Annotated in this window: 107 protein-coding genes and 1 pseudogene (1 of these 108 running past the window's edge); 57 read left to right on the forward strand and 51 right to left on the reverse strand. The window is 41.0% G+C overall.

Annotation, left to right across the window (positions count from 1 at the left end):
• The 5 genes from WA1_RS60350 to WA1_RS27850 all read right to left on the reverse strand — a co-directional run.
• Positions 1–1,685, reverse strand: a 1,685-nt coding sequence (locus tag WA1_RS60350; RefSeq protein WP_272819248.1) for a peptidase U32 family protein, incomplete at its 3' end; no start/stop codon positions are given.
• Positions 1,686–1,870: 185 nt separating this feature from the next.
• Positions 1,871–2,164: an alpha/beta fold hydrolase gene (locus WA1_RS27840; RefSeq protein ID WP_148662781.1), complete on the reverse strand. Its 294-nt coding sequence runs from the start codon at positions 2,162–2,164 to the stop codon at positions 1,871–1,873.
• 152 nt (positions 2,165–2,316) lie between these two features.
• Positions 2,317–3,426 (reverse strand): RNA-guided endonuclease InsQ/TnpB family protein, encoded by a 1,110-nt coding sequence (locus tag WA1_RS27845; RefSeq protein WP_026135403.1) that lies wholly within the window; start codon positions 3,424–3,426, stop codon positions 2,317–2,319.
• A complete protein-coding gene (locus WA1_RS55480; RefSeq protein ID WP_148662619.1) occupies positions 3,399–3,554 on the reverse strand; it encodes a DNA-binding protein in 156 nt (51 codons plus the stop codon). Before WA1_RS55480 ends, WA1_RS27845 begins: the two co-directional genes overlap by 28 nt.
• Before the next feature lie 151 nt (positions 3,555–3,705).
• Positions 3,706–4,218 carry an alpha/beta fold hydrolase gene (locus WA1_RS27850; protein ID WP_017745689.1) on the reverse strand — a complete coding sequence of 171 codons (513 nt, stop codon included), beginning with the start codon at positions 4,216–4,218 and terminating at the stop codon, positions 3,706–3,708.
• 486 nt (positions 4,219–4,704) lie between these two features.
• On the opposite strand from WA1_RS27850, the gene WA1_RS27855 reads away from it, so the two are divergent.
• The gene (locus tag WA1_RS27855; RefSeq protein ID WP_017745690.1) at positions 4,705–5,817 is read left to right on the forward strand and encodes a DUF262 domain-containing protein; all 1,113 of its coding nucleotides are present in this window, start codon (positions 4,705–4,707) and stop codon (positions 5,815–5,817) included.
• Positions 5,810–6,448 carry an MAE_28990/MAE_18760 family HEPN-like nuclease gene (locus WA1_RS27860; protein ID WP_017745691.1) on the forward strand — a complete coding sequence of 213 codons (639 nt, stop codon included), beginning with the start codon at positions 5,810–5,812 and terminating at the stop codon, positions 6,446–6,448. Before WA1_RS27855 ends, WA1_RS27860 begins: the two co-directional genes overlap by 8 nt.
• Before the next feature lie 139 nt (positions 6,449–6,587).
• Here the strand turns inward: WA1_RS27860 and argC are convergent, their stop codons facing one another.
• Genes argC through WA1_RS27875 form a run of 3 tightly spaced genes read right to left on the reverse strand, consistent with a single transcriptional unit; the run spans position 6,588 to position 9,311 of the window.
• Positions 6,588–7,559: an N-acetyl-gamma-glutamyl-phosphate reductase gene (gene argC / locus WA1_RS27865; protein WP_017745692.1), complete on the reverse strand. Its 972-nt coding sequence runs from the start codon at positions 7,557–7,559 to the stop codon at positions 6,588–6,590.
• Positions 7,549–8,199, reverse strand: a complete 651-nt coding sequence (locus tag WA1_RS27870; RefSeq protein ID WP_017745693.1) for a DUF3226 domain-containing protein — start codon at positions 8,197–8,199, stop codon at positions 7,549–7,551. Before WA1_RS27870 ends, argC begins: the two co-directional genes overlap by 11 nt.
• Before the next feature lie 2 nt (positions 8,200–8,201).
• On the reverse strand, positions 8,202–9,311 hold the full coding sequence (locus WA1_RS27875; protein ID WP_017745694.1) for an AAA family ATPase: 1,110 nt from the start codon (positions 9,309–9,311) through the stop codon (positions 8,202–8,204).
• A gap of 345 nt (positions 9,312–9,656) precedes the next feature.
• Here WA1_RS27875 and WA1_RS27880 point away from each other — a divergent pair, with 345 nt between their 5' ends.
• Positions 9,657–10,718: a J domain-containing protein gene (locus WA1_RS27880; RefSeq protein WP_017745695.1), complete on the forward strand. Its 1,062-nt coding sequence runs from the start codon at positions 9,657–9,659 to the stop codon at positions 10,716–10,718.
• Positions 10,719–10,784: 66 nt separating this feature from the next.
• On the opposite strand, the gene dgt is transcribed toward WA1_RS27880, so the two are convergent.
• From dgt to WA1_RS27940, 11 genes are all read right to left on the reverse strand, one after another.
• Positions 10,785–12,119, reverse strand: a complete 1,335-nt coding sequence (dgt, locus tag WA1_RS27885) for a dGTP triphosphohydrolase (RefSeq protein WP_017745696.1) — start codon at positions 12,117–12,119, stop codon at positions 10,785–10,787.
• Positions 12,120–12,508: 389 nt separating this feature from the next.
• A complete protein-coding gene (locus tag WA1_RS27890; protein WP_017745697.1) occupies positions 12,509–12,775 on the reverse strand; it encodes a Txe/YoeB family addiction module toxin in 267 nt (88 codons plus the stop codon).
• Positions 12,769–13,017 (reverse strand): type II toxin-antitoxin system Phd/YefM family antitoxin, encoded by a 249-nt coding sequence (locus tag WA1_RS27895; protein WP_017745698.1) that lies wholly within the window; start codon positions 13,015–13,017, stop codon positions 12,769–12,771. The genes WA1_RS27890 and WA1_RS27895 overlap by 7 nt, the downstream gene beginning before the upstream one ends.
• A 518-nt stretch (positions 13,018–13,535) precedes the next feature.
• The gene (locus WA1_RS27900; protein WP_017745699.1) at positions 13,536–14,714 is read right to left on the reverse strand and encodes a zinc-dependent alcohol dehydrogenase; all 1,179 of its coding nucleotides are present in this window, start codon (positions 14,712–14,714) and stop codon (positions 13,536–13,538) included.
• A gap of 465 nt (positions 14,715–15,179) precedes the next feature.
• Positions 15,180–15,539, reverse strand: coding sequence for a helix-turn-helix domain-containing transcriptional regulator (locus WA1_RS27905; protein WP_017745701.1), 360 nt, complete (start codon positions 15,537–15,539; stop codon positions 15,180–15,182).
• A 4-nt stretch (positions 15,540–15,543) separates the two neighbouring features.
• Positions 15,544–15,870 carry a type II toxin-antitoxin system RelE/ParE family toxin gene (locus tag WA1_RS27910; RefSeq protein WP_017745702.1) on the reverse strand — a complete coding sequence of 109 codons (327 nt, stop codon included), beginning with the start codon at positions 15,868–15,870 and terminating at the stop codon, positions 15,544–15,546.
• Positions 15,871–16,141: 271 nt separating this feature from the next.
• A complete protein-coding gene (locus WA1_RS27920; RefSeq protein WP_017745703.1) occupies positions 16,142–16,501 on the reverse strand; it encodes a helix-turn-helix domain-containing transcriptional regulator in 360 nt (119 codons plus the stop codon).
• On the reverse strand, positions 16,491–16,715 hold the full coding sequence (locus WA1_RS27925) for a type II toxin-antitoxin system RelE/ParE family toxin (RefSeq protein ID WP_081402953.1): 225 nt from the start codon (positions 16,713–16,715) through the stop codon (positions 16,491–16,493). Before WA1_RS27925 ends, WA1_RS27920 begins: the two co-directional genes overlap by 11 nt.
• Before the next feature lie 40 nt (positions 16,716–16,755).
• On the reverse strand, positions 16,756–17,106 hold the full coding sequence (locus WA1_RS27930) for a helix-turn-helix domain-containing transcriptional regulator (RefSeq protein WP_017745705.1): 351 nt from the start codon (positions 17,104–17,106) through the stop codon (positions 16,756–16,758).
• 4 nt (positions 17,107–17,110) lie between these two features.
• Complete coding sequence (locus WA1_RS27935) at positions 17,111–17,437, reverse strand: type II toxin-antitoxin system RelE/ParE family toxin (protein ID WP_017745706.1); 327 nt, start codon at positions 17,435–17,437, stop codon at positions 17,111–17,113.
• 194 nt (positions 17,438–17,631) lie between these two features.
• The gene (locus tag WA1_RS27940) at positions 17,632–17,844 is read right to left on the reverse strand and encodes a type II toxin-antitoxin system HicB family antitoxin (RefSeq protein WP_017745707.1); all 213 of its coding nucleotides are present in this window, start codon (positions 17,842–17,844) and stop codon (positions 17,632–17,634) included.
• A 211-nt stretch (positions 17,845–18,055) separates the two neighbouring features.
• Between WA1_RS27940 and WA1_RS27945 the strand changes: the two genes are divergently transcribed.
• Positions 18,056–18,601: a hypothetical protein gene (locus WA1_RS27945; protein WP_017745708.1), complete on the forward strand. Its 546-nt coding sequence runs from the start codon at positions 18,056–18,058 to the stop codon at positions 18,599–18,601.
• Positions 18,601–19,542 carry a hypothetical protein gene (locus WA1_RS27950; RefSeq protein WP_017745709.1) on the forward strand — a complete coding sequence of 314 codons (942 nt, stop codon included), beginning with the start codon at positions 18,601–18,603 and terminating at the stop codon, positions 19,540–19,542. The genes WA1_RS27945 and WA1_RS27950 overlap by 1 nt, the downstream gene beginning before the upstream one ends.
• A 96-nt stretch (positions 19,543–19,638) precedes the next feature.
• On the opposite strand, the gene WA1_RS27955 is transcribed toward WA1_RS27950, so the two are convergent.
• A complete protein-coding gene (locus WA1_RS27955) occupies positions 19,639–20,778 on the reverse strand; it encodes a serine/threonine-protein kinase (RefSeq protein ID WP_017745710.1) in 1,140 nt (379 codons plus the stop codon).
• 299 nt (positions 20,779–21,077) lie between these two features.
• On the opposite strand from WA1_RS27955, the gene typA reads away from it, so the two are divergent.
• The gene (gene typA / locus WA1_RS27960; RefSeq protein WP_017745711.1) at positions 21,078–22,868 is read left to right on the forward strand and encodes a translational GTPase TypA; all 1,791 of its coding nucleotides are present in this window, start codon (positions 21,078–21,080) and stop codon (positions 22,866–22,868) included.
• A gap of 94 nt (positions 22,869–22,962) precedes the next feature.
• On the opposite strand, the gene WA1_RS27965 is transcribed toward typA, so the two are convergent.
• On the reverse strand, positions 22,963–24,186 hold the full coding sequence (locus WA1_RS27965) for a type IV pilus twitching motility protein PilT (protein ID WP_017745712.1): 1,224 nt from the start codon (positions 24,184–24,186) through the stop codon (positions 22,963–22,965).
• Positions 24,187–24,770: 584 nt separating this feature from the next.
• On the opposite strand from WA1_RS27965, the gene WA1_RS27970 reads away from it, so the two are divergent.
• From WA1_RS27970 to WA1_RS28010, 9 genes are all read left to right on the forward strand, one after another.
• The gene (locus WA1_RS27970) at positions 24,771–24,998 is read left to right on the forward strand and encodes a hypothetical protein (protein WP_017745713.1); all 228 of its coding nucleotides are present in this window, start codon (positions 24,771–24,773) and stop codon (positions 24,996–24,998) included.
• A gap of 149 nt (positions 24,999–25,147) precedes the next feature.
• Positions 25,148–26,302: a DUF58 domain-containing protein gene (locus tag WA1_RS27975; RefSeq protein WP_017745715.1), complete on the forward strand. Its 1,155-nt coding sequence runs from the start codon at positions 25,148–25,150 to the stop codon at positions 26,300–26,302.
• A 115-nt stretch (positions 26,303–26,417) separates the two neighbouring features.
• Positions 26,418–26,783: a ferredoxin thioredoxin reductase catalytic beta subunit gene (locus tag WA1_RS27980; RefSeq protein ID WP_026134917.1), complete on the forward strand. Its 366-nt coding sequence runs from the start codon at positions 26,418–26,420 to the stop codon at positions 26,781–26,783.
• A gap of 247 nt (positions 26,784–27,030) precedes the next feature.
• Positions 27,031–28,350: an RNA-guided endonuclease IscB gene (gene iscB / locus WA1_RS27985; RefSeq protein WP_017745717.1), complete on the forward strand. Its 1,320-nt coding sequence runs from the start codon at positions 27,031–27,033 to the stop codon at positions 28,348–28,350.
• Positions 28,351–28,464: 114 nt separating this feature from the next.
• On the forward strand, positions 28,465–28,863 hold the full coding sequence (locus WA1_RS27990; RefSeq protein WP_026134918.1) for a DUF309 domain-containing protein: 399 nt from the start codon (positions 28,465–28,467) through the stop codon (positions 28,861–28,863).
• 188 nt (positions 28,864–29,051) lie between these two features.
• Positions 29,052–29,549, forward strand: a complete 498-nt coding sequence (locus WA1_RS27995; protein WP_017745719.1) for an LptA/OstA family protein — start codon at positions 29,052–29,054, stop codon at positions 29,547–29,549.
• Positions 29,550–29,639: 90 nt separating this feature from the next.
• A complete protein-coding gene (gene lptB / locus WA1_RS28000) occupies positions 29,640–30,368 on the forward strand; it encodes an LPS export ABC transporter ATP-binding protein (protein ID WP_026134919.1) in 729 nt (242 codons plus the stop codon).
• A 159-nt stretch (positions 30,369–30,527) separates the two neighbouring features.
• A complete protein-coding gene (locus WA1_RS28005) occupies positions 30,528–31,700 on the forward strand; it encodes an LptF/LptG family permease (protein WP_017745721.1) in 1,173 nt (390 codons plus the stop codon).
• A 286-nt stretch (positions 31,701–31,986) separates the two neighbouring features.
• A complete protein-coding gene (locus WA1_RS28010) occupies positions 31,987–33,432 on the forward strand; it encodes a hypothetical protein (RefSeq protein ID WP_017745722.1) in 1,446 nt (481 codons plus the stop codon).
• A gap of 1 nt (position 33,433) precedes the next feature.
• Here WA1_RS28010 and WA1_RS28015 read toward each other — a convergent pair whose 3' ends face one another.
• Positions 33,434–33,838 carry a hypothetical protein gene (locus tag WA1_RS28015; protein WP_017745723.1) on the reverse strand — a complete coding sequence of 135 codons (405 nt, stop codon included), beginning with the start codon at positions 33,836–33,838 and terminating at the stop codon, positions 33,434–33,436.
• 533 nt (positions 33,839–34,371) lie between these two features.
• On the opposite strand from WA1_RS28015, the gene WA1_RS28020 reads away from it, so the two are divergent.
• Positions 34,372–35,772: an LCP family protein gene (locus tag WA1_RS28020; RefSeq protein ID WP_017745724.1), complete on the forward strand. Its 1,401-nt coding sequence runs from the start codon at positions 34,372–34,374 to the stop codon at positions 35,770–35,772.
• Positions 35,773–35,830: 58 nt separating this feature from the next.
• Here the strand turns inward: WA1_RS28020 and WA1_RS28025 are convergent, their stop codons facing one another.
• The 3 genes from WA1_RS28025 to alaS all read right to left on the reverse strand — a co-directional run bounded on the left by WA1_RS28025 (position 35,831) and on the right by alaS (position 39,557).
• Entirely contained in the window at positions 35,831–36,232 is a 402-nt protein-coding gene (locus tag WA1_RS28025) for a hypothetical protein (RefSeq protein ID WP_017745725.1), read from the reverse strand.
• Between the two features lie 307 nt (positions 36,233–36,539).
• Positions 36,540–36,800, reverse strand: coding sequence for a hypothetical protein (locus tag WA1_RS28030; RefSeq protein ID WP_017745726.1), 261 nt, complete (start codon positions 36,798–36,800; stop codon positions 36,540–36,542).
• Between the two features lie 105 nt (positions 36,801–36,905).
• Positions 36,906–39,557, reverse strand: a complete 2,652-nt coding sequence (gene alaS / locus WA1_RS28035; protein ID WP_017745727.1) for an alanine--tRNA ligase — start codon at positions 39,555–39,557, stop codon at positions 36,906–36,908.
• A gap of 247 nt (positions 39,558–39,804) precedes the next feature.
• Here alaS and WA1_RS28040 point away from each other — a divergent pair, with 247 nt between their 5' ends.
• From WA1_RS28040 to WA1_RS28060, 5 genes are all read left to right on the forward strand, one after another.
• Entirely contained in the window at positions 39,805–40,008 is a 204-nt protein-coding gene (locus tag WA1_RS28040; RefSeq protein ID WP_017745728.1) for a heavy-metal-associated domain-containing protein, read from the forward strand.
• Positions 40,009–40,786: 778 nt separating this feature from the next.
• Positions 40,787–41,821 (forward strand): diguanylate cyclase, encoded by a 1,035-nt coding sequence (locus tag WA1_RS28045; RefSeq protein ID WP_017745729.1) that lies wholly within the window; start codon positions 40,787–40,789, stop codon positions 41,819–41,821.
• A gap of 257 nt (positions 41,822–42,078) precedes the next feature.
• Positions 42,079–42,384: a hypothetical protein gene (locus tag WA1_RS28050; RefSeq protein WP_017745730.1), complete on the forward strand. Its 306-nt coding sequence runs from the start codon at positions 42,079–42,081 to the stop codon at positions 42,382–42,384.
• 3 nt (positions 42,385–42,387) lie between these two features.
• Positions 42,388–42,741 carry a hypothetical protein gene (locus tag WA1_RS28055; protein ID WP_017745731.1) on the forward strand — a complete coding sequence of 118 codons (354 nt, stop codon included), beginning with the start codon at positions 42,388–42,390 and terminating at the stop codon, positions 42,739–42,741.
• A 280-nt stretch (positions 42,742–43,021) separates the two neighbouring features.
• Complete coding sequence (locus WA1_RS28060) at positions 43,022–43,231, forward strand: type II toxin-antitoxin system HicB family antitoxin (protein WP_017745732.1); 210 nt, start codon at positions 43,022–43,024, stop codon at positions 43,229–43,231.
• A 33-nt stretch (positions 43,232–43,264) separates the two neighbouring features.
• Here WA1_RS28060 and WA1_RS28065 read toward each other — a convergent pair whose 3' ends face one another.
• Positions 43,265–43,777 carry a hypothetical protein gene (locus WA1_RS28065; protein ID WP_017745733.1) on the reverse strand — a complete coding sequence of 171 codons (513 nt, stop codon included), beginning with the start codon at positions 43,775–43,777 and terminating at the stop codon, positions 43,265–43,267.
• Between the two features lie 341 nt (positions 43,778–44,118).
• On the opposite strand from WA1_RS28065, the gene WA1_RS28075 reads away from it, so the two are divergent.
• The 3 genes from WA1_RS28075 to WA1_RS28085 all read left to right on the forward strand — a co-directional run bounded on the left by WA1_RS28075 (position 44,119) and on the right by WA1_RS28085 (position 46,003).
• Positions 44,119–44,565, forward strand: coding sequence for a hypothetical protein (locus WA1_RS28075; protein ID WP_017745735.1), 447 nt, complete (start codon positions 44,119–44,121; stop codon positions 44,563–44,565).
• Positions 44,562–44,783, forward strand: coding sequence for a hypothetical protein (locus tag WA1_RS28080; RefSeq protein ID WP_017745736.1), 222 nt, complete (start codon positions 44,562–44,564; stop codon positions 44,781–44,783). Before WA1_RS28075 ends, WA1_RS28080 begins: the two co-directional genes overlap by 4 nt.
• A gap of 443 nt (positions 44,784–45,226) precedes the next feature.
• Positions 45,227–46,003 carry a DUF4058 family protein gene (locus WA1_RS28085; RefSeq protein ID WP_017745738.1) on the forward strand — a complete coding sequence of 259 codons (777 nt, stop codon included), beginning with the start codon at positions 45,227–45,229 and terminating at the stop codon, positions 46,001–46,003.
• 43 nt (positions 46,004–46,046) lie between these two features.
• On the opposite strand, the gene WA1_RS28090 is transcribed toward WA1_RS28085, so the two are convergent.
• On the reverse strand, positions 46,047–46,604 hold the full coding sequence (locus tag WA1_RS28090) for an NHLP bacteriocin system secretion protein (protein ID WP_017745739.1): 558 nt from the start codon (positions 46,602–46,604) through the stop codon (positions 46,047–46,049).
• 333 nt (positions 46,605–46,937) lie between these two features.
• Positions 46,938–47,879, reverse strand: coding sequence for a hypothetical protein (locus WA1_RS28095; RefSeq protein ID WP_017745740.1), 942 nt, complete (start codon positions 47,877–47,879; stop codon positions 46,938–46,940).
• 485 nt (positions 47,880–48,364) lie between these two features.
• Here WA1_RS28095 and WA1_RS28100 point away from each other — a divergent pair, with 485 nt between their 5' ends.
• Positions 48,365–48,559, forward strand: a complete 195-nt coding sequence (locus WA1_RS28100) for a hypothetical protein (protein WP_017745741.1) — start codon at positions 48,365–48,367, stop codon at positions 48,557–48,559.
• A gap of 582 nt (positions 48,560–49,141) precedes the next feature.
• On the opposite strand, the gene WA1_RS28105 is transcribed toward WA1_RS28100, so the two are convergent.
• Both WA1_RS28105 and WA1_RS28110 read right to left on the reverse strand, forming a co-directional pair.
• Positions 49,142–50,005, reverse strand: coding sequence for a calcium-binding protein (locus WA1_RS28105; RefSeq protein WP_017745742.1), 864 nt, complete (start codon positions 50,003–50,005; stop codon positions 49,142–49,144).
• A gap of 209 nt (positions 50,006–50,214) precedes the next feature.
• Positions 50,215–51,528: a YncE family protein gene (locus WA1_RS28110; RefSeq protein ID WP_017745743.1), complete on the reverse strand. Its 1,314-nt coding sequence runs from the start codon at positions 51,526–51,528 to the stop codon at positions 50,215–50,217.
• Between the two features lie 1,175 nt (positions 51,529–52,703).
• On the opposite strand from WA1_RS28110, the gene WA1_RS28115 reads away from it, so the two are divergent.
• The 6 genes from WA1_RS28115 (at position 52,704) to WA1_RS28140 (ending at position 61,653) form a co-directional block, all read left to right on the forward strand.
• A complete protein-coding gene (locus tag WA1_RS28115; protein WP_017745744.1) occupies positions 52,704–53,084 on the forward strand; it encodes a hypothetical protein in 381 nt (126 codons plus the stop codon).
• Between the two features lie 132 nt (positions 53,085–53,216).
• Positions 53,217–54,932, forward strand: a complete 1,716-nt coding sequence (locus WA1_RS28120; protein ID WP_148662782.1) for a GAF domain-containing protein — start codon at positions 53,217–53,219, stop codon at positions 54,930–54,932.
• Positions 54,933–55,165: 233 nt separating this feature from the next.
• Positions 55,166–55,606, forward strand: coding sequence for a hypothetical protein (locus WA1_RS28125; protein ID WP_017745746.1), 441 nt, complete (start codon positions 55,166–55,168; stop codon positions 55,604–55,606).
• A complete protein-coding gene (locus WA1_RS28130) occupies positions 55,603–58,362 on the forward strand; it encodes a KGGVGR-motif variant AAA ATPase (RefSeq protein ID WP_017745747.1) in 2,760 nt (919 codons plus the stop codon). The genes WA1_RS28125 and WA1_RS28130 overlap by 4 nt, the downstream gene beginning before the upstream one ends.
• An 89-nt stretch (positions 58,363–58,451) precedes the next feature.
• A complete protein-coding gene (locus tag WA1_RS28135; protein WP_017745748.1) occupies positions 58,452–60,563 on the forward strand; it encodes an AAA-like domain-containing protein in 2,112 nt (703 codons plus the stop codon).
• Positions 60,556–61,653, forward strand: a complete 1,098-nt coding sequence (locus WA1_RS28140) for an AAA-like domain-containing protein (RefSeq protein ID WP_020480622.1) — start codon at positions 60,556–60,558, stop codon at positions 61,651–61,653. Before WA1_RS28135 ends, WA1_RS28140 begins: the two co-directional genes overlap by 8 nt.
• Positions 61,654–61,708: 55 nt before the next feature.
• On the opposite strand, the gene WA1_RS28145 is transcribed toward WA1_RS28140, so the two are convergent.
• Entirely contained in the window at positions 61,709–62,152 is a 444-nt protein-coding gene (locus tag WA1_RS28145) for an aspartyl protease family protein (RefSeq protein WP_017745749.1), read from the reverse strand.
• Here WA1_RS28145 and WA1_RS61840 point away from each other — a divergent pair.
• A complete protein-coding gene (locus WA1_RS61840; protein ID WP_419183598.1) occupies positions 62,090–62,380 on the forward strand; it encodes a hypothetical protein in 291 nt (96 codons plus the stop codon). The genes WA1_RS28145 and WA1_RS61840 overlap by 63 nt on opposite strands.
• 7 nt (positions 62,381–62,387) lie before the next feature.
• Positions 62,388–62,816 (forward strand): hypothetical protein, encoded by a 429-nt coding sequence (locus WA1_RS28150; RefSeq protein ID WP_017745750.1) that lies wholly within the window; start codon positions 62,388–62,390, stop codon positions 62,814–62,816.
• A 366-nt stretch (positions 62,817–63,182) separates the two neighbouring features.
• On the opposite strand, the gene WA1_RS28155 is transcribed toward WA1_RS28150, so the two are convergent.
• On the reverse strand, positions 63,183–63,854 hold the full coding sequence (locus tag WA1_RS28155) for a hypothetical protein (RefSeq protein WP_017745751.1): 672 nt from the start codon (positions 63,852–63,854) through the stop codon (positions 63,183–63,185).
• A 234-nt stretch (positions 63,855–64,088) separates the two neighbouring features.
• On the opposite strand from WA1_RS28155, the gene WA1_RS57330 reads away from it, so the two are divergent.
• Complete coding sequence (locus tag WA1_RS57330; protein ID WP_158516710.1) at positions 64,089–64,250, forward strand: hypothetical protein; 162 nt, start codon at positions 64,089–64,091, stop codon at positions 64,248–64,250.
• 235 nt (positions 64,251–64,485) lie between these two features.
• Here the strand turns inward: WA1_RS57330 and WA1_RS28160 are convergent, their stop codons facing one another.
• Both WA1_RS28160 and WA1_RS28165 read right to left on the reverse strand, forming a co-directional pair.
• Complete coding sequence (locus WA1_RS28160) at positions 64,486–65,157, reverse strand: hypothetical protein (RefSeq protein ID WP_017745752.1); 672 nt, start codon at positions 65,155–65,157, stop codon at positions 64,486–64,488.
• A 400-nt stretch (positions 65,158–65,557) separates the two neighbouring features.
• Positions 65,558–66,622, reverse strand: coding sequence for a tellurite resistance TerB family protein (locus WA1_RS28165; protein WP_017745753.1), 1,065 nt, complete (start codon positions 66,620–66,622; stop codon positions 65,558–65,560).
• Positions 66,623–67,055: 433 nt separating this feature from the next.
• On the opposite strand from WA1_RS28165, the gene ppsA reads away from it, so the two are divergent.
• From ppsA to WA1_RS28190, 5 genes are all read left to right on the forward strand, one after another.
• A complete protein-coding gene (ppsA, locus tag WA1_RS28170) occupies positions 67,056–69,557 on the forward strand; it encodes a phosphoenolpyruvate synthase (protein ID WP_017745754.1) in 2,502 nt (833 codons plus the stop codon).
• A gap of 44 nt (positions 69,558–69,601) precedes the next feature.
• The gene (locus tag WA1_RS28175) at positions 69,602–71,167 is read left to right on the forward strand and encodes a dolichyl-phosphate-mannose--protein mannosyltransferase (RefSeq protein ID WP_017745755.1); all 1,566 of its coding nucleotides are present in this window, start codon (positions 69,602–69,604) and stop codon (positions 71,165–71,167) included.
• A gap of 623 nt (positions 71,168–71,790) precedes the next feature.
• On the forward strand, positions 71,791–74,100 hold the full coding sequence (locus tag WA1_RS28180) for a sensor histidine kinase (RefSeq protein WP_017745756.1): 2,310 nt from the start codon (positions 71,791–71,793) through the stop codon (positions 74,098–74,100).
• Positions 74,039–74,485, forward strand: coding sequence for a response regulator (locus WA1_RS28185; RefSeq protein ID WP_017745757.1), 447 nt, complete (start codon positions 74,039–74,041; stop codon positions 74,483–74,485). Before WA1_RS28180 ends, WA1_RS28185 begins: the two co-directional genes overlap by 62 nt.
• A 90-nt stretch (positions 74,486–74,575) precedes the next feature.
• A complete protein-coding gene (locus tag WA1_RS28190; RefSeq protein WP_017745758.1) occupies positions 74,576–75,745 on the forward strand; it encodes a hybrid sensor histidine kinase/response regulator in 1,170 nt (389 codons plus the stop codon).
• 118 nt (positions 75,746–75,863) lie between these two features.
• On the opposite strand, the gene WA1_RS28195 is transcribed toward WA1_RS28190, so the two are convergent.
• Positions 75,864–77,339, reverse strand: a complete 1,476-nt coding sequence (locus WA1_RS28195) for an IS5 family transposase (protein WP_026135401.1) — start codon at positions 77,337–77,339, stop codon at positions 75,864–75,866.
• Between the two features lie 309 nt (positions 77,340–77,648).
• Positions 77,649–77,827: pseudogene (locus tag WA1_RS58250) on the reverse strand (ABC transporter transmembrane domain-containing protein); the annotation flags it as partial.
• A gap of 242 nt (positions 77,828–78,069) precedes the next feature.
• Between WA1_RS58250 and WA1_RS28200 the strand changes: the two are divergent.
• A complete protein-coding gene (locus tag WA1_RS28200; RefSeq protein ID WP_017749897.1) occupies positions 78,070–78,699 on the forward strand; it encodes a hypothetical protein in 630 nt (209 codons plus the stop codon).
• Positions 78,700–78,744: 45 nt separating this feature from the next.
• Here WA1_RS28200 and WA1_RS28205 read toward each other — a convergent pair whose 3' ends face one another.
• The 3 genes from WA1_RS28205 to trmB form a co-directional block, all read right to left on the reverse strand.
• Positions 78,745–79,254, reverse strand: a complete 510-nt coding sequence (locus WA1_RS28205) for a hypothetical protein (RefSeq protein WP_017749896.1) — start codon at positions 79,252–79,254, stop codon at positions 78,745–78,747.
• 12 nt (positions 79,255–79,266) lie between these two features.
• The gene (locus WA1_RS28210) at positions 79,267–79,674 is read right to left on the reverse strand and encodes a Tse2 family ADP-ribosyltransferase toxin (protein ID WP_017749895.1); all 408 of its coding nucleotides are present in this window, start codon (positions 79,672–79,674) and stop codon (positions 79,267–79,269) included.
• A gap of 462 nt (positions 79,675–80,136) precedes the next feature.
• Entirely contained in the window at positions 80,137–80,775 is a 639-nt protein-coding gene (gene trmB / locus WA1_RS28215; RefSeq protein ID WP_017749893.1) for a tRNA (guanosine(46)-N7)-methyltransferase TrmB, read from the reverse strand.
• Positions 80,776–80,912: 137 nt separating this feature from the next.
• Here trmB and WA1_RS28220 point away from each other — a divergent pair, with 137 nt between their 5' ends.
• Positions 80,913–82,019, forward strand: a complete 1,107-nt coding sequence (locus tag WA1_RS28220) for a metallophosphoesterase family protein (protein ID WP_017749892.1) — start codon at positions 80,913–80,915, stop codon at positions 82,017–82,019.
• 41 nt (positions 82,020–82,060) lie between these two features.
• Here the strand turns inward: WA1_RS28220 and WA1_RS28225 are convergent, their stop codons facing one another.
• Positions 82,061–83,275 (reverse strand): FIST signal transduction protein, encoded by a 1,215-nt coding sequence (locus WA1_RS28225; protein ID WP_017749891.1) that lies wholly within the window; start codon positions 83,273–83,275, stop codon positions 82,061–82,063.
• Positions 83,276–83,661: 386 nt separating this feature from the next.
• On the opposite strand from WA1_RS28225, the gene WA1_RS28230 reads away from it, so the two are divergent.
• Together WA1_RS28230 and WA1_RS28235 are read left to right on the forward strand one after the other, a co-directional pair.
• Positions 83,662–83,883: a Calvin cycle protein CP12 gene (locus WA1_RS28230; protein WP_017749890.1), complete on the forward strand. Its 222-nt coding sequence runs from the start codon at positions 83,662–83,664 to the stop codon at positions 83,881–83,883.
• A 178-nt stretch (positions 83,884–84,061) separates the two neighbouring features.
• The gene (locus WA1_RS28235) at positions 84,062–84,655 is read left to right on the forward strand and encodes a DUF3177 family protein (protein WP_017749889.1); all 594 of its coding nucleotides are present in this window, start codon (positions 84,062–84,064) and stop codon (positions 84,653–84,655) included.
• 91 nt (positions 84,656–84,746) lie between these two features.
• Here the strand turns inward: WA1_RS28235 and WA1_RS28240 are convergent, their stop codons facing one another.
• Both WA1_RS28240 and WA1_RS28245 read right to left on the reverse strand, forming a co-directional pair.
• Positions 84,747–84,959: a DUF6887 family protein gene (locus tag WA1_RS28240; RefSeq protein WP_017749888.1), complete on the reverse strand. Its 213-nt coding sequence runs from the start codon at positions 84,957–84,959 to the stop codon at positions 84,747–84,749.
• On the reverse strand, positions 84,956–85,153 hold the full coding sequence (locus tag WA1_RS28245; RefSeq protein ID WP_017749887.1) for a DUF6888 family protein: 198 nt from the start codon (positions 85,151–85,153) through the stop codon (positions 84,956–84,958). Before WA1_RS28245 ends, WA1_RS28240 begins: the two co-directional genes overlap by 4 nt.
• 83 nt (positions 85,154–85,236) lie before the next feature.
• On the opposite strand from WA1_RS28245, the gene WA1_RS28250 reads away from it, so the two are divergent.
• From WA1_RS28250 to guaA, 3 genes are all read left to right on the forward strand, one after another.
• Complete coding sequence (locus tag WA1_RS28250) at positions 85,237–85,530, forward strand: DUF7734 family protein (RefSeq protein ID WP_017749886.1); 294 nt, start codon at positions 85,237–85,239, stop codon at positions 85,528–85,530.
• Positions 85,531–85,572: 42 nt separating this feature from the next.
• Complete coding sequence (cbiD, locus tag WA1_RS28255; protein ID WP_017749885.1) at positions 85,573–86,694, forward strand: cobalt-precorrin-5B (C(1))-methyltransferase CbiD; 1,122 nt, start codon at positions 85,573–85,575, stop codon at positions 86,692–86,694.
• Between the two features lie 226 nt (positions 86,695–86,920).
• Entirely contained in the window at positions 86,921–88,543 is a 1,623-nt protein-coding gene (gene guaA / locus WA1_RS28260; RefSeq protein WP_017749884.1) for a glutamine-hydrolyzing GMP synthase, read from the forward strand.
• Between the two features lie 71 nt (positions 88,544–88,614).
• Here guaA and cdf31 read toward each other — a convergent pair whose 3' ends face one another.
• Entirely contained in the window at positions 88,615–89,502 is an 888-nt protein-coding gene (cdf31, locus tag WA1_RS28265; RefSeq protein ID WP_017749883.1) for a CDF family zinc efflux transporter Cdf31, read from the reverse strand.
• Between the two features lie 136 nt (positions 89,503–89,638).
• Here cdf31 and WA1_RS28270 point away from each other — a divergent pair, with 136 nt between their 5' ends.
• Positions 89,639–89,983, forward strand: a complete 345-nt coding sequence (locus tag WA1_RS28270) for a hypothetical protein (RefSeq protein WP_017749882.1) — start codon at positions 89,639–89,641, stop codon at positions 89,981–89,983.
• Between the two features lie 349 nt (positions 89,984–90,332).
• On the opposite strand, the gene WA1_RS28275 is transcribed toward WA1_RS28270, so the two are convergent.
• The 5 genes from WA1_RS28275 to WA1_RS28300 form a co-directional block, all read right to left on the reverse strand.
• Positions 90,333–90,569, reverse strand: a complete 237-nt coding sequence (locus tag WA1_RS28275) for a DUF4327 family protein (protein ID WP_017749881.1) — start codon at positions 90,567–90,569, stop codon at positions 90,333–90,335.
• A gap of 1,070 nt (positions 90,570–91,639) precedes the next feature.
• Complete coding sequence (rbfA, locus tag WA1_RS28285) at positions 91,640–92,038, reverse strand: 30S ribosome-binding factor RbfA (protein ID WP_017749879.1); 399 nt, start codon at positions 92,036–92,038, stop codon at positions 91,640–91,642.
• A gap of 56 nt (positions 92,039–92,094) precedes the next feature.
• Positions 92,095–92,301: a DUF751 family protein gene (locus tag WA1_RS28290; RefSeq protein ID WP_017749878.1), complete on the reverse strand. Its 207-nt coding sequence runs from the start codon at positions 92,299–92,301 to the stop codon at positions 92,095–92,097.
• 585 nt (positions 92,302–92,886) lie between these two features.
• On the reverse strand, positions 92,887–94,107 hold the full coding sequence (locus WA1_RS28295; protein WP_017749877.1) for a HetZ-related protein: 1,221 nt from the start codon (positions 94,105–94,107) through the stop codon (positions 92,887–92,889).
• A 376-nt stretch (positions 94,108–94,483) separates the two neighbouring features.
• The gene (locus WA1_RS28300; RefSeq protein ID WP_017749876.1) at positions 94,484–95,146 is read right to left on the reverse strand and encodes an L-threonylcarbamoyladenylate synthase; all 663 of its coding nucleotides are present in this window, start codon (positions 95,144–95,146) and stop codon (positions 94,484–94,486) included.
• An 85-nt stretch (positions 95,147–95,231) separates the two neighbouring features.
• Here WA1_RS28300 and larC point away from each other — a divergent pair, with 85 nt between their 5' ends.
• The gene (larC, locus tag WA1_RS28305) at positions 95,232–96,488 is read left to right on the forward strand and encodes a nickel pincer cofactor biosynthesis protein LarC (RefSeq protein ID WP_017749875.1); all 1,257 of its coding nucleotides are present in this window, start codon (positions 95,232–95,234) and stop codon (positions 96,486–96,488) included.
• Between the two features lie 62 nt (positions 96,489–96,550).
• On the opposite strand, the gene WA1_RS28310 is transcribed toward larC, so the two are convergent.
• Positions 96,551–97,123, reverse strand: coding sequence for a hypothetical protein (locus tag WA1_RS28310; RefSeq protein WP_017749874.1), 573 nt, complete (start codon positions 97,121–97,123; stop codon positions 96,551–96,553).
• A 46-nt stretch (positions 97,124–97,169) separates the two neighbouring features.
• Positions 97,170–97,709, reverse strand: a complete 540-nt coding sequence (locus tag WA1_RS28315) for a DUF6658 family protein (protein ID WP_017749873.1) — start codon at positions 97,707–97,709, stop codon at positions 97,170–97,172.
• 420 nt (positions 97,710–98,129) lie between these two features.
• Here WA1_RS28315 and WA1_RS28320 point away from each other — a divergent pair, with 420 nt between their 5' ends.
• Complete coding sequence (locus WA1_RS28320) at positions 98,130–99,050, forward strand: putative bifunctional lysylphosphatidylglycerol flippase/synthetase (protein WP_017749872.1); 921 nt, start codon at positions 98,130–98,132, stop codon at positions 99,048–99,050.
• A gap of 7 nt (positions 99,051–99,057) precedes the next feature.
• Here the strand turns inward: WA1_RS28320 and WA1_RS28325 are convergent, their stop codons facing one another.
• Complete coding sequence (locus WA1_RS28325; protein WP_017749871.1) at positions 99,058–100,377, reverse strand: hypothetical protein; 1,320 nt, start codon at positions 100,375–100,377, stop codon at positions 99,058–99,060.
• A 929-nt stretch (positions 100,378–101,306) separates the two neighbouring features.
• On the opposite strand from WA1_RS28325, the gene ndhL reads away from it, so the two are divergent.
• The 8 genes from ndhL to WA1_RS28375 form a co-directional block, all read left to right on the forward strand.
• Positions 101,307–101,519 carry an NAD(P)H-quinone oxidoreductase subunit L gene (gene ndhL / locus WA1_RS28330; protein ID WP_017749870.1) on the forward strand — a complete coding sequence of 71 codons (213 nt, stop codon included), beginning with the start codon at positions 101,307–101,309 and terminating at the stop codon, positions 101,517–101,519.
• Positions 101,520–101,802: 283 nt separating this feature from the next.
• A complete protein-coding gene (locus WA1_RS28335) occupies positions 101,803–102,114 on the forward strand; it encodes a DUF3007 family protein (protein ID WP_017749869.1) in 312 nt (103 codons plus the stop codon).
• A 77-nt stretch (positions 102,115–102,191) separates the two neighbouring features.
• On the forward strand, positions 102,192–102,992 hold the full coding sequence (gene trpA / locus WA1_RS28340; RefSeq protein WP_017749868.1) for a tryptophan synthase subunit alpha: 801 nt from the start codon (positions 102,192–102,194) through the stop codon (positions 102,990–102,992).
• Positions 102,993–103,235: 243 nt separating this feature from the next.
• Entirely contained in the window at positions 103,236–103,883 is a 648-nt protein-coding gene (locus WA1_RS28345; protein ID WP_017749867.1) for a coiled-coil domain-containing protein, read from the forward strand.
• A 1,249-nt stretch (positions 103,884–105,132) separates the two neighbouring features.
• Positions 105,133–106,062, forward strand: coding sequence for a DUF11 domain-containing protein (locus WA1_RS28355; RefSeq protein WP_017749865.1), 930 nt, complete (start codon positions 105,133–105,135; stop codon positions 106,060–106,062).
• Entirely contained in the window at positions 106,059–110,126 is a 4,068-nt protein-coding gene (locus tag WA1_RS28365; RefSeq protein WP_158516711.1) for an Ig-like domain-containing protein, read from the forward strand. Before WA1_RS28355 ends, WA1_RS28365 begins: the two co-directional genes overlap by 4 nt.
• A gap of 198 nt (positions 110,127–110,324) precedes the next feature.
• Positions 110,325–112,496: an OmpA family protein gene (locus tag WA1_RS28370; RefSeq protein WP_051077155.1), complete on the forward strand. Its 2,172-nt coding sequence runs from the start codon at positions 110,325–110,327 to the stop codon at positions 112,494–112,496.
• A 92-nt stretch (positions 112,497–112,588) separates the two neighbouring features.
• Positions 112,589–115,343, forward strand: the 5' portion of a protein-coding gene (locus WA1_RS28375; protein WP_017749861.1) for an SdrD B-like domain-containing protein. It continues 464 nt past the right edge of the window; the window shows 2,755 of its 3,219 coding nt (coding positions 1–2,755); it begins with the start codon at positions 112,589–112,591; its stop codon lies beyond the right edge, outside the window.

A 115,343-nucleotide genomic window follows, 5' to 3' on the forward strand; every position in this document is an offset into this window, starting at 1 on the left:
GAGGGGGGGAGGGGGAGAGGGGGGGAGGGGAGTAAGTCTGTTAGGTTGGCGTGTGAATGTAATTGCCATTGTTTGGGTTGGGAACGTAACTCCTCTAACTGTGTTACGATCTCCCGGCGGAGTCGGTTCAATTCACTGACGGGAACCGTCACTGCACCATTCAAATGATTTGTCAAAGTTCCCAAACAAAAGGGAGTATTGCCAAGACGACCAAATTGTTCTTGTAACTTTTCTGTTGTTAAAGGTTTGGTGTGTGCTTCTTCTAGAACCATTGCAGATTCTACTTGCACGATATGACCTTTTTGGTCGCGTGCGAGCGCAATCAGTGGCTGACCAACTTCTCCATAAACTTCTAGGTTGATTGGGCGTTGAAATTGTGGGTTATCACCTGCAAAACTTTGCCGCAGTTGTTTATCAAGTTCGGGATCGCTGGTTTTCCAGACCTTATCTCCTACGTGTATCCGTCGCCAATTCAAATCTCTCCGTCCAAATGTCAGTAAGGCGTCTTGTCCTTTATGTTCTACTGCATATATCCGACCGCCTTCTTCTTGTGCTTCGGGATGACCGCAATCAAAAACAACTCCATCCCCTGGTTTGACTGGGGCTTGCAATCGTATTATTACCTTCTCGTTACTAATACGGGTGACTTCACCTAAGTAAACTCCACGCTTTTTGCCGAAGTTCGCATGAACCAGTTCCTGATTGTTAATTCCGCGAAACCAACCCGTGTAAAGCCCGCGAGAAAATGCCATTTCTAGGTTGTAGTGTTCTCGATTTGTCGCATCTGGAGACGAAGAGTGGCTCGTCTCGACTTTTGCCATGACTTTATCCAGTGCTTGGCGGTAAACGTTGGTAACATTGGCAACATACTCTGGTGTTTTCAAGCGACCTTCTATTTTTAAACAAGATACCCCTGCTTTGACTAAATCTGGTAACACCTCCAAGCCAGCCAAATCTTGGGGGCTGAGTAAATATTTGCGATTTCCTAAATTGACAACTTTACCATCAGAAATTAAATCGTAAGGCATTCGGCAAGCTTGAGCACATTCACCACGGTTAGCAGAACGCCCTCCCAATGATTCGCTTGTCAAACACTGACCTGAATATGCTACGCACAGCGCACCATGAACAAAGACTTCTAAGGGTAGGTGTGTTTGTGACGGTTCTGCATAGAGTTGGCGCTGAATTTTTTCAATTTCTTTGAGAGAGCATTCACGAGCAAGAACCACTAACTGACAACCAAGGGATTTCGCAAATTCTACCCCAGCCGCACTTGTAATAGTCATTTGTGTGGATGCATGGATGGGAAAATCAGGAGAAAGATGACGGATGAGACGGCAAATACCTACATCTTGAACAATAACTGCATCTACACCTGCGCTGATAATTGAACGGAGGTATTGTTCTGCTTCTTTAAGTTCTTGAGGAAATATGAGTGTATTCAGGGTGACATAGCCCTTGACACCTCGAAGGTGGAGAAATTCCATCAATTTGGGCAAGTCGGCTTCTGTGAAGTTTTGCGCCCTCATTCGCGCATTAAACCGATCCAACCCAAAATATATAGCATCTGCCCCATTTTCAACAGCAGCTTTGGCACACTCCCAGTTACCTGCAGGTGCAAGTAGTTCGGGACGTTGAAATTTGGGTGAGGTGTGTTCGGGGGTTGGTTTGCGATCGGCTTTCATCGAAGTTGAGATGGATAAGAGAGCATCATTGCGATTCTATCGTTTGTACTTCGAGATGGTGTGCCACAACAATTTTTGCTGCTAATAAAAATGGTACAAATCGTTTGTAGTTGCGCTTTAGCCTTCAGCGCAACTAAGAACCAAAACGCTACAAATTTTAAAAAACTGTACTTAGCGCCTTGGCGTCACTCCTTGAGGAACGACAGGAGGTCTGCGTTGAGCCTGTCGGCATGGGTATTGGTGAGACCGTGCGGCGCGCCCTCGTAGACTTCTAGACGGGCGTTTTTAACGATCTTAGCAGAGGCCATTCCCGCAGCCCCAATAGGCACAATCTGGTCGTCATCGCCGTGGACAATCAGGGTTGGTACGTCGAACTTCTTGAGATCCTCGGTGAAGTCCGTCTCAGAGAACGCCTTGATGCAATCAAGGGCACCCTTGAAAGACGCCTGCATCCCCTGGAACCAAAACGCGTCTCGCATACCTTGCTTATCCCTAGAACCGTTACATAAGACCTACTCAAAACTACTCATTGCTAGTCATTCTTCGTCATTGGACTAACAGAGCTTTGATGCTTAATTCCTGCTTCACTCTGGCGGTGTCGGCACTCAACCAGTCCACAGGCTCACACTGCCTAACTAGCAGCGATGGACGAATAGTTTTTTAGATTGATTGCAGCGTTCAAGTCTCTATTAAGACTAAGACCACAATCACAATTGAAGACTCTCTCTTTTAAGGAGAGTTCTTTTTTAATAGTTCCGCAATTGGAACAAGTTTTAGAACTAGGGAACCACCTATCAGCAATGACAAGTTTTGTACCAAAAAGCTCACACTTGTAAGTCAACTGTCTACGGAACTCAAAAAATCCCATATCTTGAATGCTTGCTGCCAGTTTCTGGTTTGCCATCATGCCTGAAACATTTAAATCTTCAATAACTACAAGGCCGTGGTTTTTGGCTAATAGTGTAGTCAACTTATGTAATGTATCTTTACGGATGTTGGCAATTTTTCTGTGCAATCTAGCGATTTGGATATTGGCTTTTTTCCAGTTAGCTGAACCTTTAACTTTATGGCGATTCAACCATTGCATTCTGGCTAACTTGTCTTGGAACTTTTTGTATGATTTGGCTCCTGCTATAACTTCTCCAGTAGACAAGGTTGCTAAGTTTAAAACTCCCAGGTCAACACCTACAGTAGGAAAAAACCAAAGAGCTTCCAACTGAACATTAGGAGCTTCAACATCAAATCTAAAAGAGATAAACCATCTATCAGCTTCACGACTAATAGTTACTGATTTTGGTTCAACTTGAGGTAAGCGCTCGTAGGTTTTGAGGACACCAATTACAGGGACTTGAATCTTGTTATTGCCTGTGATTTTAACTGTGCCTTCTAAAGTGAATGAATCATGTTTACCTTTTTTCTTGAACTTAGGCACTCCTGCTTTTTTCTCAAAACACTTTTTCCACGCTAACCTTAAAGCCATCAATGCTTGTTGTGGTGTAGATTTAGAGCATTCGTAATACCAAGGACACTCAGGTTTTATCAATGCTACTAACCATTTATGCAAGTCAATAGCTGTGGGAAACTTGATTCTTTCTGTAGGATTAGCCTGATTCCAATCAAGGATTTGCTTGGTTAATCCCAGTCCCCAATTCCAAGCATGACGTGCAACACCACAATGTTTTAAAAATTCTGTGCTCTGTTGATTATTAATTTTTAATTCTGTTTTGTATCCGAGTAACATGGCAATCCTTTAATCCATTCTCTAAATGCTTGAGACATATTCCAACCTTGCAATTCAGCATGAGCTTGTAATTTATCTAACTCTTGTTGAGTTAGTAAAACTTTAAACCATCTATCTCGTTGTGGCATAGCCTTTATTTCATTCTATGGTCTAAATATAACTAAAATTAGACCATGTAGTAAGTAGAGAAAACCGTATATTAGCCGAACGACAAAGATCAAAAGCTCATCATTTTTGAAGAGCAATGTATAGACTTGTATAGAGATTAAGTAACAGCTTCTAACCCTCGCGATTGGCACCAAAAAACGGTCCGCTAATCTCCTTGTACAACTGCGAACGGTCAGCGATAAAGCCAGCGCGAATACCGTCGAAGACCTCAATGGGCAATCCGCCGGGATTCGCCGACGTCTTCAGCATGAGCGGAGGCACAGCGGAGACTAGCGACGCCTTGACCAGACGCTGGGTGCCGTGACGACCAATGTAACGAGCTACCTCGCCGCCGCCTGTGGAAAAGCCGATTAGGGTGATGCCTTTCAGGTCAAGCGTTTCGATGAGCGTGGCAAGGTCGTCGGCATAGGTATCCATCTCGTTGCCGTGCCACGAGTCGCTCGATCTGCCATGACCACGTCTGTCGTGGGCGATGACGCGATAGCCGTGCGAGGCAAGGAACAGCGCCTGGATTTCCCAACTGTCGGCGTTGAGCGGCCAGCCGTGGGAGAGCACCACTGTGGGTCCTGTTCCCCAGTCTTTGTAGTAAATCTGTGTGCCGTCTTTGGTAGTAATTGTGCTCATGTGACTCCTATCCTAACTGTAATAGGGCTGAAAGTTACCCATGGAACAGCGAGCGTGCTGTCTCCATCGATACTTGAAACTGACGGTAAGGTCTCTCTACTTTCTACGATTAAAATTAATATGAACAGATTTTAGCCCTAGCTTACCACAACGGGAAATTTCTTTAGATGAGATTGTCAAGCAACTTGTAAACAAGGAAATAGCGCGATCGCTCAACAGAGAATTTACTCAAAATGAAGTTGCAATCATCTCTATTGAGGCTAATCTTTTGACAGATTCTATTTTCCAATTAAGCTAGAATACAAATGATGCTACTCCCGCACCGCCTGAAGATTACCTATTTAAGTAACCTTACTAGGCGCAGAGGACACAGAGAAATGAATGAGAAAGATATAGGTAATTTAAGATCAGCAGGGAGTAAGATGTCACCACAAAATTGTGTAAATTGGTCTTTCCATTAGTTATTATGTAATTTAGCAAACAATAATGAATTTTTTAGAGAGAAAAGATATGACTTTTTTAGAGGATGTGATAGAACGAAAGAATGATGAAGTTCGGACTGACACTCTTGATTTAACTTTTGGTGAAATTGCGAATTTATACTATCAGCAAGAACTGGTAATTCAACCAGAGTACAAACGTCTTTTTAGATGGTCAGAAGAACAAAAATCACGTTTGATAGAATCTATAATTTTAGACCTTCCTATACCTCAAATTTTTATGATAGAAAATAATAATGGTACACTTGAATTAATAGATGGTTTGCAACGAATTTGTTCCTTTATTCAATTCATTAATTCTGCAAGTTTAGATTTAAAACCTCTGGTTCTCCAAGGATGTGATATAATACCAGAGATCAATGGTATGATGTTTGAAGATTTGCCTTTAAGATTAAAATTAAGAATTAAACGCTCAGTCATTAGAACAGTTATTATTAAAAAGCAAAATCATCCCTTTTTACGATATGTCATGTTTAAACGATTGCATTGGGGTGGCTCGATACTATCTTCCCAAGAACTTCGGAACTGTCTTGCTCTTTTAATAGGAGATGAAGGTGTTCGTTTTCAGAATTTTTTGCAGAGACAAAGTTATCATTCTGCATTTATAAACTGTACGGAAACTCTCTCAGATGTAGACAAGGATCGCAGAGGAGGTGAAGAGCTTGTCTTAAGATTTTTGGCAAGCAAAAATGCTTTGGAATTATTTAGGGGTAGCGTTCAAGAATGGTTAGATGAATACATGGAAAATATTCTAAGTAAAAAGAAAAAATTTGAATATGAAATTGAGGAAAAAATTTTTCAAGAATTGTTTACGTTTCTTAGCAAAATAATGGGAAGTGGTGCATTTGTAAAATATAGGGATAACAGCCCAATTGGAGGTCTTATTCCTACTTATTATGAGGCGATTTCAGTAGGTACTTTGCATTCATTAAAGCAAATTATTGATTTACCCACTGACTTGGTTAAGCAAAGAATCATCGATACAGTTCAAACAGAAGAGTTCAGACAATATACTAATTCAGGAGCAAATAGACGAGAAAACTTACACGGCAGAATTAATACTATTAAAAATGCTCTTTTGGAACTGGTCAATGAGTAATTGGTCTAAACAACTGGAAGAAGATTTAAATTGGCGAGAAAAAGAACTTGCAGCATTGAAAAAACAAGTGATTACAGCGTCTAAAGGTTCTGTTACACATCAAGTACTTTTACGTGCAATGTGGTCGCTTCTTTATGCACACTATGAAGGATTTTGCAAGTTCGCATGGGATTTATATCTTGATGAACTACAAAAAGCGGGTGTGAAAAGAAAAGCTTGCAAAAATGAAATAGCTATATTTTCGCTGAAAAATAAATTTCAAGAATTGAAGGAAGACTTGTCCTCAGAAAATATTTGGCAATTTGCAAAAACGAATTTTCAAAATTTGCTTGAAGAAAAAATAGAATTTTCCTCAAAACTAGAAACAAATTCCAATCTGTATCCTAATATCTTTAGAAATAACATCCTTCAAGTAGGTCTTATTTGCTCATTGGTGGATAGATATCAAATAGAGATTAAATCTTTAGTTGCTAGAAGAAATGAAATTGCTCACGGGCAAAAAATGATAATCAAAGATTTGCAGGAATATAAAAAATATGAAGATGCAGCTTTGGAAGTAATGCACGAGTTAGCAATATCAATCGTTGACAGCTTAGATAAAAAACTTTACCTACAAAGTCCACCACAATGATTGAAAATTTTTTGCTAATATACAAAAGTTTAAGATTTGCATTCCCAGGCACAGTCTGGGAACGAGTGGGTACACGATTTTTGTCTTAACAAGTGTGCTATTCGTCTTTAACTCTAGAGTTCTGGCTCTCCTGCTTCCTTTACAATCCTAAATCTTCTGGAAAGCCCAGCATAATATTCAGATTTTGTATCGCAGCTCCCGATGCACCTTTCCCCAGGTTATCAAGACGAGCAACTAATAGTGCTTCTTTCGTAGAATCGTTGGCAAAGACAAACACTTGAACAATATTGGTGCCATTCATTGCCATTGCATCTAAGAACTTTCCGTCTCGCAGAAGCGTGGGTTCTTGGTATGGAGCAACTTGCACAAACTTTTCACCTTGATAGTACTCAGCGATCGCCTCATATATAACTTTACCTGATGGTGGATTATCTAAAATCCACAGTGGCAAAGGTATCTGTACTAGCATTCCTTGCTCAAAATCCCCTACGGCTGGTACAAACAATGGTGGCGCTGACAAGCCTGAATGCTGACACATTTCCTTAACGTGTTTGTGTCCAAACTCCAAACCATAAATGCCATAAGGATAAAGTGATTTTCCTTCAGCTTGCTTCTCATGGAAAGTTTCGTACTGTTGAATAAGATTCTTTCCCCCACCAGAATACCCCGATACGGCATTAACAGTGGCGGGAAAGTTGCTCCTCAGGAGTCCTTTGGCTACTAACGGACGGATACAAGCTAAAAATCCCGTGGGATAACAGCCCGGATTGCTGACGAACTGGGCGTTAGCAATTTTCTCTCGCTGTCCTGGATTGAGTTCGGGAAAGCCATATACCCAACCGTCAGCCGTTCGATAAGCAGTACTGGCATCAAGGATTTTCACTTTATCATTATTGACATAGCCAACAGCTTCACGGGCTGCGTCATCAGGTAAGCAGAGAATAGCAACGTCTACAGCATTTATCAACTTTGCTCGCTCAGTTGAATCCTTACGCTTGGATGCCTCAATACTAACTAACTCAAGGTCATCCCGTTGATTGAGACGCGAGTAAATCTGTAAGCCTGTGGTTCCCGATTCCCCATCAATAAAAATCTTAGGTTTAGAGGTCATATAAATTCTTAAACCAGTTAACAAAGGTTTGCGCGTTTGGGTGCTGTGGATTTAGAATATGTTCCATGATAGCGTTATGCAACTGCCTTCCAGGAGGATTTTGCCATGCCAACCAAGTATGGATATTTGCCTTGTCAACGTGAGGATATATAAAGCCTGCTCCTCTGTTTCTTGCCTCTGTTACTACTTCTTGCGCGTATTGCCAAAGTGGTTCGCTCTGATGTGGAATCATATATGCCAAGAAGGTTTCCAACATACCTCGCATTTGATTATCTGGCATCAGCCAAACACCAAGCTTAATTCCATTTGTCATGCTATGGACTAATCCTGAATTTGGCAGTTCCTCAGGAATGTCAGGGATAGTTTTTAAACAAGCATTCCTGATACTCTCCCACGTTCCTGATGGATTATCATCCGCATCTACCAGCAATCCAAGTGCATTCAACCCTGATGCTTTTAATTCTGTAGAAATGACATCTGCATCAATAAACTGGTTGCTACCGTAGGCTTCAATATAAACGACTGCTTTTTCCTTCGTATTTCCCCAAGGGATTCCGTTAGCTTCAATTAAATACGGTATAACTCGTTTATCTTGTTCACCTTCTACTATCAGCTTTTTAGCTATATACTTGCTGGTCATTGCTAGCGTACCTCAATTCCCCGTTGAGCAGCAATGACAATTTCACGTTCAGTAAAAGCTATACCCGTTTGCTTCTCACGTTCGATGCGTTGAATTGTGATTCCATCTTCTGTTGCTTTTTCCTGACTAGCTATATCAGCTAAACTTGTCCAACAATCATTACTATGTGTCGTAGCAAAAACCTGTACATTCAGTCTCGTTGCTGTTTTCCAAACAAGCTTCCACATATCAGACATAGCAGTGAAGTGCAATCCTGTATCAATTTCATCAACAAATAGATAACCGTTTTTAGCGCAGACCGTAGAAAGTGCAAGCCCTAAGATACGCCATATACCATCCCCCATACTACCTATAGGTACTCGTTGGTCGCGATCGCAAAGGCGAATGACAAATCCACCACGAGAATCAAATGTTGATCTTCGCTGAGGACTGATTGAAGCAATGCGCTCAATTTTTGGTTCAATCGTCTGAAGAGCTTCTTGCACAAGATTTTCCTCTGGTGTTAATACCACTTGGTTAAACAGTTCAATCATCTTCTCAGTTGTTAAGGAAGACGATGTAACAAATTGCGTTTTTGCTAAAGAAGTATCCTTATTTTTATGATATGTTGGTCGCAAAAAATCAGTAGAAACACCACCATCGGGTGTTATGGACAGTGACAGATTTTCTGTTTCATGCCCATGAGTCCATTTGACAATCAATCCGAGTTTTCTGATTTCATTGAAATCTTCACCTAAATCGGGATGATCGTCAAACTTTTGACGCCTTGAGTCCCGCATTGCGATTGACGCGACAACGTGTTCGTTAATATTGTCATTCATCCCCCCTATTGAAAATGTGCTCCCAACTTGAATTTGGTGTCCATAAAAAAGGTGACGTATGTCAAGCTGACGGCTTACCCTATCATCATTTCCAAAGAAATATTCACCTCGGTTTATCATAACCTCGGTTAACAGCGTAAGATTATTTCGGGAGCACAGAAGCTGAATAGCTTCGAGTATAGATGTTTTGCCACTGTTATTCTTACCAACCAGTAGGTTTACCCGACCCAGTTGCTGAAGCTCAAATGACTGAAAACCACGGAAATTTTCTATTTTTACTGTTTTCAACATAATTTACCAGGTAGGAAGCAAAACGCAAGCAATATCTGATAGTCTAGATATTTATTCTGATATCTCTCAATCTAGCAAAAGAGCAGTCTCCATGATTCCATATGAGCGATCGCTATAGACCTTGCACCCAGACTAATTTAGTTTGTCAAGTAAAAACCATCAATCCTTAACCATTACTTAGAGCTTAAAGTGTGAAAAAGTAGTAATGTAGTAGGGTTAACTTGTATAACATGATATGTAATTTCCAAACGCTACCAGGATAAAGCTTTTCCTGTGGGTGTTCTCTCCAAAGATACAGTAGTTCAACCTGGTACCTGTTAACCTCAAGCGAACTTAGATTTTTCCATGCCTAAAAAAGCACGATCTACATTTCCAGCCACTACAACAACAACACTGGCTCTTTCTTCTATTCATATCCGTTTAGAAGCCATAGAGAAAGAGCATCAATGGCTGCTGAAACAAATCAAAAGAAAACAAACAGAACTGAACAACTTTGTTGAGCAAATGCGTTCCTTAGCTACGGATATATTTCATAGAGGTAGTCCTAGCTTTAAGAAACTAGCAGAACTTGATCGACAAATCCACACTCTGTTTGAGGAAATTTTTACCACTAGGAAATTTGGCAAGAAGACAAAGAAAGATGTTGAAGGAATTTACCGTAACCTTCAAATGGCAGGAATCATTAGTCCCAAACTCAGTAACAACGAGGACGATGCAGAACTAGACCAACTGTTTGAAGTAGATGAAAATGGTAATTTTGATTCTCAATCACCTCAAGAAGAAGACTACCAACATCAAGAAACACAACAAGAAATCGGATTTTCCTCTGGAGCAAAAGCTGATGGCTCAAGAAATGTCCGTCAAGCATTTTTACGGTTAGCCGAAATCTTTCACCCCGATAAGGTGACAGATGGCGAGACACAAATGCGCCATACAGAAATTATGAAGGAAATCAACAAAGCTTACCAAGAGGGTGACTTAGCGCGACTGTTGGAGATAGAACGGAAACATCAAGCAGGCGAATCTGTTGAAAGCAACAGTGAAGATGATTTGACCAGAAAATGTACTCGTTTAGAGCAGGAAAATGAATTCCTCAAAACTCAATATGAAAACCTGAAACGAGAACTGCGCCTAGTAAAACATAGCCCTGAAGGAGCGATGGTTTCCGATTGTCGAAAAGCTAATCGAGAAGGAATCGATCCTGTTGGTCAAATGTTAGAACAAGTAGAATCTGAAATTGAGGTTATTGGTGACATTCGCGATTTTGTCAAAGATTTTCGAGAACAAAAAATAAGCATTAAAGAATTTCTCTACGGTCCACCTGTTCTACGTCAGAGAAACCAAGAAATGATGGAAGACCTCCTAGAAGAAATGTTGGGAGACTTAGACAGAATCGTCGTATTTTAACTGGTCACTGGTCACCGGTCACTAGTCACTGGTCACTGGTCACTGGTTGGTCACTGGTCACTGTTATTAGCGTAAAGTAATGCCACTCAATTGTTGAAATAAACTAGTGGCATATGAGTCTGTCATACCAGAAATATAATCTGTAACTCGCAGAATTTTGTGATAAGTATCTTCTTCAGGAGTAGGGCGATCTTCTTTGGGAAGCATATGATAGACAAATTTTCCCTTTTTAGTTCTTCCCAAAACTGCATCAACAAATTCAGCAAATAATTTCCCCAAAACTTCATATCCAGCGACTCTAATACCAATAACACTAGGGTGGTTGAAAACATTATTGCTAGTCGTCTCTCCAATAACTTCAAGATGTTTGGCATAAGTACTTAAAGACAACAGATGCTGGTCAAACTTACCAGCGAGTATATCTTGTTCGTTTGAAAGAAAAATAATAGCTGCCTCTTGAACTAATTTATTAATAGCAGTAGCACGCATATACTTCACTTTTTCTGCATCGCTTTCTGTATTGTCTTTAAAGTCAATTTCTGCAATTTCATTCAGTAAATCCTTGGCTAGAGCAAAAGGAATATAGCCCATACGATGACTATCTTCTACATCAACAATTGAGTAGCAAATGTCATCCGCTGCTTCCATTAAAAAAGTTAGAGGATGTCGAGACCACCAAGCTGCATTATCGTCACGGCGGATGAGTCCAACTGTTTCTGCCACTTCAGCAAATAAATCTTTTTCTGCTTGGAAAAAACCATACTTTTTAATACTGCTACCGGAGTAATCGTTAAGAATATGCGGTGGGATATAAGATTCTCTAGGGTATTTTGTGAAAGTTGCTAAAGTTGGGCAAGTCAGTTGCATTCCTCCTACTCTATGTGACATTTCTAGTTTTGTCAAAATACGAAAGCCTTGGGCATTTCCTTCAAATAAATCAAAGTCCGTTTTTTGATGTATGCTAAGAAGTTCATTTCTCAAAAGCGTCGCAGTTGTGCTATACCAAGAATCAAACCCCACGCGGATAGCGTCTTCCCCAGCATGACCAAAAGGGGGATTGCCAATATCGTGTGCTAAACAAGCCGCAGCAATAATATCACCAAAATCTGAAGCACTCAGCCCTGATTCATCTAGGTTGTGTCTTTTGATAATTGTAGAGCCAGCAATTCTACCAAGAGAACGACCAACACAGGAAACTTCCAGACTGTGAATGAGGCGAGTCCGAATGTAATCATTTCTGGGTAAAGTGAAAACTTGGGTTTTGTCTTTGAGGCGACGAAAAGGAGAGGAAAATACCAAGCGATCGTAATCTCTCTGAAAATAAGTACGATCTAACTGAAGATTTTCTGGTTCTGTTTTGCCGAGTCGCTTTGGTGTTAGGAGTTTTTTCCAGTTCATCATGAGAATGTTTTGTAATGCCTATATGTATATAAAATAATCAGAACTCTCCCAATCCGCCCATTTCTGCGATGACTCAGCTTCACCAATTAAAGTAAAAGCAGCCCAGTGTTAGAGGATGTTTGTAAAGTTATAATTTATACTATTTTTAGCGATTAGAAATCGCGACTATACAAGCGAAACCCACCTACGTGGGTTTCAAAACCTTAATTTCTCGTTAGTCCGCGCAGGCGGACTTTGTTTGTATAGTCGCAAATTATATTTGCCCAAAACTTTTAAAACATCCTCTAAGGGATTTTCATATTTTTTCTGTTGCCTTTGAGAGGGTATGCAAAAATGTCACCCGCAATTCATAATTCCACGATGGATGAGCGCGTAACCATAGCACATTATTACTCGTAGTGTGACCACATACTCAAGACAGTCACTATTCGTTCTTTTTCAAGAACTTCATATACAAGCCGATGCTTGATGTTAATGCGCCTTGAATATGCTCCTTGCAAATCTCCTTTCAACTTTTCGTAAGAAGGAGGATTTTTATAGGGATTTTGCTCCAAAATTGCCAGAAGCTCTTCCGTTTTGGGCTTTAGTCCTGCTGTGGCTATCTTCTTCGCGTCTTTCTGTGCTCGTTTGGTGAAGCGTAATTCCCAGACTACCAATCAAGCTTCTCCTTAGTGACACATTCCTCAACAGGAGTATTCATCCCTTCAAGGAGATCCTCTCGCATACCAGGCACTTGAAGTAAATATAATGTTTCCTGAATTGCATTCCAGTCTTCAAGAGAAATGAGTACCGCTTGATGTTGATTACCAGTGATAATGACTGGTGTGTGAGATTGTACACTATCGTTAATGACAGCATCAAGGTGCTGTTGCGCGTCATTGACATGAATTACGTCCATGTTTTAAACCTCTTTTTAAAGTATTGTATTCGCGTAAAACATCGTTTTCTATATCTGTTGCAGTCTTTCACACTTGTCTTGACCGATCGTGCTTCGTCTTTACAGAGGTTATCATTCATGCTATTTAGTCAATAGAGTTCCGCCGGAAGCAAAAAAACTTGCCCAATTGGGGATGCGAATATTTCGGTGTCGCAAGCATTTCAAGTTGTGCTTCTTGCAATGCTTCGTGTCTACCTTACGAATATCATAAACCGTGAATTCACGTTTAAGTGGCTTTGATACACATTCATCAAGTTGATTGACAGGCGTCTAACAAATGCAATGCATCAATTGTACTCACAGAATATAACTTAAATCCAAAACAAAACCAGGGAGCACATCTTCCCCTGATAAAGTATGCAGGTTAATATCGACAATAATTGATTCTGTTTGACTCCAATATTGAGTTATTTGGTTACACGACGGCAAGTAAGTATTACCGTCGCTCGGGGTATTGTATTATTTATAGAGCGTTGGTTTCAAGCAGCCTGACCGGGCTTGAGCACGATCTTGATGCAGTTGTCTTTCTTGTGCTTGAAGATTTCGTAGCCGTGCGGGGCTTGCTCTAGCGGCAGACGGTGGGTGATTACGAACGAGGGGTCAATGTCGCCGTTTTGAACGCGATCGAGTAGCGTGTGCAAATACTTATGAACGTGCGTTTGTCCTGTTTTCATGGTTAAGCCTTTGTTCATGAAAGCACCCATCGGCATCTTGTCTACAAAGCCAGTGTAAACACCGGGAACCGATACCGTACCCCCTTTACGACAGGCAACTATCGCTTGACGCAATACATTGGGTCGATCGGTTTCCATTCGCACTGCCTGCATCGCCTTATCATAAAAGCCTTCTAAACCCATGCCGTGAGCTTCCATTCCCACTGCATCCATGACGGAATCGGGACCGAGACCCCCAGTCATTTCTTTGAGGGCTTCACCCACATCGACAGACTCATAGTTCAAGACTTCTGCTCCACCGTCTTTTGCCATCTGGAGCCTTTCGGGAACGCGATCGATTGCAATGACGCGCCCAGCACCCAGCATGAAGGCACTTCTGATAGCAAACTGCCCAACTGGACCGCAACCCCAAATCGCCACCGTATCTCCTGGTTGGATGTTACAATTCTCTGCTGCCATATAACCAGTAGGGAAAATATCCGTAAAAAACAGGACTTGTTCGTCTGTTAGTCCATCGGGAATCTTAAATAACCCGACATCGGCAAAAGGAACGCGGGCATATTCCGCTTGACCGCCCGCATAGCCCCCCGTCAAATGAGAGTAGCCGAAAAGACCAGATGGGGAATGACCCATAAGTTTTTCCGCCATCCAAGCATTGGGGTTGGAGTTATCGCACAGCGACCATAAATCCTTTTGGCAGAAGAAACACGAGCCGCAGGAAATTGTAAAAGGGACAACGACGCGATCGCCAACTTGTTTATTTTTAACAGCGCTACCTAGTTCAACGATCTCTCCCATGAATTCATGACCCAATATGTCTCCTGGTTTCATTGTGGGGTTGAAGCCGTCATACAGATGCAAATCAGAACCGCAGATCGCCGTTGACGTGATTTTCACGATCGCATCACGCGGATTAATGATTTTGGGATCGGGTACGGTTTCAACTTCTACCTTGTTCGTGCCTTGCCAGCAAACTGCTTTCATTGCTTGAGTCTCCTAAAGTTAAGTTATTTGTGACGAGTACAGCAGCTTCGCGCAGCTTACTTTTTACCGAAATACCGATTATCTACCAAATCAAGAGTCAGTCCGGGTGCTTCACTCACTGCCTGCTTTGACTGGTTTTGCCATCGATTCCACCCGATTGCCAGCCTCCTGTGCGCGAAGCAGCGCATCATTAACCCGTCCGATACCCATAGCTGCGATCGCGGTCAGTCTGCTGTGTTGATGGCAAATGAGCTACGATGAGGTGCTTGAAGGAACTAATCCATGCCTTTCAATGTAGCTCACTCCAGATAATCTTAAAAAGCCGAAAGTGAACTCTCCTCATGCTAACGAGAGGTTTTAGCGATCGTTATGTCTTACTGAAGGGTGAATTAACCATTAAGGTTGAGGAATAGGTGGTAGGCATTGAGCCTATAGCCTTGTATATTTTTCCAGTACTTATATCTACTAAACACTTATTTCAGAACTACTAGCAACATTTGTCAAACTATTATCTACTTTAGGAGCAACACTAACATTAAGTTTTAAACCTAGTGCATTTAACCAATTACCCAAGTTATAAATTGCCTCAACCCCAGGTTGTGAAAGCAATTCATCTAATTTTTCTAAATGGAGTTTTGCTTGTTCTAGTGTCATGTGTTGTTCACCAAGAGCTTCAGCTACATTGCTAAGTGCTAATCGCAGTAATCTGGGGTCTAATTCTTCTCCTTCTTCTAATTCCATATGCGTTTCAATATATAGCGCAGCATAATTTGGGTCTTTGAGATTTGAAATCAGAAAATCGTGGTATGGCAAGCTTTTAGACATAAATTTAACTCCTATAGTCTTTCCAGTATTCTATAGCTTTGACAATATCTCGATCTTGAGTGCTTTTATCTCCACCACATAGAAGTAGTATAATTGTTGTTCCAATTTGTCCAAAGTAAATGCGATAACCAAGACCAGAATCGATTTTTAGTTCACAAACTCCTCCGCCCACTGAACGATAGTTCCCTAAATTACCAAAACTGAGTCTATCCAGGCTTTTACCGATTATACTTTTGGCTTTTATATCTCCAAGCTGGTAAAACCATTCATCAAAAGGAACTTTGCCATCAGGCGTAATATAACGTTGGACATCTCTTGGTTGTGCTTCCATAATTTATAGCGGTTCTCATTTAAATCACATACATTACCACGAATCATGTGGAGACGCTTCAAACAGCGCGTCTCTACATCTGTGTATTTTAGGCAACTGAGAATTGCTATATACGTAGGTAGGGCTATACCGCACAAAAACCTTATTTGGTGGGCTTTAGCCCTACCTACCTGCTACTACCTGCTACTTAAAATTTTTCATCAATCTTTTAGGATTCCTATAGCAGCATTTGTCAAACTATTATCTATCGTAGAGGCAGCAGTAGCTTGAGTTAAACACTTATTTCAGAACTACTTACAATATTTGTTAAACTACGATCTACTTTAGGAGCAGCACTAACAGTGAGTTTTAATCCCAGTGCATTTAACCAATTACCCAAGTTATAAATCGCTTCAGAGCCAGGTTCTAAAAGTAATTTATCTAATTTTTCTATGTGTTTTTTTGCTTGTTCTGGTGTCATATGTTCTTCTCCTAGTGCGTTTGCTACATGAGTTAACGCTAGTTGAATTAATCTAGTATCGAATGCTTCTCCTTCTTCCGATTCCATATGAGTATCGAGATAAAGTGCAGCATAATTAGGATCTTTAAGACGTAAAATTAAATCAGCAAAATAACTATCACTAGTTGGCATTTTCTCTTCTCCTAAATTCTTTCCAAAATTCTATTGCTTTAAGAATATCTTGGTCTTGAGTACTTTTATCGCCTCCACACAGAAGCAGTACAATTGTTGTTCCAATTTGTCCAAAATAGATGCGGTATCCAGAACTATAATTGATTTTTAATTCACACACTCCTTCTCCAACCGAATGATAATTACCAAAATTGCCAAGACTAAGTCGGTTGATGTCAAACTATTATCTATCGTGGAGGCAGCAGTAGCTTGAGTTAAACACTTATTTCAGAACTACTTGCAATATTTGTCAAACTACGATCTACTTTAGGAGCAGCACTAACAGTAAGTTGTAATCCCAGTGCATTTAACCAATTACCTAAGTTATGAATTGCTTCAGCCCCAGGTTGTGAAAGCAATTCATCTAATTTTTCTAGGTGTAGTTTTGCTTGTTCTGGTGTCATGTGTTGTTCGTTCAGAGCCTCAGCTACGTTGCTAAGTGCCATTTTTAGCAGTTCAGGTTCAGGATTTTTTTCTTCTAAAATAGCCTCAATATAAAGAGCCGAGTAACTTGGATCTTTAAGGTGTGAAATGAGAAAGTCATGGTAAGGTAAACTTTTAGGCATGGTTTTAACTCCTATACTCTTTCCAATATTTTATTGCTTGCGGAATGTCTTGATCCTGACTACTTTTATCACCACCGCACAGAAGAAGCACAATTGTTGTTCCAACTTGTCCAAAATAGATGCGGTAACCAGAAGCGTAATCTATTTTAAGTTCACAAACTCCTTCTCCCACAGAACGATAATCTCCTAAATTGCCAAGCCTAACTCGTTCAAACCTCGCCTCAATCTTAACTTGAGCTTTAACATCCCGCAGGGAATCAAACCATTCGTCGAAAGGAATTCTGCCCTCAGGTGTGGTATAACGTTGAATTTCTCTTGGCTGTGCTTCCATAATTTATCGCGCTTCTCAGTTGAATCACATAGATTACCACGAATTATGTAGAGAGGTTTCAAACAGCACATCTCTATACTCTGTACTTTATGCAACCGAGAATCACTATATACTTAGAGTGGACAATGCTTACCAAAAGCCTTATTTGGTAAGCATTAAAACCGCATCGCTTGTTAAAGCAGATAGTTTTGGCATCAGACGACTACCTTTTGAATACCTACAAATTCTGGTATATTTTCATCATTTTTTTCTAAGCAAAGTTCAATAACTTCTTTTATATTTGCCATTAACTCATCAATAGTTTCACCTTGGCTATAACAGGCTTTTAACTGAGGTACTTCACCAACATAATGTCCATCTTCATCTCGTTCAATAATAACGTAAAATTCTCTTTTATTAATACCCATCGCTTGACATCCGTTTAAAAAAATTAAATTACGAATTATAATCTCTTCGTTTAAGTAACATTTTTTTAATTTTCTCTAATTTGTTTTATGTAAAATTTTGCTTGTTATGGTGTCATGTGTTGTTCATTCAGAGCCTCTGGTACGTTCTTAAGTGCCATTTGTAGAAGTTCAGTTTCAGGAGTTTTTTCTTCTAAGAAAGCCTTAATAAGGTATGTTGGAGTATCTGGGAGCGCACTACCTAGAGATTAATGAGCAATGTACAAATTATCAGTCACTTTCTGAGCAATTTGGTCGAGCTTTTGGTTACTTGCAACCATTTCCATTTTCGCTTGCACAACAGACTCGCTACTCAATAGCCTTCAAAATGAATTGGTTTCAGCAATTAGCAAAAGCACCGGAACATTCATTATTTTTCTGGGCTTGGCAGTTTTTTGTGAATAACTATGAAAATGTTGTCGCGATCGCCTTACCACCAACTGGTAGCAGGCAAACCCAAGGAATCATTATTGATTATTTTCATCAAGAGTTTTTAGAAGCATTGAGGCTTTACTACAGCGAGCGCTCAGTTCTCAAATACGGATGGTTAGTAAAGCTAGAACGTCTTCTCAGCAGCATAAGCAACCGCAACTATAAAGACAAGCTAGCTTTACTCAAGGCTCGACTCTTTCGAGAGTGGGAAGAAGTGAACCAAGCAAGACAGGCTTACCGTAGTATCAGAAATCATCCCATTTTTGGAGCGGAGGCAAAAGGTTTCTAATGTCGAAGAATATTTTTAAGGATTCTCAATCGCAAAATACTACAAAGCTAGTGCCACAACCTCGTTCAGCGGAGGAGTTATACGAGCTACTGAACAAACTAGTTCAACAACCAGAATGGAAGATTGAAACAGCAGAACGATTTATTAATTTAATCATCAATTCTGAAAAGCAATTTCAGTTGGATGTACAACAGCAAGATAGAGTAGTTAGAGCTATTATTAACTGTCCAATGAAATATCGTGCCATTATACACTTGGCAATAGTTGCTGCCAACTTTAGCTCTGAGGATGGTTTAAGAACACTAGACGGGATCATTCCCGAAATCAGGCATTTTATTAGTGAATCACTAGACTTAAAAAATGGTATCCAAGACAACATACTGAAGAATTTAGGAGATAAACAAGTCTTTCAGTTTATTAAAGAAAAGGTAAAGGTTAAAGATGATAAGCAAAAATCTTCAAAAGAAAAAGAGGATGATACAAAGTTCGATTTCCTTAGAAATTTAACCTCACTATTGATTTGTCAGGGGGAAGCATCAGCAATTGCAAGCCGATTGAATATCATTTTGGAGGTGTTAGCAGACTCTAGTCACTATCAACAACTTACTAAAGCCCAACCCAAACCAGAAAGTGATATTAAAAATCGAGTTAAGGTTGTTGCTGAGCTATTTAAGTTAGCAAAACCCAATGCCACTGAGGCTAAACGATTATTATTATACGGAACACACGCCCAGATTATAGCTACCCAGCAAAGTCAAGAAATTATTGATTTACAAGATAGTTTGCAGACTGAAAGAAACTTACGAAAGCATAAAGAAGATTATATATCTCAATTAGAACAACAGTGCCAAGATTTAAAGCAACAGCTTATAGATGCTGAGAAAAAGTTAGAACAAAGGCAGACAGATATAGAATTGCTGCAGTTGTTGGCTATTTATTAGCTGACTCAGGTCAATGGAAAGCTTTGAAGGAAAGGCGAGAAAATATTTTAGTATTTGACTGGGGTGGTGGAACTTTAGATATTACTTTAGTCAAACTTAATATTTACGCCACGAGTTATCTACACGCCATCCAACACAATTGCCAAACTTATCTACATCTCCTTCTGCTTTTTCCCAAATACGTTTTTGGACACTGAATCCGAATCGACCCAGGCTATAATGTAACCAAAGATGGTTAATTATCTGAAGGTCTTCACAGGAAATTTTCTTGATCGATTCAGAGTCAAGTAGACAGCCTTTATTTGGACGGGCTGCATACAGTATGAGATTGCTTGTTTCTCGATCTGCTTCTTTCCATTTATCAGCTGCTAGTAAATCCCGTAGTTTTGTGTAATCAACCCTTTGTGAAGAAAAGAGTTTCACTGCTCCAATACTTAATAATTCCAACCACTGCTGTACTGACTGAAGGCGATTTTCTGGCTTTACCTCCATCCCTTTGAGAATTGCCTGATTCACACTATTACTAATACTAGAATTCAATGTCTTTGGCTCTTCCAACAGAGTACCAATAGCCCTAAGTGGAGATATTGTTGGTACTTCTCCTGTTAACAAAAAATATAAAGTTGCTGCTAAAGCATAAACATCTGTATACGCGCCCCGCTTTGCTCGCTTGTCATATTGTTCAACTGGTGCAAAACCATCAGCTAGCATTTGGGTATGAGTTTGAGTGAGATTTTGAGTAAACTCACGGGCAATGCCAAAATCAATTAACACAGCTTCCGATTTGTTAGCACGTAAAACTATATTCTCTGGCTTTACATCTCGATGCAGCAAGCCGTTATTGTGAACTACTGTGAGTGCTTCTCCAATTTGTTGAATGTAGTGTAATGCTTCTTTTTCAGACAAAGTGCCTTGCCTTTCAACCTGAGTGGCTAAATTTTCGCCATCGATATATTCCATCACAATGCACCATAAGGTATCCTCTTGAATGACTTCATGGATGCTTACTATATTAGCATGGCGGCATTTAGCGAGTTTTATGGCTTCGTTCAAGAAATCTTGTTGAAATTTGGCAAAATGGGAATGGCTTTGGACGGTATCATTTAGAGTCTTAATGACAACGTATTGCCCATTGTTGTTTACTGCGCGATAAGTGATACCAAAGCCACCTTCGCCTAGTTGTCGATCAATTGTGTATTTGCCACCTTGTAATTTCTGTCCAATTACCCAAGCCATTGCTATTCTTACCAAAACATTGGTGCCATTTTGGCATAGCTAGGACAGAAGTTAGTATGTTGCCATGCTTGACACATGGCGAAATTTAGTCTTGTATAATCGAAAACATGATTAGACAGCGATCGCAGAGCCTTCGATAAATTTTCTGGTTGTTATCGAAAAACAAACGAAGTATAACAGTTAAGATAGAATTATTAAGGCTTGTTTACAGAATTTCTATATTTACCCAAATTCTGTTACAGCAAAAGACCACCTAGATATAAATTCTAAAATCCTCTCGCTAAGTTGACCAAACACTTATGACGCTCCCAATCCGTAACGTCGCAATCATTGCCCACGTAGACCACGGCAAAACAACCCTTGTTGATGCTCTCCTCAAACAATCCGGTATCTTTCGTGAAGGAGAAGACGTTCCGGATTGCGTCATGGACTCCAATGACCTAGAACGGGAGCGAGGAATTACGATTCTTGCCAAAAACACCGCTGTTGATTACAAAGAAACTCATATTAATATTGTTGATACCCCCGGACACGCTGACTTTGGTGGTGAAGTAGAACGCGTTCTCGGCATGGTGGACGGTTGTATCCTGATTGTGGATGCAAACGAAGGTCCAATGCCTCAAACTCGGTTTGTGCTGAAAAAAGCATTGGAAAAAGGGCTGCGCCCCATCGTCGTAGTTAATAAAATTGACCGTCCTCAAGCAGATCCCCATGGTGCGATCGATAAAGTCTTGGATCTGTTCTTGGAATTAGGAGCAGATGACGATCAGTGCGATTTCCCCTACCTGTTCGCCTCCGGTTTGAGTGGCTACGCTAAAGACAAACTTGAAGACGAAGCCAAGGATATGCAACCCCTGTTTGAAGCTATCCTGCGCCACGTTCCACCACCAGTTGGGGATGTGAACAAACCCATACAACTTCAAGTCACAACTCTAGATTACTCCGAATATCTGGGGCGGATTGTCATTGGCAGAATTCACAATGGCGTTATCCGTATGGGACAGCAAGCGGCATTAATTAAAGAAAATGGTGAAATTGTTAAAGGAAAAATCACCAAATTGTTAGGCTTTGAAGGGCTGAAGCGCATTGAAATTCCAGAAGCATCCGCCGGTTATATCGTCGCAGTCGCAGGTTTTGCTGATGCCAACATTGGAGAAACAATCACCGATCCCAACGAACCTCTAGCACTACCATTGATTAAAGTAGATGAACCGACTTTGCAAATGACCTTCTGGGTGAACGATTCTCCCTTTGCCGGTACCGAAGGCAAGTTAGTAACATCACGACAAGTGCGCGATCGCCTAATCCGCGAACTCGAAACTAACGTTGCATTGCGCGTAGAAGACACCGATTCTCCCGATAAATTCCTTGTTTCCGGTCGAGGAGAACTGCACTTGGGTATCTTAATCGAAACCATGCGTCGCGAAGGTTTCGAGTTTCAGGTTTCCCAGCCACAGGTTATTTACCGTGAAGTCAACGGACAACCTTGCGAACCATTTGAACTTTTAGTGTTGGACATTCCTGAAGATGCAGTTGGTAGCTGTATCGAACGTCTAGGACAACGCAAAGGCGAAATGCAAGATATGCAAGTGGGTGGTAACGGACGTACCCAACTAGAATTTGTAATTCCCGCTCGTGGATTAATTGGTTTCCGTGGTGAATTCATGCGGATGACTCGTGGTGAGGGTATCATGAACCACAGTTTCCTCGACTACCGTCCTATCAGTGGCGATATTGAAGCCCGTAACAAAGGTGTACTAATCTCCTTTGAAGAAGGTGTTTCCACCTTCTACGCTATGAAGAACGCTGAAGATAGAGGTTCGTTCTTTATCACCCCAGGGACTAAAGTCTACAAAGGCATGATTGTAGGAGAACACAATCGTCCCCAAGATTTAGAACTGAATGTCTGTAAGACCAAGCAACTCACCAACCACCGTGCTGCTGGTGGTGATGAATTGGTTCAGTTACAAACACCTATAGACATGAGCCTAGAGCGTGCTTTGGAATACATTGGATCAGATGAATTGGTGGAAGTTACTCCCCAATCCATTCGCCTGCGGAAGATGGCGAAGAAGTTGGCGAAGAGATAGGGAGTAGGGAGTAGGGAGTAGGGAGTAGGGAGTAGGGAGTAGGAACAATCTAATCTCAAACCCCTAACCCCTAACCCCTAACCCCTAACCCCTACTAACCCCTATAACTCAAGTTAAAATCCCGCTTTGCAGATTGCGCCGGGTCTAAACCCCCATTGCGGGCGCGACGGCGCAAGTCACCAAAATCGGGCGAAGCACTGACAGCATCCTCAATACTAATTTGACCGGTAAGCATTAACTCGCACAGGGCGTGATTCATCACTTGCATTCCTTCGCTGGTGCTGCTTTCTATAAGTTGGAATGCCTCTACCTCTTCACCCTTGAGCAAGTAATCCTGCATGGCTGGTGTATTTATTAAAATTTCTAGCGCTGCTACGCGACGATTATCAGTTGTAGGAAGTAACTGTTGGGCTACGATCGCAACTAATGAGTCAACAATTTGCACGCGCATGGCTGCTTGCTCTTCTGGGTTGTAAATGTTAAGCAAGCGATTAATTGAGCCAATAGCGTTTTTGGTATGAAGAGTTCCTAAAACCAAGTGACCGGTTTGTGCGGCTTTTAATGCAGTGTCAACAGTGATGCGATCGCGCATTTCTCCAACCAAAATCACATCGGGATCTTCCCGCAACACCGACCTTAAAGCTTGGTGAAATTCATTAGTATGTAAGCCCACTTCTCGCTGGCTGATGAGAGATTTTTGAGAAGCGTGAACGTACTCAATGGGATCTTCTATAGTAATGATGTGTTTTTGCGCTGTCTCATTGAGATGGCGAATCATTGCTGCTAAAGTCGTAGACTTTCCAGAACCAGTTGGTCCCGTCACCAAGATTAATCCTTGCTTTTGACTAATCATGTATTTCAGGACTGGTGGTAAACCCAAACTCTCAATGGAAGGGACTTGCAGTGTAATTAACCGCAGTACCATCGCACCGCCACTTAAAGTTTCAAAACAATTGACACGACAGCGCAGGAATCCAGGATAAAAAACGGCTGTGTCTAATTCTTTGGTTTCTGCAAACCTTTGTCTTGCAGAAGGTGAGAGAATTTCTTCCAAATACTCTTCAAACATTTTTGGTGAAACTTTCTCTGCTTTTTCATAAGAAATCATCTCACCCCGAATCCGAAAGCGGGGAACTTCTCCCACTCGAATATGAATATCAGAAGCGTGCTGATTGTAAGCATCGCGTACTAATTGCTGAATTGAAATGGCATTTCTTTGCACTTGATTGACTTTTTGTAAAAGCGGGTGATTTGGCGGAGGTGGCGGTAGATGCGGTTGTTTTGGGTTTTTAAACCGCGACATTAAATCGTCATCCATGGGAGTTTCTTAAGGTAGATGTGGAATAAACAGAAACGTTAAACTAAATTGCTTAGAACAAGACAACGGTAGAAACAAGTTTCTACTTAAGTAAACCGTGAATATACTTAAATTCTAATTCCTGTAATTAACGCTGTAAATTGTAAATTGTAAAACTTTCAATAAGGAAAATCAAAATTTATACGAATAAAGATTAAAGCATCTCGTTGCCTAAGGGATTTCCAAGAAATAAATTACCCATTTTGTGGGACGGGCGGGGACGCCCGTCCTATATTAGTGGCAGGCGTCAATCCCGCACCAAAAGAAATTTTGGGAGATTTTTTATTTGGAAGTCCCTAAAGTCTAGAAACCTTGGTGCTCAACTTACGAAGCCTGTCTACGCAGCTTATCAACACAACTTGTAGAGACTTTACGTGTAACGTCTTTACACCAAAAGTCTGAAAACGCTACGGAAAACAGTTGGTTTTTATCCCTCTTACTCCAAAAAATTAGTGACAACCTAAAACCGAAGCAACAACTTATAATTGCCATTGATGCTTTAACAGCTATAATTCAAGAAAAAACAATATGACAAGTTTTTGACTATGAAAACTCTTCATACTACAGCAAAAGTCAATGATAGCGGTCAGCTAACGGTAGATATCCCAGTTAATATGTCTCAGGGAGAATACCAACTTGTTCTAGTTATAGAAGAACGTCCTGTTGAGAAACAAAAAACTACATTACAGGATTTCCCTGTGATTAGCATTGGCTCCTGGCCTGAAAATCTTTCTCTAAGGCGTGAGGATATGTATGGTGATGACGGGCGCTGATGCTGTTCAAAGAAATCAGGGATATAACTTTTCACGAATGATGCGCGGATTGCTATAATACAAAAATGAAACCTGTTCGTTGAGCAATGCTGTTTGGGAATAATAAATGGAAGTCCTTAATGTAAATAACAGCAGCTAGCCCAGCAACAATGAAAATTATTAAAAACATTACTAACTGGTTAGAAACCCGCGCTTGTGCTCCTGCATTCAGTGGTTGGGTTTTAATAGGAATTGCTATTTGTTTTTTTGGGGCTGGCATTAATACAATGGCAGGGTGGCTTTACGTCATTAGCGGTGTCAGTTCTGCTTTGTTAGGCTTAGCCGCGATTTTACCACCGCGATCGCTTTTGGGTTTAGTTGTCAAGCGTCTTCCTATCGAACCAGTGACAGCAGGCGACGATCTCACAGTTGAATTGGAAATCTTCAATCAAGCACGGCAACCTGTCACCTTGTTGCAAATCCAGGATATGCTGCCCTTCGTTTTAGGAAAACCCATACAGAAATCCATTGAAAGAATTCCTGATGGCGATCGCTATCGCTGGGTATACCACCAACCCACACAACGCCGGGGAATTTTTCGCTGGCAAACAGTCGAACTGGGAACTGGTGCTCCCTTGGGACTGTTTTGGTGTCGGCGTTTGCGAGAGGCTGCTGTCATGGCAATTGTTTATCCCAAAGTCCTACCCCTCACCACTTGTCCCCTCATAGATGAAATGGGAGATGAAGACAGTAAAAGAGGCGATCCCCGTGGTAGACCTTTACAAACAGCAACCCAAGGATTAACTCGCTGCCTTCGTCCTTACCGTATAGGCGACCCCATTCGTCTGATCCATTGGCGCACCAGTGCCCGTTACGGAGAGTTACGGGTGCGCGAGTTAGAAGTCATCACAGGTGGGCAAGAAATTATTATCGCTATTGATAGTGCAGGCAACTGGAACGAAGAGAATTTTGAACAAGCCGTCATTGCAGCAGCATCACTGTACTTTTACGCACATCGGCAGCAAGTGCCGCTAGCATTGTGGACAGCATCGACAGGCATAATTAGAGGTCAAAGAGTCGTTCAGGAAGCCCTAGCTGCGATCGCATCTCATGAAGATGCTTGTTTACAACCTCCCCACTCCCCCCTCATTTGGCTCACACAAAACTCGTTAACACTTTCTTCATTACCCAACGGCAGTCGTTGGATATTGTGGCAAGATGTTTCTACGGTACAAGAACAAGTTATTGTAAATAAAGATTACCCTGGCATACAGATAGACGCTCAACAACCACTCCAAACCCAGTTGCAAAAATCCATTAGATAGCTAAATCTTTCAAAACTTCAACATTCGATTCAAGACGGGGGATAACCCCCAGTAATACCCTACATTGGCTGCGGTACAATGCAAAGAAATGTTTAAATTATGAGTAGCCGAGCCGATGATGTCACCAGAGGTTAACACAAAATCCACCGAGCACAGCTTGGAGGCAATGAGGCATTTTTCAGAACAATACGCAAAGCGCACAGACACTTACTTTTGTTCTGAACCTTCTGTAACTGCAGTTGTGATTGAAGGACTTGCCAAGCACAAAGACGAACTGGGAGCACCCTTGTGTCCCTGTCGCCACTATGAAGACAAAGAAGCCGAAGTCAAAGCCACTTTTTGGAATTGTCCGTGCGTACCAATGCGAGAGCGCAAAGAGTGCCATTGTATGCTATTTCTCACTCCAGACAATGAATTTGCTGGGGAACAACAAGAAATCTCTTTAGACACCATTAAAGAAATCAGAGAGACCATGGCGTAAGCAACCCACGGCTTTAAGCCGTGGGCTTCGACCAGACTCGTTCTAGTCGAAGCCTAGCTTACCAGACTATCAGCCTTAAATAAGCTGGGTTTACATTAAGCGTTAAAGTTCTCACCTTGGAATACGAAGCTAGTTCCAAGCTCTGAAACCGAACAATTAAACAGACGTAAAGGTTTAAAGTCAGTGTTGTTTGGAGAGTACCGGATGTAAACAAAGTCAAAGCTAACATTACCCGTAAGGAGGGACTATGTCCAAAGTATTTGTTTTAGATACAGAAAAAAGACCCCTTGACCCGATTCATCCAGCACAAGCAAGACAACTTTTAAGAAATGGTAAAGCAGCAGTCTTTCGGAAATTTCCATTTACCCTCATTTTGAAAGTCACTTTCAAAACTGAAAACCCAGTTCAACCTCTAAGATTAAAGATTGACCCTGGTGCTAAAACTACTGGATTAGCAATAGTTAACGATGCAACAGGAGAAGTTGTATTTGCTGCTGAACTACAGCACAGAGGTTTTCAAATTCGAGAATCCCTTACTTCAAGAAGGCAATTACGTAGGAGTAGAAGAAATCGCAAAACCCGTTATCGCCAACCTCAAAAACACGAATGGTTTAGAAAGGGCAAGAAAAAACCAGTTCCCAAACAACGGAGAACATGGTTAGCGCCAAGTTTAATGAGCAGAGTTCATAACATTAACACATGGGTTGAGAAGTTAAGAAAACTTGCACTAATATCTGAGATTTCTCAAGAATTAGTTAAGTTTGACACTCAATTAATGCGAAATCCAGAAGTCTGTGGTCAAGAGTACCAACAAGGAACTTTAGCAGGTTACGAAACTAGAGAATACCTTTTAGAAAAATGGAAAAGATGTTGTGCCTATTGTGGCAAGAAAGATGTACCTTTACAGATTGAGCATATTCATTGTCGAGCTAAAGGAGGAGGTAACTCAATAACGAATCTCACCTTAAGTTGTGAGAAATGTAATACTAAAAAAGGGACTAAAGACATCAAAGACTTTCTTAAAAAAGACCCAGAGAGGCTAGAGGAAATTCTAGCACAAGCTAAAAGACCGTTAGCTGATACGGCTGCTGTTAATTCAACAAGATTTAGATTGTTAGAAGTTTTAAAAGCTACTGGTAACCCGGTAGAAACAGGAAGTGGTGGATTAACGAAGTTCAACCGAACTAATCAAGAACTAGAAAAAACGCATTGGATTGATGCAGCGTGTGTGGGTAAGTCCACTCCAGAAAAACTAACAATTAAAGGAGTTAAACCGTTGTTAATTAAAGCTTGTGGACATGGCACAAGACAATCTTGTAGAACCAACAAATACGGATTTCCAATACGTCATTGTGAAAGAAAAAAAATACACTTTGGATTTCAAACTGGCGACATAGTAAAAGCCATTGTCACCAAAGGTAAAAAAGTTGGTGAGTATGTTGGTAGAATCGCAACTCGTGCAACAGGAAGTTTTAATATTTCAACTAAAGATTCTCTTGTGGAAGGAATTAGCTACAAATATTGCACAACAATTCACAAAAAGGACGGTTACAATTATGTACATTAAGAAAATTGGACAGCACCTAAAGGTGCTACGGCTTCCTGCCACGCCTGAAGGACAATTGAGTTTTTACGCCGAGCTTCAAAACTCAATTTCGTGGGTTTCCGCCTTGGGGGTGTTATGAACGAAAGAATGCCCGAAGAGTTTTGGCAAGGTGTAGAGCAGTTTAATACGGGGCAGTATTATGACTGCCATGACACTTTAGAGGCTTTGTGGATTGAAGCAACAGAGCCAGAAAAAACTTTTTATCAAGGCATTCTGCAAATTGCGGTAGCACTCTATCATTTGGGTAACAATAACTTACGGGGAGCAGCGATTTTGCTTGGAGAAGGCAGCAATCGCCTGCGACGTTACCCATCGGATTATGGCGACATTGATGTGGACGAATTATTAGATCGGAGTGCGGCACTACTGACGAAATTACAACAAGCACAGCTAGAAAAGATTGCCGCTTTTAACTTGAGTCAAGAGGAAACCTCGCTTCTACCCCGGATTATAAGAATAAGGAGTGGGGAGTAGGGAGTAGGGAGTGGGGGACATGGGACACTCTCGGTCTGTAAAATTTTGTCAAGAAACTTAAAGAGTCAAGAAAGCGTCTAAAACTTTAGCCAGTAGCGATCCAAGGAGTAGTTCAAATTGTGTATTATATCTCTCTTGAGAAGTACTTGCGAGAATTAAAATAACAGGCGAGCTAATTGCCAACTTATATGAAGCCCCACTACCAGCCTCAAATGAAAATGCGCTATTCTGGATTAGCCTTGCTGCTGAGCGCTGCACTCACAAGTGCGATCGCATTACCCAGTCAAGTACAAACAGCTACCGCACAAACGCCTCAAACTTCTGCACAGCAAAACCGTCCTCTCTACATCCGTGGCAAAGTCCAAGAATATAACTCGAAAACACAAGTAGCAACTGTTCGCGGTGATGTAGAACTCGTCTACCCAGCCCGAGGGATTCAAGCAACCGCAGCGCAAGCACAATACTTTACTCGCGAACGTCAGATTATTCTCAGTGGTAATGTCTATGTATTGCAAGAGGGACGCAATAGTATTAAAGCTGAGACGGTAACTTATTTGATTGACGAAGGACGATTTGTTGCTACACCCAAGCAGGGTCGTCAGGTAGAATCCATTTATATCGTTAACGATAACAACCAAACTACTGCACCTGCTCCTGCAACACCACCTTTGAAGAAACCTAACTAATAATGGGAATTGGGCATTGGGCATTGGGCATTTGTCATTCACCCCTATCCCCTACCCCCTACCCCCTATCCCCTACCCCCTAACCTTAGAGTGAAAATTGTCTTAGAAAATGTTCATAAATCTTATGGCAAGCGAGTCATTGTCAATCGCGTCAACATTTCGGTTGCCCAAGGAGAAATCGTTGGTTTACTCGGTCCTAATGGCGCAGGTAAAACGACGACTTTTTACATAGCGACAGGTTTGGAAAAGCCAGATCGGGGAACGGTCTGGTTAGATAAAATAGATGTGACTCCACTACCAATGCACAAAAGGGCGCGGTTGGGCATTGGATATCTTGCACAGGAAGCCAGTATTTTTCGTCAACTCACTGTACGGGAAAATATTTTGTTGGTACTGGAACAAACTAATGTGCCTCGTTGGGAGTGGACGCGGAGACTAGATACGTTACTTCAAGAGTTTCGTTTGGAAAAAGTCGCTAAAAGCAAAGGAATTCAACTTTCTGGCGGTGAAAGACGCCGAACGGAATTGGCACGGGCTTTGGCTGCAGGAAAAGAAGGACCCTCATTTTTACTTTTAGATGAACCGTTTGCTGGAGTCGATCCCATTGCCGTCTCAGAAATTCAGGAAATTGTGGCTCGACTGAGCGATCGCAATATGGGTATCCTAATTACAGACCATAATGTCCGCGAAACTCTTGCCATTACAGATCGCGGTTATATTATGCGTGAAGGACAGATTCTTGCTTCTGGCACATCTGATGAACTTTACAAAAATCCTTTAGTGCGTCAGTACTATTTAGGAGATAATTTCCAGGTATAGTTAAGTGTAGAAAGATTTAAATTTCTCATATTTTTCTTTTTTATTTTAATAGTTACTCTTTTAGATTCTTGTAACTCGATGAAAACTAGATTCCTCAATCCCAAATTGTCATTGTTAGCTTTAAATAACAAATAACAACTAACAAATAACAACTAACAAATGGCACAAATCAAGTCTTTCTATACATTCAATTCGCTGTTACCCTTTTCGCTCATGGATCGTTACCTGGTCAGCGAATTAATACCACCATTTTTGTTTGGCGTAGGAGCATTTACATCAATTGGTGTTTCAATTGATGTTGTCTTTGAATTAATCAGAAAGATAGTTGAATCCGGGCTACCATTGACTATTGCCATTCAAATTTTCTTCCTGAAGATGTCAGGTTTCATCGTCTATGCTTTCCCCATGTCCACTTTGTTGGCTACTTTGATGACTTACAGTCGTCTTTCCAGTGAAAGCGAACTGATAGCCTTACGTGGATGCGGGGTGAGTGTTTACCGCATGGTACTGACTGCAGTGATGTTGAGTTTTGTAGTCACGGGATTATCATTTTTGTTTAACGAGCAAATTGTACCCGCAGCAAATTACCAAGCATCTCAAATTTTAGATAAGGCATTAAAGTCAGACCAACCTGCGATCGTGAAGCGACAAAATCTTTTCTACCCAGAGTACCAAAAGATCAAGCAGGAGGATGGGAGTAAGAAAAAAGTCCTGACACGCTTGTTCTACGCGGACGAATTTGATGGAAAACAAATGAAAGGTTTGACCATTCTAGACCGTTCCCAAGACGGGGTGAATCAAATCGTTGTTTCAGAATCAGGGGAATGGAATCCGGCTCAGAATGTATGGGATTTTTACAACGGGACTATTTATCTAGTTGCTTCAGATAGCTCATACCGCAATATTCTACGGTTTGAACGCCAACAACTGAAATTACCGCGTACAGCGTTGGATTTGGCACAGAAAAGCCGAGATTATGGTGAGATGAACATAGCCCAAGCCTTGGAACAACTGGAAATTGAACGTTTGGGCGGTGATGAGCAAAAAATTCGCAAACTCCAAGTTCGGATTCAACAGAAAATCTCCTTACCCTTTGTCTGTGTTGTTTTTGGATTGGTAGGTGCAGCGATGGGAACAATACCACAACGAACTGGTAGAGGAACAAGTTTTGGTATTAGCATTATAGTTATTTTCACTTACTATTTATTGTGGTTTATCAGTGGTGCAATGGGGGAAGCTGCTGTTCTTTCTCCGTTTATGGCTGCTTGGTTGTCAAATTTCGTAGGATTGGGAATTGGTTTATATCTCTTATCACGGGTAGCACAAAGATAAAATAAAATCAAAAGTCATCCGTGTTGGAATGACTTCTCATCGTAAAACGAGTAGCATAGAAGTAGAAAGTCCTACTTCTGTAAGATATTTTTTTGTAATTTTTTATACTGCCGAACGTAAGACATACCATTAACAACAAACAATGACAGGCGTCTCGCCTGTCCTACACCACTAACAACTAACAACAAACGATGACAGGCGAGACACCTGTCCTACACCACTAACAACTAACAACAAACGATGACAGGCGAGACGCCTGTCCTACACCACTAACAACTAACCAATCATGCCACAACGTCACTACCCTCCCGCCTACTTACGCTATTTCAAAGCCCGGTTATGGAACTTAGCGAGACCTGGTTTTTGGGGAACAGCCATTTTTTTATCCGTAGTAGGGCTGGTTATAAAAGAGTATTGGGTACAACCAGATTTGACTAACAGACAAGAAAATAAGGTTGATACCAACAAAGCTACTAACTCATCTCTGACACCAGAAGACAAAGCTATTGCTGCTGATATTGATAATTTGCCCCTTTTGGTTGATGATTCTGTTCCAGCAAACTTACCAATAGTAAAAAATCCCAAACAAAATCCAGCAAATAAGAACAAGACTTTATTAGAGAGATTAAACACTCAAACTCAGACTTCCGCAAGTAATAATAAATCAAAATCGGAGGACACATCGGGTAACTCCGCATCAACTAATAAAATAGAAAATCCTTTTTTGGAACAAGCAGAAACTTTATTGAAGTTTAGTAACTTCCGAGATGCAAGTCAGCCAACATCTTCTCAATCTAGTGTAGGACAAACTTCTTTGGGTTTAGGTACTGGATTCAATAATGGAATTGACGTTAGGCAAAATACACCCCAAGAAAGCTCGCTACAAACAGCACTTAACAAATCAACAAACCAAAATCAGATTAGTCAGGTTAATACCACCTCAACTCAAGTTAACCCCTTCAATTCCTTAACATCACCAATTAGCAGTACATCTGTTCAGAATCTCAATCCTAGCAACGGGTGGATTGGGGGTGGAAGCAATTCCCCACCTGGATTGGGATACACTCAACCACCATTAACAAATCAGCAGCAAAATTCCATATATGGAAAAACTGGCTCTACTCAATCAACGATCAACCAACCGTCAAACCTTAACTTTGGCAGTGGATACAACATACAACCAGGAATAGTTACTCAACCACAAAATGTTAACCTTGGCACGGGTTATGCACAGCAAGCACAAACAGGGCTTTTGCCGCAAAATTCTCTACCAGGGACAAATTATACGCAGCCATTACCTGTAAATCAACTACAAAATACCATTCCATCTACAGGTTATGTGCAGCCCGGTATGACAAATCAGCCACAAATAAATCAGATGCCAAACTCTACTTCATCTAGTGTAAATTACACTCAGCCAACACAACTGTATCAACCCCAAAGTTTTTATACAAATCGTGACGATCGCCGGTTGGCTGACTTTGTCGATCTAACAAGACGTAGGAATGGCTATGGCAGTGTTAACAGTAGTCCGGCATTACCTAATGTGTCACAGCAAACACCATCTATACCATCGGCTCCTGCTCCTGTGCCTTACTATAACTCCGTTCCGAATCAAGGTAATGCAAACACTTATGCCAATCCCACTGTTCCTAACTATGGCAGTTCGGGCTGGCAACAATCCATTCCTCAGTATAACTATTCATCCCCCGGTCAAATTCCTGGGCAATGACCTATGAGAAGCTGACTGACTCAAGAGGATAAATTTCTTGATCCTCTATCACAGCTTTGACTGCATCCAGTGTAGCCAGCTCGTAAACCCCATTAACAGTTGTTTCAATTGGGATGGAACCTAGTAAGTTAAAATGCTCAGCTAACAGTTTTCCATCATTATCTTGAAGAATTTTATGAATACCATTTATAGCCTGCTTTTCCATGTTACTGATATTTTTGACAGCAGATATATGGTTGTCAGAAAATTTTTGAGAGTTGGAGAGTAGGTTAATATTATTTTTCAAGTTGAGTAACACAAGTACGCGAACGACTTGATGCGGATTTAGTTTGCTTAGGCGATGAGCAAATTCCGAACTAATTTTGCCTTGATTAGATAATTCTTTCGTTACTTGAGTCTTTACCATAACCAATCACCCTATGTACAATATCGGACTAGGTAATTAGATGAGCAGCATTTGAATTGATAACGCTGCTTGCAATGCCTCACTCCCCTGATAGTTTTTTTATATGACAATAATTTGAGGAACTTGTGAGGAATAAAATTATGAAGAGATGCTTTAAACAGCGCTTTTTTACATTTGTGTATTGCACGTCACCGAGAAACAATATATTAGACATCTCCAGAAATTAATTATGCATGACCCGAAAGTCTTGGTAGGGGCGCAAGGCATTGCGCCCTTACATCTTTTCCACTCCTATGTCTATTTAACACTTGTAATTAAAAGTGACTGGAGATTGAGGGTTAGGGGCTGAAAAAGCAGAATTTACATAGTTATTTGTCAGCCATCTTGCCCAGAAAGAATTATTTTGAAAAAGTAGTAGGAAAAGCTACTAATCGCAGAAATATAAATAAAGCTAAAATAGTTATATCAAACTTAATAAGTTTATATTTAGTCTGCAAATTCCCCAACCTTCATAAGTAAGTGCGAGGCTGCGAGTGATCGATAAAAAACCTTTAGTGGCAGAAAATGGTTATAGTGACAAATCCAACAATGCACGTTGGATGTGGCTGTGGTTGGGGTTGGGTGCGATCGCACTGGTTTCCGCAACATTAGGGGGGCTGCTTGCAGTTTCTATGACTAGCACACCTTTGATGCAGACAAAGCTGACTCCAAAGGAAGCAGAAGTCTTTGAGAGCGATCGCCTCACCGGAGAAGGGCTAAAATTTTCAGAGTTAACTCGTCCTGTCAATATTTTAGTTATGGGGATGAGCGTACTCCCAACAGATATTCAAAACCCACCTGCAGGAGCAAAAAAGCGTGGTTATTTACCTCAAGTTAACTCCTTTAGCGGTCTTTCAGATGTCATGCTTTTGGTCAGACTCAACCCAGAGGAAAAAAAAATAGTTATTCTTTCTGTTCCTAGAGATACCCGTGTCTCTGTAGAAGGGCATGGTGTTGTTAAAATTAATGCAGCTAATGTGGTAGGTGGACCCGCTTTAAGTGCCAAAACTGTCAGCGAACTATTAGGCGGAGTAGAAATTGACCGCTATATCAGAATTAACGTTTTAGGAGTTAACAAGTTAATTGATGCTTTGGGAGGCGTCACAGTTGACGTTCCCTATGATATGAAGTATAAAGATGATTCTCAACACTTATATATAAATTTAAAGAAAGGAAAACAACATCTTAACGGTGACAAAACGCTACAAATGTTGCGTTTCCGTAATGATGGACGTGGAGATCTTGGTCGAGTTGAGCGACAGCAAATAGTTATGCGAGCACTAGCAGAGCAAACCCTCAATCCTGCTTTACTAGCACGATTTCCCCAAATTCTCAATGTTGTTCGGTCTCATCTTGACACCAATTTAACAGTGGAAGAGATATTTACCCTTGTTGGTTTTGGAGTGCAAACAGGTAACTCTAATATGGAAACACTAACGCTTCCGGGTCGAGGTAGCGCATATCACGAGTATAAAACGAGTTATTGGATACCAAATACCGAGCAGATTGAAAAAATGATGACCGACTATTTTAATTTGCAGGTGATAAACGCACCGCAAACCTCTGACTCAACTCAACGACAAGTCGTCATTAAAGACTGCACGGCTAGCGACAGCGAAAGTCTGCAAAATTTGATGCACTCCCTAGAAATCGTGGGTTACTCCAGCGTTTACATACCTGAACCTTGGCGGGAACCCTTAGATAAAACTTACATTATTGTCCGAAATGGAAATCGGGACAGGGCTGAAGCAATTCGCACTGCTTTAGGATTTGGAGAAGTACGCGTGCAAGATGAAGACAGCTTTGACTCAAATATTACCATTGACTCGCCTCTGACTATCGTTTTGGGTAAAGATTGGTTGGAAAAACAAAATAACACCAATCTTTCCTACTAAAGGAACTCCTTAAAAGGTTATTACGGAGTTATGTTATGTGCGAGTTTGTAATTTATCATTACTGGTTTTGTTTTTCCCCTTTTGAAGATTTTTTCACACCAGTCATTTCTGCCAACCAGGTAAAAAAGACAATACCGCATAAGTCGGCTAGAATATCAATCTCATCGATACCTTGACGCCATATAAATTTCTCTATGATTTCATCGATACCACAGAAAAAGAGAATTATAATTGGTGCAATTGGTAAGGGAATTTGAAAAAATATAATTTTAGATTTTTTTGTAGATAAGTGAGCTATATAAGAAATAAGTCCTATTAAAATGAAGTGTCCGAACAAATCTATAGACGTATTTTTTATAACTCCAGATGGAATAATTTTTGTATACACAGCAAGAGATAATAGACCCAAGAGTATTAGATATAAACAAAGTACAACAATCCAAGAGCGATTAAATTTCATTTCTCATTTCTCATTTTTTATATCAAATCAGTTTATATCCAAATTATTTCTCTTTCCTCTCTCTGCGCCTCTGCGGTTTTTTAATCATTTAGATATTACAGGATGCGAGATTATATCATACTCGGTTAAGGACTATAAAATAATGTGTTCGTAGTGTAAATATTCACCCGAACATAATATTATTAGTCATCGGCTAATCAGGAATTCAAGATAAATAAAGAGCATTCCGCAAGGGAACACTCTTTATCAATAAAATTCATACTAACTTCATAAAATGGCTAAAAAAATCATAATTTTCATGAAATTTCTAGGCATGAAGATTTGCTTGTTCTTGTAACCAAGGATCTACAGGTGTACCGTCTTTACGACGCAACTCAATTTCAACAACCATGACCTCTTTTGAACCAGGAGGTGCAGGTTTTTGATGGAAAATAATATCAAAATCAGCCGGATTTTGATTGCGTTCTTTCAACCATTCCTGCACTTTTGTTATGGCAAACAATGATTGTCCCTGTTCAAACATTCGGGTAATTTGCATTTGTAGTGAGAAGGGATTTAAGCGACCCATTTTTTTACCCCCTTTATACCATTTTGGATTTGGGATTTGGGATTTTAGATTGGCAAAGTAGGGTGGTTAATGCCAACCCTACCATTAGCAATTAGCTACTAACAACTAACAACTAACCACGAGCAATTTCAACAATTCAGCTTTTGCTGTCTCCAAAGCTTCTGGCAATTTACTAGCATCACGTCCACCAGCTTGTGCAAGGTTCGGACGCCCGCCACCACCTCCACCACAAATTTTAGCGATCGCACCAACAAATTTTCCAGCTTGCAAACCTTTCTTATTCACCTCCGAACTAAAAGCTGCAACTAAGCTAACTTTATCTGCTTCTGGAACAGAACCCAAGACAACAGCACCGTTACCAAGTTTTTGTAGCAACCGTTCCGCTACTGTTTTCAAAGATTCGGGATCGACATCTTCCATCTTGGCAACAAGAACTTTAAACTCGCCAACAACTTCAACTTTTTCCAGCAAGCTATCAGATTTGGCGATCGCTAACTGTGACTTGAGTGTTTCTAATTCCTTCTGAGCAGTTTTCAGTTCGTTTTGCAGAGTGGTAATTCTATCTGGTAGTTCTTCAGGTTTTACCTTGAAGCGATCGCTCAAATCCTTAACAACTTTATCCCGAACGTTCAGGTACTCTAAAATTGCAGCACCAGACACAGCTTCAATCCGCCGCACTCCGGAAGCCACACCAGATTCAGAGATAATTTTGAAAACACCGATTTCTGAAGTATTGCTAACATGAGTTCCGCCGCACAGTTCCATGGAAACACCAGGGAAATCAATCACCCGCACTTGTTCGCCGTACTTTTCGCCGAACATCGCAACAGCACCCCTTGCTTTTGCTTCAGCTAAGGACAGAGTTTCCACTTTAGCAGAGTGAGCTTCACCAATCCAAATATTAATGACTTCCTCAACTTGCTGCAACTCCTCTAGTGTGACAGGACGCGAACAGTTAAAATCAAACCGCAATCTATCAAAGGATACCAGCGAACCTGCTTGAGAGATTCCCTCATCAACAACTTTCTTCAACGCTGCTTGTAACAGGTGAGTTGCAGTATGGTTAGCTTGGACGCGACGGCGACAAGCAGGATCGATTTGAGCCATGACTGTATCCCCAACTCGGAGAGTTCCCCGTTCAATCTGTCCGAAGTGAACAAAGAAATCCGATTCTTTCTTCACATCGTGAATCGTCACGAGAATCCCATCACCAGATATATAACCGCGATCGCCAATTTGTCCCCCCGACTCAGCATAAAATGGAGTTTGGTCGAGAACAATTTGTACCTCTATTCCTGCTTCTGCTTCCTCTTCCGAGACGCCACCTATTAACAACACTTCAACTTTTGATGTTGCAGCGCTTTGGGTGTAGCCCAAAAATTCTGTTACGTGGATGTGTTCGGCGAGTTGATCGAGAGAACCCTGTACGGTGAGATCGATGGTTTCGTGGGCGTCTCTTCCACGTTGTTTTTGCTTTTCCATTTCTACCTCAAAACCCGCCTCATCAATTGTGAGGTTGTTCTCAGCAGCAATTTCAGATGTCAGTTCTACAGGGAAACCATAGGTATCGTACAAAGTGAAAGCACTTTCGCCGCTAATTTGAGTTTTGCCTTGGCTTTTGACTTCAGCAATAATTTCCCCAAGCAGTTCTTCGCCACGTTCCAAATTTTTCAAGAAGCGAGACTCTTCTCTTTGCAATTCTGCTTTAATCGCTGCTTCTCTCTGGCGCAAATTGGGGTAAGCGTCTTCAGAAAGAGCGATCGCAACCTCAGCCACCTGGGTGGTAAATTCACCTTGAATTCCCACCAATCGCCCATGACGCACAGCCCGACGAATAAGGCGGCGCAACACATAACCCCGTCCCACGTTAGAAGCGCGGATTTCATCAGCTATCATGTGAACGATCGCCCTTATGTGATCCCCTATCACTTTCAGGGAAACTTGAGTTTCTTCATCAACTTTTGTGTAATCAATCCCAGCAATTTCTGCTGCTTTTTTAATGATGGGGAAAACCAAATCGGTTTCGTAGTTGTTGGGAACTCCTTGGAGAATTTGAGCCATCCTCTCCAAACCCATCCCCGTATCAATGTTCTTGTTAGCCAGGGGAGTTAAATGACCGTTCGCATCCCGGTTGTATTGCATGAACACGAGATTGTAAAACTCGATAAACCGGGTATCGTCTTCTAAATCGATATTATCATCGCCCCGTTCTGGGTGGAAGTCGTAGTAAATTTCCGAACAGGGACCGCACGGACCTGTAGGACCGGAATTCCAGAAGTTATCAGCTTCTCCCAAGCGCTTAATGCGTGCTTCAGGAACTCCAATTTTATCGCGCCAGATAGCAAAAGCTTCGTCATCTTCCCGAAAAACACTCACCACCAAATGTTCGGGAGGCAAATTAAACACCTTTGTTGACAACTCCCAACCCCAAGCAATGGCTTGTTCTTTAAAATAATCACCAAAGCTGAAGTTCCCCAACATTTCAAAAAACGTATGGTGTCGTTTGGTGCGTCCGACATTTTCGATATCATTGGTGCGAATGCATTTTTGAGAAGTTGTAGCACGCTTGAACTCAGGTATACGCTGACCTAAAAATATAGGTTTAAATGGTAACATCCCCGCGATCGTCAGCAGAACAGTTGGATCTTCTGGCACTAGAGACGCACTTGGAAGAACTTGGTGTCCCCGTTGAGCGTAGAAGTCGAGGAATGTTTTGCGAATTTCGTTACCGCTGAGGTACTGGGGAATTACTGACATAGGCTCTTACAAATATGAAGTATGAAGTGTGAAGTCAAAATAAAAGTATAACTTATATACTACATTGTAGTATAAATTTCATACTTTATCCTTTACCCTGTCTCAGGTATATTTTTGCATTTTGTTTCAGTTTGCGACCACCGTTCACTGGTCACTGTTCACTACTTTGGTAGGATGAGTAAGCGTGGTTGTAATTTTTAGAATTAAAGCCGAAGAAAAAAACAAAATTTTCCAATAGAGGTAAATTATGGCATTAAAATTAATGGTCCCCACGATTGCTTGTCAGGGTTGTGCAGAAACCATTACCGAATCAATCCAAGTTATGGAACCAGATGCCAAAGTAGATGTTGATGTCCAGGGCAAAACTGTAACTGTGGAAGCAAAAGCTTCGGAAGAGACAATCAAACAGGCAATAGTTGCGGCTGGTCACACTATTGAGGGTTATCAATAAATGTTGTAAGTCGGCAAAAAAAAGCAACGTGTGTAACAAAATGTAAAATATCTGGTTTTCGTTTGTAGTTGTACTTAGCGAAGACAGCACAACTACAAACAGTAAGGATTGTTGGCGCTGACTTACTTAACGGGTAGGTTATATTTGAGACAAATTTAAGATCTATTATCAATGTTTTTACGGAAATATACAGAAAATCATAAAGTCTCAGAATGGAAGTATAATGAAGAATAGAAATCTTACTGAGGTAATAATACCTTTGTCAAGGTAAAAAATAGGTTAACTGTTTCATTTTATGAAAAATTAGTTAACTCAATTCCATAAAATACAGTTTAATACTTATAGATCGGCTTTAGCCTTACCTAAGTGTATTCCAAACATAAAATAAAGTTTATATATATTATTATGAACTTAACAGTAATTCTACTATTTGGCATCAAGAATAGAACAGGAGATATTAGGTTAGGACTTACGCACGCTCTACGAATTCTTGGCGCTCTTGGCGTCTTGGCGGTTCGATAAATCAAGGTTTCCAGCAATTTTTGCGTAAGTCCTGTAGGTATCAAAAATTGAAACCACAGTAATTGTAGTTTTTAAAGTAGAGTATGATGAGGGGCGAAAAATTAAAAATTCATATTGTGGCTAAGTGTGAGACATTCATCTATGTATTAACACTTCCTCATCAGATATACAGCTATGTATCACAGACCGCAGGGAGCATCAATTAAGTTCACCAAGTCCAAACCCTTTAAGTAGAAATAGGGCAAAAAGTAAAGCAATGAACATTCCCATTCCGATCTTTGGAGGTGATAGTTTTCTCGCTAAACTTCCAAAGGATATTCAAGATGCATCTTCTTTTAGCGTAGAACTCATCAGCAATTTCAATCAGGCGATTTCGCGCATTCAGTTGACCCCACCTGATGTCATACTGGTGCAGGCTAGTTGGGATGACAGTATGAAATTATGTCATTGGTTAAAAGAACAAACAAAGCTATCCTGGATTTACTGCATTCTGATTGAAGATCGTCCCCAATTGCTTGCTCTGAAAAATACAAGCAGTGAGGATTGGGAGTTGGAGATGACATCCTCAGCACTACAACAAGGAGCAGATGCATACATTTGGTCTGTAGAGACAAGAGGTGAGGAGTCAAGACAAGAAGAAATGGCTAGCCATCGCTTGCTACTCGCTCATTTAAATGTAGGTTTGCGGAAAGCACAAAAGTATCGAGAACTGATGAGAAAAAATGACTTACTCTCAGTTATAGCCCTAGCTGACTCACTGACAGAACTAAAAAATCGCCGTGCATTAGAGTGTGATTTGCCCAATCAAATTAAAAAAGCCCAGAGTCATGGAACTCCACTCTCTTTGATTATTTTAGATGTAGACTTTTTCAAAAAAGTTAATGATACTTACGGGCATTTGGTAGGCGATCGCCTTTTACAATTACTGTGTAGCCGTTTGCGCCACAACTTGCGGTTTCAAGATATCCCATTTCGCTATGGTGGAGAAGAATTCGTGATCGTTCTTCCCAATACAAATTGTGACGAAGCATTCAGTGTAGCAAACCGTCTCAATTCCATCATCAGCAAGGAACCATTTGCCATTAACAACAAACTCTCTCTCAACATCACAATTAGTTTGGGAACATCTTGTTTGCAAGCAGAAGACGATGCAAAGGGAGTCAGCCTGCTTCAGCGTGCGGATCAATACTTGTTGGAAGCGAAAGCAACTGGGCGCAATCGTGTTGTGGGTTGCACTAGCCACACACTCCATCATGTTCCACAACGCCAGACTGTTTCTTTTTTCAGTTAGAAACTAGCATTCTAAAATTTAAAAAATTACAAGAAAACTATTATTTATCAGTAAATGTCCACACACCATTCCAATTTTTGGGAACTCCCCTTCCCAACAAGATTTCTACTCGTTCTAAATAAAGTTTTGCTGTCTTATCTGAAGGACTGCTGCGTAAAGTTGTGCAAAGTTGTGAACTGATGGTGTTGGTATTGGGCTTCGTTACGGTAAGCTCAACCTATGTTCTAAAACGATAGTATAAGAAGGGTGAGAGCAAGTTGCACGGAGAACAAATATTTTATAGAGGGGGAGGTCAGTTCATAGCAAAACTTAACGAAGTAAAAATTGATCGAAACACTGGTTTTGTCAAACCAACTAATGGTATTTCTGTTCATCTAGACCCTAATAAAGTTCGGCGGTTTGGAGGAGCTTATAAAATTATTTCCTTGCCCAATACGTTAACAATGATACAACGAGGGCGAGATCCACAGCATTATGAAATTGTCCCTAACGAAGCAAATTTGTTAAGTTTTGAACAATTTAACTCGGAACTCGGAAAAATCCAAGCAATTAAGGAGGAATAGACGATGGGGACTGACTATCCAAGGTTAACCTTTAAATATGGGTGGGATGATAGAGATGATGAAGAGACCTCGATGAAAGGGTACAGAAGTGATGGCATCGTTCAAAGTCCAGAGGGAGAAAGATATCCCGTTTACTTCATCGATCCTATTCGCTTACAGCAAGACTTGGAAGCAGAAGAGGAATTGGGGTCTGCTTTCTTGGCTCAACCTGGATTAATTATCTTACCCGAAGTTACCCGTGAAGCAATGGAAAATGTGGTTAGACAATTGTGGGAGCAAGGTTACTTTGAGTCTCTTAAGCCTTTAAAATCAGAGGCAGAAGAAGAAACTCAAGAAAAAACAAGGGCAATTGCCTAAATAATAGTTTTTTTAGTCTTGTTGACAATGGTGCAAGGCTCGCTTGCGGTGTTGTGGTACAGCGAGGAACGCACGCTCGATTGATGCAAATAAATGGATTTTACGCTCTCACTAGTTCATGGTGAGGAAGCAGAAGACAATGAGGAATAATCGCACAGCTTTGAATGAAACCTATGTTCTTTGACAATACGCCAACAGCATCTGTAGAAGTTGTCGAGGTTCCGAGCCAGAAAAAATATAGTAAAGTCAAATAGAAAAGTTATTTCAAATGTTAGTGTCTATGAAGAGGCAAGTGATTATTTATCCAGGAGAAGATGGTTATTGGGTAGCTGAATGCCCTAGCTTACCTACTTGTATTAGCCAAGGTAAGACGAAAGAAGAATCAGTTGCTAATATTAAGGAAGCTATTGAATTATACATTGAAGTTTTAAAGGAAGAAGGTCGTTCTATACCAGAAGACAATTTGGAAACAGTTCTGGTTGATGTATGAGCAAATTACCTAGAATTTCCGGTCAAGAGTGTATCAAAGCTTAGTTTTAAGATAGTTTTGAAAATCCTCACCTACTTCCTGGATATCAACATCTGGATGTTGTAACGCTTTTGTAGCTAGGCGTTGAGTTAGGTTATCATCTAATTGAATATAAAGTTCCAATAATCGTCTATACTCTTCATCTCCACCATTCTCTAATACAGATTCTGCCTGAGTTTCAATATTTTCTAAAAGCCAGCTTTTATTAAATGAAAGAATAGCACGACGAACTAACTCAATAGTTGAATGACCTACAGAGGCTAACTTAATTAATTCATTAAATAAACTTTGACGTTCTTCAATAGTTAAATAGTTAAAAATTTTTAATGCTGTGCTTCTCTCCAGAGGGTTTTGTAAGGCAATTTTAATCAATTCTACTCTAGAGGGACTATTTAAAAAATTTTTACGAGTTTCCAAATAAGTTTTTTCTTGATCAATTAATTGACGCCACAGGTCTGTATCTTGTTGATAGTATTTTGTTTCAAACAATTGAGTTCCGTGTTTCATGGAACGGGAATTTTATTACCAGCGCCTGAAGTGTCGAGTCATACTCCAAAGCAAACTCAGTTGACGATTTTAGAGAATTTCCATCAAGAGTTTCTGGCTTGTTTGCAAGAAATGGATTGCTCAGATTTAACTTTTCAACGTATGAGCGAACCGAAAGACCCGCGAAGTTGATGCTACGCGGGTCTTTTCCTAGGCGTGTTTAACAACGGATACTTTCATTGTAGATAAATTCTGTTCTGAAATGTGATGTGCGATCGCACTCTAGTTCGTCTGCTATAATGCAAGTCCGCTTTGGTATTAAAATCAGGGTAAGGAAGAAGTCTAAGCGTTAGATTTTAACAATGCCATTAATTTATTTAGATGTTTGCTGTTTTAATCGTTCATTTGATGTTCAAGACCAAGAGCGCGTTCGGCTTGAAACAGAAGCAATTTCGTTGATTCTAGAAAGATGCGAGGCGGGAGAATGGGAATTATTAAATAGTGAAGTAATTGATGTAGAATTGGCGCAAATTACTGACCTTGAAAGGAAGCAAGGGATTGAAATTTTAACTTCTCTTTCTAGAACTAAAGTAAGTTTAAATGAAAATATTCAAAGCCGTGCTACATTTCTACAAAGTTTAGGAATCAAACTTTTCGATTCACTACATATTGCTTGTGCAGAAGCAGGTAGAGCAGATATTATGTTAACAGTTGATTATCGATTGTTGCGAAAAACAACAAGTTATCAACGAGAGTTGATGGTCGTAGTCGCAAATCCAGTTACATGGCTGATGGAGGTTCTTGAATGAATACTAACCGAATGAGTCCATTGGAAATTAGAAAAAGGGGCTTAGAAGCTTTAGCTCAAGCACTAGGTCCTGTTGGAATGGTACGTTTTTTACAGCAGTTTGGTGGTAATAAAGGAGATTATACTCAAGAGCGCGATCAATTGCTCGAAGGAATAACTATGAACGATATTTTGGTGCAGATTCAAGAAAATCGGGAAAGAAGACAATCTGATACTTAGTAGTTCAAAAACATGGATTGCTCAGATTTAACCAGGACTTACACTAAGCCCCCTTTTTATAGGGAATGGCACGAAGAAAAGGCAGTTGCCTCCTGCGGGGTGCAGAAGGAAGAAGGTCGTCCCATACCGGAAGACAATTTGGAAACAGTTCTAGTTGATGTATGAGCAAGTTGCCAAGAATTTCCGGTCAAGATTGTATCAAAGCACTGCGAAAAGCAAGATTTTACATATTGCGGCAAACGTGGAAGCCATATTAACTCAAATGTGGGTCGAGGAGCGCTCATACAGTTAAAAGTGCCATTATTTTCCCATGGAAGCAGCAAAGTTTTAAAAACAAGAGCTTTGCGATTCGTAACAATAACGCTCTAAAGAGCGATCGCAAAACTCTAAACGTAGAATTTATATGATAGAAGAGTAAAAACTTCCGAACACAAGCCTATTTTATGCCGTCTCCATTTCCGGGAATGAACCCTTATCTTGAAAATCCCGAACTATGGCCAGAAGTACATCATCGATTGATTAGTGCGATCGCCAATGCAATTGAGTCTAACTTAAGCCAAGACTATCGGGTGGCAATTGAGAAGAGAGTTTATACCAGCGTACCAGAGGATGCGGTATTAGTTGGGATTCCAGATGCATCAGTGGTATCCCAGTCCAGCAATCGTCAATCTACTAATACTTTAACAACTGCATCCGATTCATCTATTACTGTCATGCTACCAGTTCCCGAAGAAATTCGAGAAAGTTATTTGGAAATTCGGGATATTGCAACAGGAGCAGTCATTACAGCAATTGAAGTTTTATCTCCAACGAACAAGCGTCCCGGTAAAGGACGCGATACTTATGAAAAAAAACGTAATGCTGTTTTAGAAAGCGCAACCCATTTGGTGGAGATAGATTTATTGCGGGAAGGAACGCCAATGGTAATGGTGGGTAACGTTCCTCAGTCACACTACCGAATTTTAGTCAGTCGCGCTCCACAACGTCCGAGAGCGCAACTGTATGCGTTTAATCTTCAGCAAATGATTCCTACATTCCCACTCCCGTTGAAGCCACAAGATATAGAACTGTCAGTCGATTTGCAAAGCCTGCTATTGCAAATTTACAATCAGGCGCGGTATGATTTAGCGATCGATTATCACCAAGATCCCATTCCATCTTTACAGGAAGCAGATCGCACTTGGGCAAATACGCTTTTGCAAGCGAAGAGGGTTCGGTAGTATAATTACGTAGCCCTACCCCCTAACCCCTACCCCCTAACCCCTACCCCCTCATTACTGAAGTCCACTCACGCAAAAATGGTAGCAAAAATGTAATTGGTGCTTGTTCTTCCACTTTCACTCGTACTGCTGTTGTTGTTCCTGGCGTCAACTTCATACTCGGTCCTTTGGATGATGACCACTTGTAACCACTCATATTGCCTTTTTCCGGCACTAACTCAGCACTAACCTCCACTTTAGCAGTCTTACTCGTTAGCGTATCTGCTAGTTCCGCATTGCCCACCTTTGCTGCTGCTCTTGTTGACATAACTGGGTAAGCAGATACAGATTTTACCGTTGCAACAATACCTCCGAACCGCTCTCGCTTTACAGTATCTGGTGTAATTTGAATCTGCATTCCCGGTTTAATACGCTTCCCATCCTTCACATCAAAGTAAGCTATCCCTGTTAACTGAGGTGTTCCTGATGCTTGAGTTTGCAATGTACCAAGACGCGTACCGGGATTAACGACTTGTCCGAGCACCCCAATTTGAGCAATCCACTCTAAATCTGTTGAGTGCAAAACTTTTAAATTGTCAAGCTGGGTCAGTACAGGTGTCATAGTTGAGATAGAACAGACTAGGTATCCTTCTTAAAGTACCCAGTCCAGACTTCGATCCAACATATATTGTTTGTTAGTTGGGAATAACAGTTTTTCTAGAGTGAACGCAAGTCAAAAGTTCCAACGGCACACTGAGAACGTTGAGAAATCTTTTGGCTTGGAGCACGCACGAATCCCCAACTACTCCTGTCTCGCCTGAAGATTACTTATTTGAATGAACCGCAAAGACGCAAAGGACACGAAGAAAGAGGAGAAGAAAATCGGTAATCTTGTACTGGGAAGGGAGTAACCTTGCGTATGGTTGAGGTGCGTTCAATGGTATTGGATATGAGCCTAATTAACTTCCACAAGTGATTCTACAACAACAATTTTTTCTTGATGACGCATTTCGCCAAAAACATGATAAGTTCCCCTATCTGGAAAGGTGACACTAGCTTCTAAATTAGGACCAAATTTATCAACCATAGCTTCACTATTGTGAGTGCGATCGTGAAGACTTGCATTGTGACCCATGTGTAATGATTTTGCAGATTTATCATGAGCATGAGTATGAATAATATTTTGTAAATCAGATGAGATAGCTGTAATATGCATAGGTGCATCTAGATAGGGGACAATATCTGTAACTTTCTTGCCATTCTTATTTATAAAATAATCAAGCGTCACTTCTTTCTGAGCTTGGATAAGATTGGGAAAATGAGAAAAGTTTATCTGATAGTTTGGAATTTTATCCTCTTCAAAAGAGTTATCTTTTTCTAAATTGAGAGAGGAGTGTTGTCCCGTAACCTTTAAAAAGGCTTGTTTGAAAAAATGCTGATGGTTTACCGTAAAGTTAACTGCAACAAGATACTTTCCTGGTTGAGGAAAGCTATATCTTATCGGAAATTTTGCCTCTTCCAGCATCTTTAATGTTATGAGACCAAAATCTTCAATATGAATGTGACTAAAAAATTGAAAATTTTCACTCACAATAAAGATATGTAATAGACGCTCGTGTTCTGGTAAAATTCCTTGTATTGCTTTTCCTTCATCATCTTTTAAAGATAAGATAATATCATTAGGTTTATTAATTTTTAAATTCTGAAATATCAGTTCTAATTTCGGAACAACTAGAACAGATTGCATCGGAGACATATGAGATATTTGAAGTTGCAAGAAATTGTAAATTACATCTTGATTTATTAACAAAAAGATACATACACAAAAAATAATACTAGCAATTATCCAAACAAAAAAGTCTTTAATCTTTTCTAAAAGAAGTATCGTGAATGGCATAAATGAGTGTTCACTGATTGTAGGGGTGTTTATATATTCTGCTGTTAACTATCAGCAAATAATAGCGATTCTCTTTGTCTAATCGATTAGAAATTTTTCACAAACGATTTTCAGACTGCTATTAGAAGTCTGCGTAGCGCCCCTGAAGTTTTTAAAATTATATCATTTTTCCAATTTTTCAAGTAGATGTTTATTCTTAAAATAGAACTCCTATTTTATTTTTGAACAATGACTGAGCCTCAGAAACCCGATATCTGGGAGATACCGGGTTTCTTTATTTCACAATTTAAATATGATTGTTAGAAACTCATAATTTGTATTGATTAAAAATTGCTTTTTAATCAATAATTTATTTGCTTTAAAACAAGTTTTTATTAAAGATAAAAAAATTTTTATCAACTAGCTAAAGATAGTTTTTTATCAACTATTATTCATGGTAAATTTATATTTGTAAAAGGCAATGCAATCCTACCAAAGGAGAAAAAATGAACAGAGTAACTATCGCAAATTTATCAGATATCAACGAAATTGAAGACCTGAGTTTAGTAGATTTGAACGCAGTATATGGCGGAACAACGATAATAGTGGACGCACCAGGTAATAAACTTATCTACGATACCAATCCAATAGCTCTTATCAACTTTGTACTTGGAATCCCTGGAAGATTAAACCGTCCTTAAACCCTTTTACTCAATTGACCTATTTGTTATTGTCAATTTTGTAGTTGGATTATCGGAAACATCAACCATTAACTAAATGTAAAGTGTGGGGTATATAGTTACCCCACTTAAGCACGAGCATTTAGTAGGGAATAAATATTTGAATTTTAATGATAAAATTTGAAACCTAGTTCTAGTCTAGTTTATGGTCTAAGTTTTCATTCCTTGCTAGCTAAAAATTCATAAATATGAATGGCGAAAACAGTGGGTTTTGGAACTAGTATGATGCATCAATACATTTACATAAAAAGATACTGTAAAATATCAAAAAAGACGCTTTTGAAAACCCGGTTTCTTGAAGAAATCGGGTTTTTGCTTCCGGTTATTTTGAACCAATTGTCTTAATGTTTATAAATTTGTGAGCCATTATTAAAGATAATATATCCTTAAAAATGGCTTGTGAGTAATTGTATAATATTTGGTGAGGTGAGTCAGCATTTGTATTCTGATAACTCTATTTTGTCAACTGCTGAAACACTTCAAAATATTGCTTGCCGTTCTCTAACTTCTGAAAGCTTTCAGTTAACAGTTAACTGATCGACTTCAAGAAATGGTAGTAAAATTGTTTTCCGTCAGTTGAGTGGTATCAAAATTTTGCAAAGTTGCTAAACGATAATTACCACTTAAGCCGAGGAGATCGAGATCGAGTAAGTTAAGTACTGGACTCAACAAGCTTGTCCCCTTGACGATAATATCGTTCCCAGAAAACTTCAAATCATTAAACGTCAAGCCGCCAGACAAACCAATTTTGTCTCTTTGTGATAAGTTAAAGTCAGCGATCGTATCCGTACCTTCTTTGGGGTTAAACACGAAGGTATCTGCACCAGCACCCCCAGTCAGAGTATCATTTCCCTGACCGCCAAACAAAAAGTCGTCTCCCGCTAAGCCTGAGATAGTATCATTACCGTCTAATCCTCGGATGGTGTCTTTACCTGAAGTGCCATTAAGGGTGTCATTCTGGTTAGTGCCGTTGAGAGTAATATCAACTAGGTTGAGATTGAGAGTAATTGAACCTTCTTGGACTTTTGTCAGGGTTTCGTTAGATCCATCGATAGCAATACGATAAGTTGTTCCGGCGATGGCAGAAAAACTCACTCTGCTAGCAGCATTACTAGAACTAATGTCATCGTTACTGGTAATTGTTGTTAAACTGTTAACTGCTGAACCAGTATAGACACCTAAAATCGTGTCAAAAGAACTGCCTAACGTGTCAATTGTGACATTTCCGGAAGCCGATGCTGTCCAAGACCACCAAACGGAATTAATCTTTGTGTTAAAGACTGAATTCCCACCATGAAGAGGCTCACCTGCTTCCGCAGTCGCACCGACATTAGTTCCTGTATCAGTATCAGAGAACCCAGTTAACACTGCACTCTTGGCGAAATTATCGTTGATTGGAGATGCCATAGAAAGATTTTCTTTTTCAAGATGATATATAAGGTTTATGTGACTTTTGAAAAAACATTCCTCTAGCCGAGTCACTTCAGCTGTTTATGAGGTTTCACAGAAAATACGTATTGTTGATATAGATGCACCCTGTAGACAAATTAGCTTGGAACATTTGGGAGAGCGAAGATACTCACCTCACAAGAGTTTAAGTGCGATCGGTGTGTATTTCATTTACGAACACCAAGGGCATGGAAGTCAGCAACATTAATCCCGTTGACGAAGTTATCAAATCTATATAAGTAAGCTGGTTTAGCATTCTTACCGCCATCTTCGATTTGTATGATGCCTACCCCTGGGAAAATACCTACACTGTTGAAAAATGCTGGGTCGTTTGCTGACTGAGGAACAGGTCCACGCTGTGACACAAACAACAGTTTTTCAGAGGGGGATACTCCTCCTAGGTCTGGTGTAGGGTCAGGACCTAACGCTGTATTGGCCAAATCGACAAGATTCACTGCACGAACTTTGTTTGAACCTTCAACGTTTGGATCGAAGGGGTTGGGGTTAAGTTCATGTATTGTAATATTGTTAGATGCACGGTTAAGTTGCCATATGTATTTGTCAGCAATAACTTCCAGTCCATGGACATCGTTACCAGATTGAGGAACTTTAATGACAGGTGGACGAGTCGTGGGATTTCTTAGCAGAGCGTCGTGGTCATAGAAATAGAGAAAGTCAGCTATTTCAGGATTGGCGTTGCCTGCATTGGTGATAAAGTTTTTGCCAAACTCATAAGCAACTAGTCCATTGAAAGTAAGTTCCTTGCTGCTGTAAATATGTGCAACAGTCATTGTTTGTGTATTGACTATTGCTGCACCACCTTGAGCAAAAGTGACATAAGCCCATTGACCCGTCTCATCAACTTGAGCCACTACTGGGTTTGCAGTATTGGTTCCTAGGGCTTGGAGTGTATTAGAATCAAACTTTAAGGTTTGAGGAGTCCCAAAAATGTTTCCTGAGGGTGCCTGATAATTTGTGGGAATTTTATGCACTTGTTGTCCGGGAGTATCTGCAGCTATTACAAATGTGTTATCTGGTGAGACAGAAACAGCATGAGAGTTTCCTCCTGGAACAACCACATCCACCACTTGTTGCTTACTAGCGTCAATGGCATAGACGTGACCAGAACTAGCATGTCCGACGATCGCATGTGTAGCGCCTTTATTGAAAACCAGCCAGTGAGGTTTTGATCCCTTTGGAAAGCCGTTGGCGACAGCATTAGCCGCTAAATTAATTTGCTTAGTACTAGCTGTACCTCCTATAAAGTCTTGGTCGTTACCTGACAAAATATAGAGATTTCCTCCCAAAACAGTGCCATCCAGAGAAGTTGCTTGATCGATAGACCAGACTTCATATGCATCTTTTGGTCCTGCTGCTGAAGCTACCTGGACAAATCCTTTGTTCAGTAAGAAAGGAGTTTGGGCAAACATGACCCAAGCAAACCCAATGACAAACAAGCACAGAATGAAAATTTTTTTCATCTTTAACTTTCCTTGTTTAGGTACTTGAAACTGTCAATAGAACACTTCAGGACTGATCGAATCAGCCCTTGTTTGCAAGGTAAATGCATACTGTGGTGTGCAGTTAGTTTTCAGTCATCAGCTTTTCGCCATCAGCCGTCAAGGATGTTTTTCTAACTTACTAGAAAGGCTTTTAGAGAAGACAAAGTAGCCCTAAAAGCTGACGAATCTTGGCTAATAGCTGAATGCTTACTTCTATCTTTCTTCAATAATGTTGCAGTAGGATTGCTTCATCATCATGAATTCCACACAAATAAGGAGACTTTCTCATTTGATGAATTCCACATAACTAAGGAGCCTTTTGCATAAATGTCACACGATTTAGTGGGGTTTTAACTCAGATTTTAAAATCTTGAAAAGCTTGTCACACAAAGCTTTTGTGAGTTTTAAACTTAATTTTCTGAGTCAAGTTAGTCATCAATATAACACGAGCAATCTTTTGTTATTTATTTTTTCTTTTTTTCTTTTTTATTTTATGATAAATTAAACTAAGCAATAAAAAAATAACAAAAGAAAGAAGTCCAGTACTGCGTAGATTTTGCGTAAAAATCCGAAAATACGTAGGTTGGGTTGAGGAACGAAACCCAACATTTACAGGCATTTGTTGAGTTTTTACACAGTGATGCCAACCCACAAAAATTCTCAGCCCTTGTAGTATTGGAAAGGATTCTAGAATACCAGTACAGTAATCCCAAAACCCGGTTTCTCTCTATCGTCAAGCTTGATATCTCCTAGGCTCAACTCGAAGAAACCGGGTTTTTTGCCTCCTGTTTGAATACTGTATTGATGCTCGAAAATTTATTTTTAGAGAAAAACAGCTTGCTAACTTGACCGGATGATAAAGAAGTGATGAAAACTTTTAACCAGATAATAGAGATAGTGCGATCGCGTGAGTGCTAGTGTAGGATATAAAAATCTCATGTATAAATGCTCTCGATTTAATTCCGAATAAATTTTATTTGTCCACCAGCCCATAACTCAATGGGTTTTGGATGGTGTCTCCCCACTGAGAAGTTTCGGATCGTGTCTCTACACCCTAGTGTCAGTCAGTCAGGGTTCTCTACTGAGTAAGACAAGCAAAGAATGAATCACAAGAGCTTACTTTAACCTTTTTTATTAGGTCAGTAGTCCTCACTATGACAACACAACCATTAGATCGGCTTCAAGAACAACGAGAGCAGATAAAGCAAGAAATGCGTCGAAGAATACAACAAGCTCTTGAGTGTGCCAAAGATTTGTCTGTTGAAAATTGCCAGGATGAAATCAGAAGCAGGCTGTTTGCAATACAGAAGTACTGCAAGAGTGTAGGGAAGACCTTTATTGTGTTCGAGGAGAGAATAACCTGTGACCAATTCGGGTTAGGAGGATCTCACGAAGATCCTGCAATTTTATTTCGGGGTCCAAATGAAAATGCGTCGGTTGCGATTTGTGTTACGGACAGAGGTTCCTTGCTCTATCGTAACGATAGCCCTTGGCAAATTTACAGGAACTTTGGAGATGTAAACTACGCTCCGTAACGTTTTGTACTGAAGGATAACAAACCTTATCTTTTTAATGGGCTGAGTTTAATTTCCGTTGGTATTTAGGGAACAAGATAAATACCGGGCTGTAAAGCTTTGGTTAACTTGTATTGCTTAAAAATTTGGGCAATGGAATCTGTTTTACCTGACAATGAAGCTCTGAGGCTTGAAGCGCTTTACCGCTATCAAATCCTTGATACATCACCAGAAGTAGCATTCGACGATCTAACCAGTCTTGCGGCTTTCATTTGCAAGACTCCGATCGCATTGGTAAGCTTGGTGGATAGCGATCGCCAGTGGTTTAAATCCAAAGTGGGACTGACAGCATCTGAAACTCCTCGCAATGTGTCATTTTGTACTCATGCCATTCTGCATGGCGAGCCACTGATTGTTCCAGATGCTTTGGAAGATCCCCGCTTTGCCACTAACGCTTTAGTCACTGGTGACCCACACATCCGGTTTTACGCTGGTGTGCCTTTGACTACTCCACAAGGTATTCGGATCGGTACGTTGTGTGTCATTGACAGAGAGCCACGCCAACTCGACTTAGAGCAAATTGCTGCGCTCGAAGCACTCACCCGTCAGGTTGTCAGCTTACTAGAACTTCGCTACTTACAGCAGTCACTGCGGCAACAAGAAAGCTATCTTCGTGCCATAACTGATGCTGTGCCATTAGAACACGAACCAAATGGTGAAATAATTCTATCAACAATTATACAAGATATTACAGAACGCAAAAAATCGGAAGAAGCTTTGCGCCGTGAGAAAGAATATATCAGTCATATTGTGACTGCTGCTCCAACGTTAATTTGTGGGATTGCTCCTGATGGGACGACTACCTTTGTGAATCCCGCCGTCAATGAAATCACGGGCTACACCACTGATGAACTGGTGGGAAACAATTGGTGGAATATTTTTTATCCAGACGGCGAATACTGGCAGGTTGAGCAATTGTTCCGCGATTTTGAAAGGAAACAAGTGATTAACTACGAAATGAGGTTGACTACCAAACACGGACAGAAACGGATTGTTTCTTGGAACTCGGTCAATCGCTGGAACGATCGCGGTGAATTGTTGGAGGTGATTGGCATTGGTGCGGATGTCACGCAACAAAGACAGTCAGAGATCGCCTTGTACCAACAGACTCAACGAGAACGGCTGATTGCAGAAATGGCAAAGCATATCCGCCAATCTTTAGATCTGGCGGAAATTTTAAAAACAACGGTTTCAGAGGTGCAGCAGTTTCTACAGTGCGATCGCGTTTTCATTTATCGCTTTGACCCTGATTGGAGCGGTACTGTAGTAGTTGAGTCAGTTGCGCCTGGTTGCAACAGCGTTCTCGGTACTGTCATCAAAGATTCCTTTTTCCAAGAACCATCCCATCGCCAAACTTACGAACAGGGAAAGATTCAAGCAATTGCGGATATCCATACATCGGATCTCGCACTCTGTCATATAACATTGCTCGCACAGTTGCAAATTCGCTCCAATCTGGTGGTTTCCATTGTGCTAGAAAATGGAGGAACAGGAGAAACGCCACAACTTTGGGGGCTTCTCGTTGCCAACCATTGTTTTGAACCGCGAAAGTGGGAACCTGTGGAAATTAATTTACTCAAACAGTTGAGTACCCAAGTTTCAATTGCCATTCAGCAATCCGAACTTTATCAACAAGTACAAACAGAACTCATAGAACGCAAGCGAACTGAAAAGTTGCTTCGCAGTACCCAAAATCAACTTCAGCGCCTTCTTGTCCACAATCCGGCAATTATTTATAGCTGTGAGCCATCAGGAAACTTCCAGACAACTTTCGTTAGCGATAACGTGTTCAACATCTTAGACTGGTGAAAGATGCTGAAGGAAACCCCATTGAAATTGTGGGATGCTGGCAATGTGTGAGTCAATGCGCGGGATGCTATTAATTTTTCAGACATCAAGTGTTTTGCTCAAATGCCGATCTGGTATGGTTTCTAAAAAACTTTTCAATTTAATGAAATTTTGTTAACTTTTTATCAAGTCATAAATTAACATAATATAGCTAAAATTCTTCTTAGCTACTTAGACCGAAAGACAGTGCCATAATGGTAATTCCATTTACAGATAGGGAAATAGAAAAAGTTTGGAGAGAAAATAAATTAGCTTCTAATAAGACACCACGCAGCAATGCTCATCGATTACTTTTATTTTATGCAGTAGAATGTGGTCTAAAGGCAATTTTGATGCGGAGACAAGAAAAAAACCGTTCTGATTTATGTACAGATATTTCTGAATGCCAGCATGATGTCAACAAGCTGTTAGATTGCTTATCTGTTCACAAAACTCTGAGGCTACCAGCACAACTAAACATGAAGTCAATAAAAGGTAAAAACGGTTATGATGAAAGAAAATTTACTCCTGGAGATGTTAATCAGATGTGGTGTTATGGAGGATATTGTGCAGCATCAGGTATAACAGACCAAGATTTAGAGAAAAAGTTATTAGAAATAGTAGATTGGATAGAAGAAGAATTAAAAAGACTATGAAATCTCTTAGATTACTAACTTGGCTAGATGTTAGAAGGGTAATTCGTCATCAGACTAAATATGGTCGTAAATTACCTGAGGGAGTAGCTAGAATTCGTTGTTTTTCCGATGGTGTAGAGATTGAGCTTCTTAATGATAAGAATAAAAATATTGCGACAAATACATTAAAGGAATGGTTTGGGGACTGGTATCAAGAAGAAGAATCAGTCATTCAACTTGACCTAGGTGACGCTATATTACCAGTAGAGTTTATACCTGGTGAAGAGCCATGCACAACTGATATCTCTCTGCGCCCATTTTGGGAAGAAATTGCTTATCTTGATAGTGACTCAAATATAGAAACTGTAGTAACAAAACCAGTTAAGCTTCCAGAGCCTTATACAGAAAAGCCTAGTTTAATAGCCTTTTATTCTTTTAAAGGCGGTGTAGGAAGAACATTGTGTTTAGCAGCGCATCTTTTTGCTTTGCTAGATAGAGCTAAAGAGATAGATAAAGCCATAACTGTATTGGTTATTGATGCTGATTTAGAAGCTCCTGGGCTTACTTATTGGAATCGCTTTGAAAAGCAACAACCTACTGTTTCTTTCATTGATTTTCTTGAAGTTTACCACTACTCCCCTATTGAAAGAGAAGAAACACTTTCATGGTTTGCTAAGGAAGTTGAAAAATCTCCTAAAAATGAAGGAAAAGCAATTGTTTATTTTTTACCTGCGTGTCTTGAAGATAATCAATTGCTAGATACACCTATTTTACCCGAACAGTTGGTTTCAAGTCCAGGTTCTGCTTGGGAATGCGGCAACGCTATACATAGTTTAGGTCAAGCTATTGGTGCTGATTATGTACTTATTGATTTGAGAGCAGGCTTGAGCGAAATATCTAGTCCTATTATCTTCGATCCAAGAATTCAGCGTTTCTTGGTATCAACGATTAATGACCAGTCTGTCAGAGGTATAAGTCTTGTTCTTAAGCAAGTTGGTCAAATCGCACCATCAAAAGCAAAAGTCGATGATGAAAGTTATTACGATCCATCTGTAATCGTGAGTATGTTAACGCCAGAAATGAAATCATTACCAGCATTTGAAGATGCGCTATTTAGATTTCAGTCTGTGTACGTGCAGCCGGAAGAAGATAATTTATATTCTACTAGATTGGAAATAAAAGAAACCTATTTTGCTCAAGATTTACTGTATGTTAATAACTGGGAAGATGCGCGTTTCAAACTCAGCCAAACTACGGTCATGAAAGTAGCTCATGTATGGGCAGAAGAACAATTACAAATTGCTACAATTCAAGAGCTACTATTAAAACCTATAGAAAAACACGAACGACTTGCAGATGTACGCCGACTTAAAGATTTATGTCAGCAATACGAATATGCTGAACAAGGTCGAGGAGAAGATTTATTAGTTACAGAGCCATTAAAAAACTTAGCAAGCAGTTTTAGAGACGAATTACCTCATGTAGTATCAATTGGAGCCAAAGGTGCTGGAAAAACTTTTAACTACATACAGTTATCACGTTTCAAATATTGGGAAAATTTTTTTAATCGTATTGATAATAAAGCTCCCCAATTAATTCAACAAACACATATTTTTCCTTTACTTGAATCAAGCAATGTTCAGGATAATGCTAAAACTATTATCAATGAAGCCAGAAATGAGGTTAGAGTAGCTTTTGGTAACAGTGTTTCTGAGTTTTTGGCTTCAGAATTTAGAGATAGGATTAAAAGAGCAATTGTATCAGAATCGTGGAGTGAACCAGAATGGACAGAATTTTGGATTAGTGAAATGTCAAAATCTGTTGGCATTCATATTGAAGGCGATCGTCCCGCTATTCTTGGTAGTATAAATCGTAAATTGAAAGAACAAGGATTACGTATTATATTTTTGTTTGATGGCTTAGAGGATGTTTTTCCAAATATTGCATCAAGTAAGCAAGAGAAGATTGCCTTGAAAGCTTTGATTGATGATTTACCAAAAAAGCTATCTGAAGTTAGGCAATCTCATCTCGGAGTTATAATTTTTCTGCGGCGTGATTTTCTCCGTTATACAATTACCCAAAACTTGAAACAGTTTGAAAACTTATACCGTTCTTATGATTTATCTTGGGATAAAGATTCTTTTTTAAGGTTAGTTTTTTGGCTTTGTAGTGAGTCAGAAGTCATAGGTGCAGAAAAAGGGAGTATCGATAGCCTAGGTAAAGAAGAATTAGAGAAGTTATGGGGTAAAAGACTAGGATCGGATAATGCTAAAGAAGCTTATACAGCCTCTTGGGTATTTGCAGCTTTAACTGATTTTAATGGCAGACTTCAAGCAAGGGATATTGTTCGTTTCTTATACCATGCGGCAGACATAACAGTAAATAGATCTAAAGAAGTGCAATTTGAGAAGTGGTCTAGCAGCCGCCTTTTACCTCCTGAAGCAATTCGTCGTGCTTTAAAGCCATGTAGTGAAAAGAAAGTGGAAGAAGCAAAAGAAGAGTACCCAGAGTTTAAGGCATGGGTTGATGACATACTTCCTAAGTATACCCCAGAGCAACGAAAAATTCCCTTTGCTGTTGAACAATTTGATATGGAGCAGCAAACAGTAAGAATGTTAGAAGACATGGGAGTGATTTACGAAGATAAAGAAAAACAAGAAGAAGCACGGTTTTATATGCCAGAAATCTTTCGTGAGGGTCTAGGTTTTTCTGGTAAAGGAGCACGACCTCGTATATTGGTATTGAAACGTAAGGTATTGGGAAAAGGAATTTTGTAAGTAGGGCAACAATTTAATCTCCTGGCACGTCTTGCTTAATTTAAAGATGTTCTCTGGATATGCTTATATCTTCATAATAATTTCAACTTGTGAAAAAGATTCTGATTCTGACCGCCAATCCTAAAGACACGGATAATTTACGCCTCAATGATGAGGTACGAGAAATTCAAATGGGTTTAGAACGGGCGCGTAGACGTGATAAATTTGAAATTATCTCGCGCTGGGCGGTGCGTCCTGATGATTTGCGACGGGCGTTGTTGGACTATGAACCGCAAATTGTGCATTTTTCTGGACATGGAGCAGGAACTCAAGGATTAGTTCTGGAAAATAGCGACGGAATGATGCAGTTGGTGAGTGCTTCATCTCTAGCGCGGTTATTCAAACTCTTCCAAAATAAAGTGGAGTGTGTCTTATTGAATGCTTGCTATAGTGAGGTGCAAGCAGAAGCAATTTGCCAACACATTGATTATGTTATTGGTATGAATCAGGCGATCGGCGATCGCGCCGCTATTGATTTTGCCGTGGGCTTTTACGATGCGTTAGGTGCTGGGCGATCGCTAGAAGATGCCTTTGAATTTGGTCGTATAGCCATTGATTTAGAAAGTCTTCCGGAGTCAGCAACACCAACACTCAAGAAACGATTATCATCTACTGAAAAAGTGTCCGCAACACCACAAAGTCGCATCTTCATCAGCTATAAGCGTAACGCTGAACCCGACCAAACGGTAGCACTACAGGTGTTTCAAGCACTCAGCCAACAGCATGAGGTGTTTATCGATCGGGCAATGCTAGTCGGTACACCTTGGGCAGAAAAGATTGAAGCGGAATTACGACAGGCAGATTTTTTAATTGTGTTTCTCTCACAAAGAGCCGTTCATAGCGAGATGGTAGAACTGGAGATTGCCACAGCATATCATCTAGCAAAAGAGCAGAAGGGACATCCGGTCATTTTGCCAGTGCGTCTGGACTATCGAGAACCGTTTCAGTATCCATTGAGTGTTTTTCTAAACGAGATTAACTGGGCATTGTGGCAAGGAAATGAAGACACAGAGAACTTGATTGCAGAGTTAAGACGGGCGATCGCAGGCGATTTTCTTTCCATCAGCACAAAAGAGTCCAAACTTGACTTGCTGCGAATCTCTCCACCAGCACCTTTACCGCGCCCATCTCCCTCTGCTCAACCAGTACCCTTGGAAATGCCAGAAGGGACAATGGACTCAGAATCTCAATTTTACATTGAGCGTCCCCAAGATGCGATCGCGATCGCCACCATGAAGCGCCAAGGAATCACTTTAACAATCAAAGGTCCCCGTCAAATGGGCAAAAGTTCGCTGCTAATTCGGGTCATTGATGGAGCGATGAAAGTTGGGAAACAGGTAGCATTTCTGGATTTTCAACTATTTGACCAAGATACCCTCACCAATGCAGATATTTTTTATCTGCAATTTTGTACGATATTAACCGAACAATTGGGAATGCCCAACCGAACGGCAGAATTCTGGAAACAAGGGGTAGGTAACAATCAGCGTTGTACCCGCTATATGCAGTCTTATTTGCTTAAGGAACTGAGTGGTTCCTTGGTTTTGGCAATGGATGAAGTCGATCGGATTTTTGATGCTGAATTTCGTTCTGACTTTTTTAGTATGTTACGCAGTTGGCACAATAATCGTGCCTTACCCACTATGCGGGTTTGGAAAAAGTTCGATCTGGCGCTAGTGACTGCTACCGAACCCTATCATTTGATTGCCAACCTACATCAATCCCCCTTTAACGTAGGTGAAGTTTTGCTGCTGGAAGACTTTACACCAGAACAAGTTGCCGATCTCAATCAAAGACATGGTTCGCCGTTAACGCCATTGCAAACAAACCAACTGATGGAATTATTACATGGTCATCCTTATTTAGTGCGGCGAGCACTATATTTGGTTGCCAGCCAGCAGATAACAGCAGAAGAGTTATTTGCGAAAGCAATAGGCGATCGCGGTCCATTTAGCGACCATCTAAGGTATCATTTGTTTCGTATCTATGAAAAAAAAGACCTAGTGCAGGGATTCCTCCAAACAATTCGCAACAACACCTGTCCAGATGAGAGAATTGCCCGCTTACTGAGTGCAGCAGGTTTAGTCCGGCGCGAAGGTCAGATAGTTGTGCCTCGGTGTCAACTCTATGCCGACTATTTCCAGGAGCACCTGCATGGCTGAACCAAGCATTTACACTGTTGGTGGTACTGTCCAAGCAAACGACCAGGGGTTGTATATTCCCCGACGTGCTGATGAAGAACTACTGACGCTGTGTCGTGATGCAGCTTTTGCCTACGTCCTCACCCCCCGCCAGTTGGGAAAATCCAGCTTGATGATCCGGACAGCAGAACAGTTAATTGAGGAAGGCATTCAATCTGTGATTATTGATTTGCCACTGATTGGTACTCAAATTACCCCAGAGCAATGGTATAAAGGGTTACTTGTAACTATTGCCGACCAACTGATGCTGACAACTAGTGTAGAGCAGTGGTGGCAAGCACGTGATGGCATAGGTGTGACACAACGGCTGACACAATTTTTTGAACAGGTGTTATTGACAGAAATACCAGATCGTGTTGTGATTTTTGTTGATGAAATTGACACTACCCTCAAACTAGATTTCACGGATGATTTTTACGCAGCGATTCGTTCCCTTTACGTAGCGCGTGCTAGAAATTCCGAATTCCATCGCCTTTCCTTTGTTTTAATTGGTAATCGTTGGGTAGCAACAGCAGGTTGGGATAGTACAGCCAGACTGTGGGATCTCACCTCAAGTAACCCCTCAGCAAGTACAAAGATTATAAAATTCGATCCGGATGAGCGTGTTGTTCGTGTTGCTTTCAGTCAAGATGGTCGCTGGTTGGCTGCTGGCTCTTGGAATTACCAGGTGCAGTTACAAGATATGAATAATCTTGCCAAAGAATCGGTTTTGCTAAAGGGACATGGAGGACGTGTTCTTGGTCTAGAATTTAGCCCCGATAACCAATGGCTAGCAACTTCGAGTGAAGACCATACCATTCGCCTGTGGAATCCTATGGATATCACTGCTGCACCAATTGTGTTGCGCGGACATAAAGCTAGTGTCGGATCTTTAGCCTTTAGCTCTGATAGTCGATGGATTCTCAGTGGTAGTAATGATGTCCGTCTCTGGCAGATCGGTGTTGATAACCTCATTACAGTTGCTTGTCGTACAGCTGGTCGTAACTTGACTCAGCAGGAATGGCAACAAGCTTTTGGCAACGAACCCTATCGTAAAACCTGTCCAATCTAAGTAATACTTTATTTACTCTTGTCAAGACTCCGACCCCCTCCATTAGCGCACGTGATTATAAAACCATCAAATAAGTGTTTTTTCCATATTCTGGTAAAATCCGCAGTTTTTGATTCATTAAGTCAGGTTCTAATCCTAAATCTTCTAACGGTATTAATCCTAATAATGGGTCTGAATCCTCCGGTAATTCAATGCAATTAAATAATCCTTCTCGTCCTTCAACGACTATATGCAATTCTTTATAAATACGAGCTTTTACTATTCCCGTAGCTGTTTTAACATCTACTTCTCCTTGAAGAGGTAATCCTAAATCAATAATAATATTTCTAGGTAAGCAAAGCCTTGTTGCTCCAGTATCAACTAAAACATTATCTAATGTAACCGATCGCACTTGTTCTTCCAATATAAACCCTCTAGTTGCAAGAATCTGGTCAATATGGTTAGTAATTGTGATGGTATTAGTAACTTTACCCATTTTTTCTATACCGCTGGATGTCATCTTATTTTCCTCTTAGATTGCTTAATATATGTGTTTCTATTCATTGATTTTTTTTCTTTGTCAGACTTTGAGCGCTACAACTATTGCTACGAAGTAATTTGGCACTGTGTCCAGAACTCGATTCAGACTATAACTTCTTCTCAGCAAAGCGATCGCATAAAACTGTGGAGGTTTAATTGGCTCTTGCAAATCGAAGAACAGGTGTTTCCTTGCCAATGCCGATATTAATTAATTTGTGGAAATCGAGGGAAGAGCCGTATCCCGAATAAGAGAGAGTAATTACCGAACCTATTTTGGGTATGCTCGGATTTGCGTACCAATCATAGATGCATTCACTGCAGAGCCAAGTTTAACACCCTATACAGCGATCGTACCGGGAAATTTGTGTCAATCTTCTGTAGATCCAGACCTCGTTCGTGCATGTCAAAATCCTGAAGCTGTTAAATCGGCTGCTGTACCCATTTTGCACAATAATCAATGGTGGGCGAAAGTAACTGCAAATTTTGACTTTGAGGGTGTGGATAAGTTGAATGCAGAAGCATTTAACCGCGTTCTTTGGGCTGGTATTAAAGGCGATGGTGTTCCTTATCCCACGCAACGCGATCGTACAGATTTACGTCAAAATCGAGAGTTATTGTTATATAGCGACAAGAAAAATACTTAATTGCTTGCGTTTCATATGTAGTGTAAAAACTCCAGTTTTTTTCTGATATGGAGACTAGCATGGCTAGTAGACATCAGTAGACATCTCCAAAAAACAATGTAAAGACGCGCCATGCTTAGTCTCTACAAAGGTTGTAGATGATGCACAATTACAGCAGTTTTCAAGGTCTAGAACCATACTATGCTCTTGTGGTACGGGCGTCCCCGCCCGTTCTAGACAAGAGAGCAGGCGAGGACGCCCGCTCCACAAGATATGGTCTATTAATTTGAAAATCGCTGTAATTTCTGGAGATGGCTAGTCTTTATCAGGAAAATTTTCAGAAAGAATTGTACCGATCCCCCGATCGGTATTGTTTAACTGCAAAAGCTAAGCCACAGCTAAAACCACCTGCTGAAATTTCTCTGCTAGCAACAAAACCGCCTCTTCAATGACAAAACGTCGCGGCTTACCATCTTGTTCGCTGAGTCGTTCGATAACCAATCCCGCTGTTTCAGAGATTTTCGGTGGTTGGTATTCTCGAACACGACCAGCATATCTCCATGGCGTTGGCTCTTTTTTCGGTTGCTTATCCTTATACGTCTTGGTTTCAATTTGAAGATCTTTCTTGGAAACTTCTTCGGTACAAGCTTTTTCCAGCACGGACTGGATAACTTCAACGGGTGTCCGACCTGTGGCTAATTTGTAGAGTGCTGACACCGAGAGGTTGCGATTGATTTTATCGAGTTGTTTGGTGGTGAAGCTTCCGAGTATGGGTGCTAGCTTCAGCAAGTGATTAGCAATGCTTGCTGACCATCCTAAAGAATTGGCTAAAGCTTCTTCATATTGTTTGGGCTTAAGTTTTTCCTTAAGGAAAAGTAACAATTGCCCAATTTTGGCGGCTCCGAGTAATGTAACGGGATTTGTGTAGCTAATCTCGCCACAGACTTCGTTTATCAAGTCTTTATTCGATTTGGCAAGCTTATGGATGAGATATTGAACTTCTCCGGCAACTGTTTCAGAAAAATTCACAGCAGGAGCTGTTTCCGGCGCTTTAGTCATGCTAAGATCACTCCAGAATTATAAATATTTTATTTTTTAGAGGAAGTGCTCCTGACCAACATGAGCGCTTCCTCATTTGCTCATAATACAACATTCCGGAAATTTTTCTTGTAAAATTTTCTATAGATTTTTAGAGTTTTCAGAGAAAAATAAGGTCTTTATGGGACTATCTAATGCTTGCTTTAAACTCTCTCCAGATCAGTCCTTTAAACAAAAGAGGTTCTTCCTTTGTGAGTGTTGCGATCGCTGTGGATTAAGTTGAAGGCGGAAGCATTTAGCCGCGTTCTTTGGTCAAGTATTAAAGGCGATGGCGTTCCTTATCCCACGCAGCGCGATCGTACAGATTTACGTCAAAATCGAGAGTTATTGTTATATAGCGACAAGAAAAATACTTAATTTCTTGTGCTCCATAGCAGTGTACATACAAGTCGGATTTACCCCCCTTAATCCCCCCTTAGAAAGAAAGGGGGGAGATTGAATTTACGATTTCCAGACCTTTCACGCGTGGAGGGCTAGGGTGGGGTAAAACGACGCAAAAACCTAGATCTCTCAGCTATTTCAGACTTATGTGGACACCGTAGGGCGTTTTGAGCAGAGAAATCGGTTTGAGAAAATTACTCGACTGCAAAAGCTAAGCTACAGCTAAAACCACCTGCTGAAATTTCTCTGCTAGCAACAAAACCGCCTCTTCAATGACAAAACGTCGCGGCTTGCCATCTTGTTCGCTGAGTCGTTCTATAACCAATCCCGCTGTTTCAGAGATTCTCGGTGGTTGGTATTCTCGAACACCACCAGCATATCTCCATGGCGTTGGCTCTTTTTTCGGTTGCTTATCCTTATACGTCTTGGTTTCAATTTGAAGATCTTTCTTGGAAACTTCTTCGGTACAAGCTTTTTCCAGCACGGACTGGATAACTTCAACGGGTGTCCGACCTGTGGCTAATTTGTAGAGTGCTGACACCGAGAGGTTGCGATTGATTTTATCGAGTTGTTTGGTGGTGAAGCTTCCGAGTATGGGTGCTAGCTTCAGCAAGTGATTAGCAATGCTTGCTGACCATCCTAAAGAATTGGCTAAAGCTTCTTCATATTGTTTGGGCTTAAGTTTTTCCTTAAGGAAAAGTAACAATTGCCCAATTTTGGCGGCTCCGAGTAATGTAACGGGATTTGTGTAGCTAATCTCGCTACAAACTTCGTTTATCAAGTCTTTACTCGATTTGGCAAGCTTATGGATGAGATATTGAACTTCTCCGGCAACTGTTTCAGAAAAATTCACAGCAGGAGCTGTTTCCGGCGCTTTAGTCATGCTAAGATCACTCCAGAATTAAGTTTAATATTATTTTTTAGAGGAAGTGCTCTTGGGCAACATGAGCGCTTCCTCATTTGCTCATAATACAACATTCCGGAAATTTTTCTTGTAAAATTTTCTATAGTTTTTATGTTTTTCAGAGGAAAATAGTGCCTTTATGGGGAATTAGTCTGAGATGTTACTTGATTGATAGTATTAACATCTCACGCAAAAGCACAAAAAATGTTGACATCTCAGCCTCTTTGCGTGAAACCAAAAAATAATTTATAAATAGGGCTAACAAATTGGTAATAGGTAAGTCAATACTACTCGGACAAACGGAAATTAGAACCCCGGTTGCTTCAAGAAACCGGGGTTCTGACACCTCAATTATCGTTAACCAAGCCGTATTGAATTCTTAGGTAAACTCGATAGTATCAACAAAATTTAGGATACTCTCTTCGATTCGTTCAGATTCTTCTTCAATTGAACCGGGAGTTTCCCCATCAAAAAAGCTACGCTGGCTGCTGACTATATATAGGAAATTACCACTGATAAATCCTAAAAGTCCTCGATAGGCATCTAATCTGCTAGCGGTTCCGTTGTTTCCCGTCTTAGAAATGTTTGAACCTTCAGGCATATCGACGAGCACAAAATAAGCCCCATCCAATGCGTCCTCTATATACTTAGTATCTTTTACCTGAGCTTCTGGTAAATTAACAACGATTCCTTGAGGTACATACTGATTTAGGAGAAGCGATCGCAGATATTCTTCGTGTCCTACAGATTCCAGCTCCTTTTTTTGCTGTGGTGTCAAGGGGAAATAATCAATTCTTAACAAAGTCCCAAAGTCATCAGAAAAGCTCACTAACCCTTCTTGAGCTTGGACCATACCACCTCTTTGAATGTCCACCGGAATTGGAACTACAAAATTTTTTCCAGGTGACTCATACACTTGTGGTTCGGAACCTTCCTCAAACCCTGGTTCATCATCATCTAGAAATTCGTCATCTTCTGATTCTTCCTCTACTTCTTCAAAGGCGGCTATCACTTCGTCTGCGACTTCCTTAGCTTCATCATCTTCAATTCCGAGAGCTTCTTGTAACTTTTTCAGCAAATTCATTTTTCCTTTCGGAATCATCATTTCTTCCTCATCCACAAGGAGGCTAACCCCTGCAGCATAAGCATCAAGTGTTAAATCTTCCGAAAGCGAACCCTTTGCGGCGTTAAATAATGCTCCTACGCTATCTTCTTCCGCAATGGCTATAAGTTTATCTAGAAGCTCTAACATTTGGTCGTCTGAATATTCTTCAAAAACTTCCAGAAATTCCCAGAGTATATCGGCTATGTAGTCTGCATCCACCTCGTCCAAGCTAGAATCAGCAGCTGAGGTGACAACTCCAATCGCTGCTACCGCTTCTTGTGCGGTGAGTTTCTCTTTGGTTGTTTTGGTAGAGTTAAAGATTTTGTCGTATTTGCCCATGACTGCTCCCTCCGTAAAAGCTGTTGGTGCTATCAAAAGTTTAGTGTCAATGGGTAGTTTACCAAGGGAGCGAGTCTCCTAATTCTAGATCTTCCGTAAAGCTTTTACTTAAGCTCGTAACGGACGAACCAAGGAGCAATGAACTCCGCATATTATAACAGTAGTTAGGTTAGCAAACCTTGTTGAAAGTTTACCTTAATTAAGCAACCAATCATTGTTGCAATCTTAGAATTCGGGGATCGGGATTGCTATAGGTAGCGAAGGCTACTAGTTTTTCCGAAAAAGCCCTGTACTCCAGTTAAAACAAAAATCTAAACTTTTTGATCTTAAATCTAAAAAAACATACAGGCAATTACAAATAGCAGTGATATATAATACATATAGGAAGGCGATCGACAACTATCAGGGATCGATCTTAAAGGGGTAATTTTAGATGGATACGGCAACAAAAAAGACTTCATCACACTCATCCTCACTCGAGCGATCGCTCATCCTCTGGTTTGATGAGGTTGGCATTGCTGATATACCAATTGTTGGTGGCAAAAACGCCTCCTTAGGTGAGATGATTCAACAACTTACGCCAAAAGGTGTAAATGTACCGATTGGGTTTGCGACCACGGCTTATGCTTATCGCTATTTTATTCAATCGGCTGGGTTAGAAGAGAAACTGCGAAAACTTTTTTCTGACTTAGATGTAGAGGATGTCAGAAATTTGCGGGAACGAGGAAAAAAAGCAAGAGCATTGCTACTCCACACACCATTTCCAACACCATTGCGAGTTGCCATTGTTGAAGCTTACGAAGCTCTCTGCAACCGATACAATCCAGATACAGATGTCGCAGTGCGATCCAGTGCAACGGCTGAAGACCTTCCTGATGCGAGTTTTGCAGGTCAGCAAGAAACATACCTCAACGTGACTGGTGTAGAGAGTGTGTTAGCCGCATGTCATAAATGCTTTGCATCCTTATTCACAGACAGAGCTATTTCTTATCGATATATTAAAAAATTTGACCATTTTAGCGTTGCCCTTGCTGTTGGCGTACAAAAAATGGTACGTTCCGATCTGGCATGCTCTGGCGTCATGTTCTCAATTGAAACCGAAACAGGCTTCAAAAATTCTGCATTGATAACAGCAGCATACGGATTGGGAGAAAACGTAGTCCAAGGTTCCGTCAACCCAGACGAATACTATGTTTTTAAACCGACTTTACGAGAAGGTTACCACCCAATTATTGATAAAAGACTGGGCAGCAAAGAATTAAAAATGGTCTATGATGATGGCACAAAATTTACCAAAAATGTCTTAGTGCCTCAAATAGAAAGAAATAAATATGCTTTAACAGATGAGGAAATTTTACAACTAGCCCGTTGGGCTTGTTTGATAGAAGATCATTATTCTCAAGTTCACAACACCTACACACCGATGGACATTGAGTGGGCAAAAGATGGCATTACAAACGAATTGTTCATCGTCCAAGCCCGTCCGGAAACAGTTCAATCACAAAAGACGCAAAATGTTTTAAGAACATATCGTTTATCAGGTATTGGAGCATGGGGACTGGGAACTGGGGAAAAGTTACCCCAATCCCCACTCACCACTCCCAACTCCCCACTCCCCCTTCTTACAGGACGTGCTGTTGGAGAAGCAATCAGTCAAGGAAAAGCGCACCTAATTACAGATATACACAAACTTGAAGATTTCCAAGCCGGAGAAGTTTTAGTAACAGATAGAACCGATCCTGATTGGGAACCAATTATGAAAAGAGCAAGTGCGATTATTACCAACCAAGGGGGGCGGACTTGCCATGCAGCGATTATTGCACGAGAATTAGGTGTACCTGCAATTGTAGGATGTGGCAATGCTACGGGAATTTTAAAAAACGGTCAAGAAGTTACCATTTCTTGTGCTGAAGGGGAAGAAGGCAGAGTTTATGAGGGATTATTACCCTTTGAAGTCCAAGAAGTCCCGTTAGAAGATTTGCCTCGCACTCGCACTCAGATACTCATGAATGTGGGTAACCCTCAAGAAGCATTTAGTCTATCTGCAATTCCCAACGATGGAGTCGGTTTGGCAAGAACAGAATTTATTATTGCTAACCACATCCAAGCCCATCCAATGGCATTGATTCATTACGACAAGCTCAATGATGAATTTGTCAAAGATAAAGTTGCAACAATAACCGCACTTTATGATGAGAAACCGCAATATTTTGTTGATAGACTCGCTCAAGGTGTTGGTAGAATTGCGGCTGCTTTTTATCCCAAACCAGTTATAGTGCGGATGTCAGATTTTAAGAGTAATGAATACGCTAACTTGTTGGGTGGTAGACAGTTTGAACCGGAAGAAGAAAACCCAATGCTGGGATGGCGGGGTGCAGCACGTTACTATGATGAAGGCTACAAAGAAGCTTTTGCTTTGGAGTGCCAAGCTATGAGACGAGTTAGGGACGAAATGGGATTAACAAATGTGATTCCAATGATTCCCTTCTGTCGCACTCCTAATGAGGGACGTCTGGTGTTGGCAGAAATGGCAAAAAATGGTTTAAAGCAGGGTGTCAACGATTTGCAAGTTTACGTGATGTGCGAGTTACCCAATAATGTCATTCTGGCTGAGGATTTTGCACAAATTTTTGACGGGTTTTCTATAGGTTCCAATGACTTGACTCAACTGACACTGGGCTTAGATAGAGATTCTGCTCTAGTGTCGCGGTTGTTCGATGAACGCGGCGAAGGAGTCAAGCAAATGGTCAGGTTAGCGATCGCCGCCGCCAAAAAGTACAATCGAAAAATTGGCATTTGCGGTCAAGCACCCAGCGATTACCCAGAATTTGCTCAATTTCTAGTGGAACAGGGAATTGATTCCATTAGCCTCAATCCCGATTCCGTGTTAAAAACTATGTTGGAGATCGCTAAAGTAGAAAACAGTGACCAGTGACCAGTGACCAGTGACCAGTGACTAAAAAAATATTTTATCTTAGCATGGCGAGTGTTTTTTTGCTATCACTCGCCTTACGATTTTGGGGATTGGGACGATTCAATACCTTAGTTTTTGACGAAGTTTACTATGCTAAATTTGGCAACAACTATCTGACTAATACCCCATTTTTTGACGGTCATCCACCATTAGGGAAATACATTATTGCCATAGGAATTTGGATTGGCAATCAAATTCCTTTTTTCCAAAACCAGGTAAATGGGTTGACTGGTTCGGTGATGTCACCCATCAGTTATCGGTGGATAAACGCTTTTTCTGGCTCCTGGATTCCCGTAATTGTTGCTGCGATCGCTTATCAAATCAGTTACCGTCGTAGCTTTGCTTTACTTGCTGGTTTATTTGCGGCTTGTGATGGCATATTTATTGTAGAATCACGTTATGCTTTAATCAATCAATATATTGTTATCTTTGGTCTATTAGGACAGTTGTTTCTACTCCTAGCACTAGCTAGTCAGAGGATATGGCGCAGCTTTTGGTTAGTACTTTCGGGTGTAGCTTTTGGTGCTTCTTGTGCTACAAAATGGAATGGTTTATGGTTTCTCCTAGGAGCTTATCTTCTGTGGATAATAGCTTGGGGAAACCAGTGGTTGCAGTCTTTCCACTTAAGTAAAGTAGAGAGCGATCGTCAACACCAAGATGAATTTCTTTCCTATTCTTCAAATAGTCCTGTTAGTAAGGAAAGCTCTCAAAGCTTTTTTTTGCCTTTGTCATTCACCCCATTATCTTTGAGCAAAAGGCAGACAAAATATATCATAAATAACCGTATAGAAGATAAGTCAACTCCCCTTAAAAAATTGACTCAACTGAATATTTTTCAGATTGTATTTTTCTTAGGAATTATTCCTGCTACGATATATAGCCTTATTTGGATTCCACACCTACAATTAGATACAAGATACGGGTTTGTAGAAGTCCACAAGCAGATTTTAGGATTTCACGAACGTCTAGGTAATAGCTCTAAAATTCATCCTTACTGTTCTGCTTGGTATACATGGCCTTTTATGATTCGACCAATGGCGTATTTCTACCAAACAGTAACAAGTCTCAAAAATCCCATACCTGTCATAGGACCTTCTCTACCTGCGGGCACAGGGAAAATTGTTTATGACGTTCATGCTATGGGCAATCCCTTTTTATGGTGGTTTGGGGCGGCTGCGCTTTTATTCTTATTAGGAGTGTTAATTCGACAATTTGCCAAGCTTTGGATTAGGCAAAAGCGTTTTTTCCTGTCTGCTGAATTAAGCAATGAGACTTGGATTATTTTGTATATAGTAGTGAATTATGCTGCGAATTTACTACCTTGGGCAAAAGTCAATCGTTGCCTTTTCATCTACCACTATATGACAGCAGTGGTCTTTGCATTTCTGGCGATCGCTTGGCTTGTAGATCGGTGCATCCGCAGTTATCATACTCAAATTCGCGCCATTGGTGTGACTCTTACCTTTTTGATTATGATAGCCTTTGTTTTTTGGATGCCGATCTATTTAGGTTTACCCCTGTCCAATTTTGAGTATAGACCTATGAGGATGTGGTTTAATTCTTGGATTTAGGAGAAATTAGGAATTTCCAAAAAATAAATTATCCCCGATTGTGGGGTGGGCTTCTAGAGCGCCAGTACAATAATCAAAAAGGAGGCAAAAACCCGGTTTCTCTCTGTGCTTAAGCTTGATATTTCCTATGCTCAACTCGAAGAAACCGGGTTTTTGGGATTACTATACCGATGCTCTAGCCCGCCCTTCGATCTGATACGGGCGAGGACGCCCGTACCACAAGAAAAAAATTTTTGCATTACCCCAGATTGCGGAGTGAATATCCCTGGCGTTTTTTAAGCTCTAACCTGAAAAGAGTTTAATCTAAGGTTTAACATAACTACACATCTTGTTTGCAAACAATCACTTAATATTAATATTTATTATGAGAAATATAAATGGACAATCAGCTCAACTACTATAAACTAAATATACTGTAGTAATGAAAGCAGAATTCCGAGGAAAATGTTAAGCAAAGTTGATTTGTCACTATAGGAAAAATTCTGTTAACTTTATAGAACATACACTGTTGTCAGAGAATTTATCAACTGTTAAAAACTTAAGTTCCTTTAGTTTTGATAAAAAATATTAAAACTACAGGAACTAGAATAAAGTTACTCTACTCTTAACTATAGAGGTTCATAGTGCTTAGTGATTTACAACAAGACATTAATGTAACTAGCTTAAAAGAAGCACCCATTCATGTTTCGGGTCAAGTGCAACCGCATGGAGTTCTTCTTGTCCTTCAAGAACCTGACTTAACCATATTGCAAGTTAGCAGCAATGTCTCTACAGTATTTGGTATAGCTCCAGTTAATTTGCTGCACCAAAAATTGGAAGATTTACTCGATCCTTTTCAAATCGAACGAATTAACGCAGGGCTTTTAGAAGATAGTCTGGATTTCATCAATCCTACAAAAATTTGGGTGCGGAAAAAAGGTGATGATTATGTCGTCTTTGACGCAGTCTTTCATCGGAACCCAGAAGGATTTTTGATTTTGGAATTAGAGCCTGCTATTACTCAGGAAAATATTCCCTTTTTAAGTTTTTATCATTTAGCTAGGGCATCCATTAACCAACTAGGAGAAACTAGCAATATCCGGGAGTTTTGCAAAATTATTGTCCAAGAAGTCCGAAAAGTCACCGGATTCGATCGGGTAATGCTCTATAAATTTGATGATGATGGACATGGCTCTGTTATTGCTGAAGAAAAACTAGACCATCTAGAACCTTACTTGGGTTTGCATTACCCCGAATCAGATATTCCCAAACCAGCAAGAAAGTTATTTACCTCCAATTGGATTAGAATCATACCGGATACTCGTTCCCAACAATCAGAAATTTTCCCGATTAATAATCCAGTTACCCAGCGTCCGCTTGACTTAACAAACTCTAGTCTCAGAAGTGCTGCTCCATGCCACATACAGTACTTGCATAATATGGGCGTGGGTTCTTCTTTGACAATTTCTTTGATTAAAGAAGGAAAACTTTGGGGTCTTATTGCTTGTCATCATCAGACACCCAAATACGTTGCTTACGAGTTACGGAAAGCCTGCGAATTTTTAGGTCGAGTCATATTTGCAGAACTTTCAGCTAGAGAAGAAACGGAAGATTATGACTACCGCATGCAACTGACGTATATTCAATCAGCATTGGTTGAGTATATGGCTCAAGAAGAAAATTTTATTGATGGGTTAGTTAAACACCAGCCAAGTCTTCTGGATCTCACCAGCGCTCAAGGTGCAGCTATATGCTTTGGTGGAAATTATACGTTGATTGGTGAAACTCCCAAAGAAGAAGATTTGAATTTCTTAGTCCAGTGGTTAAGGAATAATGTAAAAGAAGAAGTCTTTTATACAGATTCTTTGCCACGTATTTATCCTGATGCTGAAAGATTCAAAAATGTCGCCAGTGGCTTGCTAGCAATTCCCATATCCAAGCGAAATTATGTTTTGTGGTTTAGACCAGAAGTCATTCAAACTGTCAATTGGGGAGGTGACCCCAATAAGGCTTTTGAGTTGAGCCAAGCAGAAGGGAATTTGCACCTGCGTCCCCGTAAATCGTTTGAACTGTGGAAAGAAACAGTTCGCTTAACCTCTTTACCGTGGCGATATGTAGAAATAAAAGCAGCACTGGAATTGCGAAAAGCAATTGTTAACATTGTACTGCGTCAGGCTGATGAACTAGCCCAGCTTGCCCATGACTTAGAACGTTCCAACGCTGAATTGAAAAAGTTTGCTTACGTCGCCTCGCACGATTTACAAGAACCTCTCAACCAAGTGGCAAATTACGCGCAGTTGTTAGAAATGCGCTACGAGCAACAACTTGATGAAGATGCTAAGGAGTTTATTGGTTACGTTGTAGAGGGAGTCAGCCTCATGCAGACTCTGATTGACGATGTGCTAGCTTACTCTAAAGTGGATATGCAGGCGATTGAGTTTGAACTCACAGAGGTAGATACAGCATTAGAACGCGCCTTGACTAATTTGCGAAAGCGTGTTAAAGAAACTAAGACTGTTATTACTTATGATGAGTTGCCAACTGTGATGGCTGATAGTACCCAGTTGATGCAGTTATTCCAAAATCTCATCGGCAATGCTATCAAGTTCCGCAGCGACAAGACTCCAGAAATTCATATAGGAGCAACTCGCCTAGAAGATGAGTGGCTATTTTCTGTGAGGGATAACGGTATTGGTCTTGACCCGCAGTTTAGCGATCGCATTTTCGTTATCTTTCAGCGTTTGCATACGCGAGATGAGTACCAAGGTACAGGAATGGGTTTGGCAATTTGTAAGAAAATTGTCGAATGTCACCGGGGAAGAATATGGGTAGAGTCACAACTCGGTGAAGGAGCAACTTTCTACTTTACGATTCCAGTCGGAGGACGCGATCGTGAGCGCAGAAGCGGAAGAAAAGTACAAAACAATCTTTTTGGTAGAAGACAACAAAGCTGATGTTCGTCTGATCCAAGAAGCATTGAAAAATAGTAAAGTACCACATCAAGTCATTACAGCTAGGGATGGTATGGATGCTATGGCTTACTTGCGTCAAGAAGGGGAGTATGCTGATGCACCCCGTCCTGACCTGATCCTGCTAGATTTAAACCTACCAAGAAAAGATGGTAGAGAAGTTTTAGCAGAAATTAAAGCCGATCCCCATCTCAAACGCATTCCTGTAGTCGTGCTGACAACCTCACACAATGAGGATGACATTTTACACACTTACGATTTGCACGTGAATTGCTACATTACCAAATCCCGCAACCTCAGCCAACTTTTCCAAATCGTCAAAGGAATAGAAGAGTTTTGGCTAGCAACCGTAACTCTGCCATCGGAATAAATTATGAATAATGAATGCTGAATGCTGAAACCTTCCATTCATAATTCATAATTTATAATTCATAATTCCATAAGGGTGAAACAAAAAACTATGGCTGCGCTCTCGGTGAAAATTTTGTTAATTGAGGACAATCTCGCAGAAGCAAGATTGTTAGAAGAGTTCCTCAAAAACGCCGAGTCCAATCAATTTAGTTTGTTTCATGTTAAGCGATTGGGGGAAGCTCTTCAAGAATTAAGTAGGACGACTTATGACGCTATCTTGTTAGATTTGACTCTACCAGATAGTCAAGGATTAGCTTCCCTCGCGCCTTTGATGAAGCAAGCTCCTAACTTGCCAATCGTCGTATTAACCAATACCAACGACGATAAACTAGCACTAGAGGCAGTACGGAAAGGAGCTCAAGATTATCTTGTCAAACGACAAATTAATGTCGAAGTCTTGATTCGCTCCCTACGCTATGCAATTGAGCGCAAACAAGCCTTAGAATCATTACGTGCAGTCAACCAAGCATTAGAAAGCCGGGTTCAAGAACGAACATCTGAACTTGTGAAAGTTCAAGAAATCAGTCAATTTAAATCTGAATTTGTCTCAATGCTGTCTCATGACATTCGCAGCCCTTTAAATACAATTCAGTTAATTTCTGGGTTATTGCAAAATAGCGGTGACAAATTACCAAAAGAGAAAAAAAATTCTCATTATCAGCTGATTCGTTCTGCCATCAAAAACATGGCTCAGATATTAGATGAGGTTTCATTTTTAGGTAGAGCTGATTCTGGTAAACTTTTATGTGAATTTCAACTTCTTAATTTAGAAATATTTTGTCATCAACTGATTGAAGAAGCTCAACTGAGTTTAAAAGAAAAACATCTTTCTCTGATTTTTACAAGTGTTGGTGAATTAGATGAAGCATTGTGGGATGAAAGTTTGTTACGTCATATTTTCGGTAATTTGCTAAGTAATGCTATTAAATATTCACCACAAGGTCGTGTCATTCGATTTGAATTAATTGGGCAAGAAAAAAAAGTTATTTTTCAGATTCATGACGAGGGAATAGGTATTCCAAAAGAAGACCAAGAGCAACTGTTTCACCCTTTTTATCGAGCGTCTAATGTAGGTTCAGTTCCCGGTACTGGTTTGGGTTTATCGATTGTTAAAAAATGCGTAGAAACCCTTGGTGGGGAAATTTCCGTTCATAGCGAAATTGGCGTAGGGACAACTTTTGCTGTTACACTACCCGTTGTTAGAGAGAGTAGGGAATAGGGAGTAGGGAGTAGAATCTCACAAATATCGTATAGTACGTAGGGCTTGCTGAAAAAGTCAGAAAACAGCAAGATAAGAATTGATTAGTTACTCAACAAGGGTCTAATATAAGCAGATGCTATCTATGATTTAAGGACTGATTATTTTCAATAATAGTAAATGGGGAAAAAGGTGTAGTTTTAAAAAATAGACATAAAAAAGCATAAAATAGCCGCGAGAGCTGAGTAGAAAGATTCATCACTAAAAAAGTAATAGCAATTGCAGTTTCAGAAGTATGAGCAAGTTTCGTCATCACGCGATTGAGGCTAAATCTTCTTTTCCCCTGTCCAAATTTTCCCTCAATACAATTACGAATTCTCTCAGATTCTAAATCTTGTTTCTTTTTTTCTTTACTAACATTAGCTGGGGGTCTTCCTAAAGGAGGTCCGCTCATTATAATACCTCTTTCTTTACACCAAGCTCGGTTCTCTCTTGTGCGATAAATTTTATCAACATGAACAGATTCTGGATAGTACCCTGTGTAATTTTTAAAGGCTTCTACTTGAGCTTTTAAGTCTCCTGATTCATTAAAATTATCCCAACTTATATGGTCTAAAAATATATATCCTTCAAAGCAACTAGCAGACAATTTTGCCCCAAATTCTACCGATTTACCAGCTTTCCCTCGGACAATTGGACGGATATGTGGTTGGGTTAAACTGACAATGCGGTCGTCAATACTCTGTTTTTTATTTTCATACAACCAGAGTTGTTGACGGTAGACTTCTGCAACTACAAGCAACATCTTATATTGTCTGTGACTTAAATCTTCCAGAGAGGCTCCTGAAATAATTAGCTGTTCAATATGAGATAAGTTTCTTTTGATATATTGAAGTTGTTTTCTAATTGCTTTTCTCCTGTCTTTTTGGGAAACGCGACGTTTTTTAGCGACTGCTAGATAATCCTTTCTAGCCCTCTCTCTATAGGTTCTTGGTTTTTTCTCTAATTGACCCAAAGTCTGTTCGTAAAGTAAGTCTATAATTTTCTCTGTCTGTTTTCTTGCTTGATTGAGTAGCTCTAAATCTGTCGGATAGCTGATATCACCCGGAGCACAAGTTGCATCTATTATTAATTTTCCCCGATTTTTGGGTGTCTCACCTTCTTCTTCTGGTGATTCTGTTTTTTTTTCAGATAGTTTAGAAGATGTTGCTTCTAGCATCTTCTTCACCATTTCTTGATTCACTTTGTTAACAAGCTCCACACTAATTCTTTCCCGAAAATGTACCAACATTGATGCATCAAATGGAGCTTCATTACTATAATATGACATTCCTATAAAGTACTGTAGATAAGGATTTTCTTTAATTTGCTCTACTGTTTCTCTATCGCTTATCCCCAACTTTTCTTTGATTATTAATGCCCCTAATGCCATCCGAAAAGATTTGGCAGGTGCTCCCATCTCTACTGAGAAAAATGAAGAATATTCTTCTTCAAATTCTGTCCAAGGAATGAAAGCAGCCATCATTACCCAACGATTATCTTCTGATAACTTGCCCTCGAACGGGAGTTCAAAGTTTTCAGTTGGGATTGAAGTTTGTCCCTGTTTTCGGTACATGGTTACTAACAGCATACTTGATGCTGCCGATCGCAGTGATGCAAGCATTTTTGGCTATTCTACCCTCCTCTCTTGCACCTGAATATACTTCTATAGTCTGAGAATTTAGAGACTGTCTCCTTTTTTTCTTTTTCAGCAAGCCCTACGTAGGTTGGGTTGAGGAACGAAACCCAACATTTACAGTTGAGGAACGAAACCCAACATTTACAGTTGAGGAACGAAACCCAACATTTACAGGCATTTTTTGAATTTCTCCACGGCGATCTCAACCCACAAAAATTCGAGATTCGATCGCTTCATTATTACTCTCGTGAGTTCCCAGGTATAAAAGAGCATGAAACCCAGGAAACCAAGGCAATAACGAATTGGCTGGGTAAACCGAGGACTATTTGAGAAACTAAATTATTGATAGCATTAACATCAGCAATGCGGCTAACAACTTCCCCACTGCGCCGTCCTTCAAAATAAGATAATCGCATCGATAATAATATTTTGCTCAAATTTTTTGAAGTAGCGCAAATCTTGAATAGATTCGGGAGTAAATTCAATTTCGTACATTCGTGGCTATTGAAGTCCTCACAGCGCGTTAAACCTTACATATAGTAACTTTGAACATTAAGTACTCTTTAGTATACATTCTCCATTGTCTCATACTGTATTTAGTATTGAGGTGAGATAGTTGTAAAATCGGTAATTAAGCTGAAAACCTCTCGATTTTGAGGATGTCAATATGCCGCTTCTCGATCCCAATCAAAACTATACCTTCAGCCGATACTTCGAGCTGGGTTTTGACGCTAGCGAACTGGCTCAAGAATTTGGCTACACCCTTACCCGAAAAACGTTCAACTTACCTCAATTCTCAGGTGAACTGGATCGCATACAAGAGTTAAGAGATCGTATTGAAGAAGTCTTGCCATTTGTTCCTTTAACGAATGAATTTGCCAGACGAGAAATTCTTATTTCAAGAGTTGTTACAGAGCTAATTCACTACACTCAAGCAGAATTACGGATTGAGTATGGACTCAAAGTTTCTAATTGGCTTCAAGGTAACTTAGATTATTTACTGCGTGTCAGTACAATCAATCAATTGTTAGTTATTGAGGCTAAGTATGAAGATTTGACCAGAGGTTTCACACAACTAGTTGCTGAGTTAGCCGCGCTTGACCAATGGGAGAGAACGCCAACGGTTTCAGAACAGCCTATTTTGGTAGGATCTGTTTCCACAGGAACAATTTGGCAATTTGCTAGGCTCGATCGTATTACAAAGCATTTTGAACAGGGGATTAACAGCTATCGAGTTCCCGAAGATGTAGAGCAAGTGATGCGAATTTTGGTAGCAACTTTGAGCCAAACAAATTAATATTTGTAATAAAGTCTAATCCAGACAAAATTTTGTTTTCTCAATTCACATCAAATTTTCTCGTTTAGTTTTGAGAATTATCTCAAAATCTCCACCCGCTTCCTGAATTTCGGAATCGTTCTGTTGTAATGCTTTCATAACAAGCCTTTGGGTCAATTCATCATCAATCTGAATATAAAGTTCTAATAATCGTCTATATTCTTCATCTGTACCATTTTTTAGTAAAGATTCGGCATGATTTTCTATATTATCTAAAAGCCATATTTTATCAAATGCTAGAATAGCAGAACGAACTAATTCAATATCTGAATGACCGACAGAGGCTAACTTGATTAATTCATCAAATAAACTCTGGCGTTCTTCTAAAGTTAGATAATTTAGAATTTCCAGTGCCGTTCCTCTTTCCGTGGGATTTTGTAAAGCGAGTCTAATTAACTCTACCTTAGATTGGCAACTGTTTAGGAAATTTTGCCGAATTTCTAAATAAGCTTTTTCCCGGTCAATTAATTGATGCCAAAGGTCTGTATCTTGTTGATAGTATTTTATTTCAGTCATAGTTTTTATTGATTATCTTATTTCTTTTTTACCTACGTAAATCCAACCACAATTCAAAAATTTTTCTACAAATTCTGAAAAAGGCATTTCAACGGCAGGATAAATAGTATGATGCGTAGGGGAGTGAGTTCCACCAACGTCTTTACCATCTGCCACTACTTCAAGACCCACTGGTAATGGTGTCCCCTTATCTAGTTTATAGTAATGTCCTGTCAGGGGAGCATACTGAATATCCGCAAACGTGGAAGCTCCCGTTGGAGGTTGGGTGGGTTTTACCAAATCCTTCTCCACAGCAATATCAACACTGGAACGAGGTGGACGAGGGGATGTTCTATTGCCAAAAGTGTAGAGAGTTATAGGTAAAATGACTTGTTCAACTAGAGCGGACGAATCGAGCGAATTCTGGGCTGAATGTTCCACACTTATAAGTTGGCTTGTTTGATAATATTTAGATTTGATATTTTAACACTGTTTAGTCTAGAAGAACATTTCGAGATGTAGCATTTATATCACCAGCAGTTCCTGACCCTTGACTGCTCACTGTAACTACAGCCCCATCTTTGACAGTCAAATAGTTGGAGTGAAGGAATATGTTGCCGCCAGCCCCTGTAGAATTGATATCGGTATTGGCAAATAACCCGCTAGCGGGGCTTACGTTAGCAACGACATCTCGACCAAATCTGGTAAGACGAAGCTTTTAGCACAGAAGCCACTATGGAGCTATTGTCACGAGTGCGTCAGCGTAAGCAAGCAGCTTTAGAAGAGCTAGAAAAAATTTTAGCAATGGAAAAACATCTGTTAGAAAGTCTTCAAGGGTAAAAATAATTGCGGTAAGATGACACACATGACCAGTGACCAGTTAACTAGAGATTCCTACCTTCTTTAACTAACTCTTTCAAAGATAGCCCGATAAACAGGTTCACTTTTGTTAATCGTGTATATTTCCCTTTCTGTAGGAACCGAGAGTGGATTTTCTACAAGCCATTCTCCCTGACCATATCTCACAAAAGCTGGATTTGCAGCAAAGCGATCGCACATTTCCACTGCTATAAACTCCAGATCGGATTGCAAAAAAACAATACCACCAGGGGGAAGAAATTCTGCAAGTTCTGCGACTAATTCTGGTTGCACCACTCGTCGTTTTGCATGGCGATTTTTAAACCAAGGATCGGGAAATTGAATTGTGACACGCTGTAGTCTTTTCTGAGGTAAAGAAGATAAAAGCGGGCGGAGTGAGTTATTCGCGTTGCAGAACAAATAATGAAGGTTTACCAGCCCTAACTCATCTCGCAATTTATTTGCTTCTACTACCAATGGTTCTCGAATTTCCAAACCCAAAAAATTCCACATGGTTTCCACTTGTGCCATATTGAGAACAAATCGTCCTCTAGCACAGCCAATATCTAAATGTAATGGTAAGTTTGGTTGGGCATAAACTTTTTCCCAGTCAATTGGACTGAGAGGGGTTTGATACTTATGTGCTAGTGGGTTAACGTGTTGACGGACTCGAACGATTGCCAAAATATTTCTCCTTATTAGTTAGTGGTTGGTAGTTAGTGGTTAGTGGTCACTGGTCACTGGTCACTGGTCACTGATGACAGGCTATACTCAATATAAAAAGAGTTTTTACACCTGTTTTTAACATCACTATTAGGTCAATGGCTTTAAAATTTCGTTTTGCTGTAGTCAGCGACTTGCACGTTGCTGTTCCCCACACAATCTGGAATCATCCGGCTCGTTTTCATTTAGTCGAAGTTAGCATCCCAGCATTTGACAGCATTGTAGAACATCTCACACAACTTGATTTAGATTTCCTTTTGCTACCAGGAGACTTAACTCAACATGGGGAACCAGAAAACCATACTTGGTTACAAAACCGTTTAGCACAGTTACCTTTCCCCGTGTATGTTGTTCCTGGCAATCATGATGTTCCAGTTTTGATGGCAAATGAGCAATCAATAGCCTTTGCCGATTTCCCCCATTACTATCGCAAGTTTGGATATAGTAACACCAATCAACTTTACTACACTTGTCAATTGCTACCAGGAGTAAGGCTAGTTGGCTTAAATTCTAACTCCTTTAATAACCAAGGTCAGCAAATCGGGCGTTTAGATGATAAACAACTGCAATGGTTGGAAGAAGTTCTAGCTGCATCTGTTGATGAACTCGTACTGGTTATGGTTCATCACAACGTTGTGGAACATTTGCCCAACCAGTCCCGCCACCTGATGGCAAATCGCTATATGTTGGAGAATGCGCCAGAACTATTAAACTTGTTACGGCAATATGGCGTTAGTTTAGTTTTCACGGGACATTTACACGTTCAGGATGTCGCCTACGCAGACGGAGTCTACGACATAACGACAGGTTCTTTAGTCAGTTATCCACATCCCTATCGTGTTTTAGAGTTTCACAGGAATGATTTTGGTCAAGACTGGTTGCAAATTTTGTCTTATCGAGTAGTGTCAGTACCTGACTTCCCTAACTTACAACTTTCCTCGCGTAAATGGATGGGCGATCGCAGTGTTCCCTTCTTAATCAAGCTGCTAACTGTACCCCCTATAAGTTTACCTTTAGCGCAAGCAAAAGAATTAGTCCCCAGTTTGCGGTATTTTTGGGCAAACATGGCTGACGGAGACGCTGTATTTGACTATCCTGATTTTCCACTAGAACTGCGTCGCTACTTTCAGAAATACGGTGCCATTGACTCAAGCGGTACACCCTCTTTCATTGATAACAATACTACGCTTTTAGTTAGTTGTTAGTTGTTAGTTGTTACTTGTTCATCACAATTAGCCATTAGCCATTAGCAATTAACAGAACGACAAATTCCAAACACAGAGGTATAATTATGTATCATAGTACTACCACCCACAGGACCGATCTCGCCGCCACAAAAGAAACCTGCTAATGGGATGTTTTTAAGGTAGCGATTGAATAACTGGGAATCAAAATTCGGTTTTCCGTAAAGACCTTCTCCTCTACCAACGCAAGAAAACATCAGCGCACCCACTGCGCTTGCGTCAGAAGAACGCTCTTTTTGATACCTCTGTAACAAGAATTCTAAATCTTCAGCAGAAGCTTGGGCATCGCGTAAGTGAAATTGCAGGCGCTGTCCGGGACGAACGTAATCAGCGATCGCAATTGCCCCTGCAGATGGTTCTACCCCTAAAATACTTCTTATGAGAAAGTCTCCTGGTTGCAATTCTTGCTTAAATTCATCCATTGCTAAGCCAACAAACAAGGAATGTTGCGCCAGCATCCGATCTTCTTCACTAAGATGGGCAATCAAATCTCGCAATACCATTAACGGCACTTGCTCGTTGAGTTCTAAAATGATATTGCGATCGCCTTTTGTCACCTGGCAAGGTCTTCCAATTGGTCTGCATCCCTGTGCCACAATCGTTTCCAAGACAATATTGCCACTTAGAGCGACACCAATAGTTCCTTCTCTGTGGAGATTGTCATTGTAGAAAAGAGCAATCCGACCTCCCAAACCGCCACCACTCGCGTGTCCTCCCACTGTTACCGACCCAGGATAGGCAAAATCCAAACCCTGTAATAAATCGTTCACTCCTGAAGAAAACGATCCAGACAATAATATAAACTGCGGCACAGGTGATGGTGCTACGCCAATTAAATCTATCCAAGCGTCTGGTGGACCATCCAAATCGGGTAATTCTTCAGGAACAATATGAAATGGCTTGATATTGACCCCTGGTAGGTGTGCTAGGGTTAAACTGAGTGCGGGTTCTGCTTCTAACTCTTGTGTTTTTCCCCACTGAGTCGTACCAATCACACCTCCACCACTGCAACCTAGCAATATAGGTACTGACAGTTGCTCGCTCAGTAGTGGCAAAAGCCGAGAGTACTCACTCGTAAAAGCAGACGAAATAAACACCAGCCCTAAATCTGGAGGTGCTGTTAGCGATGAGACAGTACGCTGTACTACATCTGAAACAGCTGCTTCTAAGGAAGGACGGGTTGACAGGGCATTTGCCCACTGCATTTGGTCTGCCATGAGTTTTACACTCTATTTATTCTTAGGCTTTTGTTGTTCAGCAAGCCGGTTTATTATTTCCATTTTGGGGACTACTATAACGCATCCTACACGAATTGATGCGACTTCTTACAAATACTCCTAGCAAGCAGTTATTACTTTGTGCTATTTACCTCAAGAAGTATTGTATAATCTACAGTTTTCCGGTCTTCTTTGTAAAATCTTAAGACATTATAGATAAATATACCACCATTGTCATAAATGCTGTAATAGTTATGAAGCATAGCTCCATTACCTGACATAATTATTGCACAGACACAGTAGAATGGAGGGTAATAGTACGAAAAACTGTCATTTTTGAAATTTTTCTATACTAGTATTGAAAACACGCAACAAGAATTAAGACCATGAGCAACATCCAAGACAAAATCGATCAAGAAGTTGAACAAGCCCGTGCTACATGTGACGTCACAGGTAGTACTTCTGGTGAATGTGCAGCAGCTTGGGATGCAGTGGAAGAACTACAAGCTGAGGCTTCTCACCAACGTCAAGCAAAGCGCAAAAACTCCCTGGAGCAATATTGTGATGCCAACCCAGAAGCAGATGAGTGCAGAGTTTACGAAGATTAAGACTTAACTCAACCCTTCTTGTTTTAGGGCTGTGGGAACGCGACCAGAAACCTTTTACTGAAAATTCTGTGCTTTAATAGCACTAGTGTATGAAATCTCACTCCAACCTTTTTTCATCCTGTTTTAGAGCAGGAGCTAGGGGAATAGAGTGGGCTTTTCTTTTTACAGAGGAAATTTTATGAATGAAGTCTGGTTTCGTCCCCTAGTTTGGATAGACTACCGATTAGCGGTATTATTTACACTCATTTTGCCTATAATTTTGCTACTTTGGGCTTTTGTACAAAAAGCTGAAGCCATACAACGCTTACTTCTAATTTACTGGCGAGTCGCCAGTTTACTAGCTATTACAATTTACTTAATGATTGGTGGATTTGGCGTTAGTTTTATTTCAGGATTCATGGCTCGTATTTTAATTCCTGTTTCATTATGGTTCTGGATAGATCTAAATGATGAAATAGAGTATCAGTCAGACGGACTTCTAAAGTTGATTTTTACTTCATGGCGTTGGGCTACCACCATTTACTGTATTTTAGGTGCATTCGCTTTGATCCCTTTCATCGGTTGTGCTGTTTCTGAAACTGCGATCGCAACATCATATTGTCGCGTCTGGTTTGAAGCACCGCTTATGTTTAAAGATTATTTCCATCACGATACAAAACCAGGATTTCTTGGCTTTCTTGGCATTGTTGGTTTAGTCATCTACGTACTTTATCTAAGCTATTTTGTCCTGATTAAGTTAGGTAAACAAGGACGCTCAGCTACACCTCAATAGGATACGCAGCCTTACTACACGCAACTCTCGAATCAGTTCAGCTTCAGCTTCTTCAGGTGCAAGCGGGTTGTTATGCAGCCACTGACTGCGCCTATTGTGACTCTGCTTCACCAGAGGTTGCTTGCTGAATCTTCTGCTCTAAATTCTCCTCCCAATTTGGGTCATCTGGATTAATTGTAATCATTCGCCCTACGGCTTTTGAACGATCAACATAGACATGAAAAGCACTTATGTCTTCTCGGTGAGTTAGGACATACTGACGTAACTCATCAAGGTTCATCGCCTCATAGTTTGCTAATGTCATGGCTCGTATCCTCCAGTTGGCTTGATTTCAAAGTCAAGACTATCTCCAGCAAGTACGTATAGATTCCCAGTGCGCTCATCCATTCTGACAAGCTCAACAGCTTTGTACTGCCAACCAGGGTAGATCGCGTTGGTCAGTCGGTAACAAAGCCTATAAAGCCCTTGAGCTTGCTTGTTATTGGGTTCCATACTCATTCAGTGTAATTCATCAACTGAATCCTTCAAGAAGTCGGAGATCTTGGTCAACTTTGTACAAATTCTCTATAAAGTGTTGATTTATGAACAATTCTATTGGTAAGCGACTGGAAAAGTATACCACTAAACGTCCTCAAGAAGTTTTACTAGTAACAGTAGAAATTGCAGGAGAACAAGACCAAATTGCCATTTTTAAAGGTTTTTCCAGTTCATTAATGCGTCCAACAGCTTTCGATCCCGACATACCCGTAATACCAGATGAAGCAAAAATTATCAAAATTGATAGAGTCGCAAGTCCTTACAATCCAGAAGCACCCCGTTACATTCAACAAGATATCTCTTGGGAAAATATGCAAAAAATTATGAATGATGAATGATGAAATATTGTATTAATTACCAATTCATAATTCATAATTTTCATGGCTCAATCTGGATATACTCTTCCTGTCTTTGCTTGTGCGTCTGCTATTGCTGCTTTGCACTGGTTGCATTATCGTCAACCCATACTTTCTGTATCAGTGGACTTGATTGAACCCAGTCAAGTGGTAGACATTCCTGTAGAACAAGTCGCAGGATTATCTGAAAATATAGCTTTGGCGATCGCTCGCTCTGACCCAGGAGATAATTTAGATATTACGAGAAACACTCCTGTTTGGGCAATGGTAGAGTGGGAAAGAAGAGGCGAAGACGGGGAGAGATTGACTATTAGAGGTGGAGAGGGAATTGGAAAAATAGTTGAGGCTGGGGATAAGCCTGCTATTTACGCTTACGCCCAAAGGTTGTTGCAAGAGAATTTGCTGCGAATGCTTGCGCCAGAAGAAAGAATTACTGTAACAATTATTTTGCCAGAGGGAAGATCTCTTGCTCTTAGGACTTCCAACGCTGCTTTTGGTGTTGTTGAAGGTCTTTCACTACTTGGAACAACAGGTATTTCTCAACCCTTAAGTGTTCCCGATCAATTAGAAGCTTTTCGAAAACAGTTACAACATAAAGTAGATCGGTATGATTGTTTGGTGTTTTGCGTTGGTGAAAACGGTTTAGATTTAGCGCAAAAACTAGGGATTAACCAAGAACAACTGGTAAAAACAGCCAACTGGCTCGGTCCCATGCTTGTAGAAGCAGCTTTACAAAATGTTAAGCAAATCCTATTATTTGGATACCATGGCAAGCTCATAAAACTTGCAGGCGGAATCTTTCACACCCATCACCATCTTGCTGATGGACGTCGGGAAATTCTAGTGGCTCATTGTGCTAACGTTGGTCTACCCACTCTAGACTTGCAGGCTGTATTTAACAGCAATACTGCAGAAGCAGCTTTAGTTTACCTCCGCTCTTTGGATACATCTGATTGTAGCGATTGGGTAGAACGGGTATACACTTCTATTGTTCAACAAATCGATTCTCGTTCGCAAGACTATATAAAGAACCAAATTGGTGAAGCAGGTACATTACCGTCTGTTGGCTCAGTCCTTTTCGATCGCGATCGCAAAGTTATTGTCAAAAGCAAAACTGCACATACTCTCATGGCAAAATTATGTTAATTTAATATGAATAATCTTAAACACTAACTTTCAATAACTTTTTTTTACCAGACTAGAGTAAGTTTTTTTCGTAATCTCACTGCTACATATAAGGTCTGTACAGTCGCACAGCAAAGCCGCGTCCAGGAAGAAGCTATTTTACCATCACAAGTTGGTAAGGCCAAAACTGGTATCAGTCAATACACCCTCGTTGTCAATCTTTCATTCTACCAACACCATCTCTGTCATGAATACTGCGGTGACTCTACCAACACAACAAGCGCCTCAAACAGAAGAATCTTTGAGGCAAATCAATCGCCAAATCATTGTAATTCTAGACTTCGGTTCTCAATATTCCGAACTGATTGCTCGTAGAATTCGTGAAACACAGGTTTATTCAGAAGTTCTTTCCTATCGCACCACAGCGGAAGCATTACTTCAACTCAATCCCAAGGGAATCATCCTTTCTGGTGGTCCAAAGTCAGTGTATGACAATGGTGCTCCCCATTGCGATCCAGAAATATGGAATTTAGGAATTCCTATTTTAGGTGTGTGCTACGGCATGCAACTCATGGTGCAACAAATGGGCGGAGAAGTGGCAAAGGCTGACCGGGGGGAGTATGGAAAAGCCTCTCTATATATAGACGATCCGACGGACTTGTTCACTAACGTCGAAGATGGCACAACTATGTGGATGAGCCATGGTGACTCAGTCATCAATATGCCACCTGGGTTTGAAGTGCTGGCACATACAGAAAATACCCCTTGTGCAGCTGTTGCCGAGCACAACAAAAAACTCTACGGGGTTCAATTTCATCCAGAAGTTGTTCATTCTATTGGTGGTCTAGCTTTAATTCGTAACTTTGTATACCACATTTGCGAGTGCGAACCAACTTGGACGACTGCTGCTTTTGTGGAAGACTCAATTCGAGAAATTCGCGCCAAAGTTGGCGATAAACGCGTACTGCTAGCACTTTCTGGAGGAGTCGATTCTTCTACTTTGGCATTTTTATTACACAAAGCCATTGGTGACCAGTTGACTTGTGTTTTTATTGACCAAGGCTTTATGCGAAAGTTAGAACCTGAAAGGTTAATAAAACTGTTCCGAGAGCAGTTTCACATCCCTGTAGAATACGTCAAAGCCAGAGAGCGTTTCCTTTCCGCACTGGCTGGTGTTACAGACCCAGAAGAAAAGCGTCGTATTATCGGACACGAGTTTATCCGTGCATTTGAGGAAACCTCAAAAACCCTCGGTCCATTTGATTATTTGGCACAAGGAACCCTCTACCCAGACGTGATTGAATCTGCTGATACCAATGTTGACCCGCAAACTGGGGAGCGAGTTGCAGTGAAAATCAAGAGCCACCACAACGTTGGGGGATTGCCTAAAGATTTACGATTTAAACTGGTGGAACCCCTAAGAAAGCTTTTCAAGGATGAAGTCCGTAAAGTCGGACGTGCCATCGGTTTGCCAGAAGAGATCGTACAACGGCATCCTTTCCCTGGACCTGGTTTGGCAATTCGCATCTTGGGTGAAGTCACTGCCGAGCGCTTAAATATTTTACGAGATGCCGATTTAATTGTCCGTCAAGAAGTTAACCAACGTGGGTTGTATCACGATTACTGGCAAGCTTTTGCTGTGCTTCTGCCAATTCGTAGTGTAGGTGTCATGGGCGATCGACGTACCTATGCCTATCCCATCGTTTTACGGATTGTACAGAGTGAAGATGGTATGACCGCAGACTGGGCGCGTGTCCCTTACGATGTTCTGGAAGTGATTTCCAACCGAATTGTGAATGAGGTAAAAGGCGTTAACCGCGTCGTTTACGATATTACCTCCAAGCCACCTGGAACTATCGAGTGGGAATAAAATCAGTGACCAGTGACCAGTGATCAGTGATCAGTGACCAGTGACCAGTGACCAGTGACCAGTGACCAGTATCAAAAAGTAATATGACTGGATTTATAGGTGGGCGGTTCAACGTGAATGAGAATCCTAACAGGATGGAAACGTTCCTCCAACCGCCTTTCTACTTCTTCTGTAATTTGATGAGCAGTTTCTACGTCTGGTGCATCTACTATTAGGTGCATCTCAATGAAGCTCTGACGACCTAAAACACCCCGAGAAGCAATATCGTGGCAGTTGATGACACCCGGAACAGAAACTGCGATCGCATGAATGGCTTCCGGTGCGATGGCTATTTGGTCAACAAGCCAAGGCAAATTCTCTTTTAAAACCGTCCAGCCACTCCAAAAAACCAACAACGCTACAGGGAAAGCTAAAGCCACATCTAGCCATTGAACGCCCAACCATACACCAATTAACCCACCAATTACAGAAATTGTCACCCAAATGTCACTCATAGTATGCTTGGCATCAGCAATCAGAATTGGGCTACCAACTCTCTGTCCCACACCACGTTCGTAAAAGGCTACAAAAATATTGACTCCTAAAACTATCAACAATATCCATAATTCTGGTGGTGAGATTCTCACCATCTGACCGCCATTGATAATTCGTTCGACGGCTCCTTGGAGAATTTCAAAACAGGCTATCCCTAAAAAAGCAGAAATCCCTAATGCTCCCACTGCTTCAAATTTTTGGTGTCCGTAAGGATGCTCGCGATCGGGTTTTGGCGAAGAGAACTGACTAGCAATTAACCCTAAAATATTGTTGGCACTATCAGTTACACTATGTAAGGCATCAGCTTGTAAGCTCAGGGAACCTGTCAAATATCCCACGACAGCTTTCAATGCCATAACAAATATGTTTAGCAATAAAGTGATAATTAAAACTTTTTGTATTGCACCCCTATTATCGTAAGTCATAAAATCAGTATTGACATATTATGTTCTATAATTTACATCGTAAAACTTGCAACATCCAAAGAATGTTGCAAACCCTTACGAATTTAAGGTTAAATCCCGGTAATATGAATTATTTAGACGTTTTGATAGAAAACTTATGTCCGGAACTCATTTAACACTGAATCTAGTTGAAGGTTCTGTTGCTTTTAATTTTTCACCTGAAGCAGCACGGGAACTCAAGGCAACCCTTGACCAGTTGATGCACAGTCTGAAAGCAGTGTCTGCTAAAACTGGGTCTGGTAGTGGCAAACCTACCCCACAATCTCCCATGGAATATCGATATACAGGAGAAGTGTTTCTGGAAATTTTTTGTAATCCTAATATTTGGCCCACTCCCTTCGCTGCTAAAGTTTTGTTAACTCTCCGTGACCTTAATATTCGCTTAACAACAGAAGCTGAACTGACACGAGTCATCGAAGACGTTAATCAGTATTTAGAGTGAGGGAGTGAGGGAGTGAGGGAGTGAGGGAAAAAATGACAAATGACAACTAACAACTAACCACTAACAACTAACAACTAACAACTAACAACTAACCAAAAAGTAATTACACCCGATGCAGCCACGCTTCAAATACTAAAGCTAAAAAGGGCTGCAAACGGGTGTATTTCAGGGAATTTTCTTAAAAGTTAGTGCATATGTATTGAGCAGATCTGGAATATCTTAATATTCCGGATTGTTGTGGGTTGATGATGTAGTAAAGAATGTCCTTCAACATAAAGATGAAGTCTGTTTCCATCAAAATCCCAGATCCGAAATCAGTTCCTAATCCATACATCAAAGCGAATATTGATTAGTCGTTTTCCCATTGTTCGCGACCAATCAGATCGGCAATGCGATCGCGTAATAAAAAATCACACTTTTCCAATTCGCATTCAATGCAGACCCACTCTCTAGCTGGAATGTATTGGCACAGGGTGTAGATTGGCTGCTGTCTGCTAACCAACCCCCTTTGAACTAACCGCCGTGCTTCCTCTTGTATCACGTCTAAAGAATAGTAACTGATAGAAGGCACCGTATTCACACTCATGATTTTTTGCTCACAGATTAACACGTAAGTAGTATTCCCAAAATTTGTTAGGAACAAACATCACCGGAAAAAGAAGACTAGTTGCTACAGTTTTGTAGTTTTATATACGGAACTATTTTCATTTTGACGCTACATATCCTCAAATTATATGAAGAAATGTTACAATTGTCAAAGAACTCTGACATTTCCTGAAGTTTTCGTACATACAAAGTCAATATGGTAGTGCATTTGTCTAATACAGGTTGGATAAACCATAAAATTACAAGAAGAACGGTAGAGGGCAGCTATGCTGAAGGGAAGATGTGGAATTTTTGGAAAGAGATAAGTACGGGCATTCTCTGCCATGGGGTTTAATGCCCACCCCCTTTTAGGGGATGAAAAAGGTAAGGAACTTGAGGTAAAACCTTTTTCCATGTGCGGAGGGGGTACTTCTGCTCTGGACGCTTGTATCTTCTGCCTTCGATACATACTCAACAAAGTACACAAGGTACTATCTCTAGTCTTTTGTCTCTGTTTGCCAGAAAATCTGCTTGGAACAATTGCCGGGATAGAGAGTATAAACTGTTGCGAAACACAAAGGCTACCCTACAACACAAAGATTCATTAGTCATGAGTTATTAATAATTTCTTAAGCAAAATTGTTCCGACTTTGGTAGCTTGAGTAACTCGTCGAATAAATTGACACAAATTTGCATTTACTGCCATAGGAGATATTTGCCTCCAAATTAGCAATGGCTTGAGTTTAGCAGTCAAGGATCTAAGTTTCATGTTCCATTTGAGATAGGTCTAATTACCCTGGGGCGGTGTCGAGAATTTGTCAAAGTTCTGTTGCCTTATATGACTTTTATGAGTGTCTCTGATTCGGGAGTAGGGGTAAGAAGTTTTCATTCCCTTGTTGTAGGCGCTGGTGCTCTTAACGGTTAACTATCAATATATCTTATGTGTTTCACTCCTTTGTTTTAAAATTTATATATAGATACATTCAAACAGACGCGAGGCGATCGCGTCTGTAAAATGTTTGGCTAATATACCAGAAGTTGATTGTTGTTCACGTTACTTAATCTTCTAGATTAAGATTCTTTATCTTTATCGTCATTGTCTTCCTCGTCGGGCTTCCGCTCTTCCTGTAATCGGTTTAAAAGTGACAGGACTTTAGTACCACGTTCTATAGAACGATCTTCAATAAAGACCACCTCTGGCGTGCGGCGCAGGCGAACTCTTGCACCTAGTTCGCTGCGGACGTAACCTGTCGCCGACTTTAACCCTGCCATTGTTTCTGCTTTGGCCTCCTCCGAGCCATATATACTAACGTAGATTTTGGCGTGCTGCAAATCACCAGAAACATCAACGTCAGTGACACTTACCATTCCTGTACCCACACGGTCATCCTTAATACCGTTGAGCAGCATTTGGCTAACTTCCCGTTTTATCAATTCAGCAACTCGGGAAACACGGCGATCTGTAGCCATAACAATTTATCTCCTCACAAGAGGTTGTAATGATGAAAATGTCTCCAAACTTCAGACTAAACTGCGCTCAAGCCCAGCATTGCACGCAAAGTCAGAGTGATGAAGACGAGAGTACCTCCCAACAATCCCAAAAGTGCGACTAGGGTCACTGGGCGTTTAAACAACGGGAGCAAAGGCGAAAATGCATTTAACACTACCCCTAAGAGAATAGTCACTAAGTAACGAGGATATCTAAAGACGTTTTCCCAAAATCCTTTAAACATTTGAATTTAGATGGTTTTGATATCAGCTGTATGTTGATTTCTATTTGTAATTTTATCTTAAAACAGTGACCAGTGACTAGTGTCCAGCGTCCAGTGACCAGTGACCAGTGTCCAGCGTCCAGTGTCCAGTGAATTTTTATTGCCCTCTCTACACTCCTTAAAGTTTATGAATCATTTGGGATTTCTAGATTTTTTAATTATGAGTTATTTGAAGATGATTTTATATAATTTTCTGATTTTAATAAAACTTGTGTTTTTATCTACTTAATTTTTAGCGACAATTTGATAATTCTTTAAATTTGCTTGCTTCCCTTTAAACCCCCGCTTCCTAATTTGACTTTTTCTCATTGAGAGTCGAAATTATACTATTTTGAAAAAAGAATAGGAAAGATATTGGGTAAAATTAAGTCTTAACAAAGCCGTCTTAATCCCAAATCCAAAATCTAAAATTCAAAATCAATAATCGTAGGATTTGCGGGGGAAAATAGAGAAGATTAAAAAACAGATAAAAGGTATAATAAACATTGAAACAGAAATAAATTGGTTAATATTGCGTTCAGAGAGTAGATGCAAATAACCATGACTTTAACTGGGCTGGATTTCAGTGTTTCCGTTACGAATATCCCATGCAAGTTCTAATAGTTGAGTCCAACGCTTTTGTAGTTGTTTGGGTGTACATTTAACAGCTTTAGCGATCGCTTGGTCGCTTTGCTTTTCAGCTTTTAGGTCTAGTATTTGACGTTGCTGTTCGGTGAGTTGACTTAAAAATATATCCCACTGTTGAGAAGTTAAACCCAACTTTTGCTCTAACCCAGCACCTAGCCATTGGTGTACCAATTGCCAGTGGTGTTGTTTGGCGAATTTTTCCACATGATATTTAAAACGCTGTTGTAAATAATCTCTTTGGCGACTGGTAAGACCGAGAATTTGATCGATTTCTGGGGCGGAAAAATCTTGTAATTTTAGTGTTAGGTAATCTACACAGTCAGATTGTCCTTGCGATTCTAAGTATTTTACCAGTTCCGAAATGACGCGATCGCGTTCGGATTCTTCAGCAGGATCGAAGTTTGGTTGTGCAATCATTTGAGAACGCACTTGTTGAACTGCTGAATTGCGTTGGTAAGATTCGGAATCCTCAGTCTTACCAGACTCAACCGCTCTTTCAATATCAACTGTTGTTTCTTGGGGTAGACGGCGAGCAAAACCTTGAGCACGCAGTATGACAAGCTGTTGGTTTGCACCACCAGGTAAGTTAATGCGGCGTTTGGCATACTGTTCGGTAAACGCCATGTATTCTGCGAGTTCCAATTGAGTCCGAGGTGTGTAATCTTCAGCTAATTCGTTTTCCCGTCGGAAAGCCTTAATAGCTTCCAAATAAAATGCTTGCAGGAAGTCTTCAATTAGGTTGTAACGAGCATCAAATCCTAAATCGGAGTTAGGTGTAGCAACGTGACGATAAACCATAGCGCCCAGTTGACTGTGTAATTCCACCCGACCTTTTTTTGAACCTAACTGATAGTAATGCAGGCATTTTTGTAACCGATGTCTAGCTAAAGTGACTAACCATGACTTAATTTCCCCGGACGTTTTAATGCGAGAACTTTTATCACAAATCCGTTCTACCTCTCGGGCTATGCGCTTTGCTACGGCTTCCATACACTCAAGTGATGTTTTCACCTCAGCTTGCATTTCCTGACACAACATTTGCACTAAGGCATCTGTACTGATAGTTTGAGATTGTTCGGTAGAAGCTTCGCGATCGAAATCTGGTGTTGGGGTAGGTAGATTGGCGAGGTTTGCTTTCATGATGTTTCTGGGAGTGGTATAGCACCGTAAGGACAAATCATAAACAGCACTGACGTGTCAAGCTTCTACTGACGAATAACTTACATATTCTTCATATGTCAAGAACCGCCATCAGCACTGCTTACATATATGACTGTAGAGAATCCGGAAAAGTTACAGGGATTGCATTGTGTCGCTTTTTTCACAAGCCACCAGATAGTCAGTGGGTCACGATTACCTGCCACAACGTCAAAATGGTTCTAACCCTTACTATATAGGGCTTTCTACCTGGTTGAGTTATTTGCACTTTCAGCTTAACTAGTATGACAATCGTAAAACTGGAGCGCTGAACCAACGGGCATCCGAAATCATCAGATGAAGTAGTGATGTATCAATCTTATACTAGCGTTGCTGCTTTTTCCCAACCCAAACCAAGCCTAGTCAGAACTGCTTGTTCTCCTGTCAAGTCCAAAATGGTAGAGACTTCATACGTGGGTTCCTCGCCAGTATCCACAATCACATCTACCAATTTGTCCAAGCGATCAAACATTTCCACACGAGAGAGAAAAGGGTCTGTTTTTACCTCAAGCAACTCATCATCTACATCATCATCTGGAGGTACGTGGGCTGAAGTGGAAATAATTGGGTTTTCTAACGCCGTTAACAGTGCCAAGCAGACGGTGTGATTTGGTACTCTAATTCCAGTTGTTTTCCGTTTCGGATTTTGTACCAGCCTCGGTACTAACTTAGTTGCAGGTAGCAAAAACGTATACGGACCAGGAATGAGACGCTTCATAATTCGGTAGGCCGTGTCTTTTACGAAAGCATACGTAGTGACATTTGAGAGAGAGGGACATAGAAATGTCAGCGGTTTATCATTTGCTAACTGTTTAATTTGCCGCACTCGCTCCACTGCCGACTTAACATTTAAATCACATCCAATCGCATAAACCGTGTCAGTAGGATAAAGCATCACTGCGCCGCGTCGCAATTCTGCTTGTATCTCTTCTATTCGTCGAGATTGCGGATTATCAGGATGAACTTGAAAAATTTTTGCCATAAGAGATAAATAACGGTTAGTGGTTGGTGGTTGGTGGTTAGTGGTACTTTTTAACTACTAACCACTAACAACTAACCACTAACTAATGACGAAAATTGCTTATTTTCAGTGTCCTACAGGTATTTCAGGGGATATGTGCCTGGGTAGCTTAGTCAGCCTGGGTGTTCCTTTAGAGTACTTAACTGAAAACCTAAACAAGTTGGGAATTGAGCGCGAGTACCAGATCGAGGCAGAACTAGTTCTCCGTAATAGTCAACAGGCTACTAAAGTTCATGTGAACTTAGTAAACCACCATCACCACCATGACTCCCAACACAGCCACCATCACGGACGCCACTTACCTGAAATCCGTGAGATGATTTTGAAAGCTGAGTTACCATCACGCGCTAAAGCGTGGAGTTTGGCAGTATTTCAACAATTGGCAGTCGCAGAAGGGTTAGTGCATGGCGTTCCTCCCGAAAAAGTCCATTTCCATGAAGTAGGTGCAATAGATGCAATTGTAGATATTGTTGGCACTTGTTTGGGACTAGATTGGCTGAAAATCGAAAGCACTGAAAAAGAATTGCCTTTCCTATACTGTTCGCCCCAACCAGTAGGCGGGGGAAGTGTTAAGGCGGCGCACGGTCAGATGGCAGTGCCGGTACCAGCAGTATTGAAATTGTGGGAAATGCGCGGTTGTCCAGTGTATAGCAACGGTATTGAACGGGAACTAGTGACACCAACTGGAGCTGCAATTGTCACAACCCTTGCAGTCAACTTTGGCTCACCACCCCCAATGACCATCAAACAAGTAGGATTGGGAGCAGGTTCTATAAATTTACCAATACCAAATATTTTACGCTTGTGGTTGGGCGAGGCAAACGTTACCCATAGTCCAAGTTTAGAAACGATCGCAATTCTGGAAACCCAAATAGACGACTTGAACCCGCAAGCTATTGGCTACTTATTTGAGGCATTATTTGCTGCTGGTGCAGTAGATGTTTTTACTCAACCCATTGGAATGAAAAAATCCCGTCCGGGAATTTTGCTAACCGTTATTTGCCATCCAGAGAGTTTACCTAATTGTGAAGCGATTTTGTTTCGTGAAACCACAACTCTAGGAATTCGCCGTTCTACTCAACAGCGTGCCATTCTCTCACGAGAAATTCAACAAGTAGAGATTGAATATGGTGTAGTAAGTGTTAAAGTCGCATGGACGGGTCAGGAAAAAGACAAAGCCATTTCTAACGTCCAACCAGAATACGAAGACTGTGCAGAATTAGCCAGAAAGCATAATATTTCCTGGCGGGAAATTCATCGACTAGCTTTAAGCCAGTGGTATACTCAACATAAAAACCAGTAGAGACTTATGTTTCTTCATAACACATCTCTACTGGTCACTGGTCACTGGTCACTGGTCACTGTTTAATTAACAGCATCTCTGACAGCATTTCCTGCTTCCTCAGCTTTACCTTGAGCATTTCTACCCGCTTCACTAGCAGCATTGCTAGTATTTTCTTTGATATTTTCGATGCCTCTTTGGGTTCCTTTAATAAAATCACTGGAGGTACTTTGAGCTTTATCTGTTGCTCTTTGAGCGCCTTCCCGTGCTGTGTCACCGAAATCTTTAGCATTCTCACTTGTTTTACCAACAATGCGGCGACCAACTTCTCCTATATTGCTAGACTTGTCGGTAATATTTCGCTCAGCATTCTCTTTGAGAAATTCAGACTTTGCCTTTACATTAGCTGACTTGGTTCTAGGATCTACATCACTGTAGTTATTCATTCCACCTTCATAGGGAGAAAGCTGATTCTCACCCTTGGGTACGTATACATTAGAATTAGGTCTTGCAGACTGTTCACCCACAATTTGACGAGGCGTTGTTGCATCTGCAGAATTGCAAGCCTGTGTCAAGAACATGATTACACTGGCTACAAAAGCTGTTAAAACTTTCATAGGACGAAGGTTTTTTAACACAGCAATTACTTTTCTCATAGTGCTACTCCTTGCAATTTTGTACTTAATTTAAACTCACACTCAACTACTTACCCACTGCGGGATTTGGTTGTGCTTCTGGTCTCTTACCAGCTTCATTACCCTTGTCTTGGATAAACTCTGAAGCATCTTGAAACGCTTTTCCAACAGTCTCAAGTCTGTTTTGAGCGCGTTCTACAATACCAGAATCGCGTTGAATTAGACCACCTGGTTCGGGCTGTTGAAAGTCTTTAGCAGATTTGATAGGCAATTCTGCTTCTTTAATGGCTCTACCTTCTGGTGTTTCAGCACCTGGGTAAAGTTTTACTTCTTTATTAACAGATGTGGCAATAATTGATGGTGACTTTAGCTGTAGGTTAGCTTGGTCGAGTCCAGATTTGGACATCTTTGAATTCGTAGATTTATCTCCACCACCTTTATAAGGATTGTTCGCACCGCCAGCTTGTACGGGTGGATTTTTTGGGTTCGCGCCTTGGACATCAGCACTATTGCAAGCAGTGCTTACTATCAACAATAGACCAGCCAAAAGTACAGTTAAAATCTGGCGCAGTCGCAATTTGTTTAAAAAAGCTGTTAAACGGTTCACCAATTCCTCCTTTTCACCTCAAACAAGCAACAATAATGCTTCCAAAAATTCCCTCACTAAAAGTTTTTAGATGATGAAACTTTTCGTTTTTTCTTTGTTCTTGCTTGCTTAAAATTTGCGAATATTTGACCGACAGTTACTAAGATTACAGATAAAATGGCAAATATTTCCTCTAGCAAAGGTCTCATTTCTTTTAACGCTGCTTTGCTCTTCTTCTCTAACTTAAGAAGGATATAAGTTACTGTAATTTGCTGGGATATCTCTTATATATAAATGGGTTAACTTTGATAGCCTATGGTTATTTAGTTATTAATTTATGTAAACACCCTTGCAAGATACCCGACTTTTTAAAGAAGTCGGGTATCTGACCCTAGCTCAAGTATTTGTATAATTATCAAAACTATCAGTTAATTTACTAAAATGATGAAGCAAATATTACGCTGGGTAATTTTGGGTGGAACATTATTTTTTTTAGCAAAAGCCCTTAAGGATAACTGGCAAGGTGTTGCGACTGTTCGTATTGATGCCGAGGGTTGGGCAATTCTAGCTATTGCAACAGGTATAACATTACTGGCACATACTTGGGCAGGTTGGATTTGGGCTTGGGTTCTCCAAGATTTAAATCAACCCATACGTTCTTCTGAATTTGTTCAAGTCTATTTAAAAACAAATATAGCTAAATATATACCAGGAAATGTTTGGCATTACTATGGACGAATCGTAGCTGCAAAAAATGCTAGTGTCTCCATCGAGATTGCAACTCTCAGTGTTTTGTTAGAACCACTTCTCATGGCGGCGGCGGCTTTGATTATTTTTCTATTAAGCAGCCAGTCTATACTTAGGAATTCTACCCTGTACTTACAGATAATACAACTTTTTTGCTTACTGGGAGTCCTTTGCATACTTCATCCCAAGTTTTTAAACTTAGGAATTGCCATCGTACAACGCTTAAAGGTCAAAAAGTCTGATTCTATTCCAAGCTCAACTCCTATTCTTCAACATTACCCGTTGCGACCTTTGTTCGGAGAACTAGGTTTTATCGTTTTGCGTGGTTTTGGTTTTGTTTTAACTCTGTTTGCTCTGAGTCCTCTAAACTGGAGCCATCTACCTTTGTTGATTGGGGCTTTTAGCTTTTCTTGGTTGTTGGGGTTTATTATTCCAGGTGCGCCTGGTGGCTTGGGAGTGTTTGAAGCAACTGCGATCGCACTCTTACAATCTCATTTTCCCACTGCTTTAGTCATTAGCGCTGTCGGTCTTTATCGCCTCATTAGTATTTTTGCTGAAACTGCCGGAGCTACTTTAGCATGGCTGGATGAACGTTTTTTCAGTCTTAAGTCTTAAGTCTAAGTTAAATACCTTTAGTCTTTAGCTGAGAAAAAACATGATAATCATCCAGATTCAACTGGACTTCAGCAAGCGGCTCATCTTCTTTTATCTTAATTAAATTATACTCAACATTTTCTGCATAAATTGCAAAAGTGATATTAAAAATCTCAATAAAATGAATTAACCACTTGCATTCATCTTCTGGATATTTATTGTAGTAACGAATCAAGTAAGCTATGCGGCTTTCCAAATGAATGCGCGAATTTTTAGAAACTAGAATAATTTTCAGCAATACAATAACCAATGTCAATGAATGTCCTTGAGATAATAATAAAATAAATAATGACGAAGGTTCTTTTCCATTTTCTGTTGTTAAATAATCAATCACTTTATTACAAGTTCTTAATACTAAATCCTTATTAATCATTTCTTCATGTTGCTCTGCTTTCCAAGGATGTAGCTTTTCTAATAATTGTGTTTTTAAAGTTTCAACAAAATTCTGTTGTTGAACTGAAAAAATCAAATACTTTTGCAAACTATCCTTAAATCCTTCAAAGGTTTGATTTTGAGTTTGCTGAAGAAATATATTGGCAATATTTTCATAACTAAACATACCTTTCTTAACAACGATTGCTTTTATTAAGCGTAGAACGTTATCTCCCAGAATACTGGGATTTTTATATCGACTAGTGCTTGAAGTAGAAGATTGAGAACGAGCAATATACATTGCTAATTCAAACTTAAATTTGTCTTTCAGTTGTCTGGACAACTTTATAGCAGCTTCTTGTTGTTCCTTAGGATTATTTATATCTAAAGATTGAGCTACCAATAGATAGGAAGAGTAACGATTCATCCAATTTTTTTGAGATTGTTCGTCACTATTTTTAAATGCAAAAAATTGAATATGTTGATATTCTTCACTATCAATAAAGTTTGATATCCATTTAATATAAAGATTCTTGTGTGTATATTTAGTAGGCTGAAAATCTTTATAACTAGAAAATAAATTAACTAAGTCTTGAATATACTTATGCTTTCTGTTGCTTTCCCAGTTATTAATTAGAATATAGCAACATCGCTTAAGTGTATGAAGAAACGCTTGTTCTTCACTCTTAGAAAAAAGTTCATAAATTCCTGTTGTTGAATCAGAATTAACCGCCTCAAAAAAACCTAAGAATAGACGCTTAAATTCTTGCAAAACATCCTCAGGTTTCCAGGTTTTGACAATTCCAATAAAATAGTTATATATCCTTTCTTGTGCAATATCTAAATCCAGTCGTTTGTTTTCAGAGTCAAAAGTATATTTATTGCTCTGACTACCCGTTAAGCTATTAGCGGTCATGGTATTTTTCAAGACCAAAGAATACCCAGTTCATATTCTTAACAGCTTAACTTGAGCAACAGATAGTATCAATCGCTTCTTGAAAAGTTCAGTATTTCTTTAAACGGAGTTTGACAAACCCTTAAAAATACAGAGTTACTTATATCAAGCTTTATTGAATTCTATGAAGAAATACTTAAAGATTGTATTAGCTTACACTCTTATACTGATTTCTGGTCACTAAGCATTGGGCATTAGGTATTGGGCCTTGGGAATCAGTTAGCTTCTCTAACCCTACTCCCTACTCCCTACTCCTTACTCCCTACTCTCTAAATGGGGGTGGAGGGACTTGAACCCACACGACCTTTTACGGTCAACGGATTTTCATTCTCCTGCAGCTTTCGCTACTGCCTTACACTTCCACAGAATTGAAAGGTTTTGAGAATCGGACCCTCCCTTTACCCTCGACTTTACGTTAGGGTAGCTCCCGTCGGGCCTCTGCACCTTCCTAGCTAGTCACTTGTCATTTGTTGTTTGTCCTTATGTTCTTGATAATTAACCGAAGGACAAGTCAAAAATGACTTATAACCACCTTGGCTTGGCTCAGGATTGCCATGTCTGTAACCAGATTTAGGTTTCCCTGAGTTTGAGAGCAGTCACTTGAAAGATTTCTCTATCAAGGCTCAGTTTTCTAAGTCCGTAGCGTCTACCATTCCGCCACACCCCCAGAGTTAATCTGGAATTTGCTGACTAGTTTGACTTGTGCTTGCTTTAGCCAACTTTGGATGATTATAGCAAAAGAAATCTGTTTTTGACTATTTTTTTATTGATTCCACCAATAATTTTGCCATTGGTCACTGGTCACTGGTCACTGGTCACCGATTCCCCATTCCCTACTATGATAGAAGACAGATGCACCAATAGGTCTTTTTCACCGAGAGCTAAGAATTATGGTTGTAGCGCTACTGTATTTGGTTTTGGCAGGAGCTTATCTACTCGTCGTACCAGCAGGTGTCCTGCTGTACTTAAAACTGCGGTGGTATGTAGCTAGCTCTGTAGAACGTGCTTTCATGTACTTTCTAGTATTTTTGTTCTTCCCTGGTTTACTGCTTCTGTCGCCTGTAGTGAACTATCGACCTCAACCCCGAAAAATCGAAGCTTAAGAAATATATGAAGGATAAAGTATGAAGTTCAGTAGGACTTACGCAGAAACCGGATTTCTTTACCAAAAATTGCCCTTTCAGCCATGAGTCTCTGCTCAGAAACCCGGTTTCTTTACCAAAAATTGTCGTTGCAGCCATGAGTCTCTGCCCAGAAACCCGGTTTCTTTACCAAAAATTGTCGTTTCAGCCATGAGTCTCTGCCCAGAAACCCGGTTTCTTTCCTGTGACATATACTGTACTGGGATTCTTTTTCATCCTTTATCCTTTATCCTTCAGACTTCTCATGCGACGCATTGACGCTATTGGAATAGGTTTTGGCATTTTTATATTAGGTGGCTTGGTATATTTGTCACTTCAGCTAGTGGGTTTAGATGGCGCACAAGCTGGAATTTGGACTCAAGCCGTACTCTTTGTCGGGTTAATTGTCTGGTTGCTAACCTATATGTCCCGTGCAGTGGGCAAAAAAATGACTTACCACACACAACGGGAAAAGTACGAAGACGCCTTTTTCAAAAAACGATTGGAAGAACTGTCTCCTGAAGAGTTGGCAAAAATTCAAGCTGAAATCGAACAAGAAGAACAATCTCAAGTGTAAATTTGTTCTTCCTTTGTTATTTGTCCTTTGTCTTTGGGTATAGTGTCAAAGGACAACTGACAAATGACTCATGACCAATGACAGCTATTTCCAATCGCTTTAAAAATCTTGCAAGTCAATCCCAATGCGCTCTGATTCCATTTATCACTGCTGGCGATCCAGATTTGGAAACAACGGCAGAAGCACTGCAAATTCTGGATCGTAATGGAGCAGACATAATTGAATTGGGCGTTCCTTACTCCGATCCTCTCGCAGATGGACCGGTGATTCAAGCCGCAGCTACTCGCGCTTTACAACAAGGCATAACTTTGGATAAAGTACTAGAAATGTTACAAAATGTAACTCCAAGTTTGCAAGCCCCTGTTATTTTGTTTACTTATTACAACCCAATTCTCAATCGTGGAATTGAAAAGTTTTTTAAAGATATAGCATCTGCTGGGGTAGCAGGATTGGTTGTACCAGATTTACCTTTGGAAGAAGCATCTGGCTTACTCAAATTCGCTTCTGAAATAGATATAGATGTTATTTTGCTGGTGGCTCCAACGAGTTCTTCCGAACGTATAGAAGCAATTGCTCGCTCTTCCCAAGGTTTTATTTATTTGGTAAGTGTTACGGGTGTTACGGGAATGCGATCGCGCTTAGAAGTACGAGTCTCAGATTTACTACAGCAGATTCGTGGCGTTACCGATAAACCTATTGGTGTCGGTTTTGGCATTTCGCAACCAGAACAAGCTAAACAAGTGAAAGAATGGGGAGCCGATGCAGTCATCGTCGGTAGTGCTTTTGTAAAGCGTTTGGCATTCGGGACGCGACAGCAAGGACTCATTGCCATTGCCGAGTTTTGCCAAAGTCTAAAGACAGCAATTACTACATCCTGAGTAAGCATAGTTACTTAACTCTTTTGATAAAAAATGCTAGTTTTTTTTCACCTTCGTTGGTAGACAATTTAACAGATATGGTCTTGAATATAAAAAGCGCATATGTAGCGGTAAAAAACCAAATAATACCGCAAAATAGGGTAAAGGCTGTATGTGAAATTCACTAGGGTATATATCTTATGAGTGTGAGAGAGCGTCAGTTAACGACCGTGGTAGTTTCTTTGCAATTTAAGGGAGAGGGCAATGAGTGAGAGTATGGCATTTATCGGCGGAGTTGCCGTAGCTGGGTTGGCAGCTCTTTTGCTACTCAAAGGCTCAGCAACTCCCATTCAGTCTGGCTTCACTATTACCCCACAGATGCCAACGACTGTAGTAGCACCACCAGCAGTGATGCCTCCAACTGCTGCGTATCCCAATCAAACATATCCCAATCCAGCACCGATAAGCTCCAACACTGAAGAGTTACGGGTACAGATGGAACGGATGAAGTTGGAAACCGCCCAACTGCAGAAGGAAAATGTAGACCTCAAACAACAAAACCAACAACTTCAGGGACAAATCCAACATACCCTGGCTCAGTGGAGTGCTCAACAACAAAATCAAGTCCAAGCAGCACAGCAAGCAGCGTTGCAGCAGTCACAAAATCCTTGGTGGTCATCAGGTATTGTTTGGGCTGTAGGCGGTATGGCTTTAACCGTTGGCGGAGGTGTAGTCGTCGCTGGGATAAACGCTTTGTTCTCACAAAAGCCCCGTCCCACCCGTACCGTACAAGTCATTCATCCTTATAATGGTCCCACGCCACCACTTGCGCCTGTACGTCGTCCCGAGTTTTTACCCCCTCGCAGCGATGTTAGACGAGTTGAAACACATGATTACGATGACACATATTAGTTAGGGGTCAGGGGCATTGGGCTTTTCGTCCACTTTGTTGAACGCTGCTGACACCAGCTTAAAATTTGTAGACAGCATATTCTGAGCGCAAAATCGCTGACTGCGCTCGAAATTTTCGTTATATTAAAGTACCTATCTGTCAATCATAAACTTACTCCCTGGTCACTGGTCACTGGTCACTGACTATGCAAGTATGTGAAAAAACAGCAAATATATGCTAAAGCTCCTTTAAACTTCATAGAGAAATAATTTTTAAACATAAATTTTGAGATAAATTGTTATCTATCTAATTGTTTGTGAGATACTTCTAGATGATAACGATGTTACCTAATACCCAGTCAAAAATAAAGATTCGATAAAGCAATCTGGTGCATTGTTTACAGTTTACTGTATTATTCTTCTGAAACGTATTTGTTCAATGCCAAATCCAATGATTCTTAAAGTTGTGGATTGGGTATAGCTTGGGCTTTACCTATTACCAATTCACTGATAAAATGACATCTCAACATTTTTGAGTTCAGTTGTTTTGATAACCATTTGAGCAAGTCATTGGAATTTCGGGAAAACAGCGCAGGTAGGTCATGCAGTTCTTTCGTGATTTTCACGCAACAACTCAGCTGAATGCGTCTGTAACTTCTGCATATTTGTATCTCAGTCGGATTGTCAATGGTGTTCATCTGCTATTCACTCTATTGACAAGAAGTCTGTGTGCAAACACAGGTCGATACTCTTTATTATACTCTGGCAGTAAAAAAATAAACATTTTGTAACATAAAAATGAAAAAAACACAATGGTATCAAAAGCAGGTCAATATCCCACCTATTGCTCTACCACAAGTAGAGTATATGCCTTTCTTTAACAGTAGAAAGGTGCTTTTAGCAAAACACCATTGTGTATTCACAAGGAACTATTTGCATACAACGCTTGCTTCTGTGATTGTTGCTTGCTCACTGCAATGGAAGCACTGTCGTAACTGCAAGAGTTCACTTTTATGAAGTTATCTGCAATATTTTCCTTATAAAAGCAAAAGCTTACATATCTGTGATTCAATCTTAGTTTTGAGGTATGCATACATTTTTCAGTGCCGAAACTCAAACTTCCCTCATATTGAAAATCCATGTTGTTATCTCTGACAGGATTTTCAAGAGTAAAAATCTGACTCATAAAGAGAGTTTAGGATTAACGGAAAAAATTAGGTTGTTTTATAGAAACCTAAACGAAAGAAAAACCTTTGTTATCGGTTGAGCAATGACTTTTATATCCTCATGGCTGAGGCATAAAAGCCTCTTTTTTACCTTTACCATCTCAGGTATTTTTGCTTACAGTTTCCTGCCGTCTGTAGCTCAGACGCCAACGGGAGTAATCACAAATACCGCTGGTTCTGGTGCAGGCAACATTACGGAAACAAGATCGTCCAATCCCGTCACATTCAGAGCAGGTCAAGCTGCTTTACAGATACTGAAAACAGGCGATCGCGCAGCTGCTGAACCGGGCGACAATGTCATTTACCGTCTTGCTATTAGAAACTCGGGTACGTCATCATTACCCAATTTAACGATCGCAGACAGACTACCTGTAGGGCTGCAATTTGTGCCCAGAACACTGCAAGGTTCCATAGGAGGTACGCAAGTGCCTTTGACTGCTAACGCGACATCAAATCGTACAGTCACAATCACCTCAACAACTCCACTACAACCCAATCAAACTTTAGATGTTCGTTATGCCGTTGAAGTCACACCAGATGCCATTCAAGGCACTGGCAGAAACTTAGCACAAGCAAGTTCTGGAAACTTGAGAAGTAACCAAGCCAGTCACCTAGTGAGAATTCGACCCGGAATAGTCTCAGATTGCGGTACCTTGATTGGACGAGTATTTGTTGATAAAAATTTTGATGGCGAACAGCAACCAAACGAACCAGGAATTCCTAATGCCGTAATCTATATGGATGATGGCAATCGCATCGTCACCGATCCTAAAGGACTGTTCTCCCTAGCAAATGTCATTCCGGGACATCGAACAGCAACACTAGACTTGACAAGCTTACCAGGCTATGGTTTGGCACCTAACACATACTTCATTGAAAGGAACAGTCAATCACGTCTAGTAAAGCTAGCGCCTAATAGTATGGCAAGAGTGAATTTTGGTGTTACGCCTGCGTTTTCAGAGGATAAGCGATGAAAACAAGAAAGCTTGAAGTTAAAGTTACCAACGAAGGAAAAAGGAAGAAGGAATTCCCTATTCCCCATTCCCTATTCCCCATTCCCTATTCTTTATTCATGTTGCCTTCCACCCTAGTTAATAGGGGCGCAATGCCTTGCACCCGTACTAGTTTAGGTATTTGGAGTGCCTTTGTGGCAGTCGTTTTACCTTCCTTTGTAGGCGAAGCCATATTCTCCCGTGCTGAAGCAACTAACGTGCCAGAGAATAGGGAATGGGGAATGGCGAATGGGGAAATATCACCACTCTCAACTCCCGTAAGGGCGCAAGGCATTGCGCTTCCTACTTCATATTCCCAACTCCCAACTACCCCCCTCACCCCCTCTCCCACTCTCCCCCTCACCCCCTCCCCCACTCCCAACTCCCAACTCCCAACTCCCTCTGTCTCCCCCTCCCCCAATCCCGATTCCCCCTCCCCCACTCCCAACTCCCAACTCCCCAATCCTGATTCCCCCTCCCCCACTCCCAACTCCCAACTCCCCACTCCCTCTGTCTCCCCCTCTCCCAATCCCAATTCCCCCTCCCCCACTCCCAACTCCCAACTCCCCACTCCCTCAGAGATAATTGGCGACCAAATAAAAATTGACATTGTACCTGTTGGCGAGCCACGAGTCCAAGCGGATGGACGTTCTACTATTAGGTTCACGGGACAGGTGACCGATGAAAATGGTCAAATAATCCGTGAGGACATAGTGGTCACCCTGACATCCAGTGCGGGGAAATTTATAGGCGCTGACCAAGATAAAGACCAAGGAGGGTTTCAGGTAATAGCACGCGGTGGAGAATTTACCGCCACTTTGCAATCGGATATTAAACCCCAACAAGTTCGCGTGCGGGCGGCGGTAGAAAGTATTAGGACACAAAACCCCTTCCGAAGAGACAGGGACGTTATCAAAGATTCACCCTTTTTTGGACAAAGAGGTGTTTTAAACGACACCCCCTTCCCCCAACAAACCGATAATTCGAGCATTGAAAAGTTCAAAGATACCCCGATAGAAGCATATACCCAGGTAGAATTTACAACCTACCTGCGACCTTCACTGGCAACTGGGGTAGTAAACTTACGGATAGGTGCTCGTGGCACAAATTACTGGGGAAGTTTTCGTGAATTTGTTCCACAAGATTTGGATGAAGGAACTGAGGTTGACTTAAGTGCAGCCGTTTTTGCTACAGGTAAAGTCGGAGATTGGTTGTTTACAGGAGCCTATAACAGCGATCGCCCTCTCAATCAAGACTGTAATGGTAATGTGCGCTTATTTGGCAAACCCGATCAGCTTTGCGAACAACAATATCCCGTCTACGGTGACAGTTCTACCGTCACTTCCACAGCACCTTCGATAGACAGTGTTTATCTTCGCTTTGAGCGCAGCAGCCCCGTGTTAGGAGCCGATCCTGACTACGCCATGTGGGGGGACTACAATACTGAAGAATTTGCCAGAGTCTCCCAACTGTACACTGCTACAAACCGTCAACTACATGGTTTCAAGGGGAACTTCAGCTTTGGACCTGTTCAAATCACAGGTTTATACGCTAACAACATTGAAGGTTACGCCAGAGATATTATCGTTCCCGACGGTACAAGTGGTGACTACTTTTTGTCACGGCGTTTGCTGGTTCCTGGGAGTGAAAGCGTCTATTTGGAAGAAGAAGAGATCAACCGTCCCGGTACAATTTTAGACCGCAAACAACTATTTCGCGGTCGAGATTACGAAATTGACTATGACCGAGGAACGCTTAAGCTTTATAAATCGGTTTTCGCCGTATCAACACAGCCCTTCAGTCCGACTTTGGTAAAACGGCTTGTTGTCTCCTACCAACCGGACGAAGGAGAGGAAACGTCTACTCTTCTTGGAGGGCGGGTACAATTCAACATTTCTCAGGAGACAGATAATAAAACTTTCCTGGGAGGTAGTTACCTGCGGGAATACCAAGATGGTCAAGACTTTGAACTGTATGGAGCAGATTTCCTTGTCTCTTTAGGAAATAGCGGTCAGATTATTGGGGAATTTGCTCGCTCTAGCGGTAGCCTCCTCAATGGAGAGGATGGAACGGGTAATGCTTATAGATTAGAAGCTATTGGCAATATTGGCGATCGCCTTCGAGCCAGAGCCTATTATCGTTCTTCTGACGAAGGTTTCTCCAACAACGCCACCTATAGCTACACAGCAGGACAAACACGCTATGGAGGCTCTCTTTTAGCCAGAGTCACCGACTCCACCTTCCTGACAGCCGCATACGACTACGAAGAGAACTTCGGGCGTTCCTTAGGTGTTACACCGTTTTTTGACGTATTCAATCCAGAACCAGTACCTGCTAGTTTTGGTTCTAGAGTCAATAACGAACTGGAAACTATCCGCGCTGGAATTTTACAAAAATTTAAATTTATTGGTCGTTTTTCCGATTTCAGTTTGGAGTACGTCAACCGTTCCCGCGAAGACCGTGTGGGCGATCAATTTGAAGGCGATGCTAGTCAGTTGGTATCTCGGCTCAAGCTACCCCTCACTCAAGCTTTGACCTTCCAAGCTCAAAATGAATTGAATTTGGGCGATAGCGACCCACTCTATCCCAACAGAACAACCCTGGCATTAGACTGGAAGGCTTACCCAGGAGTCACATTCCGACTAGCACACCAGTTTTACGATGACAGCAGCGTATTACGAGGCAACTCTATCACCTCATTAGACACGATACTCGAGCACAAATTTTCTGATGATACGCTCCTGAGCGGTCAGTACTCAGTTTTATCTGGATTCAACGGCTTACAAGGTCAAGGAGCCGTAGGAATCAATCACGGTGCTCGCATCGCTCCCGGCTTGAAACTGAGCGTGGGTTACCAATATGTCTTCAAGAACATATTTAATAACAATGCCGCAGACGGAATATTCCAAACCTCTGTTACGGGTTCCAATACGGCTTCATTAGGGCTGTTTGCTGGTAGTGTTTACAGCATTGGATTGGACTACACCGATAATCCCAACTTTAAAGCTGGTGCGAAGTTTGAATATCGTGATGGTGATGATGACAATAACCTCGTCATCACAGCAGGAGCAGCAGGCAAACTCTCACCCGCCCTCACAGCCCTAGTTCGCTTTCAACAAGCAGGTGGGGCAAATATCCCCGTGTATCTCCCCTCTAGCCCTAGTTCCTCTGGATTTGTAGGCAGAGTGGACGACTTGGGAGACGCTATCAACCTCAGATTTGGTGTAGCGTATCGCGATCCAAACAGTGATAAATTCAATGGATTGCTGAAATACGAGTGGCGTCAAAACTACGGTTCAATCCCAGAATTTAGCAATGATAGAGACTCAAACGCTCACGTACTCTCAGGTGAAGGAATATATGCCCCCAACTGGCGATGGGAATTCTATGGTAAGTACGCTTTTCGCTTAGCAAATAGCGGCGATCTTGGCAACAACCAGACTAACGATAGTAATACCCAATTGGCACAACTCAGAGCAACTTACAGACTTGGTTACCGAACCGATTTAGCTGTGGAAGGACGCTGGATAGGACAAAGTTTTGACAGTGGATCGGATTATAATCAGTTTGGTGTTGCCGTAGAAGGTGGGTATTACTTAACACCCGATCTGCGCTTAGGTGTAGGTTATAGCTTTGGCAGTGTGGACGATGACCGTGATTTTAGTAGTTACCGATCTGAAGGAGGTTTCTACGTCAATATCAGCCTCAAACTGAATGAACTTTTGGGTGGCTTTGGATTGCAAAAGCCCGTACCCAAGCAGCAGCGAGAGTCGGAAATTAGTAATAGGGAGTGGGGAATGGGGAATGGGGAATGGGGAAGAAGAATTAAGAAAAATTCCCAACTCCCCACTCAAAAACTCATTCAACGTTTGAAAAATAGGGAATGGGGAATGGAGAAATTTCGCAATCTACAATCCACAATCCACAATCCACAATCCACAATCCACAATCCAAAATTGTTTGAGTTACAAAAGTCCACAATTAAGCTAATTAATTCCCTCAAAAAGCGAGCGGCTTTTCGCAGATTCAGTGGTGGAGAGGAGTGAGTGATGTTCAAGAGCAAAGTTTATCTTCGATTGGGGAATAGGGAATGGGGAATAGGTAATAGGGACTGGGGAAAAATAACACGACAACATTTCCCTACTCCCTACTCCCTACTCCCTAATCCCTTAGTTTTATTACCGATCGCCCTTTGTCTTTTACCTTCGGGTGTTGCATACGGGCTGGAAACTGGGGAATGGGGAATGGGGAATCGGGAATGGGGAAGAATCACACAAACACCTCCAACTCGCAACTCCCAACTCCCCACTCCCAACTCCCTCAGAATTGTAGTAAACAGCAATCAAGATGGTGATGTTAAAGCTGATGAGCAGCTAACTTTACGGGAAGCCATTGAATTGGCTAACGGTACGCTTTCTGCCGAAAAGTTAAGCAGTGCAGAAAAAGCACAAATCCAACCAGCAAGTAATGGCAGTTCTCGCATTGAGTTTAATCTTCCTGGGGGAGCCACTGCCATCCAGTTACAGCAACAATTACCCGATCTGGCTGCTCCAGGATTGGTTATAGATGGCACTACTCAGCCCGGATACGATGCTTCTGGTTCGGCGACTGCTGAAATTGCTATTCCAATTCCTGTGGTGGCGATTTCTCCCGCACCAGAGCGCGAAATTTTTCGCGGTTTAACAGTGGTTGCTGATGGCATCACAATTCGGGGTTTAAGCCTTTACGGTTTTACAGCTAGCCCAGTTAAGCAGCAACTGGGCAATTTACTAATATATGATGGCAAGCCGAAACCAGCCACTTTAACCACACCACCAGGGGATATAGTTATTTCTCATCCTCTCCCACCCCCAAATACCCGCCAACAGCAACCCCCAAATGATGATTTTCCGTTTTATGAAAAAAATGTTCCTCCAAAAAACGTTGTGATTGAAAACAACTGGTTGGGATTGACTGTGGATGAAAAACTACCAGAGTCAACCTCAGCTTTTGGAGTTTATGTTTTTAACTCTCAAGGAGCAACAATTCGGCGGAACCGTATTTACTACCATGAAGGCAGTGCTATTATTACTTCTGTGCGCGGTGAAAATACGGTAGTTTCTGAAAATATTATTGTTGGTAACGGGCTAGCTGGAATGCCAGACGCTTTGCGATTTGAAGGTGTGGTGAATAAATCCCAGATTGTTGGCAATTTAATTTGTGCTAACGATGGTGCTGGGGTGTATTTATTTAAACCAGAAGGAGATGTTCAAATCCAGAATAACCGCATCACTTACAATGGCAGGCGTTTGCGACGGGCAGCAGTTTACTTGATGGGCAGAAACCATCAGGTAATAGGAAATGAAATTGACTATCAAACTGGACCTGGTGTTGTCGTGTCGGCTTTCCCTAATAGCAAGGGCAATGTCATCACTGACAACAAATTTGCAGCGCTAGAAGGGTTGAGCATTGACCTCAATACTCAAGGAAATCTGGATGTCAGCGATTTTCAAAGAGGTGACGGTCCCAATCCCCGACGCAATTCTTCCAATCGCCGACTGGATACAGGTAATGCTGCAATTAACGCTCCAGAATTTGCCACAAGGACATTTGTTCCTACTGGTAGTAGTGTCACTTTACAAGGAAAAGCTGACCCCGGTTCGGAAGTTACGATTTACCGTTTGAGTGATTATCAAACAGGTAAGCAAGCACTCTACGAACCTGGTTATGGAGCTTTAAGAGAACCTTTAGGTAAAGCACAAGTTGACGAAAAAGGCAAGTTTAGTATTGCGGTGGAAAATTTACAAAATGGGGAGATTGTAAGCGCGATCGCCACCGACCCCAAATACGGAACATCGGAACCTGCTGTTGCTGCATTTATTGGGACGAGTGGAACTTTTACCAACCCTACCCCAGAGACAAAGCCACAGAGAATACAACCCCCCCAATGTACATCTCGCCCCATACCTCCCAAACCAGAACCAGAACCAGAACCAGAAATACCTCCAGAACCAATACGGATACAAGTACCGAGAAACGTTCACTTTGCACTTGACAAATCCTTTATTAGTCAAGAAAGTGCTGCGGTTCTCGATCGCGTGGCAGAAGTGCTGCAACAATATCCTTTCATCGTCATTGAATTACAGGGTCACGCAGATCCCCGTGCTAGCGATGCTTACAACCAAGCCCTGGGAAGACGAAGAGCATTATCTGTAAGAAATTATTTATTACGCAAGGGCATCCCACCAGAAAGAATGACCATCCGTTCCTTTGGTGAAAGTCGAAGGAAAGTTCCTGGTAGTACAGATATTGTTGATTACGCCCGCGATCGCCGAGTCGAAATTATCTTCAGAGATGTGAGAGGTATCGAACTCATCATTGAAGATCAAGAGCAAGATTTACAAATCGAACGGCGACGGAACAGAAATAGGGAATAGGAAATGGGGAATAGGGAATGGGGCATTGATACCTTCCGCCTTGTCTCCCCACTCCCCACTCCCTCCATTAGTTTGTCAATAGGGAATTTGCTGTGACTCCTGAATTTAATAAGATTGATAAAAAAACACCCCGTTTTCTGACATTCAAGCAAACACTACTGACATCACTTTTCACTCTCGCACAAGTTCCCTTACTGGGGATCGTTTCCGGAGGTGGAAAGGTGTTAGCACAAACAACAAGTTGTCCGGCTAATACAACGCCACAGACACTCAACTGGAATCCAGCTAACAACGTTGCTGGAATTACCAGTCAAAACCTGACTATTAATGGAATTAATGCCACTATTAGTTTCACCGAAAGCATCCCTGGTCAAGTTATCGATCAAAATCAAACATTAATTAGCAATGACGTCTATGGTGGTCTTGCCGGACCAAATCTGAGGTTTAATATAGGTTTTCCACTTAACGATCCAGCACCTGTGGGTAGTAGCGCAACGCTCACCATTACCTTTTCACAGCCAATCACTTTAGCATCCCCCCTGACCCTTTTAGATGTTGACCGAGATGGTGCGCGTGACACTATCAACGGGGAAGAATTCGTATACCAAGATAGAGTTACAGTCAATGCATTCAACGGCAACACACCTGTTGGAGTCAACCTTGTATCACCCGGTCAATATGTTAGAGTGACTGGCAACGTTGCAGAAGGTATTATTGAGAATGCTTTTCCCGCAGAATCCTTTGGTAACGTCTCAGCTGCGATCGCCAATCCGGTGAATCGAATTCAAATTACCTATGAACCGGGAACAGAATTCGGTGCGCCAGATCAAGATGAAACCATTGGTCTTACAAGACTACAAATTTGTGTACCAACGGGAACAGGTATAATAGGCGATACTGTTTTCAACGATGTCAATGGTAACAGCGTTCAAGATCCTGGTGAAGTTGGCATTGCTAACGTTCCCCTCACTTTAACGGGTGCTGGCCCTGACGGTCAATTGGGTACGGCAGACGACACAACCCAAACCACAACTACCAATAACACCGGTAACTACAGCTTCCCCAGCTTATCCCCAGGAACTTATAGAGTTGCTGTTACCACGCCTCCAGCAGGTTTTACGCCTACCCTGACTCAGCCCAATCCGATCGCTCTAGCGGACGGTCAAACCATTAACACCATTGACTTTGGGTTCCAGCAAGGAGCAGGTGGGACAATTGGGGATACTGTGTTTACTGATACTAACGGTAACAGCGTTCAAGATCCTGGAGAAACGGGAATTGCTAACATTAACCTCGTCCTTACAGGCGCTGGTCCTGACGGTCAGCTTGGGACAGCAGACGATACCACCCAAACCACAACTACCAATAACAACGGTAACTATAATTTTACGAATTTACCCGCAAGCACTTATCGAGTAGCCGTTAGCAACCCTCCTGCTGGTTTAACACCAACTTTAACTCAGCCCAATCCCATCACTTTGGCGAGTGGTCAAACTCTCAACACTGTTGATTTTGGTTTCCGACCGGGAGCAAACGGTACAATTGGGGATACAGTGTTCAATGATACTAATGGGAACAACACCCAAGACCCAGGAGAACCAGGGCTTCCTAACATCACCCTCGTCTTAACAGGGGCGGGTCCTGACGGTCAGCTTGGTACACCTGACGATACTTCCCAAACCACAAATACTAATAACAACGGGAACTACAGTTTTACCAATATACCTCCAGGTACCTATAGAGTTACTGTTAACAACCCGCCTGCTGGTTTCAACCCAACACTGACTCAGCCTAACCCCGTTAATTTAGCGGCTGGTCAAACTATCAATACCGTTGATTTTGGCTTTACTCAGTTAGCACAAGGTATTATTGGTGACACAGCATATACTGATACTAATGCCAACGGCGTTCAAGACCCAGGAGAACCAGGGATTAGCGATCGCAACATTAGTCTAGTAGGTGCTGGACCCGACGGTCAATTTGGTACACCTGACGACATCAACCGTACCACCACTACGGATGGTAATGGTAGATACAGTTTTACCAGTCTACCTCCTGGGAATTACAGAGTTACCGTCACCAATCCTCCCGGTGGTTTCAACCCCACTCAGACTCCACCTGCAACCATTACTTTGGGAGCCAGTCAGAATTTTGACACAGCAGATTTTGGCTTCACTCAGCAAGCACTAGGCTCAATTGGTGACACTGTATACACAGATACTAATGCGAACGGTACTCAAGATGCAGGAGAACCAGGAATTAGCGGTCGCACTATTACCCTAACAGGTGCGGGACCCGATGGTCAGTTTGGCACATCTGATGATATCAGCCGGACTGCGACTACTGACAATAATGGCAGATACAGCTTCCCCAATTTAACTACAGGGAACTATAGAGTCGCCGTCTCCAACCCACCTACAGGTGCTAACCCAACTCAAACTCCACCAGCCACCATTACTCTAGCCTCAGGTCAAAATCTTGACACGGCTGATTTTGGTTTTACACAGCAGCAACTCGGTTCCATTGGCGATACTGTCTTTATTGACACCAATCGCAATAACGCTCAAGATCCAGGAGAAAGGGGAATCAGTGGCGCTACCGTAACATTGACAAGTCCAGGTCCTGACGGTCAATCAGGTACACCTGACGATATCAACCGTTCTGCAACTACTGATGAAAACGGTAGATATTTGTTCCCCAACTTACCTGTAGGTACTTACAGAGTGACTGTGAGCGATCGTCCTGCGGACTTCACCCCCACACTAGTTCCACCAGAAACCGTTACCTTAGCTGCCGGTCAAAATATTGACACAGTAGACTTTGGTTTCTTTGCTTCTGCTGTAGGTG

This window comes from Scytonema hofmannii PCC 7110, assembly GCF_000346485.2.
Taxonomy (GTDB): domain Bacteria; phylum Cyanobacteriota; class Cyanobacteriia; order Cyanobacteriales; family Nostocaceae; genus Scytonema; species Scytonema hofmannii.

Bases quoted from the DNA above. Each gene is read 5' to 3' on its own strand.
- WA1_RS27840 (WP_148662781.1), bottom strand. From the start codon at position 2,164: ATGCGAGACGCGTTTTGGTTCCAGGGGATGCAGGCGTCTTTCAAGGGT.
- WA1_RS27845 (WP_026135403.1), bottom strand. From the start codon at position 3,426: ATGTTACTCGGATACAAAACAGAATTAAAAATTAATAATCAACAGAGC.
- WA1_RS55480 (WP_148662619.1), bottom strand. From the start codon at position 3,554: ATGCCACAACGAGATAGATGGTTTAAAGTTTTACTAACTCAACAAGAG.
- WA1_RS27850 (WP_017745689.1), bottom strand. From the start codon at position 4,218: ATGAGCACAATTACTACCAAAGACGGCACACAGATTTACTACAAAGAC.
- WA1_RS27855 (WP_017745690.1), top strand. From the start codon at position 4,705: ATGAATTTTTTAGAGAGAAAAGATATGACTTTTTTAGAGGATGTGATA.
- WA1_RS27860 (WP_017745691.1), top strand. From the start codon at position 5,810: ATGAGTAATTGGTCTAAACAACTGGAAGAAGATTTAAATTGGCGAGAA.
- argC (WP_017745692.1), bottom strand. From the start codon at position 7,559: ATGACCTCTAAACCTAAGATTTTTATTGATGGGGAATCGGGAACCACA.
- WA1_RS27870 (WP_017745693.1), bottom strand. From the start codon at position 8,199: ATGACCAGCAAGTATATAGCTAAAAAGCTGATAGTAGAAGGTGAACAA.
- WA1_RS27875 (WP_017745694.1), bottom strand. From the start codon at position 9,311: ATGTTGAAAACAGTAAAAATAGAAAATTTCCGTGGTTTTCAGTCATTT.
- WA1_RS27880 (WP_017745695.1), top strand. From the start codon at position 9,657: ATGCCTAAAAAAGCACGATCTACATTTCCAGCCACTACAACAACAACA.
- dgt (WP_017745696.1), bottom strand. From the start codon at position 12,119: ATGATGAACTGGAAAAAACTCCTAACACCAAAGCGACTCGGCAAAACA.
- WA1_RS27895 (WP_017745698.1), bottom strand. From the start codon at position 13,017: ATGGACGTAATTCATGTCAATGACGCGCAACAGCACCTTGATGCTGTC.
- WA1_RS27900 (WP_017745699.1), bottom strand. From the start codon at position 14,714: ATGAAAGCAGTTTGCTGGCAAGGCACGAACAAGGTAGAAGTTGAAACC.
- WA1_RS27905 (WP_017745701.1), bottom strand. From the start codon at position 15,539: ATGTCTAAAAGCTTGCCATACCACGATTTTCTGATTTCAAATCTCAAA.
- WA1_RS27910 (WP_017745702.1), bottom strand. From the start codon at position 15,870: ATGGAAGCACAACCAAGAGATGTCCAACGTTATATTACGCCTGATGGC.
- WA1_RS27920 (WP_017745703.1), bottom strand. From the start codon at position 16,501: ATGCCAACTAGTGATAGTTATTTTGCTGATTTAATTTTACGTCTTAAA.
- WA1_RS27930 (WP_017745705.1), bottom strand. From the start codon at position 17,106: ATGCCTAAAAGTTTACCTTACCATGACTTTCTCATTTCACACCTTAAA.
- WA1_RS27935 (WP_017745706.1), bottom strand. From the start codon at position 17,437: ATGGAAGCACAGCCAAGAGAAATTCAACGTTATACCACACCTGAGGGC.
- WA1_RS27940 (WP_017745707.1), bottom strand. From the start codon at position 17,844: ATGGGTATTAATAAAAGAGAATTTTACGTTATTATTGAACGAGATGAA.
- WA1_RS27945 (WP_017745708.1), top strand. From the start codon at position 18,056: ATGTTGGAGTATCTGGGAGCGCACTACCTAGAGATTAATGAGCAATGT.
- WA1_RS27950 (WP_017745709.1), top strand. From the start codon at position 18,601: ATGTCGAAGAATATTTTTAAGGATTCTCAATCGCAAAATACTACAAAG.
- WA1_RS27955 (WP_017745710.1), bottom strand. From the start codon at position 20,778: ATGGCTTGGGTAATTGGACAGAAATTACAAGGTGGCAAATACACAATT.
- typA (WP_017745711.1), top strand. From the start codon at position 21,078: ATGACGCTCCCAATCCGTAACGTCGCAATCATTGCCCACGTAGACCAC.
- WA1_RS27965 (WP_017745712.1), bottom strand. From the start codon at position 24,186: ATGGATGACGATTTAATGTCGCGGTTTAAAAACCCAAAACAACCGCAT.
- WA1_RS27970 (WP_017745713.1), top strand. From the start codon at position 24,771: ATGAAAACTCTTCATACTACAGCAAAAGTCAATGATAGCGGTCAGCTA.
- WA1_RS27975 (WP_017745715.1), top strand. From the start codon at position 25,148: ATGAAAATTATTAAAAACATTACTAACTGGTTAGAAACCCGCGCTTGT.
- WA1_RS27980 (WP_026134917.1), top strand. From the start codon at position 26,418: ATGATGTCACCAGAGGTTAACACAAAATCCACCGAGCACAGCTTGGAG.
- iscB (WP_017745717.1), top strand. From the start codon at position 27,031: ATGTCCAAAGTATTTGTTTTAGATACAGAAAAAAGACCCCTTGACCCG.
- WA1_RS27990 (WP_026134918.1), top strand. From the start codon at position 28,465: ATGAACGAAAGAATGCCCGAAGAGTTTTGGCAAGGTGTAGAGCAGTTT.
- WA1_RS27995 (WP_017745719.1), top strand. From the start codon at position 29,052: ATGAAGCCCCACTACCAGCCTCAAATGAAAATGCGCTATTCTGGATTA.
- WA1_RS28005 (WP_017745721.1), top strand. From the start codon at position 30,528: ATGGCACAAATCAAGTCTTTCTATACATTCAATTCGCTGTTACCCTTT.
- WA1_RS28010 (WP_017745722.1), top strand. From the start codon at position 31,987: ATGCCACAACGTCACTACCCTCCCGCCTACTTACGCTATTTCAAAGCC.
- WA1_RS28015 (WP_017745723.1), bottom strand. From the start codon at position 33,838: ATGGTAAAGACTCAAGTAACGAAAGAATTATCTAATCAAGGCAAAATT.
- WA1_RS28025 (WP_017745725.1), bottom strand. From the start codon at position 36,232: ATGAAATTTAATCGCTCTTGGATTGTTGTACTTTGTTTATATCTAATA.
- WA1_RS28030 (WP_017745726.1), bottom strand. From the start codon at position 36,800: ATGGGTCGCTTAAATCCCTTCTCACTACAAATGCAAATTACCCGAATG.
- alaS (WP_017745727.1), bottom strand. From the start codon at position 39,557: ATGTCAGTAATTCCCCAGTACCTCAGCGGTAACGAAATTCGCAAAACA.
- WA1_RS28040 (WP_017745728.1), top strand. From the start codon at position 39,805: ATGGCATTAAAATTAATGGTCCCCACGATTGCTTGTCAGGGTTGTGCA.
- WA1_RS28045 (WP_017745729.1), top strand. From the start codon at position 40,787: ATGAACATTCCCATTCCGATCTTTGGAGGTGATAGTTTTCTCGCTAAA.
- WA1_RS28055 (WP_017745731.1), top strand. From the start codon at position 42,388: ATGGGGACTGACTATCCAAGGTTAACCTTTAAATATGGGTGGGATGAT.
- WA1_RS28060 (WP_017745732.1), top strand. From the start codon at position 43,022: ATGAAGAGGCAAGTGATTATTTATCCAGGAGAAGATGGTTATTGGGTA.
- WA1_RS28065 (WP_017745733.1), bottom strand. From the start codon at position 43,777: ATGAAACACGGAACTCAATTGTTTGAAACAAAATACTATCAACAAGAT.
- WA1_RS28075 (WP_017745735.1), top strand. From the start codon at position 44,119: ATGCCATTAATTTATTTAGATGTTTGCTGTTTTAATCGTTCATTTGAT.
- WA1_RS28080 (WP_017745736.1), top strand. From the start codon at position 44,562: ATGAATACTAACCGAATGAGTCCATTGGAAATTAGAAAAAGGGGCTTA.
- WA1_RS28085 (WP_017745738.1), top strand. From the start codon at position 45,227: ATGCCGTCTCCATTTCCGGGAATGAACCCTTATCTTGAAAATCCCGAA.
- WA1_RS28090 (WP_017745739.1), bottom strand. From the start codon at position 46,604: ATGACACCTGTACTGACCCAGCTTGACAATTTAAAAGTTTTGCACTCA.
- WA1_RS28095 (WP_017745740.1), bottom strand. From the start codon at position 47,879: ATGCCATTCACGATACTTCTTTTAGAAAAGATTAAAGACTTTTTTGTT.
- WA1_RS28100 (WP_017745741.1), top strand. From the start codon at position 48,365: ATGAACAGAGTAACTATCGCAAATTTATCAGATATCAACGAAATTGAA.
- WA1_RS28105 (WP_017745742.1), bottom strand. From the start codon at position 50,005: ATGGCATCTCCAATCAACGATAATTTCGCCAAGAGTGCAGTGTTAACT.
- WA1_RS28110 (WP_017745743.1), bottom strand. From the start codon at position 51,528: ATGAAAAAAATTTTCATTCTGTGCTTGTTTGTCATTGGGTTTGCTTGG.
- WA1_RS28115 (WP_017745744.1), top strand. From the start codon at position 52,704: ATGACAACACAACCATTAGATCGGCTTCAAGAACAACGAGAGCAGATA.
- WA1_RS28120 (WP_148662782.1), top strand. From the start codon at position 53,217: ATGGAATCTGTTTTACCTGACAATGAAGCTCTGAGGCTTGAAGCGCTT.
- WA1_RS28125 (WP_017745746.1), top strand. From the start codon at position 55,166: ATGGTAATTCCATTTACAGATAGGGAAATAGAAAAAGTTTGGAGAGAA.
- WA1_RS28130 (WP_017745747.1), top strand. From the start codon at position 55,603: ATGAAATCTCTTAGATTACTAACTTGGCTAGATGTTAGAAGGGTAATT.
- WA1_RS28140 (WP_020480622.1), top strand. From the start codon at position 60,556: ATGGCTGAACCAAGCATTTACACTGTTGGTGGTACTGTCCAAGCAAAC.
- WA1_RS61840 (WP_419183598.1), top strand. From the start codon at position 62,090: ATGGTTAGTAATTGTGATGGTATTAGTAACTTTACCCATTTTTTCTAT.
- WA1_RS28145 (WP_017745749.1), bottom strand. From the start codon at position 62,152: ATGACATCCAGCGGTATAGAAAAAATGGGTAAAGTTACTAATACCATC.
- WA1_RS28155 (WP_017745751.1), bottom strand. From the start codon at position 63,854: ATGACTAAAGCGCCGGAAACAGCTCCTGCTGTGAATTTTTCTGAAACA.
- WA1_RS28160 (WP_017745752.1), bottom strand. From the start codon at position 65,157: ATGACTAAAGCGCCGGAAACAGCTCCTGCTGTGAATTTTTCTGAAACA.
- WA1_RS28165 (WP_017745753.1), bottom strand. From the start codon at position 66,622: ATGGGCAAATACGACAAAATCTTTAACTCTACCAAAACAACCAAAGAG.
- ppsA (WP_017745754.1), top strand. From the start codon at position 67,056: ATGGATACGGCAACAAAAAAGACTTCATCACACTCATCCTCACTCGAG.
- WA1_RS28175 (WP_017745755.1), top strand. From the start codon at position 69,602: ATGGCGAGTGTTTTTTTGCTATCACTCGCCTTACGATTTTGGGGATTG.
- WA1_RS28190 (WP_017745758.1), top strand. From the start codon at position 74,576: ATGGCTGCGCTCTCGGTGAAAATTTTGTTAATTGAGGACAATCTCGCA.
- WA1_RS28195 (WP_026135401.1), bottom strand. From the start codon at position 77,339: ATGTACCGAAAACAGGGACAAACTTCAATCCCAACTGAAAACTTTGAA.
- WA1_RS28200 (WP_017749897.1), top strand. From the start codon at position 78,070: ATGCCGCTTCTCGATCCCAATCAAAACTATACCTTCAGCCGATACTTC.
- WA1_RS28205 (WP_017749896.1), bottom strand. From the start codon at position 79,254: ATGACTGAAATAAAATACTATCAACAAGATACAGACCTTTGGCATCAA.
- WA1_RS28220 (WP_017749892.1), top strand. From the start codon at position 80,913: ATGGCTTTAAAATTTCGTTTTGCTGTAGTCAGCGACTTGCACGTTGCT.
- WA1_RS28225 (WP_017749891.1), bottom strand. From the start codon at position 83,275: ATGGCAGACCAAATGCAGTGGGCAAATGCCCTGTCAACCCGTCCTTCC.
- WA1_RS28230 (WP_017749890.1), top strand. From the start codon at position 83,662: ATGAGCAACATCCAAGACAAAATCGATCAAGAAGTTGAACAAGCCCGT.
- WA1_RS28235 (WP_017749889.1), top strand. From the start codon at position 84,062: ATGAATGAAGTCTGGTTTCGTCCCCTAGTTTGGATAGACTACCGATTA.
- WA1_RS28240 (WP_017749888.1), bottom strand. From the start codon at position 84,959: ATGACATTAGCAAACTATGAGGCGATGAACCTTGATGAGTTACGTCAG.
- WA1_RS28245 (WP_017749887.1), bottom strand. From the start codon at position 85,153: ATGAGTATGGAACCCAATAACAAGCAAGCTCAAGGGCTTTATAGGCTT.
- WA1_RS28250 (WP_017749886.1), top strand. From the start codon at position 85,237: ATGAACAATTCTATTGGTAAGCGACTGGAAAAGTATACCACTAAACGT.
- cbiD (WP_017749885.1), top strand. From the start codon at position 85,573: ATGGCTCAATCTGGATATACTCTTCCTGTCTTTGCTTGTGCGTCTGCT.
- guaA (WP_017749884.1), top strand. From the start codon at position 86,921: ATGAATACTGCGGTGACTCTACCAACACAACAAGCGCCTCAAACAGAA.
- cdf31 (WP_017749883.1), bottom strand. From the start codon at position 89,502: ATGACTTACGATAATAGGGGTGCAATACAAAAAGTTTTAATTATCACT.
- WA1_RS28270 (WP_017749882.1), top strand. From the start codon at position 89,639: ATGTCCGGAACTCATTTAACACTGAATCTAGTTGAAGGTTCTGTTGCT.
- WA1_RS28275 (WP_017749881.1), bottom strand. From the start codon at position 90,569: ATGAGTGTGAATACGGTGCCTTCTATCAGTTACTATTCTTTAGACGTG.
- rbfA (WP_017749879.1), bottom strand. From the start codon at position 92,038: ATGGCTACAGATCGCCGTGTTTCCCGAGTTGCTGAATTGATAAAACGG.
- WA1_RS28290 (WP_017749878.1), bottom strand. From the start codon at position 92,301: ATGTTTAAAGGATTTTGGGAAAACGTCTTTAGATATCCTCGTTACTTA.
- WA1_RS28295 (WP_017749877.1), bottom strand. From the start codon at position 94,107: ATGAAAGCAAACCTCGCCAATCTACCTACCCCAACACCAGATTTCGAT.
- WA1_RS28300 (WP_017749876.1), bottom strand. From the start codon at position 95,146: ATGGCAAAAATTTTTCAAGTTCATCCTGATAATCCGCAATCTCGACGA.
- larC (WP_017749875.1), top strand. From the start codon at position 95,232: ATGACGAAAATTGCTTATTTTCAGTGTCCTACAGGTATTTCAGGGGAT.
- WA1_RS28310 (WP_017749874.1), bottom strand. From the start codon at position 97,123: ATGAGAAAAGTAATTGCTGTGTTAAAAAACCTTCGTCCTATGAAAGTT.
- WA1_RS28320 (WP_017749872.1), top strand. From the start codon at position 98,130: ATGATGAAGCAAATATTACGCTGGGTAATTTTGGGTGGAACATTATTT.
- WA1_RS28325 (WP_017749871.1), bottom strand. From the start codon at position 100,377: ATGACCGCTAATAGCTTAACGGGTAGTCAGAGCAATAAATATACTTTT.
- ndhL (WP_017749870.1), top strand. From the start codon at position 101,307: ATGGTTGTAGCGCTACTGTATTTGGTTTTGGCAGGAGCTTATCTACTC.
- WA1_RS28335 (WP_017749869.1), top strand. From the start codon at position 101,803: ATGCGACGCATTGACGCTATTGGAATAGGTTTTGGCATTTTTATATTA.
- trpA (WP_017749868.1), top strand. From the start codon at position 102,192: ATGACAGCTATTTCCAATCGCTTTAAAAATCTTGCAAGTCAATCCCAA.
- WA1_RS28345 (WP_017749867.1), top strand. From the start codon at position 103,236: ATGAGTGAGAGTATGGCATTTATCGGCGGAGTTGCCGTAGCTGGGTTG.
- WA1_RS28355 (WP_017749865.1), top strand. From the start codon at position 105,133: ATGACTTTTATATCCTCATGGCTGAGGCATAAAAGCCTCTTTTTTACC.
- WA1_RS28365 (WP_158516711.1), top strand. From the start codon at position 106,059: ATGAAAACAAGAAAGCTTGAAGTTAAAGTTACCAACGAAGGAAAAAGG.
- WA1_RS28370 (WP_051077155.1), top strand. From the start codon at position 110,325: ATGGGGAATCGGGAATGGGGAAGAATCACACAAACACCTCCAACTCGC.